Raw genomic sequence first — 115343 nt, forward strand, 5'->3', positions numbered from 1 at the left:
TGTTTTTATTTGAACTGTAACGTTTTTAATATTTTTTTCCATAGCAAAAATTGTAACTGGAATCGTCACTTTTTCTGATGGAGAAATTTTTCTTGGCAATGAAGCCAATACCATTAACGGACTACGAACTGGAGTCGCTTTTTCAACACTTCCGTAAGCACTTGTATTTGCATCACCTGCAACCACCATTGTTCTTACTGAACCAATATATTTTGGCAATTTAATTTGATGTGTCTTCGTTTCTCCTTTTTTCAATTTAAATGGCCCAAGATAAATAACCACTGGTTTAAAGCGGTTTGCCTTTTTAGCTTTACCTCCACCTAAATCCTGATCACCACCAATACTAAATATCTGATTTACTTTACCTCCATAGGCACCAATTACATCATCATACACATCCCAAGTTTTTACACCCAAAGCTTCTCTAACATAAAAACTATCCCAAGCATTTGGTGTTTTAAAACGAGTTAGATCCAACAGACCTTCATCGACTACAGCAATTGTGTATGTCATTTCCTTTCCTGTTTTTTCACTTACTTTTACTGGGAAGGTTTGTTCTGGCTTCAACACATCTGGCATTGATATCGCAGGCGCAAGAATTGTTGTCTTATCAATTACTTCAATTGGAACAATTCCATACATACGAATTGGCGAATCATTTTTAGTCGAAGCATGCGGCTGTAAAAGGGTTATATTAAAATACACATTCGGTGCCATAGCTCCTGTAATTGGAACATCAACTTTAGTCTCTCCTTTTTGAGTATTTACCCATAACGTCTGTACTACTTTCGAGCCATTTTCTATAGAAACCAATGCACGACCTCCCTCACTTGAAGGGAAAGATATTTGAGCTTTTTCACCTACTGCATAATTCTTTTTATCTGTAGAAAAAACAAGCATATTTGCTGTAGAAGCATCTGTGTTTCTTGTTTTACCTGACCAAATTGGCCAATCGATATTTACAGTTATTGCCGATGCATGTCCGCTAACTTCATCCGAAACACGAATTAAGTAACGTCCCCATTCTTCGTCTGTTAATGCAAATTGGAAACTTCCTTTTCCACTTGCATCAGTGTTTACTCTAAATGTTTTGTACGATATTGTAGCATTCGACGAATTATAATTGGATAAATTATCACTCGAAGCATCCCACCACCAGCGCCATTCTGTTTTATAAACTTTTACCTCTAAATTCCTCACCGCTTTTGGTCTTCCATTTTCATCAACGGTTACAACATCAAATCGATTCATTTTACGGGTTTCAAGCATACCGTATTTTGTAGGCTCAGGCGATTTTACTCCCACATAAGTAGTATAAGGCGAATAGGTTGTCGAGATAACATCTGTACTAAAATCACCACCTTCTTCATACACTTTGGTAATAAAAGCAGCTCTTAGCATTCCTGGTGCTTGTCCTTGTAATTTAGGTTCTATGTTTACAGATGCTCTTCCGTTTGCATCTAGTTTACCTGAGAAAATATTAATTTCTTCAGTACTAAACTGACGTACTAAATCATCAAAAACATATTTCTCATAGCCTTTAAAAGTCGTACTCTGCTGTGAAAATTTTGCTTGCATTTCTACATTCAAATTTTTAGCAATAGCTCCATGAAGCCATGTAACTTCAAGATTACTTGTATTTGGATATGAAGAAGATAATATAGCTCTCTTGAAACTATTTTTAATTTTTAAACGGTTTGGCTTAATTGTTTCAATTTTTATGCTCTTGTAGTATTTTGCTCCCCCTACACTTACCATTGCTTCCCAATTTCCAGTAGGCGCTTCTGCGTCTGTAGGCACTGTAAAGGCATAATGATTCAGTTCATTTGATTTTTGAACTGTTTGATAGGTTACTTTTCCATTAGGATCCGTTAATCTAAATTTTATCGGATGTGATTTTGGTAACTTATTTGCTGCATCATTAAGTATAAATGATAAATACAAATTATCCCCCGGACGCCAAACTCCACGCTCACCGTAGATATATCCTTTTAATCCTTTTTGCAAAGTCTCTCCAGCAACATCAAAATTACTTACCGACAATGAATTCCCATCATCAAGTTTTACATAAGTGGATTGAGTTCCTAAGGTAACAATAGCAAAATAAGCAAACTTATCTAATTGAAAAGAAGCAATTCCTTCGCTACTTGTTGTTCCTGTTGCTAATTTTTGTTGCTGAAAGCTATATAAATCTACTCTCGCATTCGAAACCGGCTCTGTAGTTATTATATTATTTACTACAAACAAATACGATTTATTCTCTCCTCTTTTGGCAATTACACCCAAATCTGAAGCTAGAATATTAGTTCCAATTTTTGCATTATAATAATAAGAACCTGTACAAGGATCTTGACTTTCTCTCCATTCGTAATCATCATAATAATAGTCATCGTATGAATTACCACTATAATTTACATCATTCTCATCAACATCTTCTTCTTCCGTTTCATCTGAATCAGGTTCGTTAGTTTCACATTTATACAATGAATATGCTTTTTTATAGGAGAACTCTACTCTATAAATTGCCCCTGGTTCTGGCGTAATTATTTTGGACAAATCCAAAGCATACGTATTCCATTTAGTTGGATTAACTAAGGGGTTATCTTTAAGATTAAGTGTTGTTTTTGCAACAGGCTGAGCCACTCTTTTTAAATTTTGAGCGCCATTTAGTTCGTTATTCTGAAGAAATTGTAAGATATTGTTTTTATAAATCTTATAAACTTTTACATCTACAGCACCCAGATTTACTGCCTCAAAATTCAATTTTAAATTATTGGAACTTGGCAAAATTGTTCCGTTTTTTATAAATCTAATATTTGGTTTTATTTGATCGAAAGAAATCTTCTCTGTATAATTCTCAGCCATTTTTCGACCATACTGACTCTCTATTCCTTGAAAAACTTCTAATAACAATTCACCTGTTACTATCTGGTCAGATACAGGTTCTTCTACAACTTCTTGCACTACTGGCTCAGCTACTGCAACACTGTCAACAGCACTGCTATCTACAGCAACTGCAGTTGTATCTACAACCGCAACTTCATGTACTACTTCTTGAACCTGAGCTTGTTTTTCGTTACTGAAATAAACTTTTAAGATATTTCCTTGAGTTGAAAATTTTAAATTGTTTGTATTTTGTATCGCTACCAATCCCTTAAAATCCTGTCCTTTCTCTAATGGCTCAGAAAAATTAATTAATACTGATTGATTATTTTCATCCGGAATTTCAACTTTTATAATTTTGAAGTCATTTATTGCAGTAATCGGAAAATCCATTTTTCCTTTTTGATCGATATCAAAATCGTTTCCGTCGTAAGAAATTTCAAGGTTACTTGCTGCCGAAAAACGCTGAATACTATCAATAATAAACTTAAACTCTTTTCCTGAAGTAGCTGTTTTATCAAATTTAATATTGAGATTCTTTCCGTTTTGACTAGCCAAAACTAATTTCTTTGCTGTCTCTACATCTATATTATCGGCTGTTTTTAATACACAATTTAGATATTGGTATTCCTTACTATAGGATTGCACATCCAAAGTATTTACTATAAAATCTTGTTTGATTGTTTTAACAGTAAAATTAAATTTAGAAAGGTCTTTATCATCATCTCCTTTTTTTGGAAGTGTAATAAGCTTATCCAAGTTTAATGTAACTTGATATTCTGTTCCTGCTTTCAGCTTTTTTTCTGGAATAAAAGCCACTGTATTACTCGAAAGTGCAATTACTTTTCCATCAACACTTGGTGAAATATCAAATAAGTCACTATCCAATTCCTGATTAATTTTCCAATCTTTTTTCTCAAAAGCCAAAACAACACGTATATCCGATTGAGACGAAACAATCCCTCCCGTAAAACTTGTTATATACTCTTTGAATAATGAAAAATCAGAATTGAAATCGGAAGCAGATTTTCTTCCACAAGCCTGAAAAATAAAAAACACAAAAAACACGTAAACTAATCCTCTTGTTTTCAAGTTAGTATCGAATTAAAAGTTACAAAATAAGATTACACATAAAGATCTTAACATTTTAAAATCAAAATATGATTTATTAAATGCCCTTTATATGTAATAAAAGTACTGTAAATTTTAATTACTTCTAAAAGAAAACCCAGTTGTTTAAATTATTTCCTCCTTTTTGCAAAAAAACGCTTCATTAAATCCAAAATTTGATTTACAACAACCCAGCGAATAAATACATAATCTCGAGAAGTTTCTAGTTTAAAAAACATCTTTATTCTAAAACTCTGTTCCTAGTTTAGACAAAACTTTATCCATTTCTATAAAATGCTCTTTTGTGTTTGCAGAATAAAACAATTGATAATTACTCATAATCACAATTACATCATCATCATAATTACCATAAAAGCTTATTCCTTCAAGCCATTGCTTTAATGAAATACCTTTGTTTTTGAAATTTTTACTAATAAAATTCAACTCATGTTGTTCTAATTCAGAAAATGAATCGCATGTAAATTCCAGCGCATAACTAGCCTGAAGAAAAGCCATTGCAGTAAAGAAATCCATTAAAGTTTCCGTTTCTAAGTTCCATTCTTTTTCATCAGTACTCATAAAAACCGGAGGATTCGGTTTTGACAAATCATCTTTATGAATTCCCCAAACACAAGCCTTCTGATTTTCAGAATAAAATATCAAATAATTATTATGCTTATAATATTGAAAACGCTCAGGAATAATTAATAAATCTTGTGTTTGATTTAAACTTTGAATTTTCCCCAATTCGGTATAATAATCAATAAATACCTGTGGAAGTTCCCCAAAGATATCTTTGACAATTTGAATCTCATCATTAGTAAAACCATTAGGTTCTACAATGTGAAATAGTTTTTTTATTATTGAAAAATCATTCATAGTAATTATTTACAAGAGCAAAATAGGAACAAAACTACTTCCTTCTTTTTGCAAAAAAACGCTTCATAAGATCTGCTGCTTCATTTGCCATTACTCCACGAACAACAACTGTTTTAGGATGCAGTTGGGTTCCCATTTTTTCGTAACCTCGGTGTTCATCACTAGCTCCAAAAACAATTTTAGAAATCTGACTCCAATATAAAGCACCTGCACACATCTGGCAAGGTTCCAGCGTTACATAAAGCGTACAATCTTTTAGATATTTTCCGCCTAAAAAATTAGCTGCTGCAGTTATAGCTTGCATTTCGGCATGAGCTGTAACATCATTTAACAATTCGGTTAAATTATGACTTCTTGCAATTACTTTATTATCAATTACAATAATAGCTCCAACAGGAATTTCATCTTTATCAAATGCCATTTCGGCTTCTTGTAAAGCCTTTTTCATAAAATACTCGTCAGTAAAAATATCTATCATGAAACAAAAATACAGTTTTAGTAACTATTTATTATTACATTTATTTTTTGATATAAAAATTATGGAGACAAAACATAAAATAACGATTCCAGAACCCTGCCATGAAAACTGGGACGAAATGACTCCAAAAGACAATGGAAGATTCTGTTCGAGCTGTACAAAAACTGTAGTCGACTTCACAAAAATGCTGCCTAATGAAATTCAACATTTTTTTGCTGCAAATCAGAACAAAAGTGTTTGTGGGAGATTTAAAAATTCTCAATTAGACACGACAACCATTCAAATTCCAAGTCTCGTACTTTATTCACAAACACATTATCACAAAATGTTTTTATTAGCTTTGTTTATCGCTATGGGAACTACATTGTTTAGCTGCCAAGATAAAAATGGAGATAAGAAAAAAATAAATAAAGTAGAAATTGTCGGTAATTCCTCAACTCAGGAAAAAATTATGGTTGGAAAAATTAAAGTTAGTGGAAATGAATCAACTCAGATTCCGCCTCCACCACCTCCAAAAAACAATCAGGTTAAATTTGTAAAACCATCTCCTATAAATCGTGTCGAAACCACTAAAGATAAAAAACAATCTTCAAATAAAATTAAAGAAGATGATTCCGTATTTACTACAGGTGCAGTATTGCAGACAAATGCAGAATTCCCTGGAGGTATTGATCCATTTTACACCTTTTTTGGAAATGAATTTAAAGCACCGGAAAATACAAATGCCAAAAATCTAAAAATTAGAATCTCCTTTGCAGTAGAAAAAAACGGAACTTTGTCATATATTGAATCAGTACCTGCTATTGATAAAACAATAGAAAATGAAATCATTAGAGTTTTAAACTTATCACCAAAATGGCAGCCGGGAGAATCTAATGGAAAAAAAATAAGAATGCAATATTCCTTACCAGTTGTATTGGAATGAGATCTCAGATAAAATTTAAATTTAAAACCGTAAATTTGTTTTTTACTCAAAAATGAAAAACAATTTACTTTCAACTATAAATAATCCAGCCGATCTACGTCTGTTACAAGAAACACAACTTCCTCAAGTTGCTCAGGAATTACGTGATTTCATCATTGATATTGTTTCTGTAAAAGAAGGTCACTTAGGCGCTAGTCTTGGTGTTACTGAACTTACTATTGCATTGCATTACGTATTTAACACTCCTGATGATTTATTGGTTTGGGATGTTGGACATCAAGCTTACGGGCATAAAATATTGACTGAAAGAAGAGAAAACTTTCATACTAACCGTCAACTTCATGGTATTTCAGGCTTCCCTAAAAGAGCCGAAAGTATATATGATACCTTTGGCGTAGGTCATTCCTCTACCTCTATATCGGCAGCATTGGGAATGGCAATTGCATCTAACTTAAAAGGAGATTTCGACAAACATCATATTGCTGTAATTGGCGATGCATCGATTGCATCGGGAATGGCTTTTGAAGGTTTAAATCATGCTGGGGTAACCGATGCTAATTTATTGGTTATTCTTAATGACAATGCTATCGGAATAGACCCAAGTGTCGGTGCTCTTAAAAAATATCTTACTGCTGTAAAAGAAGGAAAAAACCCGAAGAAAAATAATATGATTAAATCATTGAATTTTGATTATTCGGGACCTATTGATGGCCATGATCTTTTTGCTTTGATAAAAGAATTAAAACGATTAAAAAACACAAAAGGACCAAAATTCCTTCACATCGTAACAACCAAAGGAAAAGGATTACTGCAAGCCGAAGAAAATCAGGTTCAATATCATGCTCCTGGGAAATTTGATGCTTCGACTGGTGAAATCATTCCTAAAATCGAGGACAATCTTCCTCCGAAATATCAAGATGTTTTTGGATTAACCATTTTAGATTTAGCGCAGAAGAATGAGAAAATTGTTGGTATTACACCTGCAATGCCCTCAGGAAGTTCTCTCAAATTTATGATGGATGCTTTTCCTAAACGCGCCTTTGATGTGGGTATTGCTGAACAGCATGCAGTAACACTTGCAGCTGGAATGGCTACTCAAGGAATGATTGTGTATTGCAATATCTACTCTACTTTTTTACAACGTGCGTATGACCAAGTTATACATGATGTAGCTTTACAAGATTTACCAGTTATATTTTGCCTTGACAGAGCTGGTCTGGTTGGAGAAGATGGTGCAACTCACCATGGTGTTTTTGATATCGCTTATTTGCGTTGTATCCCTAACATGATAATTTATGCTCCACTAAACGAAATAGCATTACAAAACATTTTGTATACTGCACAATTAGGATTAAACCATTCAATTGCGATTCGATATCCTAGAGGACGTGGCGTAATTACTGATTGGCAAAAGAATTATTTTAAGAATTATGCTACAATCGAAATTGGAGCTGCAACTTGTCTTAAAGACGGTAGTCTAACTGCAGTTTTATCTTCTGGAACAATTGGAAATAATGTGATAACTGCATTGCAAAATAGCAATAATCCAAGTACTATTGCTCACTATGATTTCCCATTCATCAAACCATTAGATGACAAATTATTACATTCTATTTTTGAAAAATTTAAAAACATAATTACTATTGAAGATGGGGTAATAAATGGTGGCTTTGGAACTGCAATTTTAGAGTTTTCTGCCCTTCATAATTACAATGCTAAAATAAAAACATTGGGGGTTCCTGACGCTTTTATTGAACATGGAACTGTTACCGAATTACAACAATTATGTAATATTGACGTTAAAAGTTTAGAAAATCTTTTTTCTCTTGGTTAAAAATAATTATTTTGCGGACCCAAAACAAAAAGTGCCATAATGAAATTATACCATTTACCTATTTTAATATTTTTTTTATTTTGTTCATCTAAAAATTTCGCCCAGAAATCTTTAATTCAAACTCAATTAACGCCAGTAATTCAAACTCAATTACCAGACACACAATCTAATTGGGCTAAAAAAAATAAATTAGGTTTTGACATTACTCAAATTGCTTTTGTTAACTGGAGTGCCGGAGGTACCAGCTCTATTTCAGGGCTGTTTAAAGGGGAATTTTCAAGAGTATACACAAAAGACAATCATAAATGGGCAAATGAACTTCTTTTGAAATATGGTTTAAATAAACAAGATGGAATTGAATTACGTAAAACTGATGATGCTTTTCAATTTAACTCCACTTATGGTTTCAGAAGAGATACACTTTCAAATTGGTATTATTCAGCAAAATTTAATTTAAATTCACAATTCACTAATGGATATTCTTATCCAAATACTGATATTCCTATTTCCAAACTCTTTGCTCCAGCTTATGTGTTCTTAGGAGCAGGAGCTGAGAATGCTAATAAACAAAGAAATCGTACTTTTTATTTCTCACCAATTACTTTAAAAACCACATTGGTATTAGACCAAACTTTGGCAAACCAAGGAGCTTTTGGTGTTAGAAAAGCCACTTATATTGAAGACCCTCTAGATCCTAACAATAAGATTCTAATTGAAAATGGTCAGAAAATAAAAGCTGAATTTGGTATTTTATTAACTGCATACACGAAAAATGAAATTTTCAAAAATATATTTTTCGAAAACCGTCTAAGCTTATATACCGATTACCTCAATAGATTCGGAAATGTCGACATCGACTATGACACTCGTTTAGACTTAGTTGTAAATCAATATGTGAAAGCTAACGTTGGTGTACATTTTGTTTATGACGACGACATTAAATCTAAAAAAGAAGTCGATGGTGCACAAGTTACCCAAGGACCTAAAGCACAATTAAAACAAGTTCTAGGAGTTGGTGTTGTATATGCCTTCTAACTAAGTTGTTTTTCTTCCGTTTATAGTTTCATACAATTCCAATGCATTTCCATCGGTTAACAATGAAACATAATGGCATATATGCAACAATCTTTCATACAATCCTTCTTTTTCTAAATGATGCTTTTCTGGTAGCATTTTTAGAATTAAAGTATCGTAGTTTGATGTCTCACCGTTGTATTTATTATTAAAGGCAGTTATAAATTTATCCAAAAGTGTCTGAATGATTTGATAACCAACTATTTCTTTTTCAATCACTTCACGGCTTTGATATATATTTTGAACACTCAAGTTTATAATATCATTCATTTGGGCTTTATACTGACTTTTATCCATCAATGCATACGGGAATTTCCCTGCAAGAATAGCTTCTTCATTGTCAATAAAAACTTTAACTGCATCATTTATTAAACTTCCAATTGCTAAAGCACGTAAATAACTAATTCGATCTTCTTTAGTGGTCAGTGTTTTATATTTGGCAACACCAATATTATCTTTTACAAGTTTAATCAAGTATTCCAAAGCATAATCCTCTGAAACTAATCCAAGATTTATTCCATCTTCAAAATCAATAATAGTATAACAAATATCATCTGCTGCTTCTACTAAATATGCTAGAGGATGTCTTTCGAAACCAATATCATCTCCTGATTTATTAGATAGCATTCCCATATCAACAGCCACTTTATTAAAGAAGTCTTTATCTGTCTGGAAGAAACCGTATTTTTTATCCGCTATATTTTTGGTTGGTTTTTTAGGCAAACTTTCTTTTGGGTATTTCATGAATGCTCCTAATGTAGCGTATGAAATCCTTAAACCTCCCTCTATTCCTGGACGACTTGCTGTTAAAACAGAAAATCCGTTAGCATTACCTTCAAAATCTATTAAATCTTGCCATTCTTTTTCAGATAAATGCTTTTTGTATTTTTGTCCATTTCCTATTGAGAAATATTCTCCAATTGCTTTTTCTCCTGAATGTCCAAAAGGTGGATTCCCAATATCATGTGCCAGAGAAGCTGCTGCAACTATGGCTCCAAAATCGTTCATATGATACCCATGAATTTCTTTTAGATATGGATATTTTTCGATTATTTTTTTCCCTACTAAGCGTCCTATTGAACGTCCTACTACTGAAACCTCTAAACTATGTGTTAAACGAGTATGTACAAAATCTGTTTTTGAAAGTGGAATTACTTGAGTTTTATCTTGTAGACTTCTAAACGCTGCTGAAAATATTATTCGGTCGTAATCTACTTCAAATCCCAATCGCGTATCATCTTGTTCTACACGTAATCTTTTGCTAGTATCGCCTTGGCGTTTGAGTGATAAAAGTTGTTCCCAGTTCATTGTAATTTTTTTCCAAATTTGTTTTCAAAGATACAGAAATAGATATGTTTTAAAGAAAAACTCGTTTTGTAATTCATCGTCTTTGCAAAATATCCAACAGAACCTAAAATGTCAATGCTGTACTGTGTTTTATTTCTCCCATTACAAAAATACTATTTGTATTACCTATGTTCTCAATGGTAGACAATTTATTCATTACAAAATCCTGATAACTAGTCATGTCCTGAACTAAAATCTTTAGCATAAAGTCATAATCTCCGGCAATATTATAGCATTCGATAATTTCTGGAAGTGCAACAATGTCTTTTACAAAATTACTTCCCACGTTTTTTGCATGTTCTTTTAATCGAACATTACAAAAGACAATCATCCCCCTATTCATCTTTTTCTTATCAAGTAATGCTACATATTTTGTAATATACCCATCTCTTTCCAATCGTTTTATGCGTTCATAAACTGGTGTAACAGTAAGAAATAATTTGCTTGCCAAGTCTTTTGTATTGATATTTGAGTTCTCCTGAAGGTGTTTCAAGATCTCTAAATCTGTTTTATCTAGATTTTCCATAGTAATTTTTACGGCTAAGGTTCGTTTTAAAAGGATTCGTCAGTATTATAATCTTCAAAAATCAACTTAATTAAGTTTATTTACTTAAATATAAGCCAAATATAAGTTTTAAAAACCAATACAATAAATTTGTTCAGTAAAAAATACTGAAACAAAATGAAAACAAATAATTTAGGTTATCCTCGAATCGGCAGTAACAGAGAATTAAAAAAAGCTAGTGAATTATACTGGGCTGGAAAAATTTCGGTTGAAGAACTTTTGGCAGTTGGAAAAAACATTCGTCAAGAAAACTGGCAATTACAAGCTGAATCTGGCATCGATTTAATCCCATCGAATGATTTCTCATTTTATGACCAAGTTTTAGATCTAACATTAACTTTGGGGGCAATTCCTGAACGTTATACTGATTTTACAAGAACAAACTCTTCTATTGATTTATATTTTGCAATGGCAAGAGGTTCTCAAAAAAACGAACAAGATGTTGTTGCCATGGAAATGACAAAATGGTTTGATACAAACTACCATTATATCGTTCCTGAATTTACCAAAAACCAAAAGTTTACTTTATTTTCAGAAAAAATAATCAATGAATTTAAGGAAGCCAATGATTTAGGTATTACCACAAAACCAGTACTTATAGGGCCTATCTCATACTTACTTTTAGGAAAAGAAAAAGAAGAAGGCTTTCATAGAATCGATCTTATTGATTCATTACTTCCTGTATATTTTGAAATTTTCAAAAAATTAGAAGCCGAAAATGCAACTTACATCCAACTAGACGAACCTTTCTTGGCTTTGAATTTGACTGATAAAGAACGAGCTACTTACACGAAAGTATACACTGAAATCAACAAACGTTTTCCCAACATTAAAATCATTCTCGCTAATTATTTTGACTGTTTTGGAGAAAACCTAGCTACAGTATTGGCACTACCAGTTGATACACTACATTTAGATTTAGTTCGCTGTCCATTACAATTAGATGATATTTTAGAATCTAATCAATTATTACCAAATGTAAATCTTTCTCTTGGTTTAGTAGACGGAAGAAACATCTGGAAAAACGACTTTAAAAATTCATTGCCAATTATCGAGAAGGCTGTAACTGCTCTTGGCAAAAACAGAATATTAATTGCTCCTTCTTGTTCATTAATTCACAGTCCATGCGATTTAGAATTGGAAACAAACAACGAGACTCTTACTCCCGAAATCAAACAATGGTTGGCTTTTGCTAAACAGAAAATACAAGAAGTTGTTTTATTAAAACAGTTTGCTGCTAAAGAAATAGACACTACAAACTCTATTCGTTTTGCAGAAAACACTTTGGCAAATGAAAACAGAAAAACATCCAAGCTTATTCATAACGAATCGGTTAAAAATCGTGTAGCAAACATTGCTACTAATGATGACAAACGTAAAAACACTTTTGCTATTCGTCGTAAAAAGCAAATAGATGCATTAAACCTTCCTTTGTTCCCAACAACAACAATCGGTTCGTTTCCGCAAACTCCTGAGGTTCGTAGTTGGAGAGCAAAATTTAAAAAAGGGGATTTATCCCAACAACAATACGACGATTTAATAAAGAAAGAAACCGAAGAAACGATTCGTTTTCAAGAAGAAACTGGAATTGACGTTCTTGTTCATGGTGAATTTGAGCGCAACGACATGGTCGAATATTTTGGTGAGCAATTAGACGGATTTACATTCACCAAAAATGGCTGGGTACAAAGTTATGGTAGCCGTTGTGTAAAACCTCCTGTAATTTATGGAGATGTTTCTAGACCAAAACCAATGACTGTAAAATGGTCTGAGTATGCACAATCGCTAACTCCAAAATGGTTAAAAGGAATGTTAACTGGTCCTGTAACAATCTTGCAATGGTCGTTTGTACGTAACGATCAACCACGTTCTCAAACTTGTACTCAAATTGCTTTGGCTATAAGAGATGAAGTAGTCGATTTAGAAAATGCTGGAATTAAAATAATCCAAATTGATGAACCTGCTATTCGTGAAGGATTACCATTGCGTAAGGAAGAATGGGCAACTTACTTAGATTGGGCTGTAAAAGCATTCCGTATTTCGGCTAGTGGTGTTAAAGACGATACACAAATCCACACCCATATGTGTTACAGTGAATTTAATGATATCATCCAAAATATCGCCGATATGGATGCTGATGTAATCACTATCGAATGTTCGCGTTCACAAATGGAATTACTAGATGCTTTTGCCGATTTTAAATATCCTAATGAAATTGGTCCTGGAGTTTACGACATTCACTCTCCTCGCGTTCCTTCTAGCAAAGAGATGGTAAAGCTACTTGAGAAAGCTTCGGCTGTTATTCCGGTAAATCAACTTTGGGTTAATCCTGATTGTGGCTTAAAAACGCGTCATTGGGATGAAACTAAAAAAGCACTAATCGAAATGGTTGCTGCAGCTCAAGAAATGAGAGCAACTGTTGAAACCGAAGTAAGCCTATAATTTTTGTTTTTTATTGCCAACAAGTGAAATCGAAAATCTTGTAGTTATGATTTATTCCGGCTTCACTTTAGTTGGCATTAAAACTGTATTATTTGCTAAAAAATAAAAAAGCACCCCAATGGGGTGCTTTTAAATTGAAAACTAATCTAAGATTAGAAATTCTTAGAAATTCCAATGCTAGCAGTTCTACCGAAATTGAAATAAAATTCATTAATATCTCTTCCGTTATTATCATAACTTAATGTTTCGTATCCTAAACCTCCAATACTAAAGTTTAAACCAAAACCATTTTTCATGTTAATGAAAAGAGCTGGTGTAACACCAACATACATACCATCAGCTTTTGCTTTTGTAGAAAGATTTCCAGTATATGACTTATCTGTTTGATTTTTGAAACCTGCACCCATATCAGCAAAAACAGAAAAAGTTGAGCTTAATGGCACTGAATAACGTACAAAAGCTCCTAATTTGAAAGCATTAGTTTTGTATTCAGTCATTCCTTGATCATCTTTAGAAGAAGATACACTAAATTCACCTCCAACAGTCCAATTATCATTAAATTGGTAACCTACTTTAGGAGAAAAACCAAATTCGCTTTGTTTTCTTTCAACACCTTGGAAATCTGTAGTTTTAGAAGTGTAATCAATGTTTCCACCAACTAAGATTGATCCTTTTTGAGCATTTGCAAAGCTACAGATAGCTAATGTAGCAATAAGTAAAAATTTTTTCATTTTGTTTGTTTGTTTTTAAAAATTCAGATTCGATTTAACAATAACAATGCCGTCATTACTGATAATTTATATTTATTTTAAGAATTCTTTGAAAGACAATTTTTAGTAATCAATCGGATTTCTGTTTACTTTTGCAACAAATAAAAAAGCCATGTCAATAGAAGTAAACAGCATATCAAAAAGTTACGGTACTCAAAAAGCTTTAGACGAAATTTCGTTTTCGATTAAAAAGGGAGAAATTGTTGGATTTCTTGGTCCAAATGGAGCAGGAAAATCTACTCTAATGAAAATTTTGACTACTTATTTACTTGCCGATAGTGGTTCAGCACTTGTAAATAGTCATGATGTCATGACAAACGCTAAAGCAGTACAACTATCTATTGGCTATTTACCAGAACACAATCCACTGTATTTAGATTTGTATGTTCGTGAGTATTTGGCTTTTAATGCCGATGTTTATCATGTGACAAAATCAAGAATTGAAGAAGTCATTCAACTGACAGGCCTGTCAGCTGAAAGTCATAAAAAAATAGGACAGTTGTCTAAAGGATATCGTCAGCGTGTAGGATTGGCAAATGCATTATTGCATAATCCTGATGTTTTAATTCTTGATGAACCAACAACTGGTCTAGATCCCAACCAGTTAATAGAAATTAGAAATGTTATTAAGAATGTAGGTAAAGACAAAACTGTTTTTTTATCTACTCACATTATGCAAGAAGTTGAAGCTATTTGTGACAGAGTTATTATTATTAACAACGGAAAAATCGTTACTGACAAGAAACTTGATAAATTAATTTCTGAAGATAAGGAACAAGTTATCGAAGTTGAGTTTGATTATCAGGTAGAAGAACAGTTACTTGCCAAACTAGAAAACATTAGTTCATATAAAAATACTCATGACATGATTTGGGAACTGACATTTGTTACTGAAAAAGATATGCGACCTGCTATTTTTGATTTTGCAACTGCCAATGGATTAAAAACATTACAGCTCAATCAAAAAAATAAAAACTTAGAAGCTGTATTTAGAGAAATCACTAAATAAGTCAACTGTCTCCGTATTTAGTTTACAATCTCAGTTTACATTTTACATTTCAACAGTTACTTATAAAAACTCCAATTCATTTTATAGAATGAATTGGAGTTTTTCATTTAACGATACCTCCTCAAACCATATTTTTACAGATATTATCTCTTGATTCCTTCTTAAAATTAGCCTAAAAAACAAACCCAACAATACCATTTAAGCCTTATTTAAAACTCCGTAGCTTCTAATTACTAGAGGGTTATCATCTACAATGAAATTTTGAATTATTTTTATTTAGACTTGTTACAAATAGTATTATATTTGAAGTTTAAAATTTATAAATAATACACAATCATGTTTTTATTTTACCCATCAAAAATCATCTCCCCTGCGCTTTTAAACAGCACATTTTATCTTCAAAAAAATTACTCTGATGTAATCATTAAAATGATTTTCGTTCCAATTAAAGATTCCATTTTCTTATTCCGAATTCTATCTCTTTAAAACAAGATACATTATAGAGCAACTATACATTTTAGGCTTAATTCAAAAGCCATTTTATTATTCCCATAAATTAAAACAAATAATATGAAAAATATTATAACATCCATTATGCTTGCATTTTCTGTTTATGCCTCGGCACAAACTGAGAAAGAAAAAGATAGTATTATCGAAACATCAATAAATGCATTAGATGAAATCATAATTGTAAAAAAGAAAGTTCTTTATACCCAAAAATCAGATCGCATGGTTTTTAACGTAGAGAACAGCATTGTAGCTGAAGGAGGAACTGCACTAGATGTATTAATGCGTGCTCCTGGCGTTGTGGTGTCTCAGGACGGAGAATTATCTATTAGAGGGCAACAAGGTGTTGGCGTAATGATAAATGGCAAATTAACACAGCTTTCGCAGAAAGAACTCGCAAACTATTTGAAATCGACAACCTCATCCAATATAAAACAAATAGAAGTTATTACTAATCCATCTTCTAAATATGATGCCACTGGTAAAGCTGGAATGATTAATATTATATTAAAAAAGCCAAGTACGTCTGGAATAAAAGGAACCGTATTCTCTAGTTATGGAAGAGGTAGAAAAAACAGAACCAACTCTGGAATGAATTTAAGCTACAACAAAGACAAATTTGGTGTTTATGGTAATTACAGCTATACCTTTAGAGGAGAAGAGGAACGTAAAAAATTTGAACAAATTCAATTCAAAGATAGTAATAGACAAGAAGTCGCTACAACGAACCACCAATACTCGACAACAAACGAACCTCTTACATCCAATAATTTTAAAATTGGAACGTCTTATGAAGTTTCTTCTAAAACAAATTTAGAAGTTTCGCTTGACGCAAAAATTGGTCGCTATCAAAATATTGCCAACGGTGGAAATTCTTTATTTAATAACTTAAATCAATTAGAATTTAATGCTTTAACATACAATGACAGTAAAGAAAAGTGGTTTGATTACACCTATGCTCTTTCAGGAGTTCACAAATTTAATACTGAAGGTAAAAATATGACCTTTGATTTTGAATATGAAACCTCAAAATTTAGATCTAATCAATTTCAAAGCGCCTACAATTTAATTCCTAGTACTCCAATAAATGACCGAAGAGGTTATATACCTTCTCATCTAAAAGTTTTCACTGGAAAAGTAGATTTTACAAATCCAATAAAAGAGAAACAAACTCTAGAATGGGGGTTTAAAGCAAGTGTAAAAAATAATGACAACCCTTCTGTTTATGAATATTATAATAACGAATGGATTGTTGATCTTAATTCAACAAATCATTTTGTATATGACGAACAGATTTATGCTGCCTACGCTAACTACAAATACAAACTAGAAAATCTTAGCATTCAAGGTGGAATAAGAACCGAATACACTGCAATTGATATTAACCAAAAAACATTAGATGAGAATCACAAAGATGATTATTTAAAATGGTTCCCTAGCCTAGCATTAAAATATGAAATGAACACGAATCATTCTGTACACGCATCTTACAGCAAGAGAATCAACAGACCAAGTCAGTTTGATTTAAATCCTTTCCGTTTTTACGATGACTCATTTAATTATTCGCAAGGAAATCCTGATCTGATTCCAGAAATTACTCATTCAACAGAGATAGGGTATTCTTGGAAAAGTGCATTTATGGCTTCTGTATATTTTAACCAAACTAAAAATGTTTTCACAGAAATATATGTTTATAATCCAGTAGATAACACAACAGTAACGTCACAAATCAATGCTAAAAAATCTTTTAATTATGGTGTAAACATAACCAATACTACCGAAGTCTATAAATGGTGGTCTGTAAATACATTGTTGAATGTTTTTGAAAATAAATTTGAAGGAAACATGATTAATACAAATAAAATTGATCCTATAGTAACCTTAAATTTAAATGTTCAAAATTCATTTACTATTACTGATAGCTGGAAGGCTGAAGCTAATGCTCAGTATCAATCAAAATCAAATGTTGGGATTTATGAAAGAGATAGCTTCTTTGATTTCAGCATCGGATTGTCAAAACAAGTTCTTGCTAATAAAGGCAGTATAAAGTTTAATGTTACTGATATTTTTAATACTAATAAATACAATATCAATTCGGTTATCGGACAAACTAGCATAGACAAAAGATACAACCTTGATAGTCGTGTAGCAACAATCTCTTTTACTTACAGAATCTAAAAAGACATAATTACAATATAAAAGCCCATGAGAAATCATGGGCTTTCTTTGTTTTATATAGCTATCTCAGTAAACGCAATCACTATTTTGATTAACAAATCATGTCTTTTTAAACTGTGTTTCAAACTAGATGATAAAGGATCAAAAGGGTGCTTTTAGCTAAGTATTATCCTTAAATAGAAGCTAAGCTAGAGTCAATAAAATCACACTAATTGAATTCTGTTTATAACATAAAAAAGTCTTTTGAAAAGTACGAATACTTTCAAAAGACTTTAACTAACTAAAAATATGTAAAAAAAGTAATCTTAAATTTTAACTCCAGGTTTTGTTTTTTTCTTTCTACCCCACCAAATATAAAAACCTGTAACTGGTAAACTGGCACATATTAAACTAGCCGTAAAATATAGAATCTTAGTTGGTATTCCTCCAATAGCCCCAATGTGAAGACTATAATTGGATCGCATAAGCCATTTTGAGAAACGCTCATTGTCTATATATTTTTGTGAATTTGGCTGTAATTCCAATGTTTTTGAATCAAAGTACAAATCCCTCCAAATCCCTTTATTCATGTCTGTACAAGCATAAAAATCATCTTCTGGTTCATCTGGTAGGTGAATGATAATTGCTTCTTTATTTTCTTTAGCAATTTCCTTTCTTACTTTGTTCCAAATAATATCGGCTGCAGCAAGCATATCTATTTCTTTTATAGATAAAGTATCTTTTACAGCAGTAATAACTTGTTCTTTTTTATCTTTTCCATCAGCCCAACCACCACTTATCCAGTACGTGCTTGCTCTGATCCATTGAAAACTCATCACCAATCCTGTAAAAGAAATAAGCACTGCTAGTATGATAGCGTAAAATCCCATTACATTGTGCAGATCATAATTCAAGCGCTTGAATTTAGCATCCCATTTTATCTTAAAACTAGCATTTCTAGTAGTTTTATTCCATTTTTTAGGAAACCAAAGTATAAGACCACTTATAAGTAAGAAAAAGAAAATTAAGGTTCCCCATGCTGTTACTTGCGAACCAATATCACGACCTAACCATACATAGCGATGTCCTTCATCCATAATGTGAAAAAAATCTTCATGATCTACCATTCCAGTAATAGCTCCATTATACGGATTTACATAAATCAAAGAATCTGATTCTACATCAACTTTTATTGTTTTATCTAAACCATTATACCAGAAACCATGAATCTCTTTATTAGGCAATGCTTTACTAACTGCTTTATATATTTTAGAGGGTGGTAATACTTTATCTGATTCTTGGGCTTCTACATTTAACCAAGGTGATGTTGCATGTTTGATTTCTTGTTCAAAAACCAAAATACAACCTGTAATCCCCATTATCAATACAACAAGTCCCGAAGCAAGTCCCAACCATAAATGCAACCAAGCATTGATTTTACTAAAACGTGATTTTCCTTTATTTGGTGGCTTATTTGTACGGCTTTTGATAGTAGTCATGGGAGTATAATTTTATAGGTAATAGTTTTTTTGGGCAAAAAAGGCATATAAAATGGCTTGAGGCATTATAATCCTCAAGCCACATAAATCATAATTAATTTATCGGGTAAGTTTTCCGATTGCAGGCAAGTAAAGTCCTTCTTTAATAACGGCTCCAGCTTTGGCAGTACCTGTTGCAATATCTATTTGATAAACACGAGCCACATCACCAACTACAAAACTTTTATATGCTTTTCCATTTTCTACAAACATGCTGCCTAACCCAAAAAACTCATCTCCACCATGATCAGGTAATCCTGTAACTGGCAAAATTGTTTTAGCTGCTAAATCAAGAATTGCAGATTTGAATATAGCTTTTGTTCCCAAAAAATTATAATATGTATCCTTTGAATCTACATTATTAGGAATATAAGATATAAAAACCTTTTCTCCTCCTAATGGATATGCTGCTAGCACTTTTCCATCAAGAGAACTTTCCTGAATATTAAAGAAATAATTTGCATCAAATTTGTCTTCTCCTTTTTTAATACGCAATATACCTGAAGAAACAGCAGTAGGAGGATAACCACCAGCATGTGCATTAGATGAAAATGTATAGATATCTCCAGATCCAGTTTGTACAATTCCAGTATTCTCATAATAAATACCAATAGCAGCTGTTCTAGTATCTTTAATAGTATTTATATATTCCAAAGAAGGATATTTATAAACTTTAATAACTGCATCAGATGATAGTACTACATTCTTTTTGTCTTTAACATTTTTCATGTAAACTGGCACAAATAGTCTATCTCCCGAAACAGCTGCTCCAGTTGGCCAATACAATATATCTTTATCTCCAGGAGTAACACTAAAATCGTTAGTCTTACGGTTTTCAATAGAAACTTTTGCTGGATTGTAAATCATTAATTCACAATCAGAAGAACTACCATCCCAAGTAGCTGCTATATTAATTAGTTTTTTATCATCTGTGTAACCAACAGCATAAGATGATTCTAAAGCAAGCTTAGATCCTGCTGTTAACTTTCCTGCATCATTAAGAAAAAATGACACAGATCCTTCATCACTAGTACTTAAAGCAAAAAATGTATTCTCGACAGGAAAGCAACTCCCTCCTTGTTCTTTACCAACACCTTTTGCACTTATTTCTCCTGTCATTAATTGGTCAATAGAATTAAAATCTAATATATACTGTGTATAGTCTGCTAACCAATATGAAGCAACGTACTTAGAACCTGTAAAAGCTGTTTCGTCTTTTGGGGCAGCATCATCACTACTACAAGAAAAAATAGATAACGATAGGAATGCTAAAGCAAAACCTTTTTGAAATTTGTTTATCATGATTTATAATTATTAAGGGGTTATTATTAAAATTGAATATTACTTATTGAAGAAAATATCTAAACTTAACTGAAAAAGCACGTCCTGGCTTCTGAACTTTAAAATAGTCATACACCTTTACATCAGTAATATTTCTACATTCAAAAGCAAAATTGTATTTGCCGTTTAAAAAAGAATAGGAAACCATTGCATTTTGAGTAAACTGCTCTGGGATTGCTTTTTTAGTTTCTAGTTCACCTAATATTGGCCAAGTCAAATAAAAAGCATCAATATAATTAGCACTAACATTTACCGAAAATTGGTCGTGCTTGTACTTGATATTTTTAAAATTAAAAGTTAAATCCGCATTACCATAAAAAATGGGAACGTTAGGTAATTGCGCATCATATAATTCATCTGGAATAGTAGTTCCTAATTTAAATTTATTTTTGTTAAGACTTTTTTGATAGGTACTGTTTATTTCGAATGTAAGTAAATCACCGTATCCATATCGAAAAACACCATCAATACCAGTTACTTGCACACTTTGAATATTCTCATTAACACTTGCATTACCAACTCGTCTTTCTTGTATGAAATCCTTAGCTTGTCTATAAATTAAACTGGTTTCGGCACTAAACTGATGTTTGTTTTTTTGAGTAAGAAAAGCAAGTCCAAAATTGGCATTATCACTGCTTTCTGGTCGCAAACCTATATTGCTATTTATCGTTAATCCATCACCTAACATTTCTACACCCAAAGGCAAACGATACGCATGTTCATAAGAAGCTTTTATTTGTAATTTATCAAATAAATAATATGCAGCTGTGGCACCATAACCATAATCAGTTGAAGACGACGATAGTGTTTCGTCTTTAGTAATCATCTTTGTATCTAAAGTAAAGATTTTACCAAATGCAGAAATTGCCAGCCTATTGTCTAATCCACTAAAATTATAAGCTATCCCAGTAATATTTTTATTAATCGAAGGTTTTCCGAGCGAGAGATTCTCTTTATACTCATCAGTTTCTTTTCGGCTATATCCTATATATGAATAATTTAAACTTACCGAATGCTGTTCATGAATTTGATATCTTAAATTTGCAGCAGCTTGTAAATTTTCTTCATCGTAAACAAATATTGTTTTATCTGCCAACTCTCCTCTGTCGTTATTTCCTGCAAATTGTCTGTAGGTATAATTTCCCGACCAATCATAAACTCTTGAAGAAGTATCTACAGAACGATTATTTACCAAAGCGTAAGTAGTATTAAAATTAAATGATAATCCTTTAGTAAAAAGATTGTCTTTTTTATATTTTAAAGAAGATATAAAACTTTCACTATCGGTAAAAGCTTGTCCAACTACTTTATCCATCGTTTTACCTTGTTGAATTTCTTTTTTGTTCCCAGACATCCCAAAACCAACAAGTAAATAATCGGCATATTTTTTATTCTTAAATCCAGCTTCTGCCATTATTGTCCCCGACTTATAACCATCATGAAAGTGTTTGTACTTTTGTTCTGGTAAATATTTTGAAGTATTTTTATCAACAATACTCACATCAACTTTATAATCATTATCTGAGTAATTAGTAAAAGCGTTTATATTGGCAATAAATCCATCTTTACCAGAAAACCTTGTGTTTATTGCAGCTCTATGTGTATTAAATGAACCATAACTATAAGAGGCATCAATGTATCTATTCACACTTTTATTAGTTATAATATTAACTGCACCTCCTAAAGCATCTGCACCCAGTTCAATAGGAACAACCCCTTTGTATACATCAATTCTTTCAGCCATATTTACAGGAATATTATTCAGTGTAAGCGAAGAACCATAACTATCCATAGGAATTCCGTCTAAAAAGAACTTAACCTGATTACCAGAGAACCCGTTTAATGAAAAATTAAAAGCCGATCCCATCCCTCCATATTCACGAATACGTACCCCTGTCGTTTTATTAAGAACTTGGTTTAAGTCAGCATTAGTATTGTATGTTTTTTTAAGATCGACAGCCGTAATATTATAAGCTTGTTCTCTTACTCGCTGTACTTTAGATTTTCCTTTTACAGCTACTTCATTCAAGGCAGCCATATCTTCCTGCATAGTGATATCCGAAACTATTTTACCTCCTTGCTTTAAAGTAATTGCAGTATGTGTCGTTTTGTAACCAACGTAAGTAACGACAAGAATATAATTACCTGGTTCGGCACTCATCTTATATTCTCCCTTGCTATTTGTGAGTGTAGCATACGCCGTTCCCTTTAAAGCTACCGAAACTGCTTCCCCTGGCATCTGATTGCTTATCAAAACAATTCCCGATATAGTTGATTTATTTTTTTGTGAAAAAACCTGCATGGTGGTCATTAAAACCAATAATAGAATTCCTATTTTATGTAGTCGCATTAACTTTTAATTAAAAATGAACAATAGATATGTAAATTAATTTATGACAAAATTAACTGTTAGACATAAAAGAATCAAGCTTGTTTTTAATTATTCTAAATAAGTATAGTATTTAACTTTTATAATAGTTTTTATTTAATAAAATGAACATTTCTTAAACTTTTTGTAAATTTTAAACTTAAAAAATTCCAAAGTGAATCTAATATTTCATTAAAATAGTAGAGTAATCACATTAATAAGAACTTGCCAATACATAAAAAAGTAGCCCGTTTAAAATTAAACGGGCTACTTTTAAAAGAGTCTGCAATGATATTGATCTAAATTTTTAATTCCGAAATTGTCTTTTTCATTTCCTCAATTACTATTTCAACATCTTCTTTATTGGTTCTCCAATTTACAAATGAAGCACGAATTCCTTTGCGATTTTGATAAACTGTAGGCGTCATAAAAACTTTTCCAGTATCGTTAAGATGCACTAAAAATAAATTTACTTTGTCCTGATTATGATCTCCTGATAATGTAAAACACACATTATTTAATCTCGTTGGAGCTAATAATTCAAAATTCTCATTATTAGTAATAAAAGCATCAAATTGCAATGCAAGATCAACACTATTCTCAACTATATGCTGATATCCCTCTTTTCCGTATGCCAATAAAGAAAACCAAACTGGTAATGCTTTTAATCTTCGTGAATTTTCGGGTAAGAAATTCAGAAAACTAAAATTTTCTAATGGATCTCCTAAATAAGGTGCATTAGAATTTTGAAATGTTTCTATCTGTAATATCTTATGTTCCTCTTTTATCAAATAAAAAGCACTTTCGTAAGGCACATTTAGCCATTTGTGGCAATCTATAGTAATACTATCCGCATTCTCCCATCCGTTCAACAAATGTTTGTATTTAGGTGAACAAGCTGCAAATCCTCCAAAAGCAGCGTCTATATGCCACCAGAATTTATACTTCTCCTTTAATTTATTTATTGCAATAAAATCATCAAAATCTGCAGTATTTACTGTTGCTGCACTTGTTATTACAATAAAAGGCTTCCCGTCTAAACTTTCGATATTTTTTTCTAAATCGGCTATATCAATTGCTTCACGATTACCTTCAAGAGTTTTTATCTTTATGAAATTCTGGCTTCCTATTCCTAGCATCGCTAGACACTTTATAGAAGATGAATGTGGAGTTGCAGAGAAAATTGTGATGGGCTCAGATATTCCATTCTTAGCAAAGTCCTTTCCTAGCTGCTTTCCGAACCATTGTCTCGCAACTCCCAAAGAGGTAAAATTAGACATTGTTGCGCCTGTCACAAATCCGCCAAGGAATGATTTTGGCAAATCTAATAATTGTAGTAATAAATTAATCGTTTCAATTTCTATTAAAGCCGAAACTCCGCCTTGTGCTTTTACTGCTTGTGTGTTTTGGTCATAAATAGTCGTTAACCAATCACCAACAATTGAAGCTGGTGTACTTCCACCAGTTACAAATCCCCAATATCTTGGCCCCGGTGATGCAATCATTAAAGGAGCCAATCGCTGATTAAATTCTTCCAATGCTGATAATGCACCTAAACCTGATTCATTTAGACTTCTGTTGGTTGTTATTGTATTTGAATTTGAAGTTGGAATAGTATCTAGGGAATTCAAGAATTCTACCCCTTGTTGTTTTATTTTGTCAAGTATATTTTCAATATCATTTAAATCTTGTTGAAGCGTTGTATTCATTTTTAGTACTCTTTTATGTAGTTAATAGAAACGTTCTCTCCACAAAAACAGTAAATAGATTATACTATTAATGCGAATTATAAAATAATTTTAAATTGAAATTAGAAACGATGGTTCTCTCCCCTACCATTTCGTTTTCTCCGAAAATCGGGAGACCATCATTGACGAAATTACATCGCCATTAGCATTTAGTAAAGTAGCAATTGGATCGACAAGTGTGCCCAAAATCATAGCTACTGGTAAGGCTTCTGCCATTGGAAAACCATAGACTGTTATAGCCAAAACTTCTCCAATATATCCTCCATTTGGAATCCCCCCTTCTACAATCGATACTATTACAGTAATTCCCAATGCTAAAAGTATGGTACTTGGTTCTGTAAAATCTTTTCCAAACATGGTAAACAAAACTGTAATTTTTAAGATAGATGACATACTCGAACCATCTTTGTGCAATGGTGCTCCTAGTGGAATAACCACATTGCGGACATGAGCAGGAATTCCCATTTTTTCGGTTGCCTTAAGGTTAGCAGGGATAGTTGCAATACTACTACAGGTACCTATAGCTGTAAGAGCTGGTGTGATATTATTACTCCAAAATACCATAAAAGCTCTTTTCCCTCCAGCTACTAAAGCATACAAACTAAAGAAAACAAAGAAATAAAAGATGCAGGCTCCATAATAAATCCCTAATGGTTTGGCATAAACTCCAAATAACTGTGGTCCATAAAAACTAACCTGATATGCAAAGTAAGCTCCTAATCCTATTGGAGCCATTTTCATAATAATATTCAACAGCTGCTTCATTACTTCGTTTCCAGAATCTAAAAAACTCTTAAAACTATTTCCTTTTTCTCCCGATTGCAAAGTTGCAAATCCAATTAGAAATGAAAAAATAATAAGTGCCAACATACTTTTTCGCGACAATAATTCGAAGAAATCATTTGTTGTAAGCAATTGTGCAATTTGATCTCCAACATTTCCTGTCGCAATGTTCTCTAGTGGAATTTTTGAAACTATAATATTCTGATGAATAGGAAAAAGAGAAACTGCTATAATCATGACTATAGCTGAAATAAGAAGTGTTCCTAAAAAAACGGCTATCATCACTACAAATAACCTCCCCAGCCTTTCTGTCTTTTCTAAATTGGCAATAGAAGAGGTAATTGTAAAAAAGATTAATGGAATGATTGCTGTAAAAAGCAAGTTCAAGAAAATATCTCCTATGGGTTTTATTATCTCTATGTCCTTACCAAAGACTAATCCCAGAATACTTCCTGCAACAATACCACCTAGAAGCAAAAGAATACTACTATAATTTTTTACAAAATTAATTTTTTTAGTCTCCATAATTAAAAAGCATTAGTCTTTTAAAAGACAATTAAATTACGCTAAAATGTGTTCAAAATTAACAACATTGCTTTTTTATTTTTCTAAAACAATAGTGGTGAATTCTCTATCGACAAGCTCTCCTGTTTTACTTTTTACTTTTTCACTTTGATTTTCAGCCTTGATAATTTTAAAAGGAGTTTGACGGATTAGTTTTTCAACTTTTTCAGTGTCATAAAGTTCGAATTCAAATTCGGTAAATGGAAGTTTTTTCATAAAACTTTCCTGTGCAAATGTCAAACTAAAGATTCCTTTATTGCCTAGCACTCTATATATTTCCAAAAGAAATTTTAGAGGTTCTTGCCAAAAATATAAAGTATTCACCGTGAATACTTTATTAAAATGTGCATCTGGAAATGGAATTGTATTTCCGTCATATAGCAAAAAGAAAGCTTGTTTTTGAGAAACATAATTTCTGTTGATCTGGCGCGCTTCTTTAAACATGAGTTCTGACATTTCGAGCCCATAATACTTTACATTAGAACTCTGTTGCATCAAATACTCTAAATGAGCTGCATTTCCATGACCGATTTCTAGTATGATATCGTCTTGGGAGATATCTAGATTTCGGATTGAGCTTAGCGTCATATTGATGTTTGTTTCATGCATCATATTAGCCATTTCAATTCCTTTTTCTCCTTCAGGCTTTTTTAATTGAGAGGCGATTGATTGTAATTCTTCTTTTTTCATAATTGCTGAAACTAGTATAAATTGAAATTAAAAACACCTAATGCCTCTAGCCCAGATGGGAGCGGCATCCTTTTTATCTGCTTTTTTGCGGATAAAAAGATATAGCAGACAGCTGGAAAAACTCCTTCTGTCGACTATGCTCAAGATAGAATCATTAAGAAATTAAGTTACATCAAGTGCTCCTTAATTTCTTAATAGTAATTTTGAAAAGTAAATTTAGAAAACTTTACTCGCTATTTGGCGAATATTTTCAGATTTTCCCATTGAGTAGTAATGCAAAACAGGAACTCCTGCAGCTTTAAGCTCTAATGATTGCTGAATTGCCCATTCGATTCCAACCTGACGAATTTCAGCATTATTCTTGCATTTATCCACTTCATGAATTAAATCTTCTGGTAAATCGATACGGAAAATTTGAGGTAATACCTGTAAATGTTTCTGAACTGCGATGGGTTTAATTCCTGGAATAATAGGAACAGTAATTCCCATTTCACGTGCTTTATTCACAAATTCAAAATATTTTGAATTATCAAAGAACATTTGTGTTACTACATAATCAGCACCAGCATCTACTTTTTCTTTTAATCTTTTTAAATCAGAAGTCAATGAAGGAGACTCTAAGTGTTTCTCTGGATATCCTGCTACTCCAATACAAAAATTCGGCTTGTTGTCAATATCCATTACTTCATGCAGGTATTTCCCTTGATTAAGCTCATAAATTTGCCCTACTAAATCAACAGCATAACAATTCCCACCATCTTTAGGTAAAAAATATTGCTCGTCTTTCATCGCATCTCCACGCAAAGCCATCACGTTATCAATTCCTAAATAGTTACAATCTACTAGTAAATATTCCGTTTCTTCTTTGGTAAATCCACCACATAGTACGTGAGGAACAGTATCTACATTATATTTATGCTTTATAGAAGCACAAATCCCTAATGTTCCCGGACGCATTCTGGTTAATTTTTTATCCAATAATCCGTTGCCTTTATCAATATAAATATACTCTTCTCGAGATGTCGTTACATCAATAAAAGGTGGTTTAAACTCCATCAATGGATCGATATTATCGTATAATTCCTGAATGTTTTTCCCTTTTTGAGGTGGTATAATTTCAAATGAGAATAATGTATTCCCTTTGGCGTTTTCTATATGTTTGGTTACTTTCATTTTTAAAGTTTTGAATTATGAATTATGAGTTTTGAATTGTCAATGGTGTAAAAAATCTGAAATCAAAAAACGTAAATCAATTATCTTCTTTGGTTTGTTTTATTTTATTTCAGGTTTCAAATTGTTTGGTAAAACTTGAAACCTAAAACTTTAAACATTTTTTTAATCTGCTATGTTTGGATTTAGCCATTTCATGGCTTTATCAGTTGAAATACTTCGTCGTTTAGCGTAATCAACAACTTGGTCTTCTTTTATTTTTCCTAATCCAAAATATTTACTCTTTGGGTTTCCAAAATAATATCCTGATACCGATGACGCTGGCCACATCGCCATACTTTCAGTTAGGGTTACCCCTATCTCATCTTCTACATTTAATAATTTCCAGATAGTTGGTTTTTCTAAATGATCTGGACAAGCAGGATACCCTGGTGCTGGACGAATTCCTTTATAATTTTCTTCGATTAAATCTTCAGTTGATAATGACTCTTCAGCATCATAACCCCAAAAATCTTTACGAACTTCTTCGTGTAAATATTCAGCAAATGCCTCTGCAAAACGATCTGCCAATGCTTTTACCATAATCGAATTATAATCGTCTAAATCTTTCTCAAATTCAGCCGCCCATTCATCTACACCAAAACCTGTTGTTACACAAAATGCACCTATATAATCCGTCACTCCTGAGTCTTTTGGCAAAATAAAATCAGACAATGCTATATTTGGCGCCCCTTTCGTTTTCTGCGATTGCTGGCGGAGTGTTAAGAATTTTTCTAATATTACCCCGTTTTCATCACGCAATTCGATATCATCATCATCTACTTGGTTAGCAGGGAAAATTCCGTAAATTCCTTTTGCTGTTAGTTTTTTCTCTTTCAAGATTACTTCTAGCATTTCTTGCGCATCTTTAAAAACTGAAGTTGCCTCATTTCCTACCACCTCATCGGTCAAAATTGCTGGGTATTTACCAAACAATTCCCATGTTCTAAAAAATGGTGTCCAGTCGATATAAGGAACTAAAACGTCTAATTCTACTTCGACAACTTTTGCTCCTATAAATTTTGGTTTAGTCGGAGTATATTCGCTCCAATCCAATTGCAATTTATTTTTACGTGCTTGTTCAATTGTTAAGAAGTTTTTATCTCGCGAACGATTTAAAAATGTTTCTCTAAAAGCATCGTAATCTGCACGAATATCACTTGCATATATTTTGCGATTATGATCTAACAGATTCCCTGCAACAGTAACGGCTCTTGAAGCATCGTTTACGTGAATTACAGTCTCTCTATATTGCGGAGCGATTTTCACAGCTGTATGCGCACGCGAAGTTGTTGCTCCTCCAATCATAATTGGAATTTTAATTCCTTGTTTGTCTAATTCTTTGGCCAAATAAACCATTTCGTCAAGCGAAGGAGTAATCAACCCGCTTAATCCAATAATGTCTACTTCGTGTTCAATTGCTGCCGCAATAATCTTTTCTGGAGGCACCATTACACCTAAATCAACTATTTCGTAATTGTTACATGCCAGTACTACCGAAACAATGTTTTTACCAATATCATGTACATCTCCTTTTACAGTTGCCATAAGGATTTTTCCGTTTCCTTGTTTGTCTCCTGCTTGCTTACTTGCTTCAATAAATGGTAATAAATATGCCACTGCTTTTTTCATTACACGTGCCGATTTTACTACCTGTGGTAAGAACATTTTTCCGCTTCCGAATAAATCTCCCACGACATTCATTCCTGTCATTAAGTTAATTTCGATAACTTCAATAGGTTTCACTGCTGCCAAACGGGCTTCTTCCACATCTTCTTCGATAAAAGCATCGATACCTTTAACTAGTGAATGTGTAATACGCTCCTGAACCGTTCCTAAACGCCACTCTTGAATTGCTTTTTCATCTGTCTTTACTTCTCCTTTTACATTCTCTGCAAAATCCAAAAGTCTTTCGGTAGCATCATCACGACGGTTAAGAATTACATCTTCTACATGTTCTAATAAATCTTTAGGAATGTCATCGTATATCGAAAGCATTTCTGGATTTACAATTCCCATTGTCATTCCATTCTGGATTGCATGGTACAAAAACACAGAGTGCATTGCCTCACGAACAGTATCGTTTCCTCTAAATGAGAACGAAACGTTACTTACTCCACCACTAATATGTGCATGTGGCAAATTATCACGAACCCACTTTGTTCCTCTAAAAAAGTCCAACGCATTTAAGCGGTGTTCTTCCATTCCAGTTGCAACTGGAAAAATATTTAAATCGAAAATAATATCCTGTGGTGGAAAACCAACTTTATCAACTAATATATCATACGAGCGTTGGCAAATTTCGACTCTTCGTTCAAAATTATCAGCTTGCCCAACCTCATCAAAAGCCATGATAATTGCTGCAGCTCCATAACGTTTAATAAGTTTAGCATGATGAATAAAAGCTTCTTCCCCTTCTTTTAAAGAGATTGAGTTTACAACACTTTTTCCTTGTACGACTTTAAGACCTGCTTCGATGATTTCCCATTTCGAGCTGTCAATCATAATTGGCACTCTCGAAATATCCGGTTCGGATGCAATTAAATTCAGGAATTTAGTCATTGCCTGAACTCCATCAAGCATTCCTTCATCCATATTAATATCGATGATTTGTGCTCCTCCTTCTACTTGTTGTCTTGCAATATCAAGTGCTTCGTCATATTTCTCTTCCTTGATTAAACGCAAGAATTTTCTTGATCCAGTTACGTTCGTACGTTCTCCAATGTTTACAAAAACACTAGTTGGCGTAATAATTAACGGTTCTAATCCTGCTAATACAAGGTCTCTTCTATTTTCTGCCATTTCTTTTTTAAGTTACTAAGCCTCTATCCCGATAGCTATCGGGACTTAGATTCTGAGTTTTTTTTATTTTAGGTTCTAAGTTGCTAAAATTCTTAGCCGCTTAGGTTTTTCCTTCCTTTTACAATCTATGCCTACTACAAGGTTCAAAAAACCTTATGAGAAACGTTATTCAAAAACTGGCGCTACTCTCGGCTTATAATCTTTTGCTACTTCGGCAATTAATCGAATATGATCTGGAGTTGTTCCGCAACAACCACCGATGATATTAATTAAATTATCATCTAAATATTCTTTGATGAATGCCTGAGTTTGCTCAGGTGTTTCGTCATATTGCCCGAACGCATTCGGTAAACCTGCATTAGGATGCGCCGAAACATTAAAACTTGTATGTTGTGCCAATGTTTTTAAATACGGTTTCAATAAATCAGCTCCTAAAGCGCAATTAAATCCTACGCTTAATAACGGAATATGTGATACTGAAATAAGGAAAGCTTCTACCGTTTGCCCTGAAAGTGTTCTTCCTGAAGCATCAGTAATTGTTCCTGAAACCATGATTGGAATTTCAATGTTACGCTCTTCCTTTACTTCTTCGATTGCAAAAAGTGCTGCTTTAGCATTTAAAGTATCAAAAATAGTTTCTACCAACAGTAAATCGCAGCCACCATCCATTAGGGCTTCTACTTGTTGTTTGTAAGCAATGCGTAAATCATCAAAAGTTACCGCTCTGTAACCCGGGTCGTTTACATCGGGCGACATACTTGCTGTACGGTTTGTTGGACCGATTGAGCCAGCTACAAAACGGGGTTTGTTTGGGTTTTTAGCTGTAAATTCATCAGCTACTTCTCTAGCCAATTTTGCCGATTCGTAATTTAATTCATAAACAAAATCTTCAAGGAAATAATCGGCCATACCGATTGTTGTACCCGAAAAGGTATTTGTTTCTACGATGTCGGCACCCGCTTCATAGTAAGCGGAGTGGACATCGCGAATTGCTTGTGGTTGTGTTATGGATAGTAAATCGTTGTTTCCTTTTAATGGATGCAGAAAGTCTTTGAAACGCTCTCCTCTAAAATCTTCTTCTGAGAAATTATAGCGTTGCAACATCGTTCCCATTGCTCCATCAAGGATTAGGATATTTTTTTTTATTGCTTCTTGAATTGTTGACATTTTCTTCTTTTTCTAGCTATGCCCCTAAGGAGCAAGGCTTTTATTAAATATTACCAAAGTTTCAATATCATAGCTCTTTAGCCCCTATTGCTTCACCTAATTTCTATTTTCATAGAAGTTTAGTGAACTACGTTTGTAGTACAATCTTTTTTCTGGAATCCAGAAAAAATGACATATAGCAGAAAGCGGGAATGTTATGGGCAAAATGCGCCAATAATTCGCTGCTGATACTGAAATTAGCTCAGTTACATATCGATAAGTTTGTCAAGAAAAGTTTTGAGAAATACATTGCTGTATTATGTGTTATCTATCTTTAATACTATGAATGTATAAAGTAGAATGTAGCACCTTCTTTATGATAAAGGGTTGCTAAGGTTTCAATGGGTCTATCCCTCCGCCTTTCGTGATAACTTTCAATAAATATATGAACGCTGCAAAGTAAAGACATAACCTGAACAATTGCAAGTGTTTTTATAAGTTTCTGAGTTCCTAAGTGTCTTAGGCTCTAAGATCCTACCGTTTTAAGCCTAAATCTGTGATATAGTTGGATTATTTTTTCTTACTTGATTTTGCAATTGGATTAAAGTCTAAACATTTCTGTAGCCAAAAAGCTAAGTCTTGCCTACTATGCCAACCATTCTCTATGATAAAAACATAGTTTTTCATTGCTCTTTCAGAATTTGGCATTGGAAGAACATCGTCTCTTTCTAATGCGCTTAAGTAAGCAGCATCATCAATCCGGCACAATAAAAGACTTTCTCCACTTTGCTTGTCAAGCCGTGTTCCGCAACACATTTTATCATCAACCATAAAAACAATACCTCCAAACATTTGTTTTTCGAAGAATGCTGCTTCTTTGTGCTGAAGAAACGTTCTGATTCTTTGGGCATTATCTTCGTCGAAAGCCATTTTTTTGAGGTTCTAAGGTTCTGAGTTGCTAAGGTACTAAGTCAATGTCATTAAGTTAAGATATTTTTTTACATTCTATAAAAACTCCGGAGGAATACTATCTTACCCCACTGGGGTTCTTGCCAGTAATCATTATTAATACTATAAATATAATATTCCAATGGGATTAAAACTAAAAAGCTCAAACTGTGTTACAAGTTTGAGCTTTCTATATAAAAAATCTTAGAACCTTAGTCGCTTAGCAACTTAGAACCTCAAATTAAACTATCGCCTTAACAACTGCTTTCGGAGCTTCTTTACGAGTTCCATCAAATCCGTCTACACCTGATACAGTAGTATATTTAAGCACATACTTTTTACCAGGGTTGATAATTTGATATGCTGCCTGACACATAAGTGTTGCTTCGTGGAATCCACAAAGAATCAATTTTAATTTTCCTGGATATGTATTTACATCCCCAATAGCAAAGATTCCCGGAATATTAGTTTGGTAGTCTAATGAATTATTTACTTTAATTGCATTTTTCTCGATTTCTAATCCCCAATCTCCAATTGGACCTAACTTTGGTGTTAATCCGAAAAGTGGAATAAAATAATCTGTTTCGATTGTACGGTGCGCACCATTTTCTTCAATAACTAATGATTCAATATGCTCAGCTCCGTTTAATCCGATTACTTCCGCTGGTGTAATTAACTTAATTTTTCCAGCAGTTTTTAATTCTTGTACTTTTTCTACAGAATCTAAAGCTCCTCTAAATTCATTTCTACGGTGAATTAAAGTTACTTCTGAAGCTATATTTGCAAGGAATATACTCCAGTCTAAAGCTGAATCTCCTCCACCTGCTATTACAACTCTTTTATCTCTGAATTTTTCTGGATTCTTGATGAAGTATTTTACTCCTTTATTTTCATAAAACTCAATATCTTCAATAAGAGGCTTACGTGGTTCAAAACTTCCTAAACCTCCTGCAATAGCAATAACCGGTGCATGAAATTTAGTTCCTTTATTTGAGGTTACGATAAAACTTCCGTCTTCTTGTTTCTCAATTGTTTCTGCACGCTCTCCTAATGTATAACCTGGTTCAAATTGTTTAATTTGCTCTTGTAAGTTATCAATTAAATCTCCTGCTAATACTTCTGGAAAACCAGGAATATCGTAAATAGGCTTCTTTGGATATAATTCTGACAGTTGCCCTCCTGCTTGTGGTAGCGCATCTAAAATATGACATTTTAATTTTAACAATCCTGCCTCAAAAACGGCAAATAAACCAGTTGGCCCAGCTCCTATTATAAGTATGTCTGTTTTAATCATTTTATTGTTGTTTATAATCATTCTTAATAAATACAAAGAAACAAATAATTTACACTATTTTCAATGATTTTTATCATTCATTTCTTCCTTTGCTCAAAAAAAACTTATTGTTTATTTTTTAGTGAAGCGGTAATCTCATTCATTTTTTTAACCTTGTCCTCAAAGTTTCCTTTTAGTGTTTTCCTATATTCATTTAGGTTTTCAACCATTTTATTAATGTCTTCTGGAATAACTTCTTCAAAAAACTCTCGAAGCCTTTTGGCTGTTGTTGGTGATTTACCATTTGTAGAAATAGCAATTTTAACATTCCCTTTGGTTACGATTCCACCTAAATAGTAGTCACATAATTCGGGAGTATCAGCAATATTGCAAATCAGATATCTTTCTCTTGATAAATCATATATCTTTTTGTTTACCAACAAATCGTCGGTACAAGCAATAACCATATGCCGTTTCTTAAGCATTTTCTTTTTAAACTTTGCTTTTGTCAACGTTAGATTATTGTAGTTTACTCCCAAGATTTCAATTTCTGGCAAAAAGGTAGTAGCAACAACCTCAACATTAGCATTAGGACTAGATTTTAATAAAAAAGAAAGCTTTTCTAATCCCACATTTCCACCACCTACAATAAGCACATTAAGCTTATGCAGTTTTAAAAATATTGGATATAATTCGTTTCTTTCCATTGCAATCGTATTTTTCTCGCCCTAGCCCTTTCCATAGAAAAGAGAACCAAGTCTTATTTATGTTTATTATATTATGCTATTTTACTTGAAATAAATTCTTCGTAAAAGCCTTTTAGCTTCGTACTTTCTCTAACTACTTCTCCAATGATAATAATTGCTGGTGAACCTAATTTATTCTCTGCAGCAATTTCCTGAATTGTATTTATAGTTCCAATTCCCACTTTCTCATCTGGAGTTGTTCCATTTTGAATAATGGCAATCGGTGTTTCTCCTTTTAATTCTTTCTGAAACAAAGCAACTATCTGTGCTAGCTTACTCATCCCCATCAAAATAACTACTGTAGCCGAAGATTGTGCTGCAAGTGCAACATCTGAAGATAATTTTCTATCTGAAGTCGTTCCTGTAATTGCCCAAAAGCTCTCTGAAACTCCTCTTTTGGTTATCGAAATTCCTAAATAAGCTGGAACTGCAATTACCGATGATATTCCTGGCACTACAAATGTAGGGATTCCAAAACTCTCCACATATTCTATTTCTTCACTTCCACGACCAAACACAAACGGATCTCCTCCTTTTAGACGTACTACATTTCCATAAGTTAATGCATTATCGACTATCAATTGATTAATCTGATCTTGAGTGTAGGCATGATTTCCTATTCGCTTTCCAACAAAAATTCGGATTGCATTCTTAGGAGCATACTCCAGAATTTCTTCATTTGCCAAAGCATCATACAAAACCACATTTGCTTCAGCAAGTGCTTTTACACCTTTTAAAGTCATCAAATCAGGATCACCAGGACCTGCTCCGACTAAAGTTACTTTGGGTTTCATTGTATTAAGCATTAGCTAATTCTTGAGCTCTATATTTTTCGATTGTATCAAAAAATGAAATTCCTTCTTGGATATATTGTTTTGCAAATGCTTCTGAAGGTTCCACTTGATTGATTTGATAAACTAATTCTCTGAATGTTGTTGGTAATTCAATTTTAGAAGTTGCTATAAAAACAATATCAAACAAATCAACAATACCTGCGTGATTATTTGTTTTTTCATTCTCAGAAAGCAACAATGCTTTAGCACCATTTACAAATCCTGCATAAGCATGGTAAATAGCATCTGACCATTTATTTTCATCAAATGATTCTTGAGCAAATGTCAATTTATCTTTTGCTTCTAATAACAAAGTAGCTACTAAATCAATAACAACACCAGCACATTCTCCAACTCCTACTGCTTTTACATAGTTATCGGCATTACCCCAATCTACAAAATCAGCTTCGGTTAAATTGGTTACATCTGCGAAAGGCTTTAATATTTCATAAAAATATTTCTCTCCTTTTGCATCATAATAATTAAGGAATTTTTCTCCATTTGCATTAGCATCAAAATCATTTAAGATTGTACGCAATGCATCAGGCCCTCTACGGCTTGGAATTTTTATTACTTTATCAGCAAAACGTCCTGCACCATTACCTAATCTTCCTCCTCCCAACAAAACTTGTAACGCTGGCGCTACCAATTTTCCTGAGTTAATTGACATTCCTTGGAATCCAATTGCTGACATATTGTGTTGTCCACAAGCATTCATACAACCACTAATTTTTATTTCAATTTCATGATTGTTGCTGTATTGAGGATACTCAGCATTTAGAACTTTCTCTAATTCTTCTGCAATTCCGGTACTACTTGCTATCCCTAGATTACAAGTATCTGTTCCTGGACAAGCAGTAATATCTGCAGTTGAATTATATCCTAAATTCACGAATCCTAATTTTGCTAATTCCTGATAAAAGAAAGGCAGATTTGCTTCTTTTACGTGACGAATTACAATATTTTGACGCAATGAAAAACGCAGTTCATTTGCTGCATAATTTTTAATCAAATCAGCTAATATTCTAGCTTTATCTGTATAGAAATCCCCTAGTAAAACTTTAATTCCAATAGCAAAATATCCTTCTTGCTTTTGAGCAATTACATTCGATTTTTTCCATGCTTCATAAGCTGCTGTATCTTCAATAGTAACTACTGGAACTGCTAGCAATGGCTCCGCAATAGGAGCATCAAATGCTGTTGTATCTATTTCGTATGTTTCAAAAGCAATTGCTTTTTTCTCTTTTTCAACCAAATCCAAAAAGGCATCTTTTCCTATTTCTTTGATTAAAAATTTCATACGTGCTTTCATTCTTTTTGCACGTTCACCGTATCTATCAAAAATACGGATCACTCCTTCAGCTGTTGGGATAATTTGATTAGCAGGCACAAATTCCGAAAGTAATTCGGCATGTGCTGGTTGCGAACCTAATCCTCCACCTAACATTATTTTGAATCCACGAACACCATCCACAATTTTTGGAATAAATCCTAAATCGTGTAAATAGCTCAAAGCAGTATCTTCATCTGATGATGAGAACGAAATTTTAAATTTACGTCCCATTTCCTGACAAATCGGATTTCTTAGTAAATACTGAAATAAACCATGTGCATAAGGCGAAACATCAAATGGCTCGTTTACATCTACACCGGCTAATTCGCTAGCTGTAATATTACGAACGGTGTTACCACAAGCTTCACGCAATGTAACATCGTCTTTGGCTAAATTTGCCCAAAGCTCTGGAGTTCTATCTAAACTTACATAGTGAATCTGAATGTCCTGACGTGTTGTAATATGCAAACGCCCTGTAGAATATTCATCAGAAACTTTAGTAATACGTATTAATTGCTCACTAGTAACTTTACCAAAAGGCAATTTAATACGAATCATTTGAACGCCTTCTTGACGTTGTCCATAAATTCCACGTGCTAAACGAAGACTACGAAAACGTTCATCATCAATTTTTCCGCCACGGAATAAGTGAATCTTTTTTTCTAGATCAATAATTTCTTTTTGAACTATCGGATTTTCTATTTCTGTTCTAAAACTTTCCATTTTTCTTTTTTGCTTTAGGCTTTTTTTTGGCTTTAAGCATTAGGTAATAGACCTTAAGCTTAAAATATAATATCTTGTTATACAGTTTTGCTTACAGCTTACAGCCTAAAGCATATTGCTTCTTATCGAATAAATCCTACTCCTGCTGTTGTATTTGTAGCAGTATCAATTAGGATAAAAGCTCCATTTGATTTATTATCATTGTAAGCATCAAAATATAAAGGCTTACTTAATTTAATATTTACTTCTCCTATTTCATTTATCGCTAATTGAGTTGCTGGAGTTGTTCCTGAATAATCTGTTGCGATTGTATTTTTAATACTCTCTACTTTAGCCAAAATTCTATTTGTATTATGCTGAACGATATATTTTGTTCCTGGAACTAATTTTTTAGAGTCCATCCAACAAACTGTCGTTGTGATATCTTTCTCTATTTTTGGAAGCTCTGTTGATTTCACAATCATATCTCCTCTGGTAACATTGATATCATTTTCTAATTCAATTGTTATCGAAGAACCAGCAATTGCTTCGTCAAATTGTTTATCAAAAAAGTGAATGTTTTTTACTTTAGATTCTGTTAATGAAGGCAAAACAGTTACAGCATCTCCTACTTTAATTGAATTTCCGTATAATTTACCAGCATATCCTCTAAAATCATGATACTCTTCTGTCTTCGGACGAATTACGGTTTGAACTGGAAAACGCGCTTGTCCTTTTTCAAATACATCTGTTGGCTCTAAAGCTTCTAAATGTTCCAAAACAGTTTGCCCATCGTACCATTTCATGTTTTCAGATTTATCAACAACGTTCCCACCGTTGATAGCACTTAACGGAATGTAACTTACATTTTGTTCCTTAAAAGTACTTTTAGCATTTAATGCCTGAAAATCAGCTTTGATTTTATTAAAAACTTCTTCTGAATAATCAACTAAGTCCATTTTGTTAATCGCAACAATTACCTCTTTTACTCTCAATAAATTATTGATAAAAAAGTGACGGTATGTTTGTTCGATTACTCCTTTTCTAGCATCAATCAAAATGATCGAAACTTGCGAAGTCGAAGCTCCCGTAACCATGTTACGTGTATATTCTACGTGTCCCGGAGTATCTGCAATAATGTAACTTTTCTTAGCAGTCGAAAAATAAATATGTGCTACATCTATAGTAATTCCTTGTTCTCTTTCTGCTACTAATCCATCAGTTGCAAGAGAAAAATCCAAGTAATCATATCCTCTTAGTTTACTGCTTTTTTCGATTGCTTCGATTTTATCTGTAGTCAATGACTTTGTATCATACAATAATCTTCCGATTAAAGTACTCTTTCCGTCATCTACGCTTCCTGCTGTTGCTATTTTTAAAACTTCCATTCTGTATATTTTGTTTCAAGTTTAGTTTCAAGTTGATTGACATTGAACTAAAGTTTAAAATTTATTTTTTGCTTTTTACTTTTTACAATTAACCGTTTCGATTAAAAGTAACCTTGTTGTTTTCTTTTTTCCATTGCTGCTTCAGAACGTTTATCGTCAATTCTAGCCCCTCTTTCAGAAATTGTAGAGGTTCTGATTTCTCCAACTACTTCCTGAATTGTTGCTGCATACGAATCAACTGCTGCTGTACAAGTCATATCACCAACAGTTCTAAAACGAACAATTCTTTCTTCGATTTGCTCATCTTCCTCCTGATATACAAATTCTGAATGTGACCATATTAAACCGTCTCTCAAGAAAACTTTACGTTTGTGTGAAAAGTAAATAGATGGAATTTCAATTTTTTCTTGCTCTATATAACTCCAAACATCTAATTCAGTCCAGTTTGAAATTGGGAAAACACGTACGTTTTGTCCATTTTCAATTTTCCCATTTAGAATATCAAATAACTCTGGGCGTTGATTTTTTTCATCCCATTGTCCAAAATCATCACGAACAGAAAAAATACGTTCTTTAGCTCTTGCTTTTTCTTCATCTCTACGCGCACCACCAATACAAGCATCAAATTTGAATTCTTCAATAGCGTCCAAAAGTGTGGTAGTCTGCAAGCTGTTTCTACTAGAATATTTACCTGTTTCTTCTACAACTTTCCCTTCGTCAATAGCATCTTGAACATTTCTTACGATCAATTCCAATCCCAACTCTTCTACTAATTTATCTCTAAATTCAATTGTTTCAGGAAAGTTATGCCCTGTATCAACATGCAATAATGGGAACGGAATTTTAGCTGGGAAAAATGCTTTTTGTGCTAAACGTACTAAAGTAATCGAATCTTTTCCTCCAGAAAAAAGTAAGACTGGTTTATCAAATTGTGATATTACTTCTCTGAAAATGTATATTGCTTCACTCTCTAAAGCATTTGTTTTTAATACTGAACTCATTATTTTTTATTTAAAGTTTAAAAAATCGAGGTTATTGTGAGCTACCTTAAAATCTTTCAAACTATTATTTATTCTCTTGTTTTTTGTCTTTTATTCTGTAATCTCTATTCTTTCTTTGCGCTATGCAAACCACATTCTTTATGACTGGATTCCCAGTACCATCTTCCTGCTCTAATATCTTCTTCTGGCAAAATTGCTCTTGTGCATGGTGCACAACCTATACTTACAAACCCCTTTTTGTGTAATGCATTTTGGGGTACACTATGTTCTTGTAAATAATCTTCTACTTCCTGTAAAGACCATTTTAATAATGGATTGAATTTGATTATTTCGAAATTTCCATCATATTCAAACAGTTGTAAATCATTTCTATTCTCAGATTGTTCTGCTCGTAAACCTGTAATCCAAACTGCATTTCCTGCTAAAGCTTTTTTAAGAGGAACCACTTTACGAATAAAACAACATTCTTTTCTGTTCTCAACCGATTCATAAAAGCTATTTGGTCCTTTGGTTTTTAGCAAATTTTCTACAGCCGTTGCTTCTGGAAAATAAACTTCAATATGTTTTTTATACTTCTTTAATGTTCTGTGAAAAACATCGTATGTTTCCTGAAATAATCTACCTGTATCTAATGTGAAAATGGTAATATCAATATTGTTTTTAGCAATAAAGTCGGTAATAACCTGATCTTCCTGACCAAATGAAGTCGAAAAAACGACTTTGTCCTTATATTCATTAGCCAAAAAAGACAATGTTTCTTCTAAAGAAAAGTCCTTTGTTTTAACTAATAAAGATGTAATATCTGTTGCACTCATATTCTTAATGTTTTCTAAATAATCCTTACAATAATTTAGATAATGTTTTTAAACTCAAAAGGATAATTAATATTCCTACTGCCACCATCATTGGTTTTCTTTTAATCTTATTTACTAAGAAAGCAGCAAGAGGAGCAGCGATTACGCCACCCAAAATCAAACCTATAATAACTTGCCATCCATGGATTCCTCCAAAAAGCATAAATGTTACCCCACTTGCAAATGAAACTGCAAACTCAGCAGCGTTAACTGATCCAATTGTATAGCGAGGATTTCTACCTCTTCCTAACAATGTAGAAGTTACAATTGGCCCCCAACCTCCACCTCCAACAGAATCCATAAATCCTCCGAAGGTTGCTAGAATCCCAAGACGCTTGGTTTTCTTTTTAATTATATTTTTATTTAATGCTTTTCTGATAATTATAATTGCCAATACAATCATATAAACCGCAATAAATGGCTTTATAACATCGCCGTCAATTACATCTGATAATAGATAAGCTCCTGTAATTGACCCCAAAACTCCTGGTATCAATAAGTTCTTAACCAATTTTTTGTTGATATTTCCAAACTTATGATGTGATATCGCTGACGCTCCAGTGGTAAACATCTCGGCTACGTGAACCCCACCGCTACTAACTACTGGAGAAACTCCATAAGCCAATAAAAAAGATGTTGATGTTGCTCCATAACCCATACCTAATGTTCCATCTACTAACTGAGCAAAAGCACCAATTAAGAAAAACACTAAAAACTCTTGATTAAATCCATCTAGGAAAGCTTGCCAAGAAAACTCTGCATGATGATTATAAATTAATACTGAAATCAAACCCAACAATAAAACAGCAGGAATAATTACCCATAATTGTTTCGAAAACGATCCGCCTGATTTTATCGCTACGGTATTTAATTCCAACTCTTTTTCCATATTCCTAGTATGCGTTTTTATTTTAAAATCTATTACCCTATCGGGTTACTAGATTACAATGCAAAATTAATACTTATTTCTAAATATCAAAACAATATTTGATTTTTTTACACCTCTTATTATCTTATAGTTACACATAAGCCTCTTTAAGTAATTAACCAAATTGATTTTAAAAACAAAAAACGCAATTATCTATAAATCAACAATATAAAGATACGACTCTTTTTTATTTTTAAAATACATTTTCTAATGTCTACCATATCTATAGGATAATTATGAAATAGTTATTATTTTTACGGAAATTTTATTTATGGATTTTCAAATAGGACTTGTAATTGCAGGTTTACTTGTGGGCTTTGTGGTTGGATTAACAGGTGTTGGAGGCGGTTCTTTAATGACTCCAATTTTATTATGGTTTGGTATCCCCCCGACAACTGCAGTAGGTACTGATTTGTTATATGCAGCATTTACCAAAATGGGTGGCGTATTTGTACACCACAAAAAAGGCAACATAAATTGGTCTATTACAGGCTGGCTTACTCTAGGCAGTGTTCCAGCAGCCTTACTCACGCTATGGATATTAAATAGTATTAAAACTGACATTACAACTATAAACGCTGTAATAAAATATAGCTTAGGCTGGGCGTTACTTTTTACATCAATAGCCATTTTATTCAAAAAGAAACTATTAGTGTTTTCACAAAAACATGCGGGAGACAAATTTCATAGCGAAAGCAGAACTCAAAACCTATTAACGGTTGCAATTGGCATATTATTAGGAGCAACGGTAACACTTACTTCGATAGGTGCAGGCGCTTTAGGTACAGTTACATTATTCTTTCTTTACCCTCTTTTACCAACACCTCGCTTAGTAGGAACTGAGATTGCACATGCTGTTCCACTTACCCTTGTTGCAGGAATAGGTCATGCCTCAATGGGTAATTTAGATTTAACTTTATTAGCTCAATTATTAATGGGGTCACTTCCTGGAATTTTCATAGGAAGTATGTTAAGCGGAAAAGTACCTGATTTATTTCTAAGAAATGCCATCGCTGTAATGCTTTTTTTAGCTGGATACAAATTGATTTTTTAGACTAAAAATTTAAACATAAAAAAAGACCATTTCAATGAAATGGTCTTTTTTTATTTATCTATATCTTATTTAAAAAGCAATATCTGCTAGAGAATTATTCTCCAAAACTTTTAAAGTATTATCTCTAATTTCTGTCATTAAACGTCTTGCAGCACATCTCGCTTCATCTTCACAATCATCACATTTTTCATAAAAATTATGACTTGCGCATGGAAGCAATGCAATTGGCCCTTCGAGAATACGATATACCTTTGCCATGCTAATGTCTTTAGGATCTTTTATTAAGTAGTAACCACCACCTTTTCCTTTTTTGGCTCCAAGAAACCCAGAATTACGAAGCAACAACAAGATACTCTCTAGAAATTTTATAGAAATATTTTCACTTCTAGCAATTTCAGCAATTTGCACAGGAGTTTGATCTTCCTGTCGAGCCAAAAAAGTAAGTGCTTTAATTCCGTATTTTGTTTTCTTTGAAAGCATTTTAAAATTATTTTAAGATTGCTAATTAAAAACGATCGCTTTTTGATGAATTAAAATCTTATTGTCGCTACGTCTTTTTGCAACAACAAAAATATACTTTTTGAGTGAAGAATAACAAAAGAATAAAAATCAATCTAAAACTTGTAGAATTTCACTACAAATTAAAGAGGCCTTTTCTTCTTCTAAATACAATTGATGATTAGCGTTTTCAAAAATATAATTTGAAACTTTTAAATCTAAAAACCATTTTGTATTTGGTATGTTTAAATCTTTCTCCCCAAAATACATTTTAATTTTACAATTTGGAATTTCAGTTTCAAAACGCAATCTTGTTGATGAGACTGTAAACAACCAATCTACTTTTAATCCCTTTAAACAAGATTTCCACGCAATTGTTCCTCCAATACTAAATCCCAAAACAACTACTTTCTCTCTTTCAAGATTCAATAAATTTTCAACTGCTTTGTCAATTCCTCCGTTTAAAAATTGATTATGAATGCTCGTTTCATCAAAATCACTTACATCAATATCAGCCAACTTAAGAACATCATAATATTGAATATCAAATTTAGATTCTACTATTTCGATATAATAATTAATCCATTTTGGACTTACACCACCAAATAAATCCGACAAAATAATCAATCTTGGTTTTATCATAATTTAAACTCTAGAAGCTAAAACTCATTTTTTATCAAAGCAAAATTCCAGATACTAAAAAGGGCTATCCAAAACAAATAGCCCTTTTTATCTTTCCTAAGATTATATTTAAGATAGTGCTTGCTCTAAATCAGCAATTACATCTTTTACCGTTTCCAAACCAACAGAAACACGCACTAAACCTTGTGTGATACCTACTGCTAATTGATCTTCTTCAGACAATTTACTATGCGTAGTTGAAGCTGGATGCGTAACAATTGTTCTTGTATCGCCAATATTAGCTGACAATGAACATAATTTTATTTTATTCAAAAATTTTCTACCAGCTTCTATTCCTCCATTAATCTCAAAAGCAATAATATTTCCACCTAAAAGCATTTGTTTTTTGGCGATTTCATATTGTGGGTGCGATTTCAAGAATGGGTATTTTATACTTTTCACACTTGGATGTCCTTCAAGGAACTCAGCAACTTTTAATGCATTTTCACAATGTTTCTCAACACGCACAACCAAAGTTTCTAAACTTTTAGATAAAATCCAAGCATTAAAAGGAGACAATGCCGGACCTGTATTTCTTGAAAACAAATAAATCTGTCTTATTAAATCTTCATTTCCAACTGTTACTCCTCCTAAAACACGACCTTGACCATCAATTAATTTAGTAGCAGAATGCACTACCAAATGCGCTCCGTGTTTTATAGGCTGCTGAATGTATGGTGTTGCAAAACAGTTATCAATGATTAAAATCAAATTGTGTTTCTTAGCAATTGTTCCTAACAACTCCAAATCGATTACATCAACTCCAGGGTTTGTAGGCGACTCAGCATACAATATTTTTGTATTGGGTTTAATAAAACTCTCAATAGTTTCAGGTTTATTAATATCAAAATACGAAGTCTCAATATTCCACTTTGGGAAATAGGTAACAAACAACGCATGAGTTGAACCAAAAACACTACTTGCAGACACAATATGGTCACCTGCATTTAATAAAGCTGCAAAAGTAGAATACACCGCTGCCATTCCAGTTGCAAAAGCATAACCCGCTTCTGCCCCTTCCATTTTGCAAATTTTATCTACAAACTCAGTTGTGTTTGGATTGCTAAAACGGCTGTAAATATTTCTTTCTTTTTCTTCTGTAAAAGAAGCTCGCATATCTTCGGCATCTTCAAATACAAAACTTGATGATAAGTACAATGGCACCGAATGCTCTAAATACTGTGATCTTTCTAATTGTGTTCTTATGGCTTGAGTTTCAAAGCCAAATTCTTGTTCGTTCATTGTGTGTTTTTTTGTTTTTCTAGTTTAAAGTTTCAGGTTCTGGTAATAACCAAAATCAGACTTTATATAATTAAACTATAGTGATACGTTGTTTAAAACAACTTTGTATTTAATTGTAGCTGTAGGCTCAACTGTTTTTGCAACCGAACAGTATTTCTCAAAAGAAAGTTGTGCAGCACGTTGTGCTTTTTCTGGATTAATATCTCCCTCTAAGTAAAAAACCACAAAGATTTCTTTAAAAGGTTTTGCCTCTCCAACTTGTACACGTTCACCCTCTACCTCAGCTTTAAATGAAGTTATTTCCTGACGTTGCTTCTTTAAAATTGAAATCATATCAATTGCGCTACAACCTGCAACTCCCATCAATACAAGTTCCATTGGACTTGCTCCTAAATCACTTCCACCAAATTCGGCTCTACTATCTACATCAACTACATGTCCACGTTCATTTTTGAGCTTAAAATGAAACGCATCGTTTACTCTGTCTAAGGTTACTTTCATGTTTTTTGTTTTTTTTATTCTATATCTGAATCAAAATTTCTCACTTCTTCTATAACATTGATTTTATTCTCTATATCGATATGTAAACATTTACTAAGTAAAATTATAATACCTATGGCCCATATAATAACAATAATCCAAGTTGCTTCTTTTGATGTATATCTTGGCTTATTATTTTCATCAACACCTTTTATAAAATTTTTAATCTTTTTTTAAATTTAATGATGATACTTCTTTAACAAAGCAAAAACAATTTATTTATCTTTTTTATCTAATTTATTCCAATACTCCAGAATTTTGGCCTTATAGATTTCACTCAAAGAATCAAAATTAGAGGAGAATTTATCAGTCTCAAAATTATCCGAGACACTCGATTCTATAGTGTAAAGCTGCTCTTTTTGCGAAAAAATCAAATGAACTGACTGCTGTTTGAAATTAGCATCATAAAGTCCATAAATAAAAAGGGCATCAATACTTTTATCTTTATCAAAATCCCAAAATGCTTTTCTACTTCCCCAAGCCGAAATGATTCCGCTATGATTTACTTCGAGAATAGATTTCACAACCCATTTATCATTAACTTTTGTAAACCGCTGAAAATACATTTTATCAGGATTTGCATTTTTTTCTATCTTCGAAAAAACAAATACATTATCCTCATTTCCTGGAGAGTTCACCTCATCTATTTGAATTGCTCTAACTCCTTTGTATGGAAAAACTTCTTGCGTATAACTGTCTTTGTTTCTAACAATACTCGAAACTTGGGCTGTAATTACATTAGTAACTAATAAAAGTAAAAAAAGTTTTTTCATCTTTTTAATATGTGAATTTAATGATTCTCGCAAACTATTCTTTATCAGATAATCTCAGGATATCTCCAAAGACACCTCTCGCAGTTACTGCCGAACCAGCACCAGCTCCTTGTATTACTATTGGCCTATCTCCGTAAGATTCAGTATAAATCTCAAAGAAAGAATCTGATCCTTTTAATCCTCCCAAAGCTGTATCCGAAGGTACAGAAACTAATTTTACCTCCAAGATCCCTTTGTCATTTTGCAAATCCCCAGACAACTCACCTATGTATCGCAATACGTGATTTGGCTTTTGATCCTTTTTTATCTTGTCATAAATGGGGTCAAATTCTTTTAATTTAGTCAAGAAATCAGAAACATTTCCTTCACGCAAATGTTCTGGAATTAAATTCTGAATCGAAATTTCTTCAAACTCATTCTGTAAATCTAATTCTCTAGCTAAAATTAATAATTTTCTACCAACATCATTACCACATAAATCCTCACGTGGATCTGGTTCTGTATATCCATTATCAATTGCTTCTTGCAAAATCTGGCTAAATGGCAACTCTTTGGCTGAGAAATTATTAAATAAATAACTCAATGTCCCTGAGAAAACACCTTTTATTTTTGTGATATTTTCACCAGAAAGGTGCAATAATTTGATTGTGTCAATTAGTGGCAACCCAGCTCCAACATTAGTTTCATACAAATAATTCTTTTGATTATTTGCCAATGCTTTTCTTAGCTCCTTATAGAAGCCATAACTAAGTGTGTTTGCAACTTTATTTGACGAAATCAAATCAAAACTACTCTCTATCAAAGAAATATAATTCTCTACAAAAGTGGCACTAGCAGTATTGTCAATAGCAATTAAATTCTCCAAATGATGCTCATTAGCGTAAGCAATAACATCATTGATTGTGTATGCAACACCATTGTCTTCAACATCTTTTTTCCAATTTGTAGTAACTCCATTTTTATTTAGAAGCACCTTTTTTGAATTAGCAATAGCAAAAACATTCAATTTAATATCTTTACGTTTTTCGATACTTGCTGCTGATTCTAAAATTTGATTTATTAAAGTTCCACCAACCAATCCGTGTCCAAAAACAGCAATATTGATTTTCTTTGAAACTCCAAAAATCTCTCCGTGGATTACATTTAAAGCTTTATTTAATTCTGATTTTTTAACTACCAAACTCACGTTTTTACCTGTAACTGTATTGTTAAATAAAATCGGAACAATCTTATTTTTAATTAAAGCTGTATAAGGTTTGTGAAAAGTACTTAAATCTTGTCCGATTATAGAAATAACCGAAACATTATCTGTTACTGTAATCTGATTAACATCTTTAGAATAAAAGTCATTTTCAAACTCTTTTTCTAATTCAATCATTGCAGTAGTCGCTTTATCTGTAGCAACCACAAGACCAATTCCTCTTTCTGATGAACCCTGTGAAATGATACTAACGCTAATATCATTATCTCCCATTACTTTAAAAATACGAGCATCCACTCCTGCTTTACCAAGTAACCCACGACCTTCTAGATTAACCAATGACAAGTTCTCTAGCACCGAAAGTGTTTTAATTCCTTCTTTGGCAGAATCTGATGTGATTAATGTTCCTCGGTTTTCATGATTAAACGTATTTAAAATACGAAGTGGTATACTCTTTTCGATTAACGGAATTATGGTTTTAGCATGCAAAATAGTAGCTCCAAAATTTGCTAGCTCATTTGCTTCATTGAATGATAAATATTCAATTTTTTTAGCATCACTTACTAAATCTGGATTTGCTGTATAAATACCATCAACATGTGTGAAATTCTGAAGTTCTTCAGCATCTAAATAATTTGCCAATAGAGAAGCAGTGTAATTACTACCATTTCTTCCTAAAGTAGTTGTATCGTTATTGTTGTTTGAACCAATAAAGCCCGTTACAACATTAACAGTAGAGCCGTTGTATTGTTTGAAATAGTTGATTACATTTTTCTTTGATAATTGCTCCAATAGTTGTGCATCACCAAATTTAGAATCTGTTTTAAGCAACTCTCTAGAATCAGCAAAATTTGCAGGAACTCCTTTTTCAATCAAAATTGCAGTTAGTAATTTAGCCGAAAGCAATTCTCCTTTTGAAAGAATCTGATCTTTTATCTTCTTACTATAATCTCCAATTAAACTAACCCCTTCAAAAAGCTTGTCCAAAACCTCAAATTCTTCTGAGAAATCAACATTCTTATATTCAGAAATCTGATATGTTTTAAAACTCTCTAATAAGGGTTTATAATTTCCATTTTTAGAAGCTATTGTCAATATATCTTCTAATTCATCTGTTGCGTTTCCACGAGCAGAAACGACTACGGCAATTTTCTCACCTTGATTTATTTTATCAATAATTATCGAAACTACTTTATTAAGTCCTTCTCCGTTTGATAATGATTTACCTCCAAATTTTAATATTTTCATTGTGTCTGTGTTGTATTTTATGTTGCTCTAAAAAATAGATGCAAGCAAATTATCTAATTGTTTGTACTCGATTAAAAAAGCATCATGTCCGTGAACTGAATCTATCTCGCTATAAGAAACATTCTCCTTGAACTTTTTTAATTCTTGATAAGTCTCCTGATTTTCCTTTGCTGTAAAAAACAGATCCGAATTAATTCCTATGATGTGAATATCAGCAGTTGTCTTTGATAGTAAGGTTTTAAAATCAGCTGTATTCCTTGTTATATCAATTGTTTTTAGCAACTGATTCATTAATTTATATGATGAGATTTGATACCTTTTTTGCAACTTTTTCCCATGATGTCCCAACCAGCTTTCTACATTAAAAACAGCTAATTCTTCATTTTTAGTTCTTTGGAACTTCTCTTTTAAAGAATCTGGTGAACGGTAACATAACATCGCGTGAATTCTTGCATCTTCTATTGGCTTAGAAGAGTTTTTTAGGATTTGCTCTTGCAAATAGCAGTTTGCAATTAACCAATCGGTAGCTTTCCAATCAGTTGCAATCGGTATTAAATGTTTAGTAATTTGAGGTTCTAATGCTAGTATTTCCCATGCAATTCCTCCACCTACTGAACCGCCTATAATTGCATATAACTGGTCGATTTTTAGGAACTCAATTCCTTTTATAAAAATTCGAGCAATATCTCTAGCGGTAAAGTCTGCATGATTCTCAATTGAGGTGCCATTATATCCATTTCCAGGAACATTAAAGGCTAGAATTGTATATTTAGTAGTATCGATGGTTTTTGCATCACCAATCAAGTCATTCCACCAACCATCTTCGCCCGTAACTTGAGCATTTCCTGTTAATGCATGATTTACCAAAACTATAGGTGCAGTGTGTAGCGGCAAACCAAAAAGTTCATAACTTAGGTTTATCGTTGCATACGAAGCGCCACTTTCGGTGACAAAATTGCTTAATGTAATCGGGTTGGTTTTATTTTCCAATTTCAAATCTTTTGTAATTTTTGATTTGTACATGGAAATATTAAAAAGAAAAAACTAGAGCTAGGCTAGAGAAATTCTTTGTGTTATCTTTCCACGTTGGGCGTGGTAGAATGCAGCACCTTCTTCGATTTATCGAAGGGTTGCTAAGGATTCATAGGGTCTAATCCCTCGTCCTTTCTTTATAACATTTCAATACGTTTTTGAACTTAACGGCACAAATAAACTACTATTTTCTTAAACGACCAAATTTTTTATTCATTTGATTTTGGTTCGTTTACAAAATAGTTCAAGCAAAACAATCACGTACAAGCAACCACTGGACACGTATATCCAGAAAAAATTTGTTGTTGGCTTGTATTTTATTTAAAGTTTTAATTTAAATAAATAAGGTTTCATTCTCTGTAGAATACATCAAGAAAAGCAAAGAATTAGGTGCTTTTTTTCCTGCAGTCTCATCTGTAGTTTCCATGCCAAATCTTGAATCTGCCAATTCATTTGTTGTTTGGATGATTGTACTTTTTTTAGTTCTAAAGAATTTAAAGAATCCGAACCTTTTTGCTAAGTAATTTTGAGTGCTCATAACGTGCGTTTTAATAATTTTTTATTTGTGTTTATTTGTTTTTTACTTTATTAAATGAATCTCGATATCATAAAAAAACCCTTTTGGAAATTATACCAAAAGGGTTTAAGTCGTTTGAACTTATTATACTTTTGGAAATCAATGGGTGCGTGCGCAAATAAGCGCGACATTCTGCATCATCTTAAACTTCGAGTTATAATTCATTTTGATATTATTTTTTATTTTAAAAAATTTCAATATTTATATTATCCAAAAAAAAAAGCCCCCAAGATTATTGGAAGGCTTTGCTATATATACTGTATAGATATAATTCTAAGCAACAGACTTCCCAACGGATTTCTCCGACATGACCTTAATCGTTTTACAAATATTAAAATTCATCTTAATTGGTATCTTTTTGGTTTAACAAATATGCAACATATTTTCGGATTAACCAAGCCGGAACCCTTATTTTAATGGTAAAATCACGTTAAATTTGCATTAAAAAACAAAAAAACGACGAAATGTTATTTTTTAACGACTAAATGCATCTCAATAGGCTATAAATTTAGCCTTCAGCGATTTAAAAACCCCTCTACTAAACATGAATTTCAAAGAACATCAAACTTTAAATCAAAAAAAAATTGAATATAAAATTCAATTTTAAAAATTTCTAAGCCCAAATAGCTTCTTTATTTTTTATCTTTTCGGCAACTTTTAGAATGTCTGTTATAACTCCTCTGGCTATAGCTTCTCTTCCTGCGGCTGCACTTTGAATAACTATCGGAATGTTTCCGTAAGATTGTGTATAAATTTCAAAAACTGTATCTGATCCTTTTAATTGTCCAATTGCCGTTTTGGTAGATTCTGAAACTAATTTTACCTCTAGTTTATTATCTAAAACATTATACTCCCCAACATATCTTAAGACATGATTATCGGCCTGTGTGATTTTTGCAATTTTAAAAGACTTATCCAATACCTCTTTATTGAGTACTCGTTTTGTTTTTGCATTTATATCATATTGATTGTGATCTAAAATCGGTGTAGTTTTTATATCTGAGAATTCAAAATCCTTCCCAATCTCTCTAATTAGAATAAGTAGTTTCTCTGCCACATCATTACCTGATAAATCTCTCTCATAATCAGAGGTTATTAGTTGTAATTTTTCGGCATCTTTTAACACCTCTGAAAAACAAGTTTCTTCCGACGAAAATCGATTAAAAACATAACTTAATGAATCTGAAAAAACACCTCTTATTTTGGTTATTTTCTCTCCCGAATTGTACAAATCTCTAATTGTTTGCAATACTGGGAAACCAGTATCTACAGAGGTCTCATACAAAAACTCTTTATCGTATTTTTTAAGGTTCTCTCTTAATTCTTTATAAAAATTAATTGGCAATGTATTGGCTTTTTTATTTACTGCCACGATATTAAATCCGTTTTGGATTAATGGAATATAATGATCTACCAATTCATCGCTTGCAGTTGCATCTACAGCAATTAAGTTTTCGAATGCATTTTCTTTTGCAAAAGCAATAATATCCTCTACTTTAAATGGAATAGCAAGATGTACAAAATTAGCTTCCCATGCATTCTCTGCCCCTTCCTTTTCAAAAAACGCCAATGTTGAATTGGTTATGATAGGAAATCTCAAATCAATGCTTTTATTTTCGCTAAAAAATGCTTGGCTTTCGATTATCTGATTTATTAATGTACTTCCAATATTTCCTATTCCAAAAAGGATGATATTTATTTTAAGCTTTGACATAATTTCTTTTTTTATGGTATTCTGGAGCTGGTTGTGTGTATTCCTTTTTTTGAAAATCACCTTTAACCCTGCTCACGTGGTTAAAGGCAATTTTTCTAACAAAAAACAAAAAAACCTAACTTTCTAACTTATGCTAATTGAGCACTTTTTATATTTTTGAAAACCGCTTGTAAATCGGCTATTAAATCATCGATATCTTCAATTCCTACTGAAAGTCGAATCAAATCTTTTGAAACTCCTGTTGAAGCTTGTTCTTCTTCTGATAATTGTTGGTGCGTTGTACTAGCTGGGTGGATAATTAATGACTTGGTATCTCCAATATTTGCCAGAAGCGAGAATAGCTTAGTTTCATCAGCTACTTTTTTGGCAGCTTCAAAACCTCCTTTTAATCCAAAAGTGATAATTCCACTTTGTCCTTTTGGTAAATATTTCTGTCCTAAGTCATAATATTTATTTGATTTTAAACCTGGATAATTTACCCAAACTACATCATCTTGTAATTCTAGCCAAGATGCCAATGCCAATGCGTTTTCGCTATGCTTCTTAATACGAATTGGCAACGTCTCTAATCCTTGAATAATCTGGAAAGCATTAAACGGGCTCAATGCCGAACCAAAATCACGCAATCCTTCTATACGTGCTTTGGCTATAAATGCAGCATTTCCTAATACTTCATTATATATTAATCCGTGGTAACCTGCAGATGGTTCTGTAAATTCAGGAAATTTACCGTTTGCCCAATCAAAAGTACCTGCATCGATTATTGCTCCTCCTAAAGACGTTCCATTTCCTGAAATATATTTAGTCAATGAATGAATTACAATATTTGCTCCATATTCAATCGGATTAAGTAAATAGGGAGTTGGCACTGTATTATCGACTATAAATGGCACTTTAAATGCTTTGGCTTCTGTCGAAATTGCTTTTAAATCCAGTACATCTAATTTTGGATTCCCTAATGACTCTACAAAAAACACTCTGGTATTTTCCTTTGCCGCTTTGGTAAAATTTTCTGCTTTTGATGGATCTACAAATGTGGTTGTAATTCCTAATCTTGGCAAAGTAACTTTTAATAAATTATAAGTTCCTCCATATAGACTATTCGAAGCTACGATATGATCTCCTGCTTTTAGTAAGGTTAACAAAGTCGTTGCAATTGCCGATGCTCCTGATGCTGTAACAACAGCTCCAATACCTCCTTCTAATGCTGCCAAACGTTGTTCTAAAACATCATTTGTTGGGTTGTTTAGTCTTGTGTATATAAAACCTGCTTCGGCAAGACTAAATAAATTGGACGCATGATCTGAGTTATTAAAAACATAAGAAGATGTTTGATAAATTGGAACAGCTCGTGTACTTCCATTTTTAGTAACGTCATGTCCTGCGTGTAGTGCGTTTGTTGCAAATTTTTGTGTGCTCATGATTTTTAATTTTTTTAGTTAATTAATAGGTTGTGTATTTATATTTCGTGATTATGTTTTGTTCATATAAAAAGATCTTCGTCTTCGTGAGCATACATTTGAAACAATAATGAATTTGATTCGCTTGAATATAATTCTCCTTTTATTTCGACTGTACCAACTCCTTTATTTTGTATTATGCTGAAATCTCTTTTGAAATATGTCTTTAATAATGACTGAATTGTTTTTGAAATTATATGTAGTGTTTTCATGATTATAATTTTAGTTATAGAATAAAAAAAAGCCCTTTCGGATGGCTACCAAAAGGGCTTATAGTTCTAACTATAACAAAGATTTAATCTTTCACTTTTGGCAATAGCAAATTGGGATGCACATACGCATCATACAACACATCATCATTTTATTTGCTATTGTATTCATTTTATAAATTGTTTTGTTTGTTTTTTTAATTCTACTAATTCTATAGAGTAAATGTAATTACTATATTTCTAACTACCAAATCTAAAGTTACTTTTTTACAATTATTTTTTTCTAACAGAAGAATCTCTTGTAAATACTGCCTAAACTGGGCTGCTAACTACTGATTTTTTTTTTTAAACCACCAAGTAATGTAAGTTCGTTAAAGTAAAATCTTAAATACTCTTACATTACTTAGATGGTTACTATCTTTTTTAATAAGATCGCTGAGTGTATTTATATCTCTATTTTTAAATTTCAACACTAAACACTCAACAAATTATATTTTAAAACTCAAACGAGCGAAACCAAATCTTCCGTTTAATCCAAATTGCGATACGGCTCTAGAATAAGCAAATTGATTTGCATTACTTAAATCTGTACTAGGTGCTGGTGACAATGTTGGTGTTGTATTTGTAAAAGCTGGTGTTGCTGGATTATTTCTATCTGGATAAACATCTCCAATATTATTAACCCCAAGCGTCAGTCTTAAATGTTCGTTTACCTGATATCCGAAAGATAAATCAGTAACTAATTTGCCACTATATTCTGGGTGCTCATAAACAGAAGAGAAACCATCCAAGTTTACATCTGTTGCTCCTGGATCAGTAACTTTTCCAAAATAACTGTTTCTTAAATAAATATCCAGTTTTTTAATACTGAAAGTTGTCATTAAGTTGGCTTTTAATTTAGGAATTGCTTCTTCTAAATAAATTCTGCTTGACTCTGGGAAAAACGAATATTTATATGGATCTCCACCTGCATTTATAATTGATTGTGGCACATTTAATTCTCCAACTCTTTTTGTCGTATTATAACTTAAAGCAAAATCATTTCTGATTGTGAAATCTTGGATAACATTATATTTCTGAGATATTACTAAATCAATTCCTTTCGTTTCAGAGTTAATTCCGTTTGTCCAGAAAGAAGCTCTCTCTACACCTTTTAAATCAAATGCTTGTTGAAACAATGTCAATGCATCTTTTTGTTCTGGAGAAGTTGCTCCGTTTATTTGTGCATCTGTAGGTCTTGCGTATTGCCCTGTTAGAACAACTCTATCATCAATTCTTGTAAAGTAAGCATCTGTAGCAATTGTAATATTTGCATCTGGAATCTTAAATGTAAATCCTGTACTTATACTTTTTGAAGTTTCTGGTTTCAAGTTTTCTACACCAATACTTTTTGCAGCTTCTGAGTCATTTGTAAAATAACCTACTTGGTATGGAGAACCATTAATAAATTGTGTTGAACTGCTTTCAAAATATTTTTGTTGCAATGATGGCGCTCTAAATCCTGTTTGTCCAGAAATTCTCCAATTTATATTATCTGTAAGTTTTAAAAGAGAAGCTAGTTTAAAAGTAACAGTACTACCAAAATCTGAATAGTTCTCATAACGAGCTGCTCCATTTAAAAGCCAATCTTTAGTTACATTTAACTCTAAATCTATATAAGCGGCACCACTTTTTCTATCTTTCTCTTTAGCATCCGAAGGTTGAAATCCTGAGAATCCTTGTGCTCCTGCCCCACGCTTGTTACCAAAAAAGTCAGTCACGATTAAAGGTGAGTTACTTGGTAAAATTCCCGAAACAACATTTCCGTTTACATCATATAAAGCATAAGACTCTACATCCCCCTGTTTTATTTTATAGTTTTCATATCTAAACTCTCCACCAAAAGCAACATTCAATCCCTCTAGTACGTCATATTTTTTACTTAAGTCTAAATTGGTTGTACTTTGCAAGAAAGAAACTTTACCTGCATAAAAGCTATCTGCTGAGTTTGTCCCTAAAGTAGCATTGATAGTATTGTTCACATCATATTTAAAAGAGTTTGTTCCTAAGTTTGTACTAATATCTGTATCAAATCCAAATAACTGAGTAGTAACGCCCACTGCCGAAGAAAGGTCTAAAATATCAGATTGTATTTCTGGTAAAAATCCATTTGCATATACTTGTGTAAATGTTCCTGAACCATTCGGTAATCTATTAAAAGCGTACGATTTTCCGTTTCTATACGAAGCCCCTCCAAAAGAATACAATGATGTAGTTTCAGTTAGAGGGTATTTAGCATTATAATACAATTGCCCTGAAGCCAATTCTGATTGTCCTACACTCATATTATAATCACTTCTTTCTTGTCCTCTATAGTTGATCTCATTATTAGTTACATCAAAGTTTAATGCTGTTTGCATTTGACTAATACTGTTTGCAGAAGAAATTGCTGCTTGTTGTGCTGGTGTAAAATAACCTACTTGTGGAGCGTATTGTTGCAACGAGCTAATTATCTGAGCTGAATTTGGAGTTGTATTAATGTTACTGAATAATGAATTAACATTCACCCCATTTTGAGCTGCTCTATATTCGACAGCATTGTATGCATTAAAGATTCCGTTACTTCTAATACCAGCTCTACTTGTAGCCTGTCTGGTAACAGCACTACCTGTAACATTCAAGAAACTTCCTTCTTTACCCAAAGATGTTCCGTAGTTCAAATCTACTTGCAAAGATTGACCATCAGTTCCTCCTTTAAAGTTATTTGACCCTGAAGAAATATTTGCACCATACTGCACCTCTCCTGAAAGGAAATTAGCATTCTTTTTCAATACAATATTAATTACTCCTGCTATTGCATCTGAACCATATTGAGCAGCTGCTCCATCTCTAAGAACTTCAATTCTTTCTATTGCAAATGATGGTATTGCATTTAAGTCTGTCCCTACTGAACCTCTTCCTGGTGCACCATTGATATTAACCAATGCACTTGTATGTCTTCTTTTACCATTTACAAGTATTAAAACCTGATCTGGTCCTAGTCCTCTTAATTGTGCTGGATCTATATGGTCAGTTCCATCTGCAGTTGAAGTGGGATTACTTGTAAACGATGGCGCTACATAATTTAAAATTTGAGTTACGCTAGTTTGTGGAGCTCCTTTTGTTATTTCTGAAATATTAAAAATATCGATCGGCACTGGCACATCAGTTTTTACTCTGTTTTTACTTCTAGAACCAATTATCGTTACTTCTGATAATTCATTATTCTGTAAAGTATCTTTCTCCTTTTTATTTTCTTGAGCATAAATACCCGAAAATGTTAAAAGCCCTAAAACTAATACTACATTCTTTTTCATTACTTTTTACTGATTTATTATTATTTGGTTTTTAAATGATTTTACATTTTTTTTTCTAGCTTAAACAAAAAAGCCCCTGCAATTTGCAGAGGCTCTATGTATATATTTTTGAAAAAAAACTACAATAGTATCTCTGCGGAATACTCCGGCATCATACAAGACATCATATTGTTTACTGTAAATTTCATTTTCTTTTGTTTTGTTGGGGCAAATTTGCGAACTATTTTTTAGTCTACCAAACAAAAGTCGATTTATTTTCTAAACTCTATAGGAGAAGTAGAATATGTTAAATTTCTCTTTATTAAATTAAAAAAACAAAAGATTAATTTGCAATTCAAAATCGTTTTATACCTTTGCACCCGAATACAGAGGAAAAATTTGAACTGATTGCAACCTCTTCATAATGAAAAGATTCATTATGGATGCTGAAAGATTTTCATTTCAGTATTAAAAAATGCTAAAGCAGGAATCCTCCTTTAGCATTTCTAGCAATTATTTTTTCTCGCTTAATTTTAATTTAATAAATATTATGGCTTATTTATTTACGTCAGAGTCTGTTAGCGAAGGACACCCAGACAAGGTTGCGGATCAAATCTCGGATGCATTAATTGATAACTTTTTGGCATTTGATGCTGATTCTAAAGTAGCTTGTGAAACTTTAGTAACAACTGGACAAGTAATTTTGGCCGGTGAAGTAAAATCAAATACATATTTAGATGTACAGCAAATCGCTCGTGATGTAATCAGAAAAATTGGTTACACGAAAAGTGAATATATGTTTGAGGCAAACTCTTGCGGTATCCTATCTGCGATTCACGAACAATCTGCTGATATCAACCAAGGTGTTGACAGAGCAAACCCTGAAGAACAAGGAGCTGGTGACCAAGGAATGATGTTTGGTTATGCAACTAATGAAACTGAAAATTATATGCCTTTGGCACTTGATTTATCTCATAAATTATTACAAGAATTAGCTATTTTAAGACGTGAGAATAAAGAGATCACTTATTTACGTCCTGATGCTAAATCGCAAGTAACATTAGAGTACAGTGATGACAATAAGCCAACTCGTATTGATGCTATTGTAATCTCAACTCAACATGATGATTTTGATGAGGAAGCTGCAATGCTTGCTAAAATCAAAAAGGATATTATCGAAATTCTTATTCCAAGAATTATCGCTAAGAATCCAACTCATGCTCATTTATTCAACGATAAAATTCAATATCACATTAACCCAACTGGAAAATTCGTAATTGGAGGACCTCATGGAGATACTGGATTAACTGGAAGAAAAATCATTGTAGATACTTACGGTGGTAAAGGTGCTCACGGTGGTGGTGCTTTCTCTGGAAAAGACCCAAGTAAAGTAGATAGAAGTGCTGCTTATGCTACACGTCATATTGCTAAAAACTTAGTAGCTGCTGGTATTGCTGATGAAATCTTAGTACAAGTTTCTTATGCAATTGGAGTTGCAAAACCAATGGGTATTTTTATTGATACTTACGGAACTTCTAAAGTAAACTTAACCAATGGTGAGATTGCTAAAAAAGTAGAAGCTATTTTTGATATGCGTCCTTACTTTATTGAGCAACGTTTAAAATTAAGAAATCCTATTTATAGTGAAACTGCTGCTTACGGACATATGGGTCGTAAACCAGAAACTGTAACTAAAACTTTTTCTGCTCCAGGAGGAAACGAAAAAACGGTTACTGTTGAGTTATTCACATGGGAGAAACTTGATTTTGTTGATCAGGTAAAAACTGCATTTGGATTGTAATTCAAACAATATATATACCAAAAGAGGCTGTCTAAAATTTTAGACAGCCTCTTTTATTTTATAGAAACCCAGTTTCTTATCTTTCTAATTGTACATTAGGTAATGTTTTTGGGCGATTTGCATCATTTGATAAAATCCAACCTGTACGATACATCCACTCTGTCATTTTACGCAATTTTACGTAATCAATCTTTTCAGATTCATCCATTGGAGTATGATATTCACTGTGCAAAACACTGGTAAAAAACACAGCTGGAATTCCTTTACGAGCATATGGCAAATGATCTGAACGAAAGTAAAAATACTCTGGATGCTCTGGTCTATCCCATAATTTATCTAATTCAAATTTTGGTCCTTCGTCATTGGCTCTTTTAGCAATACTAACCAAATCTGAGGAGTTTTCATGAGGTGAACTAGAACCTAAAAGTGCCGCTTGATTTACATTATTTCTACCAATCATATCTCCGTTTAATACGGCAACAATATTTTTCTCTGGAACTGTTGGGTTTGACGCATACCATCTTGAACCCAATAACCCTCTCTCTTCTGAACCATGAAACACAAATAAAGCAGTTCTTTTTCCTGGTTGCTTTTTATATGCTCTTGCAATAGCTAACATTGCTACACAAGTACTCGCATTATCATCAGCTCCATTGTAAATAGAATCCTGACCGTATTTTTGTCTTACTCCATCATGATCCTGATGTCCGCTAAAAAGTACATACTCATTTTTTAATTTAGGATCTGTTCCTTCTACTTTTCCGATAACATTCACTGACGGATATTTATAAGTCTCGGAAATTACTTCTGTAGACAATTTATCTTTTGTACTTTTTAGATATCCTAATTGATCATAGTGCACCCAAAACACCGGCATAGTTCCTCCTATCTTATCACGAAACCCTTCAATTCCATAAACCCCTCTTGTCATTTGTGGTTCTACCTGCGACCAGCTCTCTTCTGCTAAATCATCTGCAACTATGATAAGAGCTACTGCTCCTTTTTTTACTACAAGATCATAATATTTATTTCTTACTAAACCAGGATAACGTCTGTCAAAAAGAGAAATATCATCGGCAATTCCTTGTTTTGAAGCAAGTAATACAACTGCTTTCCCTTTTATATTTGCTTTCTCGATTTCTTCTTTTGTTGCAGCTCCTAAATACAATAACGATGCATCTACTTTGCTATTTGTGGTTTCCGCTACAAGAACTTCTTTCCACAATTTATATTCTTTTTTCCCTATTTTGAATTTTGAATTTGGGCTAACCTGATGTCTATACAAATCAAAAAACTGGAAATACGTTCCGTCATCTCCTAATGGTTCCATTCCTGCTTCTTTAGCTTTATTTGCTAGCCACATCGATACCTTTAATTCATCTAGAGTACCTGCTTCACGCCCATTAAAATGATCTCCAGCCATCTGATACATATCTGTTCTAAGATCTTTATCTGTAATTGCTGAAACTAAAGGTTTTTTAATTGCTTGTGAAAAAGCCACTCCTCCATAAGCAATCAAAACAAGAGTAATTATTTTTTTCATACGTTTTAATTTTATAATTCAAACTTAGTCATTTAATAAGAAAAAAGACTCATTAATATTTGAAACGTTTATAAAAATACAAAATCAACAAAACATTAGAGTCCTTTTTTAATCGCAATTATTTTATTTGGTAATCTCTTACAGCTTGCTTTCCTTTGTGCATAATAACTGATAAAAGATGAGTAAGTTTCCTTCGTTACAAAATATAGCACAAACAATACTAAAAACCATAACTAGATTCCCTCTAGAAACCATAACGTCTATTTTTGGGACTGTCATTGCCATCATACATTCTGAAGAAGATTATAATTCGAGAGTTTTCTACGAAAAAATCCTAATGTGCTCTTCTTTGTGCTTAGTATTATTTTTATCTATTAGTTTGTATTTTCTAGCATCTCAAAAAAAGAATTGGATTCGGTATCTAACGAGCCTATTATTAGGAGGGTTAGTAACAGGTTTTGTATTTAATTTTTCTCAATCACTAACTGATGTTGAAATCTTACAATTTTTAGTACTCAATATCGCTTTGCACTTATTAGTTTCTTTTGCTGGTTTTATTCCAAAGACATACGATCAAGGTGAATTTTGGGAATTCAATAAACAGCTTTTCTTGCGTATTCTTACAGCCGGTCTTTACAGCATAGTGCTTTATACTGGTTTATCATTGGCAATCTTAGCAGTAGATAATTTATTTAATGTAGAATTTAATCGAAACATCTATTTATACTTATTTTTTGTTATTGCTGGTATTTTTAATACTCTTTTCTTCTTGGCTGGCGTTCCTGAAACAAACAGTAAAGAAGTTCCTCTCACACTAAATTATCCAAAAGGGCTTAAGACTTTTACCCAATTTATTTTATTGCCTTTAATAAGTTTGTATCTGGTTATTTTGATTTGCTATGAAGCTAAAATTCTGGTGACTCTTTCACTTCCTGTGGGCTGGGTTTCTTATCTCGTTTTGGTATTTGCTCTTTTTGGCATTCTCTCTTTTTTATTGGTATTACCTATTGCAAAAGAAACAGAAAATCTTTGGATCCGAACTTTTAATCGTTGGTTTTACTATTTGTTAATTCCCTTATTAGGATTATTATTTTGGGCCATTTTATACCGAATCAATCTTTATGGTTTTACACACGATCGTTACTACGTACTATTATTGGCTATCTTGTTAAGTGTTATTGTAGGCTATTTTTTAATTCAAAAAAATCCCAAGATAAAATTCATTCCTATTAGTATGTGTTTGGCTGCATTATTCTCTTTAGTGGGACCACAAAGTGCTAGTACCATTTCTAAAAACAGCCAACTATCAAGATTTGAATTATATGTAGAAAAATCCAAAAAACAAAAACTAACTTTCGAAGAAGAAAAAGACCTCAGCAGCATTGTCGATTTTATAAAAGATAATTACAGTGTCAAAGCGTTTTTGCCTTTTATGGGTAACAAACTTAATATTAATATTAAAACGCAGAAAAACATAAGTTCACTCTTCATTATGGAAGCTTTAGGTTTACAATATCGTTACAAATATGATACTAAGCCTGACACTAAAGATGATTTTTACTATAATCACAACACAAAAAACATACAGAATATTAACGGATATGACATCACTTTTGACTTCTACAAGGGACTTGATTTGGATTGTAATGAGTGTATCAAAATAAACAATAACAGTTATTCTATCTCCTCTATTCAAAAAAATTACGGTATTGATTTGAAAATAAATCAGGATATTATTCCGCTAAGATTATCGGATTTCATAGACACCAATTATCTTCGTTTCAAAAACAGAGACAGCAATGACATCAGCCAGAAAATTGAGTCACCAAAATATTCAATACTTATAAATTACCTTAGTGCAAACGGTAGTAAAGAAGAGAAAAAACTAACTTTAGATAATTATCAAATTAGGATAACTATAAAAATTAAAAACTAAAAAAAAGCCTTTGAAGATTATCTTCAAAGGCTTTCTTAATTTAATAGGTTCCGTTTTGCATTTTAACTAACGTTTCCTTCATATCTTGCTTAGTATCTTGCTCAACATTCTCAAAGAGCGATATAGCTAGCTGTTGCGTCTTAATTGCTTTTTCTTTTTGTCCGTCTTTATAATACAGTTGTGCTAATGTATCAAGATAATACGGATCATTCTTTTTAACGACTAAACTATATTCTGACCACTTAATTGCTTTCTTTATAAATTCAGCATCGTTTGAATGCAATACTGTGTACCAAGCTACATCATTACAAAGATTGCTATGGTATTCTTTAAATTCTCTCCAATCATAATAAGATGCTGAAATATCAATAGTATTAAACACTTCATCCAATCTTTCAATCGCATTTTCTCCTGCTTTTAAATAAGTATTGAAATAAGTATCAAATTCTTTTAAATAGGTATTATCTGGATCTCCATTTGCTGCATTTGCTGCCAAATAATAAAAATAACTTCTATATGATTCAAAATTACCTTTTCCAATAGAAGCTATTTTTTTAAATGTTTCCAATACTTTTTTCTCATCTGATTTTTCTACAATATTGCCATCAACATACAAAATTGTACTATTCTGCAAAGCATTTGAAATTTCACTACTTATATCCCCTATAGCAACACGAGTACTATCTTGCGCATTATATTGTACTCGTTGTGCATCGATTGTATCATAATGTTTCATCAAATAATCTATTGATTTAAAATCAATAGCATTTAAAACTTTATCCTTCTCAAAAACCAGTTTACTAAATCCTGGGTTTTTTATTCCTGTCAAAATCGATTCGACTAGCATCATGTTTGGTTTTGCATCTTTTTCATGTGTCTTAACAATCTTTTCCCAAACTAACTGAACTTGTTTTTCATTTAAAACGGGCTTAGCAATTACAAAAGCATTTTCACTAGTATCTTCATAATAATATTCATATCCTGAGGCACTAGCTAATACTGAGACATCATGAAATGCTTTTATCAACTCAGCATCACTAGCTTTTTTATTAGTGACCACTCGCTCAAATTTTTTCAAAGCACTAGCTTTTTTAAGCCTATTATTGAGATCATCATAATAAGAAAACTGATATTGTTTATCGTTTAAATTTGATTTTGCAGTAGCCAAAACTGTACCGTCTTCATCCAATATAATTATACTTGGCGAATTAGAAATTTTATTTTTTTTCAACCAATCTTTATCTTTTTCGGTTGCTAAATAATAATTGTACACATCAAATTTAGAATCATACCCTTCATAAAAATTATACGCTATGATCTCTTCTTGGCTTTTTATAAATGCATCAAAATCACTCTTTGCCTCTTTATTATTGCTATCATAATATACAATCAAAAACTTATTGCCTTTAGCCTTCGTCGCTTTTATAGCTTCTGCTAAAGAACTTTCTACTTTGAGTTTAAAATCTATTTTAGGAGTAATGTCAGAGGGAGCAACAGCACTATCTGCTGCTTCAACCCAATTCTCAGTGATACTTGCTTCTTTTCCTGGATATGTCCAATTAGCAATTTTTTTGTTCTCTAAAGGAAGTACTTTTTCTTTTACTGACTGGTTACTAATTATTTTTTCGTTTTGAAATGTCAACGGATTTTTACCCGATAATTCAAAAACGACCAATTCCTTTTTATTTTTATCAAAAAAACCTTTTAGTTCTGGATTTTCTGAATAAGGTTGGTACTTAATTATTACTTCTGTTGCTTTGGCTGGTATTTCGTATTTTACCACTTTACTTGGCTCACTGCTATCATATCCTTCATAAACAAGATATAAAAATTGTGTGTGGTCAATCTCAAAATCCAAAGCCAAATCTCCATCATCTACAAACTCTACATCTGACAATTTTTGATAGTGAATCGAGCCTGTACCGTTTTGTGTACCAATATAAAAACTATAATATAATGTTTCTTCAAACTTTACTTTAAGTTTTCCAGTATTCACAGGTCCATCGTATGTATAATTAACATCAAAAACAGTCCTGTTTTTTTCTTTCCCTTTTAACAATAAAGAATCTTGTTTTACTTCATAATCTCCTTCCCAAAATACGAGTTCATATTTATTGTTTTCCAATAAATTTAATTTTATTCTTAATCCTTGATTATCATCTTTAGACAAATAAGAACCTTTCTCGATAGTTTGGTTTTGTGCAAATGAAATCGCAGTCATGAAAAAAAGCACCAAAGTACTTGTCAAAAAATTTCGCATAATAAAATATAGTTAGTTAAGCTATACAAATATACCTTCTTATTTTTAGGACGAGAAAGATTAATACACAAAAAACTACAAATTGTATTTCATTGAAAATAGTATGTATCGAGGCTGAACCGTATACTGTGAAACTCTAGTAGAAAACTGTGAGAAGCTATTATCATTTAAATGTTTTGTATTTAACAAATTGGTTGCAGCTACTTTATATTCCCATTTTCTATCCTTTTTTTGATAAACCAAACTGACATTTAAGAAATCATATTCATTATCTATGGATTTGTTTTTATTGTAATAATGATAGAACTCATAATCGGCTAAAAAGAAAAACTTTCTAAGAAATAGTAATGAGCCAACTTTTTTCAGCACGTTATATTAATAGGTTCCGTTTTGCATTTTGGCTAATGTTTCTAATGCTTTCTTTATAACACTACCAAACTCATTACTCTTAAAGAGCTCTACAACTCGCTGTTGCATCTTAATCGCTCTTTCTTTTTGTCCGTCTTTATAATATAACTCCGCCAATGTATTAAGATAATCTGGATCATTCTTTTTAACAACTAAACTAAATTCCGACCACTTAATGGCTTTCTTTATAAATGTAGCATCGTTTGAATGTAGTACAGTAAACCAAGCCACATCGTTGCATAGATTGCTATAGTATTCCTTAAACTCTCCCCATTTAAAATGGGGTGTAAAAATACAAACTGTATTATACATTGCATCTAAACTTTCAATTGCATTTTCATGAATTGCCAAATTAGTATTAAAGTAAGCATCAAATTCTTTTAAATACAGATTATCAGGATTTCCATTTACTGCTTTTTTTTTCAAAAAATAAAAATAATTTTTATACGATCCAAAATCACCTTTTCTACTAGAAATTAAATTTTTATATGCCTCAATTATTTTTTTTAGACTAGATTTTTTCTGGCCCGCAAAATAAACATACCAACCTGTACTCTTTTTCAAAGCATCTGAAATTTCGCCCCTTAAGTCACCTATAACAACACGATTACCACTATTAGCATTATATACCGCACGTTGTGCTTCGATTTCATCATAATGTTTTATCAAATAATCAATAGATTTAAAATCGGTATCATTCAAAACCTTGTCTATTAAAAAAACTTGTTTATTAAATCCTCTCTCTTGTATTTCTTCCAAAATCAATTCTACCAGTATCATGTTCGGTTTTACATCTTTTTCATGTGTCTTAATAATGTTTTCCCAAACTAACTGAACTTGCTTTTCATCTAACCCCCCTTTAGCAACTGTAATGTAATTTTCACTATCATCTATATAATAATTAAAATATTTAATTTCTGAAAGATCAGATAATAATACTAAAACATCTTTAAATGCTTTTATTAACTCCGCATCATTTGCATTTTTATTAGTGAGCACTCGCTCAAATTTTTTCAAAGCACTTGCTTTTTTAAATCTAATATTGAGATCATAAAAAAAAAACTGATATTGTTTATCGTTTAAATTTGATTTTGCAGTAGCCAAAACTGTACCGTCTTCATCCAATATAATTATACTTGGCGAATTAGAAATTTTATTTTTTTTCAACCAATTTTTATCTTTTCCGGTTGCTAAATAATAATTGTACATATCAAATTTAGAATCATACCCTTCATAAAAATTATACGCTATGATCCCTTCTTGCCTTTTTATAAATGCATCAAAATCACTCTTTGCCTCTTTATTATTGCTATCATAATATACAAACAAAAACTTATTGCCTTTAGCCTTCGTCACTTTTATAGCTTTTGCTAAAGAACTTTCTACTTTGAGTTTAAAATCTATTTTAGTAGTAATGTCAGAGGGAGCAACAGCACTATCTGCTGCTTCAACCCAATTCTCAGTGATACTTGCTTCTTTTCCTGGATATGTCCAATTAGTAATTTTTTTGTTCTCTAAAGGAAGTACTTTTTCTTTTACTGACTGGTTACTAATTACTTTTTCATTTTTAAATGTAGCTATATGTTTTTCATCCAATAATCCAGAAATCAAAATCTCCTTATTCTTTTTATCAAAAAAACCTTTTAGTTCTAGATTTTCTGAATAAGGTTGGTGCTTAATTATTACTCCTGTTGCTTGGGCTGGTATTTCGTATTTTACCACTTTACTTGACTCACTGCTATCATATCCTTCATAAACAAGATATAAAAATTGTGTGTGGTCGATCTTAAAATTATAAACAGAATTCTTATCATATATATACTCTATATCTGTCAATCTTTGATACTCAATCGAGCCTGTGCCGTTTTGTGTACCAATATACACCCCTTTATAAAGTGAAGGTGTAAAAGTTACTTTAAGTTCTCCGCTATTATCAGGTTCATCGTACGTATAATCAACATCAAAAATGAATTCATCACCTTTTAACAATAAAGAATCTTGTTTTACTTCATAATCTCCTTTCCAATATACAAGTTCATATTTATTGTTTTCCAATAAATTTAATTTTATTGCTGACTCCAAAACATCATCACCTATAAACAAATAAGAACCTCTTTCGATAGTATCATTTTGTGCAAATGAAATCGCAGTAATAAAAAAAAGCACTAAAGTAGTTGGTAAAAAATTTCGCATAATAAATTACAGTTAATCATTTAAAATGCACAAATATACTTACTTTTTAAAACTTAAAAAAATAAATTAACACATTTAAGACTACAAATTATACTTCATTGAAAATAGTATATATCGAGGCTGAACTGTGTACTGTGAAACTCTAGTAGAAAACTGTGAGAAGCTATCATCATTTAAATATTTTGTGTTTAACAAATTGGTTGCTGCTACTTTATATTCCCATTTACTATCCTTTTTTTGATAAACCAAACTGACATTTAAGAAATCATATTCATTATCTATGGATTTGTTTTTATTGTAATAATGATAGAACTCATAATCGGCTACAAAAGAAAAACTTTCTAAGAAATAGTAATCCAACTTAACAAAAGGCTTATCGGTATAGTATGTAGAACCACTATATTTATTCAGTAAGAAGGTATATCCAAATTCAAGATTAGGTAGGCTCTTATAATTTGTAGCAGCTTTTACTGTATAGTTTTGACTAAAGCTTTCGGTTGTTGAAGGCAAATCATTCTGAATATTATTAAACTTAAACCAGTTTACACTAGCACTTAACGAAGCTTTATAGTTCTTTAAAAACGACCGCCCATAACTTCCCATTCCTGAAAAGGTTTCATCGGCAAGATTAGAATTGTATGGCATCGAAGATTGATTTACACCCGTAAAATCAGAATTTGTTTTTACTGCATCAACTTTTTTAGTGTATGTTGCATTCGCAAAAATATTTTCAAAATTAAACATATTGTACTTAAAATAGCGCAAAGAATGTACTTGAGAAGTTGCATTCTCTAAAAACCTATTCCCTTGAAACAAATTACTATAATTGGATAAAACATAACCTGAAGCCAACTGATTGATATCAGTAAAATTATTAGTCAGTGAAAAATTATAGGTCAATGTTTCTGATTTTTTTATCTGATACAAAGCATATAAATCAGGCAAAACTCTAAAGAAGTTCTGTAAATAATCTGAACTCAACTGATTATTTTTCATTGCATAAGAATGTACGCTCACTCCTGGAGTAAAGGTAAATTTACCTGTCAAGATTTTATAATGCAACCCTAGGAATACATCATTAAAATTATATTTTACTTGATTGTTGTTTTCAACAGCATCTAAATTATTGGTTGTCCCATCATCCAGAATCTGAAAGATATGAGAATTAAAATTCTGAAATGAATAGGTATTTCCAATCGTTACATTAATATTACTCTTTGGTGTTACCATATAATAGTAATCAAATTTAGCATCTAACTTATTTGTTTTCACAAAACGATTCTGATTTAAATCATTCCTATCCTGACCTGAAATATACCCCGACAAGTCAAATGGCTGACTTTGTAAATTAGCATTGTAAAAAGGATTTTCATCCTGATATAAATACTGTGCCTCAAAAGCAAAAATATTTTTATCATTTTTTGTATAATACAAACTCAAGTTCTGATTAATCGAGATTGGGTCTTGTTTTTTGTTTGTAAATATATCCTCAGTAGTAGTTGTATTACCAACAATAGCCTCTCGCAACAAACTACTGTTCTCTTCTTGTTTAGACAATTTTGTTAAAATATCATAATCAAACTGAAATTTTGCATTTGGCTTGTAACTAGAACTTAATTTAAAAAGTCCTAAATTATTTTTTTGATGCGTTGACTCATCATTTTTTTGCTGATCTCCAGATTCAAGTATTGTCGTTTGCGATTTGGTTTCTAGGTCGGTCGTAGCCGAAGAAATAATTCCAAATCCACTTAAATTCCATGATTTGGTAACTGAATAGGTAAAATTTGTTGCTCCGAAATTTGTTTCTATTTCTTTTGCACGATTGTTACGTAAAAGCGAAATCCCAAGATCATTAGATGAAACATCAAAACTACTCCCTCCCTTTTGCATCATACTTCTAAACCCTCCAGTAAATTTAAAATAATCCTGAATTGTAAGAGGTAATTCGCCTACATTATTAAAATTCGTAATTACATTAATACTGTATTTAGGGCTGTAATAAAATATTTTCGGATTAATCACATATCGAGTGTCTAGCTCTCCAACTCCTATTCCAGCAGTCATATCTCCAAACCAAAAATTCTTCTTTCCTTTTTTTAATTTAATATTCATTGCAACATTATCCTGATCATTCCCCAATCCTTTTAGTGCTCCAACTTCATTATAATTTCTTAATACCTGTACCTTATCAATAGCATCAGCAGGAATATTCTTGACTCCTAATTTTGTATCTCCATCAAAAAAATCTTTTCCTTCTACCATTAACTTAGATACCTTTTTGCCTTCTACTTCTATTTCTCCATCGGCATTAACCTCAACTCCTGGCAGTTTCTTCAAGACATCTTCTAATTTTTTTTCAGTTCCAGATTTAAATGAATCTGCATTATAAACAATTGTATCTCCTTTAATAGATACTGGCATTTCACGTACAATCTCAACCCCTTCTAATTCTATTCCAAGATCCTCCATTATAATATTCTCAGAAATATTTTCTGTCTGAGTTGTAATTGATACCTCTTTTGATTTCATTCCGAGATAACTAATTTTTATACTATAAGATGAATTTTGTTTTAAGCTTAACTGAAATTTACCCTTATCATTGGTAATTCCATAGGAGTCCATTGCTTTAGTTGAATTGTTTATAGCCATAATATTAGCCATTTCTAGTGGCTGCTTTTTCCCATCCTGTATAAAACCATCGTATTTTATACTTTGAGAAAATGCCAAAGTTGTAACCAAAAGGGTTAAAAGAAAGAATGTATTTTTCATTATTATAATAACTGATTAAAAAACAATACCATTGACTAGCGAACTATTATGGTGGCTCCTCTGCTACCATTAGTGTTATTTCGATTCTGATTCATTTCCCCAAGCTCTTTCATTTTCTTAACAACAATTTCATCGTATGCTTTCTGAGAAATTATTTTTCCATTTGTCGGTGCTTTTATTGCAACTTTATCTTTAGCATTCATAACAATTTTGGAACACAAAATAACCGTTCTACCATCATTGATTTCTAATATTAAACCTGGTAGTCCCCAATAATTCTCAGGGCCTTGATTTATAGGAATCTCTGGCGTGTACCAAGCTGTTACTACTATCTCTTTAGGAGTTTCAAAACCATCCATAAAATTTGTCATTTTTTCATCCTTGCCTTTAGCCTCCTCTTTTTTAGCATTATCTTTCTTAGTATCTGAGTCTTTTGATCCAAAATTTCTATTGATCTTTTTAATTGCAGTAGCTTTATAACAAGTATAACCACCTATTAATTTGGTTTCCCCATCAAGCTTCCATTCGATTTTTGGCAACGAATCCGCTATTAAGAATTCTTTACCCATAAATTCTTTATCTACTGTGTATGATTTGTCTTTTACATTTTTATAAAAGGTTCCTCCTCCATCTCCACTTCCACCAATCATCGAAACTGAAATATCTCCTACTTTTCTTGGAGTATCCAGTTTTTTTTCTTCTTCATAAATTGATGCAACCTGATTAAAATTAAGTATGAAGGTTTTTTCAAGCATTTTTTTCATTTGCTCTTCAAAATTCTTTTGCATTTCGGGTGAAATATTTTTCCCATTTGACATTCCCTCAAATTTTTGAACTTGTGTTTTTGACTCATAAATTGCCATTCCCTGAAAATCTTTTTGTGCCTGTGCTTGATAAAATCCAAACATCATAATAAGCGTAGAAAATATTTTATTCATAATGATCTTATTTTAAATTGATTATATCTTATTTTTAAATTATTTAATTCAAATGTATCATCAATTTAAAAGTCAAAAAAAACTAATATATCAATTGCCTTAATTGATAGACCAATGCACTTTTAAATAAGATAATTACAAAAAATGCGTTCTATAAATTAGTTCAACCTACAAAGTAAATAGCAATTGAGATTTTTTGTAATTTGGTCTATTCAAAATTTGAGCTATTAAAACCAAAACAACAATGTATAAAAACTTGATACTTCTAATTCTTATTAGCTCATTTTCAGTAGCTTTTTCTCAGGATAAGAAAATCCAGATTTCTACAATAAACAACATCACCTTTGATGCTGATCAATTTTTAGGAATTGATTCTTTTGGTTTTGCCTATATAATAAAAGACAATCTTTTTGTAAAGACTAACGGCAAAGATGCATACGAGTATAAAAACATCTCTTTAGGAAAGATTACTAAAGTCGATTTAGAAAACCCACTTAAGGTTGTTTTATTTTATGAAGATTTCAATACTGTAATTTTGCTTGACAATCAATTTAATGAAACAAACAGGATTAATTTTTCTAAAAATATATCTCCAATTTTAGCTTCTGGAATTGGAATTGCTTCTCAAAACCAACTCTGGGTTTACAACACATTAAATCAACAAATTGGTCTCTATAATTATTTAAAAGATGAATACAAAACTGTTTCGACACCCCTTTCAGATAACATAAAATACTACCAAACAAATTTCAATGTCTTTTATTGGATTGACGAAAAAAACAATTTGTTTTCTTGTGATATCTTTGGGAAAATAGTTGCTTTAGGAAAAATCCCTAATTTTGATGACGTAACTATTCTTAACAATCATCAGTATCTTTTTAAGAAAGATAATTTGTTGTTTTTTAAAGATATCAACATGCCCGAAATGGACAATCTGATGCAAATCGAAATTTCAGAAAAAACGTTTGGGAATTTCTACTACAAAGACCAAATTTTATCTATTTTTACATTTAGAGGAATTACAAATTATAAAATCATAATACCGTAATGCACATAGCAATAGCAGGAAACATAGGCGCAGGAAAAACAACTCTAACCAAATTACTCGCTAAACATTTCAAGTGGGAACCCCATTTTGAAGATGTTGTTGACAATCCATATCTTGATGATTTTTACCATCAAATGGAACGTTGGTCATTTAATTTACAGATTTATTTCTTAAACAGCAGGTTCCGTCAAGTGCAACAAATTCGTGAAAGTGGTAAAAAAATTATTCAGGATAGAACCATTTACGAAGATGCTTATATTTTTGCTCCCAATTTGTACTCCATGGGATTAATGACAAGTCGTGATTTCCAAAATTATACATCGTTGTTTGAACTAATGGAATCATTAGTAAAACCACCTGATTTATTAATTTATCTAAGGAGTTCTATTCCTAATTTGGTAGGGCAAATACACAAACGTGGCCGTGAATACGAAAACTCGATTTCTATTGATTATTTAAGCCGCTTAAACGAACGTTATGAAGCTTGGGTACAGACTTACACTAAAGGGAAACTTTTAATAATTGATGTTGACAATATAAACTTTGTAGATAATCCAGAAGATTTAGGAGACATTATCAACAGAATTGATGCCGAATTAAACGGATTATTTTAGAATACACCTTATACCTATTATAAAAACTTAAACAGTAGTAAAACATTTTTGCTACTGTTTTTTTTTATTCATATAATACGATATCTCTGCAAAAATCTAATAAATAGGTATCTTTCAGAAATCATCCGATATACATTACCACATGACCCTTAGATAAATACACTTTCAAAAAAAGACATTTTTTGTTGGAGTGATAAAAAACTTGTTAACTTTATATTTATAAAATATAACCTATTTTGAAAATGGAAAAAATCGAGCATATTAATTACATCAAAGCTCCCATTGCAGATGTTTACAAAGTACTAACAACACAAGCAGGACTCGGTGCCGTTTGGACTGAGGAACTAACTGTTAAGCCTGAATTGGGTTTTGTCAATGAGTTTGGTTTTGGAGATAATGATATCACAAAAATGAAAGTGATGGAATTATCACCTAACAAAAGAATACTCTGGGAATGTATAGAATCAGATCCTGAATGGGTAAAAACAGGGATTTCATTCGACTTAAGCGAGAAAAACGGAGTAACATCTGTTGTTCTCAAACATTTTGATTGGCGTGAATTAACTGAATTTTACCAATGGTGCAATTACAATTGGGCTATGTTCTTATTAAGTCTGAAGAGTTACTGCGAAGATGGTCAAGGAACTCCTTATCAAAAACGAAAATTCTAGTACTTACATTCAAATGGATTGTATACTTAACTCTTATCATAAAAAAATGCCTCTAGATTAAGAGGCATTTTTTGTTTTTAAATGTTTTTCAAAGTCTAGACCTTTGGGAATATTGTTTTATTTCAAAGCGTCAATTTGAGCATTTACTTCTGCTTCTGTACCTTTAAATACCTTTCTATCAACTTTTCCACTTACAGTAGTTATAACTGTCCCGACAACCTGACCATTTATGTTTACAATTTCAACACGAACTCCATCTGTTTTGGTATATTTTGTTGTATCAAAACAATCGGTTCTTTTATGAAGGTATTTCCCGTTTGCATCATAATTAGCTAAACATTTTGCTGTCTCTTCTGGGCTACATCCTTTTTCCTTACACATTTGTGCACATTCTTCTCTTGTCATAGTCGCCATTTTTGAACTATCACATTTTGAGTGTCCTCCATGCATTTCTGTTTTTGCACAGCAAGAACCTCCTTCATTCATTCCTGAAGCAGCATGCCCATCTCCTAATATTGGGGCAATTACCAATCCTATCAAACAAGTTAGTTTTATCAAAATATTCATTGATGGTCCCGATGTATCTTTAAACGGATCTCCAACTGTATCTCCCGTTACCGCCGCTTTGTGTGCATCCGAGCCTTTATAGGTCATTTCTCCATTAATAAGCACTCCTGCCTCAAAAGATTTTTTGGCATTATCCCAAGCTCCTCCAGCATTATTTTGGAAAACTGCCCAAAGAACTCCCGAAACGGTAACTCCTGCCATATAACCTCCCAGCATTTCGGCGATTAGTTGATTGTTACTTCCGTAAACCAATTTCCCTAAAAGTACAATTGCAATAGGAAAGCCTATTGTTAAGATTCCAGGTAACATCATTTCACGTAAAGCTGCTTTAGTAGAAATATCTACACATTTTGCATATTCTGGTTTTCCTGTTCCTTCCATTATTCCAGGAATTTCTCTAAACTGGCGACGTACTTCATAAACCATATCCATTGCTGCTTTTCCTACTGAATTCATAGCTAAAGCTGAGAAAACTACAGGAATCATTCCTCCCACAAAAAGCATTGCCAAAACTGGTGCTTTAAAAATATTAATTCCATCAATTCCAGTAAAAGTTACATAGGCTGCAAACAACGCTAATGAGGTTAATGCTGCCGAAGCAATTGCAAATCCTTTTCCTGTAGCAGCAGTAGTATTTCCTACTGAATCTAATATATCTGTTCTAGTACGTACTTCTTTTGGTAATTCGCTCATTTCAGCGATTCCTCCTGCATTATCCGATATTGGTCCAAAAGCATCAATTGCCAATTGCATTGCTGTTGTTGCCATCATTGCCGATGCTGCTAATGCTACTCCATAAAATCCTGCCAACGCATAAGATGCCCAAATTGCAGCAGCAAATAAAAGCACAGTAGGAAATGTAGAAATCATTCCTGTTGCCAATCCTGCAATTACATTTGTTCCAGCACCTGTACTTGATTTTTGTACAATTGCTAATACTGGTTTTGTTCCCAATCCTGTATAATATTCTGTAACCGAAGAAATTGCTCCTCCTACAATTAACCCAACAATCGTAGCATAAAATACTCTTATTGAAGAGATATCTCTAGAACCTTCTCCAAAGAAACTCATCGTCATAGTCTCTGGAAGCATATATTTTACTAAGAAGTAACAAGCTATTGCTGTTAAAACAATCGAAACCCAGTTTCCTATATTCAATGCTTTTTGCACTTGTGCTTCCTTTGCATTATCATCAGATATCTTCACCAATGTTGTTCCTATAATAGAGAATAAAATCCCGAAACCTGCAATTGCCATTGGCAACAAAATTGGACCTATACCTCCAAAAGCATCCTGAATGTTTCCACCCATATCTTTTATCACATAATTACCAAGAACCATTGCGGCCAAAACTGTTGCCACATACGATCCGAATAAATCGGCTCCCATTCCTGCAACGTCTCCAACATTGTCTCCAACATTATCTGCAATTGTAGCTGGATTACGCGGGTCATCTTCTGGAATTCCAGCTTCTACTTTACCAACTAAATCGGCACCTACATCGGCAGCTTTGGTATAAATACCTCCTCCAACTCTTGCAAACAGTGCTATTGATTCAGCTCCTAAAGAAAACCCTGCTAATGTTTCAAGAACCTTAGTCATATCTTCAGATGAAGTCCAAACTCCATTCATGAATACTTGAAAAAATACTATAAAAAAACCGGTTAACCCTAAAACAGCTAATCCGGCAACTCCTAATCCCATAACGGTTCCACCGCCGAAAGATACTTTTAATGCTTGTGGCAAACTAGTTCTTGCGGCTTGTGTAGTTCTAACATTTGTTTTGGTTGCTATTTTCATCCCCATATTTCCAGCTAATGCTGAAAAAAATGCTCCAAAAATAAAAGCTACAACAATTAATATATGTGTGGTGGGTACTATAAATGAAATTCCCGCTAAAGCAATACTTGCTCCTATTACAAAAAATGTGAGCAATCGATATTCAGCTTTCAAGAAAGCCAATGCTCCTTCATAAATGTGGTCTGAAATGGCCTTCATCTTGCCATCACCAGCGTCTTGTTTTAACACCCAAGTCCTTTTTATTGCCATGAAAAGTAATCCTATAATTGCCATAACAATTGGCAAGTAAATCATAAATGCATTCATAATTTTTAATGGTATTTTGGTTAATATTAATACTGTAACAAAACGAATTTAAACAAAAAAGCAATACTCTTAACAGAGTATTGCTTTTTTTATAAAATATATAGGGTTAAATTATTTAATACTAAATAATCCCTCTGGTTTGTTTTCGATATCGTCAAAACGTTTTGTGCATTCTGCAATAATAGCAAACGCTTCTGTTACGTCTCCCCATCCACCAACATCTACTTTCTTGTTTTCCAAATCTTTATAAACTTGGAAGAAATGCTCAATTTCTTTAAGTAAGTGGGCATTAATATCAGAAAGGTCTTCTAATGAATTCCAAATTGGATCAGAAACTGGTACACAAATAATTTTCTCATCTGGTCCTTTGTCATCTGCCATATGGAAAACACCAATTGGTTTTACTTCCATAACACATCCAGGAAAAGTTGGCTCATTTACCAAAACCAATACATCTAATGGATCACCATCAAGAGCTAAAGTTTCAGGAATAAATCCGTAATCGGCTGGGTACATCATTGAAGAGAATAACATTCTATCGAAACGCATTCTTTTAATATCAAAATCGTACTCGTATTTATTTCTGCTTCCTCTTGGTATTTCGATTAAAACATCGAAAGTTGTTAGTTTGTCTGCGGTCATTTTTATTGTTTATTATTTTTCTTAATTTCGATTGCAAAAGTAGTTAAAGTATCCCTTTTTACAATAAAAAAATACTGTTATATCATCATTAAGTTTTAATAAACAAGCAATTAATAGGTAATTGTTCTTTTTCGTTTCTTTAAATAATAATGCCAAAGCAAATATGTAGCATAAGAACGATATGGACTCCATTGTGAGGTATGAATTTCCATCTCTTCTTTGTCATGAATATCAAGTAATTCTTTGATTGTATTTACTACTGCAATATCCCCAAGTGGAATTAAATCGGGCTCTTGAAGACAAAACATTAGATAAATATCGATAGTCCAATTTCCGATTCCTTTTAGTTTTATGAGTTCCTCCCGAACTTCTTTGGCTGATTTTGTTGCCAAGCTCTCAATATTAATTTCATTATTTAATATTGCTGAAGCCAATACTTTAATGTAAGCTGTTTTTTGTCGGCTTACGCCCAATGCACGAAACTCTTCATCTGACAAATTTGCCAATGTAGCGGGTACACAAATTGTATGTGCTTTGATTTTTAAAAATGTAGCTTTGGCTGAATCTATAGATACTTGCTGTTCCAGAATAAGCAACACCAATGTTTCAAAACCTTGTGGTCGTTTTGGGATTGGAGGCAATCCATATTCTTGGATGATTGCCTGAAAAATTGGACTCTTCTTTGAAAGATAATCGATTGCTTCTTGCATAATCTGAATTTAGCCCTGATAGAAGTGGCATCCTTTATGTTTCTTTTTAACATAAAGATATAACGGATAGCAGGATTGGCTCCTAAAAATAAACAAATTTATTGATTTATCGAAATAACAAATACTGTGTTTTTATTTCAGGCAAAAGACGCCAAGTTGCTAAATTAAGCGACTTGGCGTCTTTGTATATTCTATTATCTTTAATTTATTTACTAGAAGTAGAATCCGAAAGATCCTTTTACTGCAAATTTGCTAGCATCGGGTGCGTTTAAATAACTACCTCTCCAAGAGAAATCAATACGGAATACTTTAAAGATATTTCCAATTCCTGCACTGTACTCCCAATATATGTTTTCGGGTGCAACATATTCTAATCCCGAAGCATTAATGGCTCTATTGGCATCAGATATGGTTCCGTAAACTGCCTTAGCTCCAATAATTTCTCTCCAATTGAGTTTTCGCATAAATGGGATTCGGGCAAAAAGTCGTCCTCCAAAATTATGATCCCATTGTAGAGTTGTATATTGATCGGTTACAAACTCATAGAAATTTAAATTACTAAATGTATTTTCGATTGTAAAATAAGTTTGATTTCCAGGAATCACACTCATTAACCCTAACGGTATTGTTCCGAATGTTTTTCCTGTTTCTAAAATAAGATTCGTGCGTCCAAGAGGCCCAATAATTATAGGTTGCTTATAATACAACTGAACTTTTTCGTATTTGAAATCACTGCCCAATACTCCTTTAAATCCATGACTATAATTAATAAAGAATCTACTAAACGGACTATCTACATTATTTCTTTCGACACCAAAACCGATTGTTTTACGATTTGGAGTGTATTCTATCTGGATATTTGCTTCTGATTGTTTTACTCCATTTGCTATAACTCCCCCAGGATTTGTTACTGAAGGCATAGTTGTATAATAATCTAAACTAAACGTATTCGAAGCAGATTCTAACGTACGGTATGATAATCCTACTTGAAATGTTAGGTTCTTGATTGGTTCTATTTCGGCAGCGACATTGGTTAAATTAATATTCGTTAATTTCCCATTACTTCCTGTTGTAAATAAAGCCGATGAAGCAAAGCTTCGCCCTAAGACATCATTGGTTGTTGTTAAACTAGCTCCTATTTGTTCCACATCTCTCCTATTTCCTCCCGAGATAATAAGACGATTCTTTTTATCGACCATCCATTTCCCTGAAAGTCCGTATTTAAATTTATTATCATCAAAACCATAAGCGGTGTAGGCTTGTAAACGCCATGGATCATTTGGACCAAAATACGTTCTTCCTCCAACTCGCACACGAAGGCCTTCGACTTCATTATATCCAAATGTTGAGAATATAGGTCCGTAGTCAAATTTCGGAAACTCTATATAACCACTACCCAGTATTGAAACCAAACTATAGAGTTGTTTAAATCTCTTGACTGTTTGCAAGGTATCAAGCATTTTATAAACTCCTTGTTCGTCTTTGGTCAGTTTTTCGAAACGATTCTCTTCCCAGTATTCATCCGGTCTATTATATACTTCGTTATCTATATAGTTAACTTCTTCTTTATAAAAAGCAGTTGGTTTTGGTATATTAAACTTATGATCTCTGTAAGATGAAGTTCTCTTTCCATACACTCCTTTAGAGTTTTCTTTTTTGTTTAAAGCAAAATCCGACATCATATAATCCCTCGTAAGAAGGAAAATAGAATCACTTACAACGTCAAATTCTTGCTCAATATAAATATCTTTTACCCAGTTAATATTAGCACTTTTTGTAACTGCCATATTAATTTTCTTGATCGCAAATGTGGTATCATTTACCCAAAAATCTCCTTTAAAAGTCAATTCGTTTTTACGTCTCGGATAAAAGACAATATTATAACACCATTTATTATCTATAAATGTACTGTCTTTTAGAACATAGTTATACACATCAATCCCCGTTGTAGACAATGGACTTGTAAAACTTTTATCGAAAAAGGTAAGGTGATTATCATAAATATTATAATCGGAATACAGATCTTTTACAAAAGCTAATATTTGCTGATTATTATTAAATCCAGAGGTTTTACTTCCTTTTATAATCTCTTTTACTTTCTTTATATTATTATCTCCATATACATCATACAAAGATTCATTTATAAAAATAGGCAAATATGTTTTTCCTGTAACCCTAGAAGTATCTACTTGCTTAAAGATGAACTCCATTCCTTTAAAAATTTTGTTCTTCATAAAAGCACTATCAATGGTATTCATATCGAATTCCACTTTTTCGTACTTCTCCATCTGGTATTGTTTAAACTGGTACAATCCATTTTTACGTTTTCTTTCCCAGATTTTTCTAAGAATATCCAACGCTGGATTATTTTTTTTCGAAGTCTTACCAGTATAAATTACTACCTCGTTTAAACTTTCGGCTTCGTTCAAAACAACTTTAAAATTGTAGTTAACTGCTTTTTCTAGTGTAATTTCTTTTTCCGAAAAGCCTGCCGAAGCAACAACGATAGTAGTATAAGTATTTGGCGATTCTAAATAAAAACGCCCGTCCTCATTGGAAACGATTCCAATATTGGTTCCTTTAAAAACTACGTTTGCAAACGGAATTGGCTGATTGGATTTATCTAAGACGATTCCACTCACTTTTGTTTGTGCAAAAATGCCATTCACAAATGCGAATATAAAAAACAGGCTGAGTATAATTATTCTTTTCATAATCCAAAAAAAAACTTCATCAATTAAGAAAATGATGAAGTTTTATTAGTATTGTTAATTTTCTTACTTTTTATACATTACTTTCTTTACTGCTTTTATGACATCACCAGCATTTGGCAACCAGTCTTTAAGCAATACCGGAGAGTAAGGTGCAGGTGTATCTGCAGTTGTGATACGCTGTATTGGCGCATCAAGGAAATCGAACGCTTGTTCTTGTACGATATATGTAATCTCTGAAGATATACTTGCAAATGGCCAAGCCTCTTCAAGAACTACTAAACGATTTGTTTTCTTAACTGAAGCTAAGATAGCATCTTTGTCCATTGGACGAACTGTTCTTAAATCGATAATCTCACAAGAGATACCTTCTTTAGCCAATTCATCAGCTGCTATAAATGCTTCTTTTATAATTTTTCCAAAAGACACAATTGTTACATCAGTTCCTTCACGTTTAACATCAGCAACTCCTAGAGGAATTGTATATTCTCCGTCTGGCACTTCACCTTTATCACCATACATTTGCTCTGACTCCATAAAGATTACAGGGTCATTATCACGAATAGCTGATTTCAAAAGTCCTTTTGCGTCATAAGGTGTAGATGGTACTACAACTTTAAGACCTGGTGTGTTTGCAAACCAGTTTTCTAAAGCTTGAGAGTGTGTTGCTCCTAATTGACCTGCTGAAGCAGTTGGTCCACGAAAAACGATAGGCACATTAAATTGTCCTCCTGTCATCTGACGCATTTTGGCAGCATTATTTATAATTTGATCAATACCAACTAAACAGAAGTTGAAAGTCATATATTCTACAATTGGACGACAACCATTCATTGCAGATCCAACTGCAATTCCTGTAAAACCAAGTTCTGCAATTGGTGTATCAATTACTCTTTTTTCACCAAACTCAGCAAGCATACCTTTTGATGCTTTGTATGCACCATTATATTCTGCAACTTCTTCGCCCATTAAATATATGGATTCATCGTGACGCATTTCTTCGCTCATCGCTTCACAAATGGCCTCTCTAAATTGTATTGTTCTCATATTTTTTATTGTTGTTGTAATTTTCTGAAAAGCAAAAATAATTATTTTAAATTACTTAAGAGCATAAATTTAGTTTAAAAAACAAGAAGTCTCGTATCTACCTGTGTTTTGCTAGCATATTAACTTTTATCCTTTAAAACATACAACTTACGAAATCGATGTAAATAAAAAATCAACTCACAAAAAAGATAATTTTTTCCTCCCCCTTGATTTAAAAAAATGCATTTTAATTCTAAAAACTAACAACCATGGCTATTTAGATTTCAAAAATAAATTATTTTCTTATAATTCTCACTACTAAATGTAAAATATTTCTTGCTTTTATTATTTCAGTTATTTACCTTGGCAGACATTAAACAAAAAACTTAAACCATAATGGAAAAAAGATTTTTAACCTCAGCAGTAATCCTAACTTTCTCAGGATTAGCAATGGCAAACAATCAAAATTCAAAGCTAATTGTTTTAAACAAAAAAGAATTAATATCTACTGATAAAACAACATCAAGTAAAGAAGACGAAATTTGGTTTTGTTATTTAGCATCTACCGAAACAAGTGATCCTGATATGGCAGGAAATACAACCACCACTGAAATTCATCATTGCACTTGGTATTAATAACATCCAAACATTTCTTTTAATCTCTGCAACTCTAAAAAATGTTGCATAGATTTACCATCTTTCAAATAAATTCAAGCAAACTATTTTAACAAAAAACTTAACCTAAATTAGAACCTTTATTTTTATGAAAGCAAGCATCATTTTACTCATTTTTTTATTTTCTAGTCAAATACACTCACAAAGTCTGAAAGGCATATACACTAGACAACAACTAAATGGTCGAGGAGACAATACCACTTTACCTGATAAAGCAAAAAAAATAGAAACTTTTAGCTACGTTTATTCTCAAAAAAAATCAATTCAAAAACTTATCAGCAATCAAAAAACATCAACTGACACCACTTACATAGAGAAAAATGGCGATAAAATACCAACAGTATCAACTGTTCGTTTTTCTTCTGCTGTAGTTAACTACAAAGATTTTGATTTAAAAACATATAAAGTCCTAATAACAAGTAATGGAGTAGATTCTAACGTAAAAATAAATCTTCCAGTCCACAACTGGAAATTATCTAATGAAACTAAAGTTATAAATGGTTTCACTTGCAAAAAGGCAACAACAAAAAACACAGAATTCAATGCTAACCAAAACATTACAGCTTGGTATACTGAAGAAATCCCTGTAAATGACGGACCAATGTTTTACAACGGTCTCCCTGGATTTATTATTCAATTAGAATTAGACGATAAATCTATTTTGATTTTTCAAAAACTAGCCTTTAGCGAAGAAAACACAACAATTGAGCTACCAAATAACACAGCCAAAGAAATGAGTTTTGAAGAATACCTCGCACAAAGAAGATAAGTATATGATACATAAATGTTATCAAAATGAATTTTATTTAAAAAAAGCAATTTATCTACTTTTTTTTCTACTTACAATAAAACTACATTCACAAAATACCATTACTGGAAAAATTATTAATTCTAAAAATATTCCTGTTGACCAAGCGACAGTACAAATAAAAAATATTACAACAGACCACACTATCGCTTTTATTCAAACTGATAAATATGGTTTTTACAAATTAGAAATAAAAGAAAAAGCAAGTTATAACATTAAAATAACAGCATTTGGTTACGCTACGCTTATCAAAAGAATTGAAATAGATAAAAAAAATTTAAATCTAGAAGATATCTTCCTTGAAGAAAATCGAATTGAATTAAAAAATGTCATTATAAAAAATGAGAATAAGGGCATTACGGAGATTGGAGATACTTTGCGGTATAAAGTAGAAAAATTCATGAATGGAACTGAAGAAACATTGAAAGATGTAATCAAAAAACTTCCTGGACTTGATATTGACCAACAAGGAAAAATCAAAGCAAATGGCAAAAGCATCGATAAGCTATTAATTGATGGAGAAGAATTTTTTATAAATCAACAAAAAATTGCTACTGAAAATATTAGTTCAGAAATGATAAAAAACATCGAACTAATAAAAAACTATACTGAATTCAAGAACCTTAAGACAAATGAAAAATCAGACATTACTGCAATAAATATAAATATAAAAGAAAAATTCAAAAACAAGATAACAGGAAATATTGAAACAGGCCTTGGAAATGACTCTAAATACAAACTACATTCTACTTTATTTAGCTTTAGGAAAAAACTATTAGCGAGTTTAATAAGTGATTCAAATAATACTGGGCAATTATCTATTTCTATTGATGACTATCTAAATTTTGTGAATCAAAAAGAAGAAAACACAAATGGAGAAACTACTTTCACAAGAAATGATGAACTCCCTCGTTTTTTAACTATCGGAAATAATGTTCAAAAAAGATCTTCATACTTCACTGGATTAAACCTAAAATATTCTCCCATAAAAAAAATTCAAATAAATTTTTACTCTATTATTAATAATACTGATCAAATAGAACAACAATCAATCACACAACAATACTTTACTGAACCTAACCCTATTGTAAATAGAGAAATTAAGAGTATAAGTGAAAAATCTAAGATAAATATTTCACATTTAGATATTGCAGCAAAACTTAATGACAAATCATTATTAAATTACAAAGCTTCTTTTTCTGGATTAGATAATAATAATAAATCAGAAATTGAGAACAATTCAAATCTTATATCTAATCAAATAGAATTCTCAAATTTTGACTTAACCCACCAATTCAACTTTAATACTATTTTCAAAAAAGACAATGGACTAAGTTTAAATTTAAAACAGAATATTCTGGAATCAAAAAATGACTTAAACATAAACTCAAACAACGAATTTTTAAACCTAATTTTTAAGGATTCGAACTATGAAATAATCCAAAAGACTAAAACACATAAAAATGAAATCGCATTAAAAGCAAACTATTTTTTTAAATTAAAATTTGTGAATTTTAATTTATTCTTTGAGTCAGATACAAAAAAAGAGTTCTTTCAAAATAATGAAATTCAATTTTCACAATTTGACAACAGAATAGATTTAAACAAAAAGAGCAACAATGCAGGTTTTGACACAAAATTTAAACTATTCAAGAAAACTACTTTTACATCATCATTATCCTACTCTAAAATCAACTACATATTTAATGATGAAACAAGTTCTAAAACATTTTTTGCACCAAAATTCACTCTAAAAAAAGAATTCGACTCTAATCACTATCTTAAACTAAGTTACAGTAAAAACAATAATCTAGTCAAAGTAGACAACCTAATACAGAATGAAATAATCGGTAACTATCGGACTATATTCACAAACCAAGACATAAAGTTTGATATGTTATTTCCTAATCAATACATCGCAGCAGATTATTATTATTCAAAAAATAGATTTTCTTTAATTGCAAATACTTCATATTTAAAATCAAAAAACATCATTTCAAGCAATTCAATCTCTACTTCAACTCTTACTACTTTTTCATATAAATTAGCACCACTTGAGAACAGATTTAATTCTTTATTGTTTTTAGAGAAAACATTTTCTAAAATCCCTTTTTCAGTTAGAGGTAGCGCATCCTATTCTGAAAGTAACAAAGATTTCTTTTATAATAATCAAAATCAAAGCTTGAATTCTAAATCCATCTCTGGTTATTTTTCTATACTTTCAAGATTTAAAGAAACAAGTTTTCAAATAGAGGCAGGCTATTTGTACGTAAAAGATAACTACAGAGATGAATTGTCTTCAAATTATTTATCTGTACTAAATCCCTACACAGAACTTAGCTATAAATTTTCTGAAGAATTCTCCTTTGTAACCAAGTTTTCATACAAAAAATTCATGTCTAGGATTTCTTCTAATGACATATATGAATTAAACCCAAAATTTAGATATGTTTTCCCTAAATCAAAAGTCGAAATCAGTATAATTGGTTATGATATTTTAAATATTAAAAATAATCAACAAATTTCACTATCTCGATTCGATAATTATACAGAAGAGAACATTTACAAGACTTTATCTGGCTATTTCATGTTAAATCTTAAATTAAAATTGTAAATCTGCGAAATCGTAATAGTTTTCAAAATTATTATGCATGCATAGTAAATTATTCGGATTATATTTCTAAATTTGTGGAAACGTATTTAGAAATATTAAAATATATACTTATGAAAATATTAGTTTGCATCAGTCATGTACCTGATACTACTTCAAAAATTAACTTTACCAATGGTGATTCAGAATTTGATACTAATGGCGTACAATATGTAATTAATCCTAACGACGAATTTGGCTTAACACGTGCAATTTGGTTTCAGGAACAACAAGGTGCTACAGTTACTGTAGTAAATGTTGGAGGACCTGATACTGAACCAACTTTACGTAAAGCTTTAGCAATCGGTGCAAACGAAGCAATTCGTGTAAATGCTAATCCAACTGATGGTTTTTTCGTAGCAAAACAACTTGCTGAAGTTATCAAAAACGGTGGCTATGATTTAGTTATTGCAGGAAAAGAATCATTAGATTATAATGGTGGAATGGTTCCTGGTATGATTTCAGGAATTTTAGGATACAACTTTTTAAACTCATGCACAAACATAACTGTAGACGGTACTAACGTAAAAGCTGTTCGTGAAATTGACGGTGGTAAAGAAACTGTAAGTACTAGTTTGCCATTAATTATTGGTGGTCAAAAAGGATTGGTTGAAGAAAAAGATTTACGTATTCCAAACATGAGAGGAATCATGACTGCAAGAACAAAAGCTTTGGCAATTGTAGAACCAGTTGATGCTCCTGTTAACACTAAAGCGGTAAAATTTGAAAAACCAGCTCCAAAATCTGCAGTGAAATTAGTTTCAGCTGACAATTTAGATGAGTTAGTCAATTTATTACACAACGAAGCAAAAGTAATCTAGTAATCAGTATTTAGCCTCAGGTTTAAATCATAAACCTGAACTTTAAACTTTTAAACAAAAAATAGTATGTCAATATTAATATATGCAGAATCTGCAGAAGGAAAATTTAAAAAGGTAGCTTTTGAGTTGGCTTCATACGCTAAAAAAATTGCCGAAACACTAGGAACAACTGTTACCGCATTAACAATAAATACAAACGACGTAAGCGAATTATCTAAATACGGAGTTGATAAAGTTCTTAAAGTAACTAATGATAAATTAGCTGGCTTTACAGCTAAAGCTTACGCAGATGTTATCAAACAAGCAGCAGAAAAAGAAGGAACTAAAGTAGTTTTACTATCTTCTAGTACCGACAGTATTTACCTTTCATCATTAGTTGCAGTAGCCTTAGAAGCTGGATTTGCATCAAATGTTGTAGGATTGCCTGTAAGCACATCACCATTTCAAGTAAAAAGAAATGCTTTTTCAAACAAAGCTTTCAATATCACAGAAATCAATACTGATGTAAAAGTACTAGCTCTAGCTAAAAACTCATACGGTATTTATGAAAGTGCTGGTTCTGCAACTGAAGAAGATTTTAACCCAACAATTGGAGACAATGATTTTGGAGTAAAATTAGAATCTGTAGAAAAAGTTACTGGAAAAGTATCTATCGCTGATGCTGATATAGTAGTATCTGGTGGTCGTGGATTAAAAGGGCCTGAAAACTGGGGATTAGTAGAAGATTTAGCTGCTGTACTAGGAGCTGCAACTGCATGTTCTAAACCAGTATCAGATTTAGGATGGAGACCTCACAGTGAACACGTAGGACAAACAGGAAAGCCAGTTGCAACAAATTTATACATTGCAATAGGTATTTCGGGTGCTATACAACACATTGCAGGTATTAACTCGTCAAAAGTAAAATTAGTTATCAATAACGACCCTGAAGCTCCTTTCTTTAAAGTAGCAGATTATGGTGTTGTTGGGGATGCTTTTGAGATTGTACCTAAATTAATTGAAAAATTAAAAGCTTTTAAAGCACAACATTCATAGATTTAAAAAATTCTATACAAAAATAATGCTACCTAAAAATAAGATAATCGTATCTTTGCTTTAGGTAGCTTTTTTGTTCCATATTTTTTGATTAAAATTGCACTTTTATTTTTTACATAAAATTCTAATTAAAAGAGGTAGTAATACCCTATACGTCTGCAACTTATGAGCTTAGTTAAATTATCGATAAAAGGAATTTCATACAGTCAAACTCAAAATGGCGCTTATGCTTTGATTTTGAATGAAGTTGATGGCGAACGAAAGTTACCAATTGTAATTGGAGCTTTTGAAGCACAATCAATTGCTATTGCTTTGGAAAAAGAGATAAAACCGCCTCGCCCATTAACACATGATTTATTCAAAAACTTTGCAGAACGATTTGACATTGTAGTAAAGCAAGTTATTATCCACAAATTAGTCGATGGAGTATTCTACTCAAGCTTAATTTGCGAAAGAGATAAAATTGAAGAAATAATCGACGCAAGAACCTCTGATGCCATAGCATTAGCATTGCGTTTTAATGCTCCGATATTTACTTATAAAAATATTTTGGATAAGGCAGGAATTTATTTAAAATCAAATTCTATGGAAAGCGATAAGGACTCACAAGAAATTGATGACGTTCTTTCTAATCCAGAAACATTTGGTCGCGAAGAAGAAAGTAATCAATCTGGCGAAACCTATTCAAAACACACAACTCAGGAGCTTAACGAATTATTAGAACAAGCTGTGCTTCAAGAAGACTATGAAAAAGCAGCTAAAATTCGTGATGAAATTTCGAAAAGAGAAGCATAAAGAATAACCAAAATGAAACAATACTTAGACTTAGTACAACATGTTCTTGAGAATGGTTGTCAAAAGGGAGATAGAACCGGAACTGGAACAAAAAGTGTTTTTGGATACCAAATGCGTTTTGATTTAAGTGAAGGTTTCCCAATGGTTACTACAAAAAAATTACATTTAAAATCAATCATATACGAATTACTTTGGTTTCTAAAAGGAGATACAAATATTAAGTATCTTCAAGAAAATGGAGTTAAAATTTGGGATGCTTGGGCAGACAGTAACGGTGATTTGGGTCCCATTTATGGTCACCAATGGCGTAATTGGAACAGTGAAGAAATCGATCAGATTTCGGAATTAATTACGGAACTAAAAACAAATCCCAACAGCCGCCGAATGCTAGTTTCTGCATGGAATCCATCGGTATTACCAGATACAAAAAAATCATTTGAAGAAAATGTAGCCAACAACAAAGCGGCATTACCTCCTTGTCATGCTTTTTTTCAATTTTACGTATCTAGTCCTGACCTTGAAAAAGGAGAAACAAAAGGAAAATTATCTTGTCAGTTATACCAACGAAGTGCCGATATCTTTTTGGGAGTTCCATTTAACATCGCATCATACGCATTATTAACAATGATGATTGCACAAGTTTGCGATCTAGAAGCGGGAGAATTCATCCACACTTTTGGAGATGCGCATATCTATAACAATCATTTCGAACAACTAGAACTACAATTAAAACGAGAACCAAAACCATTACCTAAAATGGTTTTAAATCCCGATATAAAAAACATATTCGATTTTGATTACAATGACTTCACCCTTTTAGATTACGAACCTCATGCAGGAATCAAAGGAAATGTTGCTGTATAAAACATCTCAAAACACAAAAATCCGCCTATAAAAAGCGGATTTTTTTTGTTTTAAAAACAATCATAAACCTCAGATTTAAAGAGAGAAACCCTCCTCAAAATAAATATTCAACATCCAAAATAGTCGTATTTCAAAAATAATTTTATCTTTATAATCTAATATTTATCTCATGGAAAAGGAATTACACGAGCAGTATGAATACGCAAGAAGAAGAATAAGACAAAAAAAAACTCTTTATTTCCATTTCGTTTTATTTCTCTTAGGAAGTTTATTTTTATTTATTGCCGATAGATTTTTAAACATTTCATATGGACAAAACTGGTATATATGGATAATTACTGTGTGGTTTTTTATTTTTATTTTACATTTTATAAAAGTATACATCACGGATCGCTTTATGAATAAAAATTGGGAAAGAGAACAAATAGACCGACTTGTTGCATTACAACAAAAAAGAATAGCTCAGTTGGAGTCTACTGTAAATGACAATACCGAAAACAAACTTTAGTTCGAAACAAAATGATAATAATGATTGCGGCTGTCGCCGAGAACAATGCGCTTGGAAAAAACAATGAAATGATTTGGCACCTATCAAATGATTTCAAAAGATTTAAAGCCCTTACAACTGGACATCATATTATAATGGGGCGAAAAACTTTTGAAAGTTTTCCTAAACCATTACCAAACAGAACTCACGTTGTAATAACGCGTCAAAAAAACTACCAACCAGAAGGATGCATAGTAGTAAAAAGTATAGAGGAAGCAATTGCAAAATGCCCTAAAGATGATGATTCATTTATTATTGGGGGTGGAGAAATTTACAACTTAGGAATGTCTTATGCTGATATTCTAGAAATCACAAGAGTGCATCACAGCTTTGAAGCTGATGCATTTTTTCCAGAGATTAACAAAAAAGAATGGCAACTAGTAGAAGCGGAACCTAACAAAAGAGACGAAAAACATCTTTACGATTACACTTACGAAACATACGTTAGATCATAACAAAAAAAAGACCCTCAATAATGAGGGTCTTTTTTTTGGCAAACCAATGATTAGAGAAATGACCTACTCTAGAAAGAGTATTTGATAACATAAAATAAAAATTACAAATATTAAAAATACACCAGAAAAGAATATTATAATATTTGATATTTTTTGAGAGTACATCTCAAAAAAGCCTTTAATACCAAATACCACGAAGGTACTAAAGACAAAGAAAATTAAAATTTCCAAAAACAAATTTAATCCTAAGAACGTATTTTGCGCTTTAAAAACAATACTGCTCTCAAAAACAGTACTTTCAAAACAACTTACTAGAACAAACGAGATGATAAGCGCAAGTAGCACCCATTTGATTTGGGTCATTAATTCTCTATTAATCATTGAAAAAATATAATCATTTTTACAAAGTAAATTTCTACAATTAATAACTCCCCCACAATACCCACTTTTAGTGATTTTTGCAAATCATTAAAACTGGGTATACAAGGTGGTAAAACCAAAAATAATTTCATCTCGTAATTAAAGAAACAGAATAACAGTTAATACAGATTGTATTATATTTGTACAAATAAAAAAAATGTCAGAGAAAATAACACCTTATAAAAATTCAGCCTTAGGGAAGAAAGAGCAAGTTGAACAAATGTTCGATACAATATCTGGAAACTACGATAATTTAAATCGTGTAATTTCATTTGGTATTGATATCAAATGGCGTAAAAAAGTTTTAAAAATAGTTTCAGATAAGAAACCAAAGATAATCCTTGATATTGCAACAGGAACTGGTGACTTAGCCATCCTAATGACGCAAACAAATGCCGAAAAAATTATTGGTTTAGATATATCTTCAGGAATGCTTGAAGTGGGGAAAAAGAAAATTGCGGCAAAGAATCTTAGTCAGACCATTGAAATGGTTTTAGGAGATTCAGAGAACATGCCTTTTGAAGACAATCACTTTGATGCAATCACTGTCGCTTTTGGTGTTAGAAATTTCGAGAATCTAGAAAAAGGTTTGTCTGAAATTTTAAGAGTTTTAAAACCAAATGGAGTTTTTGTTATTCTTGAAACGTCAGTTCCAGACAAAACACCTTACAAACAAGGGTATGGTTTTTACACTAAAAATATACTTCCACTAATAGGTAAAATATTTTCTAAAGATGATGCAGCTTATGGATATCTATCAGAATCTGCGGCTAATTTCCCTTATGGAGAAAACCTAAACAATATTTTACGAAAAATCGGGTTTATAGATGTGAAAGCCATGCCACAAACATTTGGAGTAGCAACTATTTATTCAGCTTCTAAAAAATAGTATGAAAAAAACTGTAATCTTAATTTTATTTATCTTTACCACAAAGGGATATACTCAATTTACTAAAAGTATGTTTAGTAAAGACCCTATTATCAATCTTGAAACTTGGCAAAAACAACGCCTTTATTTTGGGTATTATTTAGGTTTCAATAGTTATAACTTTAAGATAGACTACAAAACCGTTGGACCAGATATTCAGATAAAAAAAACAACAGGATTTAACGTTGGAGTTGTAGCTGATTTAAGATTACAAGAATACATTAACCTTCGATTTGAGCCAGGATTGTATTATACCAAAAGGGATTTATACTATCCAAATCCTGAACTGACTTCGAAGACTGATTATTTGAGGGAAGTAAATAGTACTTATATCAATTTTCCTTTACTCTTAAAGTTCTCTGCGTTAAGAACAGGAAACGTGCGTCCTTATCTAGTTGGAGGAATGTCTACTACATTAAATTTATCTAGTAATGCAAAATCTATAGATGACAATTTAGAACAACGTTTTAGAGTAAAGGCTTGGACAATGAATTATGAATTAGGTTTTGGAATCGATTTTTTCTCAGAATATTTCATTTTCTCTCCTTCTATCAGAGGATCATTTGGGCTAAGCGACGAATTAATTCGTGACAAAGACCCAAATAGCCCTTGGACAGGAAATATAGAATCTATGAAATCTAGAGCAATTTTAATTAACTTTACTTTTCATTAATACATAACTAACTATTACGTTTAAACTCACTAAGTATAATTGCGGTTGCAGTAGCCACATTTAAACTTTCAGTTTTTTGAAGATCCCCAAATCTAGGAATAGTAAGTCTGTTTTGAACCGTTTTTTCGATTTCATCAGAAATACCATTGGCTTCATTGCCCATTATAATAATCCCTTCTTGTGGTAAAACTGTTTGGTAAATATTAGAACCATCCATAAAAGTACCAAAAACTGGAAGTGATGTTTGAGCAAGAAAAGCCTTTAGATCAATATAATTTACATTAACCCTAGCAATTGAACCCATAGTAGCCTGAACCACTTTTGGATTATAAATATCGACAGATTCTTTAGAACAAAGCAATTGCTTAATTCCAAACCAATCACAAAGTCGTAAAATAGTCCCTAAATTTCCAGGGTCACGAATATCATCAAGAGCAAGGATTAATCCAGATTCTATTATTTTTTTATCGGCAGGAATTTTAAAAACTGCCAAACAAGTATTCGGAGTTGATAACGCACTTATTTTTTTTAATTCTTGCGCATTAATTATCGTTTTCTTGGAGACTAAAACGGTCTCAAAATCGTTTTGAGTAGTATATAGGTGCTCTAATTCAAAATTGGATTCTAACAATTCTTGAATTACTTTTACTCCTTCAGCAAAAAACAACCCATTAGCAAAACGTTGTTTTTTTTGAAGTAAACCTGATATAAGCTTTATTTGGTTTTTACTAACCATAAAAAATGTACTTTTGAATTAAATATTTTAGAACACTTGAGAAAGATTTCCACAAAAATAGTAGCATTTATTCTAATAGCAATATTTATTTCAGCTTGTAATTCTGTAAAAAGAGTTCCTAACGGCAAAAAACTCCTTACTAAGAACGAAATTATAGTAAATGACAAGCATATTAAGGATGAAAATATATTTAACCAATTATATCAAAAACCCAATAGCACACTTATTGGCGGGTACAAACTACGCTTAAGCTTATACAACTTAGCCAATCCAAATCCAGATTCTACTTTTCAGGCTAAATATGTAAACAATACCAAAAGATATGAAAGATTATCTAAATTGCTATCTGCAAAACAAGTGGATCGTCTTGGACAATCTTTTTTATATAAAGGAATAAATGATTTTTTTAAAACTACTGGTGAGCCACCTGTAATCATTGATACCAGTAAGACAAAAAAATCCTCAATGCGCTTAAAATACCATTACTTCCATAATGGGTACTTTAACACAAAAACTGCATTTACAATTGATAGTGTAGGTGTTAAAAAAGCAAAAATACGCTACACTGTAACAACTGGACAACCTTTTCTTTTGGATACCATTACAACCAGTATATCATCACCAGATGTAGACTCGTTATATAATAAAAGTATTGAAAATACAGTGTTGAAATCTGGAAATCAATACAAAACAAGTGACTTGGAAGACGAAAAAAACCGTATAACAACTTACTTTAGAAATCACGGTGTATATTATTTCCAATCTAACAATGTAACTTATAACATTGATACTATAAACAAAAAAAATAAGGCTAATATAGATTTAATCATTAAGGATTACAGTTATCAGGATAAGGACTCTAGTAGAACTATGCCTTTTAAAATCTATAAAATTAGTGATGTCAACATATACACTGATTATTCTGCAGCAAATGCTAAATCAGAAATCAGCGACAGTACCACCTATAAAAACTTTAATTTATACAGTTATAAAAAATTAAAATACAGACCATACGCTATAACCGATGCAATTTTCATCACCAAAGGAAGTGTATTCGCTGATTACAAAACAACTCTAACAACCCGATATCTAAACAATTTAAAGATCTTCAACTATCCTTCAATTCATTACGAAGTTGACAAAAGAGATTCTACAGCACAATCTTTAATAGCTAAAATATACCTAACTCCTAGAAAAAAATATAGCTTCGGAACTACATTAGATGTTACCCATTCAAATATTCAGGATTTCGGAATTGGTTTTAGTCTTTCACAAACAATCCGTAATGTATTTAACAGGGCGGAAACCCTAGAGATCGCAGGACGTGTTAACATTGGTTCTTCTCAAGATTTAGCAAACCCAAACGGAACTTTCTTTAATGCATCCGAATATGGTATTGATATAAAACTAAACGTCCCTAGAATTTTAATGCCTTTTGGAACCGAGAAAATCATCCCTAAGAGTATGATTCCGTCAACAATAATGACAGCCGGTTTTGCAAAACAAAGAAATATCGGTTTGGATAAAGAAAATTTCACAGGCGCATTTACCTATAATTGGACTCCAAAAAGAAACAATACTGCCCGTATTGACCTTTTGAACGTACAATACGTGCGAAATTTGAATCCACAAAATTATTTCAAAGTATATAGATCCTCTTATAATGCCTTGAATGACCTTGCCAAAACATACAATACAGATGATAAATATATTGATCCAGAAACAGGCAACTTAATAATAGAAGAAGGTACGAATGGATTCACCAATGATGTACTGAATAAGGTGATCCCAGTACCTCAAAATGATTACCAATCAATAGAAAGTATTGAAGAAAGAAGAGTAAGACTTACAGAGAATGATTTCATTTTGGCATCAAACTACACGTTTACCAAAACAACTAAAAAAGATTTACTAGACAATACTTTTTATCTCTTTAAAGCAAAGATAGAAACAGCCGGATCATTACTGTCATTAATTTCCAAAGCTGCCAATTTGCAGAAAAACACAAATGGGAATTATCAAATTTTTAATTTAGAATACTCTGAATACTTAAAAACTGAATTTGAATATATCAAACACTGGGATTTATCAAAAGAAAAAGTAGTAGCAGTACGAACATTTTTTGGTATTGCTGTTCCATTTGGTAACTCAGATTACATCCCTTTTTCTAGAAGTTACTATTCTGGAGGATCAAATGACAATAGAGCTTGGCAACCCTATTCATTAGGACCAGGAAGTACTGGAGCGGTAAACGATTTTAATGAAGCTAATATGAAAATTGCAATTAGCGGTGAGTTTAGATATAAGATTTTAGGTAAATTAAAAGGAGCTATCTTTGCTGATGCAGGAAACATCTGGAATGTACTAGATAACGTAACTGATGAAAAAGCAACTTTCAAGAATTTTAGTGACCTTAAGGACATTGCACTAGGGACAGGATTTGGGTTTCGCTATGATTTAAGTTTTTTCGTAATACGTTTTGACTTAGGATTTAAAACCTACAATCCTGCATATGATGCAAGCAATCGTTGGTTCAGAGATTACAACTTCGGACACTCCGTTTTAAATTTTGGAATAAATTATCCTTTCTAATGCTAATTAATTCTTATTTTTGCAAACTAAAAACTAAAAAACAACTAAAAAAAATTACAATGGCACACAATATTAAACCAGGAGTAGCTACAGGAGACCAAGTTCAAGAGATTTTTAATTATGCAAAAGAAAAAGGATTTGCACTTCCTGCAGTAAACGTTACTGGATCAAGTACAATCAATGGAGTTCTTGAAACTGCAGCAAAACTGAATGCGCCAGTTATTATTCAATTTTCTAACGGAGGAGCACAATTTAACGCTGGAAAAGGATTATCTAATGCTAACGAAAAATCAGCAATTGCTGGTGGAATCGCTGGAGCAAAACACATACATACTTTAGCTGAAGCTTACGGTGCAACAGTGATTTTACATACTGACCACTGTGCAAAAAAATTATTACCATGGATTGATGGTTTATTAGACGCTTCTGAAAAACATTTTGCAGAAACAGGAAAACCATTATACAGTTCACATATGATCGATTTATCTGAAGAGCCAATCGAAGAAAACATCGAAATCTGTAAAGGTTATTTAGCTAGAATGAGCAAAATGGGAATGACTCTTGAAATCGAACTTGGAATTACAGGTGGTGAAGAAGATGGTGTTGACAACTCTGATGTAGATAGCTCAAAATTATATACTCAACCAGAAGAAGTAGCTTATGCTTACGAAGAATTATCTAAAATAAGCCCTAAATTTACAATTGCTGCTGCATTTGGTAACGTTCATGGTGTTTACAAACCAGGAAACGTAAAATTAACTCCAAAAATCTTAAAAAATTCTCAAGATTTCGTTCAAAACAAATTTAAAACTGGACACAACCCAGTAGATTTCGTTTTCCACGGAGGTTCAGGTTCTACACTTGAAGAAATTAGAGAAGCAATTGGATACGGAGTTATCAAAATGAATATCGATACTGATTTACAATTTGCATACACTGAAGGAATTCGTGATTATATGGTTAAAAACATTGACTATTTAAAAACTCAAATCGGTAACCCAGAAGGTGCTGATGTTCCTAATAAAAAATACTACGACCCAAGAAAATGGGTACGTGAAAGTGAAGTAACATTCAACGCAAGACTTGAACAAGCTTTTGCTGACTTGAATAACGTAAATACTCTATAAAAAATATTCAGTCTTTAGTTTCAAGTATTCAGTTAAAAAACTTACTGAACATTTGAAACTAAATTATTAAAAAGCTGAATACTGAAATTTGATTACTGAACACTGAATACTAAACAAATGGCTTGGTTTAAAAGACACGAAAAAGGGATTACAACTGCTACCGAAGACAAAATGGATGTCCCAAAAGGACTTTGGTACAAATCTCCAACAGGAAAAATTATTGATGCTGATGAGTTGGCTCGTAACTTATTTGTAAGCCCTGAAGATGATTTCCATGTTAGAATTGGAAGCGCAATCTATTTTGAAATTTTATTTGACAACAATGAATTTGTTGAATTAGATAAAAACCTTACTTCTAAAGATCCACTGCATTTTGTTGATACAAAAAGATATGCAGACAGATTAAAAGATGTTATGGAAAAAACCCAACTTAAAGACGCTGTGCGTACTGGAGTTGGAAAATCAAAAGGAAAAGATGTAGTTATCTGCTGTATGGACTTTGCCTTCATTGGTGGTTCTATGGGAGCTGTTGTGGGTGAAAAAATCGCAAGAGGAATCAACCACGCAATCAAAAACAAAATGCCTTTTGTTATGATTTCAAAATCAGGTGGAGCACGTATGATGGAAGCAGCTTACTCTTTAATGCAGCTAGCTAAAACATCTGTAAAATTAGCTCAACTTGCTGAAGCTGGATTACCTTACATCTCTTTATGTACTGATCCAACAACTGGAGGAACAACTGCATCTTATGCTATGTTAGGAGATATTAATATTTCTGAACCAGGCGCTTTAATTGGATTTGCAGGACCAAGAGTTGTTAGAGATACTACAGGAAAAGATTTACCTGAAGGTTTCCAAACTGCAGAATTCCTTTTAGAACATGGCTTTTTAGACTTTATTACGCCAAGAAAAGAATTAAAAGACAAGATCAACTTGTATATTGATTTGATTCAAAACAATACAATTAGATAGGTTTATTCAACCGCTAATTACAAAAAATCCCAAGAAATATTTCTTGGGATTTTTTTATACAATAGATTCTTGTAAAGTATGAAATTAAAAACATTTCAAAGAAATTTCACAAAAAGTAAAACCTCATTTTAAAACTTTAGAATAAGACAAAGAATTTAACGAAAAACCCAGAGCCTTAGAACCTCTAAAAAAAACTACATTCCAGTTCTAATAGCTTCAACAGGATCTAACTTAGAAGCTGAAATCGCAGGAAGAATCCCCGCTATCAAACCAATTAGTGCAGCAAGCCCAGTACCAAGAAGAATATTTCCCATACCAAGAACAAACTCAAAGTCGAGTGCCTTGGTAAGAATCACAGAAATTATCCAAACCAAAATCAATCCGATTACTCCCCCAATTACTGAAAGAATTATTGCTTCAAATAAAAACTGAAACAAGATAAATTTATTTTTAGCTCCCAGAGACTTTTGAATTCCAATAAGATTTGTTCGTTCTTTTACCGAAACAAACATAATATTCGCAATTCCAAAACCTCCTACAAGGAGAGAAAATCCGCTTATCACCCACCCCATCAAATTCATTTGTCCTATGATACCGTCTATAAAATCAGTAAAGCCCGAAAATACATTAACAAAAAAATTATCAATCTGCCCTGCTTTCAATCCGCGGAAGGCTCTTAATTTTTGAGACACTTCTGCTCTATACGCATCCATATCGATTCCTTTTTCTGGTTTCAAAACAATTACAGGAGTCATTCCGTCATTGTTATCTCCATACATTCTGCGTAAAAAATTGGCTGGAAAAAACACCGATGTATCATCACTATCTCCAAACATACCTGCCCCTTGTTTTTTTACTACACCGATAACAGTGAAACGTTGCCCATACAAACGAATATTCTTTCCGATAGGCTCTGAATCACCAAATAATCCTTCAGCAACATCATGCCCTAAAACTATAACGGGTGTCCCAGAATTTGATTCAGATTCGTTATAGAAACGACCTTTTTCAAAATCCAAACCTTCAATTTCCATAAACTCATGAGAAACTGGAACTATATTTACATCACTTACCGTTTTTGAATCGTATTTCAAACTCTCTCTTTTAACAAAAAGTTGATACCCAACTTGATTTGTATTGGTAAGTGAATTTTTAAGATACGTGTATTCGTCATATTTAACATTGGGAAACTGCTCTCTTTTCCATTGAGGAATATCCGACGGTCCAAAAGGAAATTTCATTAAATAAATGGTGTTTTTATCTAAACTACTTAAATCCTTAGTGATTTTTCTATTCAATGAATCTACAGCTGCAAGCACGGCAATAATAGAAAAAATACCAATTGTAACTCCTAATAACGACAACAACGTTCTTAGCTTATTACTTCGCAAAGCATTCATCGCAAAACCAAAACTTTCTTTTAATAATCGAAAATAAAGCAGCATAGATTTTAAATTTACATTAAAGTAAAATTCAATAAATTTTAGTCAAAAACCTAATAAAAATTCACTTACTCATAGGTAGTTATTTTTAAGATAATGTTACATAAAATGATGATTTTTATAATCAAAAAAAAACTATTTTTGCACTTTGATAATTATAACTACACAATGAGCACAACAAAAACTATTCAATCTGCATTAATTTCAGTCTTTTCGAAGGAAGGTCTTGAACCAATTGTAAGAAAACTACACGAACAAAAAGTAACTCTTTACTCTACTGGAGGGACTGAAGATTTCATTAAAAACTTAGGAATTCCTGTAGTTCCTGTTGAAGACATCACTTCATTTCCTGAAATTCTTGGTGGAAGAGTAAAAACGTTACACCCGAAAATTTTTGGTGGAATTTTAAACCGTCAAGACAATGAAAGTGATGTACAACAAATGAAGGAATTTGACATTCCTCAAATTGATTTAGTGATTGTTGACTTATACCCATTTGAAAAAACTGTTGCATCTGGAGCTAGCGAAACTGATATTATCGAAAAAATCGATATTGGTGGAATTTCTTTGATCCGTGCTGCTGCAAAAAACTTTAAAGACACAGTTATTGTGGCTTCAGTAAATGAGTACAGCCTATTATTAGATTTAATTACAGAGCAAAACGGAGCAACAACTCTTGAAAACAGAAGACTGCTTGCTACAAAAGCTTTTCATGTTTCATCTCATTACGATACTGCAATTTTTAATTATTTCAATACTGATGATACTATCTACAAAGAAAGCATTGCTGATGGTCAAGTATTGCGATATGGAGAAAACCCACATCAAAAAGGTTTCTTCTTTGGAGATTTTGATGCTATGTTCCAAAAATTACACGGTAAAGAATTATCTTACAACAACTTACTTGATGTAGATGCTGCTGTGAACTTAATTGCAGAATTTAAAACTGACGGACCTACATTTGCAATATTAAAACACAATAATGCATGTGGTTTAGCAACAAGAAAAACAATCAGTGAGGCTTATTTAGCAGCTTTAGCTTGCGATCCTACATCAGCATTTGGTGGTGTTTTAATTTCAAATGCAAAAATTGATTTAGCTACAGCTCAAGAAATAAATAAATTATTTTGTGAGGTAGTAATCGCTCCAAGCTATGATAATGAAGCAATTACTGTTCTACAAGAAAAGAAGAACAGAATTATTCTAGTTCAAAACGATGTTAAATTACCTACAAGACAAGTTAGGACTTGTTTGAACGGGCTTTTAGTTCAAGATAAAAATAATATCACTGACAATAAAGAGCATTTAAAAACCGTTACAATTACAGCACCTACAGAACAAGAAGTAGAAGATTTACTATTCGCTTCAAAAATTTGTAAGAACACAAAATCGAATACAATCGTATTTGCAAAAAACGGAACTTTAATTTCATCTGGAACGGGACAAACCTCTCGAGTAGACGCTTTAGTTCAAGCAATTGACAAAGCTAAAGCATTTGGATTTGATTTAAATGGAGCTTCGATGGCAAGTGATGCATTTTTCCCTTTTCCGGATTGTGTAGAATTAGCTAAAAAAGCAGGAATTACAGCTGTAATTCAGCCAGGTGGATCAATAAAAGACGAATTAAGCATTAATTATTGCAATGAAAATAAAGTTGCAATGGTATTTACAGGAACGCGTCATTTTAAACATTAATTTGTTTAACTTTGTACGTTACTAATTTATAACTTTTAAACCCCTAAAAAACTTATGGGATTTTTTGATTTCATGACCGAGGATATTGCGATAGACCTTGGTACCGCAAACACTTTAATCATACATAATGATAAAGTAGTTATTGACAGTCCTTCAATCGTGGCACGTGATAGAATATCAGGCAAAATAATTGCTGTTGGTAAGGAAGCCAATATGATGCAAGGAAAAACCCATGAAAACATTAAGACCATAAGGCCACTTAAAGACGGTGTTATTGCTGACTTTGATGCTTCGGAAAAAATGATCAATATGTTCATCAAAAGTATTCCTGCATTAAAGAAGAGAATGTTTACTCCTGCATTGCGTATGGTAGTATGTATTCCTTCTGGAATTACCGAAGTTGAGATGCGTGCTGTAAAAGAATCGTGTGAGAGAGTAAACGGTAAAGAAGTTTATTTGATTCACGAACCAATGGCTGCGGCAATTGGTATTGGTATTGACATTATGCAGCCAAAAGGAAACATGATTGTTGATATCGGTGGTGGAACAACTGAAATTGCAGTAATTGCATTGGGTGGAATTGTATGTGACAAATCAGTAAAAATTGCTGGTGACGTATTTACAAATGATATTGTTTATTATATGCGTACTCAACACAACTTATTTGTTGGAGAAAGTACTGCAGAAAAAATAAAAATTCAAATTGGAGCTGCTATCGAAGATTTAGATGGACCTCCAGAAGACATGTCAGTTCAGGGTAGAGATTTACTTACTGGGAAACCAAAACAAGTAGATGTATCTTACCGTGAGATTGCCAAAGCATTAGACAAATCGATACAACGAATTGAAGATGCTGTAATGGAAACATTATCTCAAACACCTCCTGAATTAGCAGCTGATATATACAATACAGGTATCTATCTTGCAGGTGGAGGATCTATGTTAAGAGGTCTTGATAAAAGAATTTCGCTAAAAACAGATTTACCTGTTTACATTGCTGAAGATCCATTAAGAGCAGTAGTTCGTGGTACTGGAATGGCACTAAAAAACATTACAAAATTCAAAAGTATCTTAATCAAATAAGATAATTTAATTATATACATTTCTTCAGAACTAAAATTTTCATAACTTAGTTCTGAAGGGATTTTGAAACTTAAAGCATATCCTGAAACAAAATAACCAAGCAAGAAATGCAGCAAATATTTAATTTTATTATAAAAAACAGTAATCGGTTGCTGTTTTTGCTGCTTTTAGGTATTTCGTTGGGTCTCTCCATTCAATCTCACTCTTTTCACAAAAGCAGAGTAATTAGTTCAGCCAATTTCTTGAGCGGTGGTGTTTATGAAAAAATAAGCAACATAAATGAATATTTGAATCTAAGAAAAGAAAACGACGAATTGGTACTTGAAAACGCAAGACTAAAAAGTCTTTTATTCAATGCTGAAGACACCACAAAATTACCTCTTCCAGACAGTATCAAAGGTGTTAAACCTGCCGACATTATTGTTTCGAAAGTGATACATAACTCTTACAATGTACATGAAAACTACATTACAATAAACTCTGGTTCTAATGATGGGGTTAAACCTGATATGGGAGTAATTAACAGCTTAGGAATTATTGGTATTGTAGACAAAACATCACCAAGATACGCAACTGTGGTTAGTATTCTTAACATCAAATCTCAGATTAATGCCAAAATAAAGAAATCAAATCATTTTGGTTCCTTAATTTGGAATGGAAAAAGTACTGGTTTTGTTCAATTAATAGATGTCCCTAGATTGGCTTCTGTTCGTAAAGGAGACACAATTGTAACTGGTGGTCAGTCAGTAATTTTCCCTGAGAATATTGGAATTGGTACAGTTGATAAAATTTTCACTTCTAAAGAAACAAATTATTACACCATCAATGTCAAATTATTTAATGACATGACGAATTTAGGACATGTATATGTTATCAAGAGTAGAGACCGAGAAGAGCTTATTAAACTAGAAAAAAGAGAAAAAGATGAATAGCGCTTTGTTAATCAATATTTCTCGATTTATCTTGCTACTGGCAACTCAGATTATTATTTTTAATAATATGAATTTCCTTGGCTATATAAGTCCGTTTCCTTATATCCTGTTTATAATCTTATACCCAGTAAACGGAAACAAATCTGGGCTTTTAGCATCCAGTTTTTTACTTGGTCTTATTATGGACATGTTTTGTAATTCAGGAGGAATACACGCCACGGCCTGTTTGGTTCTTGCCTATTACAGACCATATATATTTAAATTCTCATTTGGTTTGAGTTATGAATATCAAACTATCAAACTAAATGATTCTTTAACTCCTGAACGATTTTCATTTATATTAGTATCTGTATTAATTCATCACATAATACTATTTACTCTTGAAGCTTTCCAGTTTAACTTCATTTTAGATGTTTTACTACGAACCTTGTTCAGTACAATATTTACCATTATAACTTGTATCATAATAATATATCTTATTAAGCCCAACAGAAGATGAGAAAAGTTCTGCTGCCCTCTTTAATTATCATTGCAGCATCTTTGCTAGTAATTCGCATATTCTATTTACAAATTATAGACGATTCTTTTAAACTAAAATCTGAGAACAACGCTATAAAGATAAAATACGACTATCCCGAAAGAGGCTATATATATGACAGATACGGTAAATTATTGGTTGCCAATCAGGCTTCTTATGATATCATGGTTATTCCAAGAGAGATAAAGAACATCGATACTTTAGAGTTTTGTCAACTCTTAAATGTTACCAAAGAAGATTTTATTAAAAAAATTGAGAAAGCTAAAGTATATAGCCCTCGGTTACCATCTGTATTTTTAGCTCAGTTAAACAAAAGTGAATTTGCTGCTTTTCAAGAAAAGATCAGAAAATTTGAAGGTTTCTATTTCCAAAAAAGATCGCTACGTGACTACGAAGTAGATTACGGTGCCAATATTTTTGGTTTTATCACTCAGGTAAACGAAAAATTAGTTGCTAAAAACCCATATTACAATAGCGGTGATTTAATTGGTAAACAAGGTGTTGAAGAAAGCTATGAAGATATTTTACGCGGAATTAAAGGTGTAAAATACATTCAAAAAGACAAATACAATAGAGAAATAGGTTCATACAAAGACGGAAAGTATGATACAATTGCCGTACAAGGAGAAGACATAAACCTAACAATTGATGCTGAACTTCAGAAATATGGTGAAGAATTAATGATCAACAAAAGAGGTGGAATTGTTGCATTGGAACCAAAAACTGGTGAAATTTTAGCATTGGTAACTGCTCCATCTTATGACCCAGGAATATTAGTTGGAAGACAACGTTCTAAAAACTACACTTTATTGTATCATGATTCAATCGCAAAACCCTTGTATGACCGTGGATTGCTTGCTGAATACCCTCCAGGTTCCCCTTTCAAAATTTTGACAGGATTAATTGGTTTGCAGGAACAAGTAATAAACGAAAACACTACATTTTTTTGTCATCATGGATTTAGTTATGGTAGAGGTCGTTTTATGAAATGTCACAATCACCCACCAGCACAACAATTACATAACGGGATTTACAATTCGTGTAATACTTATTTCGCCCAAACTTATATGCTTACTATAAACAAATACAACAATCCTGCTTATGCAGTTGATGTATGGAGTAACCACGTAAAAAGCTTTGGTCTTGGTCAGTTTATGGGATATGATCTACCAACTGGTAAAAGAGGAAATATACCAACTTCTAAAACATATAAGAGAATCTATCCTAACGGAGGTTGGAGAAGTACAACAATTGTATCCAACTCAATAGGACAAGGTGAAGTTTTGATGACACCAATTCAGTTAGCAAATATGATGGCTACAATAGCCAATCAAGGATATTATTTCACTCCTCATATCATTAAAAAAATTGAGGGAGAAAAAATCGATCCTAAATTCAAGGTTAAACATGAAACAACCATAGACAAAAAGTATTTCCCCCCTATAATCAGCGGATTATTTGATGTTTATAACAAAGGAACAGCTAGCAGACTACGTGTTGAAGGTATTGATATTTGTGGAAAAACAGGTACGGCAGAGAATTTTGCTAAAATTAATGGTAAGAGAACACAACTTAAAGACCACTCTATATTTGTAGCATTTGCGCCTAAGGATAATCCGAAGATTGCTATAGCGGTAATGATAGAAAATGGTGGTTTTGGAGCAACAATTGCGGGTCCTATCGCCAGTTTAATGATTGAAAAATATCTTCGTAAAAAAATCACACGAAACGATTTAGAAATTCGTATTCTAAACACAAGCTTAAGAGATCAATACGCAAAATTAGGCGGAATGACTGAAGCTAGTTTAATCGAAACTACTCCTAAAGATTCTATCATGAGAGCGAAGATGATAAAACCTAAAGAGGTTAAAATAATAAAAGTAGACACAACTCAAAAAAATTAATAAAGAGATTCATTTCAAATGAAAAACCAAAGTGTAAAAAGCAATATTGACTGGATAAGTGTAATCATCTATATCACATTAGTGCTAATGGGATGGTTAAACATATACTCTTCTTCACTATCCTCTACAGATGGTACTTATGAGAAACAGTTAATTTTTATTTTACTAACGATACCTTTAATTTTCATAGTACTATTTGTTGATGGTAAATTCTATGAAAAATACGCAAGTATCATTTTCGGTGTTGCCCTATTGTCATTAGTAGGGTTGTTTTTCTTTGGAAAAACTATTGCAGGACAACGCTGTTGGTATGCAATAGGAAGTTTCACATTACAACCATCTGAGTTCACTAAAGCTGCTACTGCCCTTGCATTGGCAAAATACTTAAGTGACACACAAGTAAACCTAAAAGATGTTAATAGACAAGTACAAGCACTTGCAATTGTATTTTTACCCGTAATATTAATTCTGCCACAACCTGACCCTGGAAGTGCCTTAATATACAGTATCTTTTTACTCGTTTTATATCGTGAAGGACTTCCTTCTTGGTACATCTGGACTGGTTTTATAGCAATAGTTTTATTTGTCTTGACCTTAGTTTTAGAACCCGAATACGTAATACTTATAGCATTATTAGTACTTATAATAATGCATTTTAAAGGTAGGGCCGTAGATCGGAATATAATTCTTAGTGCTATCCTATTAGCACTAATATCTGGATTTGTACTATCTGTAGATTACGTTTTTGACAATGTATTTAAACAACATCACCGAGATCGTTTTAATATCTTACTTGGGAAAACAGTCGATATGAAAGGGATCGGATACAACACCAATCAATCTGAAATTGCTATTGGATCTGGTGGATGGATAGGAAAAGGCTTTTTAGAAGGTACTCAAACCAAAGGTGGTTTTGTACCTGAACAACATACCGATTATATCTTTACTACTGTAGGTGAAGAATGGGGATTTGCGGGCTCAATTGTAGTTATCGCATTATTTGTTGGGCTATTCTTAAGAGTCATATATTTAGCCGAAAGACAAAAAACAAAATTCAGCAGGGTATATGGATATTGCGTCGCCGGTATTTTGTTTATCCACTTTTTTGTAAATATTGCAATGGTAATTGGTATTTTCCCTACTATTGGAGTTCCTCTTCCTTTCTTCTCATATGGAGGTTCCGGACTATGGGGATTCACTATTTTGCTTTTTATTTTCCTAAAAATGGATGCTAACAAAGTTAATGAATGGTAATTCCCATTCGTTAATCTAAAAAATCCAAGACTTATAATCTGTATTTTTCTCTAAAGCATCCTCAATTTTATCATCCAAATGAGGAAAGAAATCTATGCCTGTTAATTTTTCGATACTATCTACCGAAACAACAAAGTCATACAAAGGTCTTTCACTTTTTTCATTTGGAACTAAAAAAGCTATCATTTTATATTTCCCATTAGATTCATCTAATAGTATTTTATAGAAGTATTTAGGCACTAGTACTTTTTCTTTTCCAATTGTTGTATTGGAATCATTAAGGACTCCTCCTGTAACCACATAAATATCATCATATTTTACTGCCCAATAACGCACCTTTTGTTCTAGTCTATTCCACACACCATCGTTAAATGCATGCACTTGTGGGGATATATTTGAAGTTAAAAAAGTATCTTCATATGCCTTTTTATTAAACTCCATATCTCCAGCTGGACAAAGATGCCCCTTATCATAACCCGATTGTTTGTAATTACGCCAATCAGCAGAACCAGTAGTTACCTTATCATCTTCAATAAAATAAGGTCTTTTAAAATCATTATTCTTAATATAACTTTTCTTTAGTTCGTAAGCAACCCATTCTGCCTGTTCGAATTTCTCGTTATACGATAACGTATAATAATCATGTTTTACGATTTGATTTGTTGTTGAAGTGGGTAAGTAATCAAAGTCAAGGTTATCTTCGTTATATAGCACTGTTTTAGCCGTTAAACTATCTTTTAACTCTAAACTTGAACCAACAGTACTATTTTCTATATCTTTTTTACAAGAAAAAAGAAACACAACAATTAAAACAACCAACAATTCTTTCTTTACAATCATCATATAACATTATTTAAAATCTTAAATATATTTTTTGTATTCAAATTTTAATTAAAACACAAATTCAAAGTTAACTAAATGCTTTCAATAAAAAATGCTCCAATCATCGTGATGATTGGAGCATTTAATTATTATTTAAAAAGCTTTATGCTTTCATTTAATCTCTTACAATTTAGAAGCTAACTTGTCTTTCTTTGATCTAGCAGGAACCGAATTTTGTCTAGAAATTCCTTGTGACTGTAAATCATCTAAAACATTTATAGCCTCTTCAACATAAACATCTTTTGCTAATGCTTGATGCCAACTTTCTCTTTTTTCCTTAAGAGTAGGATCTTTTGCCATCTCTGCAATTTCATACGGCAAAGAAGTAAACTGCAAACTGTTTTTATAATCAGTAATTGGTTTATACTTTTTAGCCTCTGTTTCTACCTCTGTTTGAGCCTTTTTAAAATCTGCAATATTCAAACTATAACTATTCTCTTTACTCTTAGTATCAATCCATTTTGCATTTTCCTCTATTAATTTAAACTGAGGATTTAAAGCAATACGCGCTTTACTATTTGCAATAGCTTGATTAAAATTTGAATTGTTATTCCAAGTAGTATATTCTGCTGGATCTATTTTATCCCATGGCATTGCGTTATCAATATCACGCTCTCCCATTTTTAAATATGCATAACGATCTGGCGCAACAATATCACTACGCACACCTTCTAATTGTGTAGACCCCCCATTAATTCTATAAAACTTTTGAGTTGTAATTTTCAAAGCTCCTAAGTCTCCAAAATCACTACTACGAACAAACTGATTCAAATCAATAACATTTTGAACTGTCCCTTTTCCATAAGTTTGTTTACTTCCTATGATGACACCTCTCTTATAATCCTGAATTGCAGCAGCAAGTATTTCTGAAGCCGAAGCTGAGAAACCATTTACCATGATTACTAAAGGACCATCCCACTCGATTTTTTTATCACGGTCATAAAGAACTTCTTTTTTTCTACCGGCAGATTTAATCTGCACAATTGGACCTTGCTCAATAAACAATCCAGCAATATCAACAACTGTAGATAAAGAACCTCCTCCATCATCACGAACATCTAAGATAATACCGTTTACATTTTCTTTTTTAAGTCTTTCTACTTCAAGAGCAATATCTTTTCCTGCATCTCTACCGTCTTTATTTTCAAAATCGATATAGAATTTAGGCAAATATATCACACCATACTTTAGTCCGTTTTTGTCAACAATACTAGACTTAGCGTAAGTCTCTTCTATCTCAACAATATCTCTAATAATAGAAATTACTTTAATCGTACCATCTACTTTTTTAACTGTAAGACGAACTTCAGTTCCTTTATGTCCTTTAATTTTCTTAACAACATCGTCAAGACGCATACCAACAACATCTACAGGCTCATCACTTCCTTGTCCTACTTTTATAATTAAATCCCCTGCTTCTAATTCTTTACCTCTCCAAGCTGGTCCACCTGAAATAAGTTCTGAAATTTCAGTAAAGTCATTTTTCTTTTGCAAACGAGCACCAATTCCTTCAAGTTTACCGCTGATGTTTACATCAAAACGTTCTTTTTCTTCTGGTGCAAAATAACTTGTATGTGGATCAAAACGAGCCATGATTGAGTTTACATAAACTGAAAACCAATCACTTCTTTCCAAATCTTTAATAAAACCAAAATATTCATCTAATGATTTCAATGAATTCTCTCTAGTCTCTTTCTCTAAAACTTCAAAAGATTTTTCTTTATAAGCTGCATCTTTTACTTTCTTTTCAGCTTCAATATTCTCTTTAGTCACTAAAGAAGATAATGTAGATAACTTAATTTGTTTTCTCCATTTTTCAACCATTTCAGCTGGAGTTTTCGCATAAGGCGAATTCTCATAATCTGTACTGAAAGTTTCATCTACTTTATAATTAAATGGATGCGCTAAAATGAGTTTATATCTCTTTTTACCTTCTTCCATTCTTTTCATCAAACGAGCATAAGTAAGATTAAAAAAAGTTAAATCTTTATTTACAAATTGATCATCTAATTGCAATTCATATTTTGAAAACTCATCGATATCTGATTGCAAGAAAAATCTCTTGGATGGATCCAAAGCTTCTATATAATCTTTATAAACTCCTTTAGAGAACTCATCATTCATTGCCGGAGGGTTATAATGTCCTTTCTCGATTACAAAAGCAAGTAATTCCAAAAGCATCTTATCTTTATTCGGGTCTGGGTCAATTCCTCTATCGCTATTAATTTTAAATGCAAACAGTGTAGCAGATAAGCAAATAACGGCTAGGATAATTTTATAATTTCGTTTCATAAATTTAATAATAGCATTCATCAATTTTTTAATCTAATTTACGGTAAAAACTATGCCAACAAAATATGGGCCGCATAATTTTTTGTTAAAGATATAAATATAGTTTTTCTTTCAATTGATTAAAAGTCCTAAGTTCGCAAATTTAAGACTTTTTGTTACTTATTTAAGAAATTCAGTTACTACATTTGCTAATAAAAACCCTACATACCTATTTTTCCATTATATTTTTAAAAAATGAATTCAAAAAAACCTTTGATCTTAGTAACCAATGACGACGGCGTTTCGGCACCTGGAATTAGAGCTTTAATTAGTGTAATGTCTGAAATTGGTGAAGTAGTTGTTGTCGCACCAGACAAACCTCAAAGTGCAATGGGGCACGCTATAACTATAAACAGTACTTTATACCTTAATAAATTATCTAAAGCTGGTGATTCGATAACTGAGTATAGTTGTTCTGGAACTCCTGTTGATTGTGTAAAACTTGCTGTAAATGAGATCCTAAAACGTAAACCTGACTTATGTGTTTCGGGAGTAAACCATGGATCTAACTCGTCTATAAACGTAATCTACTCTGGAACTATGAGTGCTGCAGTTGAAGCTGGTATTGAAGGAATCCCTGCAATAGGTTTCTCTTTATTAGACTACGATTGGAATGCAGATTTTGAAAGTATTAAATCTTTCATCAAGAAGATAACACTTGAAACACTAGAAAACAAACTACCTGAAGGAGTTGTTTTAAACGTGAACTTTCCAAAACTAAAAGAAAACGAGATAAAAGGGATAAAAATTTGTCGTCAAGCGAAAGCACAATGGGTAGAGAAATTTGACAAAAGAAAAACACCTTCTGGAAAAGATTACTACTGGCTTTCGGGCGAGTTTGTAAACCAAGACAAAGGAGAAGATACAGATGAATGGGCGCTTGAGAACGGATATGTATCAGTAGTACCTGTACAATTTGATCTAACTGCACACCACACTATGCAACAACTTAATAACTGGAAGTGGAATGAATAATACAAGAAACAGAAAAGATTTACTCATAGGTTTTATCATAGGATTAATGGCTTCGATATTAGGAAGCTTTCTCTTCCTAACTTTACTGACCGATTTTGATGTATCAAACGGAATGGAGAGTATTAAAATCATAAAAAACTATGGCTATCTAGGTAAAATAATTACCCTTGGATCCATTTTAGACCTGATTGCTTTTGGTGTGTTTTTAAAACAAAACAAAGAATTTAGAGCAAGAGGTGTTGTCTTGGCAGTAATAACTTTAGCACTACTCACTTTATTTATTTAATTTATCTTTGCAATTGTAAAGAAGTTGTCATTCCTATTTTAGTAACAACTTAAATAACTCCCATTCTCAAAAACAAAAACATGAAATACTACATTATTGCTGGAGAAGCCTCAGGCGATTTACATGGTTCAAATTTGATGAAAGCCTTATACAAAGAAGATCCTAATGCCGAAATTCGCTTTTGGGGAGGAGATTTAATGCAAAAAACAGGTGGAACATTAGTAAAACACTACCGTGAGCTGGCTTTCATGGGATTTATAGAAGTTATCTTTAATTTAAAGACTATTCTGAGCAATATCTCTTTCTGCAAAAAAGATATCTCTCAGTTTAAACCTGATGTTCTAATCTTTATTGATTATCCAGGTTTTAATATGCGTATTGCAAAATGGGCAAAAACATTAAATTATAAAACTCACTACTATATCTCACCACAAATTTGGGCTTGGAAAGAAAACCGCATTACTGATATTAAACATGATATCGATAAAATGTTTGTGATTTTGCCTTTTGAAAAAAGTTTCTATGAAGACAAACATCATTTTCCTGTAGAATTTGTTGGGCATCCGTTAATCGATGCTATTCACAACCAGCCCCCATTTGATGAAATAACATTCAGAAAAGAAAACAATTTAAGCGAAAAACCTATTATTGCCATTTTACCGGGAAGTCGTAAACAGGAAATAACAAAAATGCTTTCGGTAATGCTGAGTGTTGTAAATGATTTTAAAGAGTATCAATTTGTTATTGCTGGTGCACCTAGCCAAGATTATTCTTTTTATCAACATTTCGTGACCAATGAGAATATAAAGTTTGTATCAAACAAAACGTATGCTTTACTACAATCTTCAACAGCTGCATTGGTAACTTCTGGAACTGCAACACTAGAAACTGCTCTTTTCAAAGTTCCTGAGGTAGTTTGCTACAAAGGAAGTTGGGCTTCATACCAAATAGCAAAACGTATTATTACGCTTAAATACATTTCGTTGGTAAATTTAATCATGGACAAAGAAGTGGTTACGGAACTTATCCAAGACGATTGCTCACCAAAACGAATTAAAGAGGAATTAACTAAATTATTAGAACCTAATTATCGCAAAGCTCTTTTACATAACTATGATTTATTAGAAGAAAAACTTGGTGGAATTGGTGCTAGTGAAAAAACAGCAAAATTAATCGTAGCCGATTTACAATAAATTCTTTATCGCTTTAAAAAAATATTGCTTTGAAAAACTTACTATCCATATTTGCTTTATTACTATTATTTGCTTCTTGTAAATCGACATCTTCGGTTACAAGCAATAAGAAAGAAGACAATACCAAAACAATCGTAAAAGATTTGATTTATACTGCATCTGAAAATATTGGTGTACGCTATAAAGCTGGTGGAACGACAAATAAAGGTTATGATTGTTCTGGGTTGGTGTTTACCACATTCAGTTCTGAAAACATTAAATTACCTAGAACTTCATTAGAGCAATCAAAAATTGGAGAGGTTATCAATCGGAATAAAGCAAAAAAGGGCGATTTGATATTTTTTAAAACCAACAGAAGTTCTCAAATAAACCATGTTGGATTAATTGTAGAGATAATCAGTGAAGAAATTAAATTCATACATTCCTCTACTTCAAAAGGAGTAATAATCTCTTCTACTAAAGAACCTTATTATCGAGACTCCTATGCACAGATTAACCGCATAATCGAATAGTACAATTCATCCTTATTAAAAAAATATAGAGCCGACAAGTTTAAAACCTGTCGGCTCTACTCATTAAAAACAAGGTTATTTCTTACAAAATTATCGTATTTTAGCTACATGAAAGTACTAGAATTTCCCTTGACAAGAATAACACTTGGTTTTGCAACAGGCATTTTACTTGCCAATTACCTTAGCCTTTCTATTTCTTTTACATTTATATCACTTACTGTTTCAATACTTCTATTTTGTGGTAGCCTTTATTACACTACAAACAATCCTAAAAAAGTAACTTTGTTTGGAATTGCAACTTATTTATTAGCATGTTCTGTCGGTATCACAACCCAGTCTCTTCATACGGAATCATTTCAAAAAAGCAACTATACAAATTACCAAGACATCTACAATAAACCTCATTTAATAGATTTTATAATTAGCGAAAAATTAAAAGGCAATAATTACAGTGATAGATATATAGCAACCATAAATCAGATTGACCAGAAACCTAGTTCTGGCAAAATAGTCCTTAACATAAAAAAAGACAGTACAAAATTAAATCTAGAAATAGGAAATTGCCTTCGTGTTAGAAGTCAATTATCAAAAAACGCTGCTCCAAAGAATCCCAATCAGTTTGATTACAGCAAGTATTTAAACAACAAACATATCTACGCCCAATTACACATTCAAAAACATGAAATAACAATTAGCCCTAAGTTTGAGAAAAGCATTTGGCACTATGCTGCCCGAATTCGAACAAAAATTATTCGCAATTTAGAAATGAACGGTTTTAATAAAACGGAAATGAATGTCGCGCTTGCATTAATTCTAGGTCAACAACAAGACATATCACCCGAAATAATCAAAGATTACCAATATGCAGGTGTAACCCATATTTTATCTGTTTCAGGCCTCCATGTGGGCTATATTTTGATTTTTATAACTTACACCCTAAAACCTATCCCTAATACAAAAAAGGGGGCTTTAATAAAACTCATCCTGATAATAGTATCATTATTTACTTTTGCAGTAATTTCAGGATTTTCTCCTTCAGTATTACGATCAGTCGTAATGTTTTCGTTTGTAGCGATAGGAATTCATTTAAGAAGAAGTGTAAATATTTACCATACATTGTTGGTCTCTATATTCTTTTTACTCCTTTTTAAGCCTGCTTTCATATTTGATGTAGGATTTCAATTAAGCTACTTAGCCTTATTTTTTATCATTTGGTTTCAACCAATATTAAAAAAATTATGGTCTCCAAAACGCAAGTTTGCTACTGCAATATGGAATGTGCTGACAGTATCTTTTGCTGCACAAATAGGTACTCTACCGATATGTTTATATTACTTTCATCAATTTCCTAGTTTATTTTTTATTGCCAATATTATAATCATACCTTTCTTAAGTGTCATTATGATTTTAGGAATAGTAGTAATGATTTTAGCAGCTTTTAGCAGCGCACCATTACTTCTTGTACAGCTACTAGAAAAAAGTATTTTCTATTTGAACAAAATAATAAATACCATTGCTTCATTCGAAAGTTTCATCATACAAGACATTTCTTTTAACACCTATTTATTAATCTGCTCTTATCTATTAATTATATCCGGAATTATTTGGTTTAAGAAGCCCACTTTTACCAAGCTAGCATTCACCCTTAGCTCAATAATTCTATTACAAATTACATTTATCCTAAATCGGAAAGATACTGAAACTAAAAAAGAATGGATTGTTTACAATGCAACGAAGAACTCACAGATTACCGAAAGAACGGGTAAGTCTGTTACATTATTTACAAGAGATACTACTTCAAATAATAGTAGCGAAAATTACTCATTGACTTCCTATTTAGTAGGCAACTTTGGAAAACTAAAGAATAAGGAAAAACTACAAAATCTCGCCTATTTTAATGGCAATAAAATCTTAATTATAGATAGTACTGGAATATATTCTAAAAAGACAAAGCCTGATATTTTAATGCTCACTCAGTCGCCTAAAATAAATTTTGAAAGATTACTAAAAACGATACAACCCAAAATGGTCATTGCCGACGGTACAAATTACAAGTCGATACTGCAGCAGTGGCAAAAAACATGTATAAAAGAAAAAATCCCTTTTCATTCTACCAATGAAAAGGGATTCTATAAATTGAATTAATTAAGTAACGTAGTTATAATTGAAAATGGCATTACTGACTTTATATAAAACTAAGAAAGTTTTTGTAGCAAAATCACTCAGATCCAAATTACAAAACTTAAAAGTCGCTTGGATGCAAAAGCGAGTTAGACTCAATAATCCAAGCCTTTACCCCTCCTGATTTATAAGCCATTTTACCTAATGCCTGAAATGTTGTTTTACTTTTTCTTACTACAGCATTTGCATAACACACTTCTGGTAAATCTTGAACTCCAAAGGCATTCTTAAGCTTGATATTTTGCTCTTTATCACTATCTGAAGCTTGACTATCGGATAAATCTAATTTTACCAAAACAACATTATCTCTTGACCAAAGTGCAAATTCTAAAGTTTTCATTATTTCGTTTTGCAAATTATCAGATAAGTTATTTGC

General features: G+C 32.2%; 88 protein-coding genes and 2 riboswitches (2 of these 90 only partly in view). Of the genes, 37 read left to right on the forward strand and 51 right to left on the reverse strand.

The features are described from left to right. The 3 genes from LNQ49_RS09900 to LNQ49_RS09910 form a co-directional block, all read right to left on the reverse strand. Positions 1–3975, reverse strand: partial view of an alpha-2-macroglobulin family protein gene (locus tag LNQ49_RS09900; RefSeq protein WP_229988608.1) — the 5' portion only. Its footprint begins 1692 nt before the window's first position; only the first 3975 of its 5667 coding nucleotides appear in the window; its start codon is at positions 3973–3975; its stop codon lies beyond the left edge, outside the window. A gap of 264 nt (positions 3976–4239) precedes the next feature. Then, complete coding sequence (locus LNQ49_RS09905; RefSeq protein ID WP_229988609.1) at positions 4240–4872, reverse strand: hypothetical protein; 633 nt, start codon at positions 4870–4872, stop codon at positions 4240–4242. 34 nt (positions 4873–4906) lie between these two features. Further along, positions 4907–5350, reverse strand: coding sequence for a nucleoside deaminase (locus LNQ49_RS09910; RefSeq protein ID WP_229988610.1), 444 nt, complete (start codon positions 5348–5350; stop codon positions 4907–4909). Here LNQ49_RS09910 and LNQ49_RS09915 point away from each other — a divergent pair. The 3 genes from LNQ49_RS09915 to LNQ49_RS09925 are packed head-to-tail and all read left to right on the forward strand — an operon-like array spanning position 5349 to position 9144. Further along, on the forward strand, positions 5349–6275 hold the full coding sequence (locus LNQ49_RS09915) for a hypothetical protein (protein WP_229988611.1): 927 nt from the start codon (positions 5349–5351) through the stop codon (positions 6273–6275). The genes LNQ49_RS09910 and LNQ49_RS09915 overlap by 2 nt on opposite strands. 52 nt (positions 6276–6327) lie before the next feature. After that, positions 6328–8109 (forward strand): 1-deoxy-D-xylulose-5-phosphate synthase, encoded by a 1782-nt coding sequence (locus tag LNQ49_RS09920; protein WP_229988612.1) that lies wholly within the window; start codon positions 6328–6330, stop codon positions 8107–8109. Between the two features lie 39 nt (positions 8110–8148). Continuing rightward, positions 8149–9144, forward strand: coding sequence for a DUF3078 domain-containing protein (locus LNQ49_RS09925; RefSeq protein WP_229988613.1), 996 nt, complete (start codon positions 8149–8151; stop codon positions 9142–9144). On the opposite strand, the gene LNQ49_RS09930 is transcribed toward LNQ49_RS09925, so the two are convergent. Both LNQ49_RS09930 and LNQ49_RS09935 read right to left on the reverse strand, forming a co-directional pair. Beyond that, the gene (locus LNQ49_RS09930; protein WP_229988614.1) at positions 9145–10491 is read right to left on the reverse strand and encodes a deoxyguanosinetriphosphate triphosphohydrolase; all 1347 of its coding nucleotides are present in this window, start codon (positions 10489–10491) and stop codon (positions 9145–9147) included. Between the two features lie 103 nt (positions 10492–10594). Then, a complete protein-coding gene (locus tag LNQ49_RS09935) occupies positions 10595–11056 on the reverse strand; it encodes an Lrp/AsnC family transcriptional regulator (RefSeq protein WP_229988616.1) in 462 nt (153 codons plus the stop codon). 156 nt (positions 11057–11212) lie between these two features. Between LNQ49_RS09935 and metE the strand changes: the two genes are divergently transcribed. Further along, entirely contained in the window at positions 11213–13537 is a 2325-nt protein-coding gene (gene metE, locus LNQ49_RS09940; RefSeq protein ID WP_229988618.1) for a 5-methyltetrahydropteroyltriglutamate--homocysteine S-methyltransferase, read from the forward strand. 152 nt (positions 13538–13689) lie between these two features. On the opposite strand, the gene LNQ49_RS09945 is transcribed toward metE, so the two are convergent. Next, positions 13690–14268, reverse strand: a complete 579-nt coding sequence (locus LNQ49_RS09945) for an outer membrane beta-barrel protein (RefSeq protein ID WP_229988619.1) — start codon at positions 14266–14268, stop codon at positions 13690–13692. Positions 14269–14419: 151 nt separating this feature from the next. On the opposite strand from LNQ49_RS09945, the gene gldA reads away from it, so the two are divergent. Further along, positions 14420–15316 carry a gliding motility-associated ABC transporter ATP-binding subunit GldA gene (gene gldA / locus LNQ49_RS09950; protein ID WP_229988620.1) on the forward strand — a complete coding sequence of 299 codons (897 nt, stop codon included), beginning with the start codon at positions 14420–14422 and terminating at the stop codon, positions 15314–15316. A 570-nt stretch (positions 15317–15886) separates the two neighbouring features. Further along, the gene (locus tag LNQ49_RS09955) at positions 15887–18001 is read left to right on the forward strand and encodes a TonB-dependent receptor domain-containing protein (protein ID WP_229988621.1); all 2115 of its coding nucleotides are present in this window, start codon (positions 15887–15889) and stop codon (positions 17999–18001) included. A 305-nt stretch (positions 18002–18306) separates the two neighbouring features. On the opposite strand, the gene LNQ49_RS09960 is transcribed toward LNQ49_RS09955, so the two are convergent. The 18 genes from LNQ49_RS09960 to LNQ49_RS10045 all read right to left on the reverse strand — a co-directional run bounded on the left by LNQ49_RS09960 (position 18307) and on the right by LNQ49_RS10045 (position 42136). Then, a complete protein-coding gene (locus tag LNQ49_RS09960; RefSeq protein WP_229988622.1) occupies positions 18307–19479 on the reverse strand; it encodes a PepSY-associated TM helix domain-containing protein in 1173 nt (390 codons plus the stop codon). A 99-nt stretch (positions 19480–19578) separates the two neighbouring features. Beyond that, complete coding sequence (locus LNQ49_RS09965; RefSeq protein WP_229988623.1) at positions 19579–20820, reverse strand: DUF4374 domain-containing protein; 1242 nt, start codon at positions 20818–20820, stop codon at positions 19579–19581. A 43-nt stretch (positions 20821–20863) separates the two neighbouring features. Continuing rightward, entirely contained in the window at positions 20864–23209 is a 2346-nt protein-coding gene (locus LNQ49_RS09970; RefSeq protein WP_229988624.1) for a TonB-dependent receptor, read from the reverse strand. A gap of 317 nt (positions 23210–23526) precedes the next feature. Beyond that, positions 23527–24936, reverse strand: a complete 1410-nt coding sequence (locus tag LNQ49_RS09975; protein ID WP_229988625.1) for a pyridoxal phosphate-dependent decarboxylase family protein — start codon at positions 24934–24936, stop codon at positions 23527–23529. Between the two features lie 123 nt (positions 24937–25059). Continuing rightward, entirely contained in the window at positions 25060–26283 is a 1224-nt protein-coding gene (locus tag LNQ49_RS09980; protein WP_229988627.1) for a dicarboxylate/amino acid:cation symporter, read from the reverse strand. Between the two features lie 75 nt (positions 26284–26358). Continuing rightward, positions 26359–27012 carry a class I SAM-dependent methyltransferase gene (locus LNQ49_RS09985; RefSeq protein ID WP_229988628.1) on the reverse strand — a complete coding sequence of 218 codons (654 nt, stop codon included), beginning with the start codon at positions 27010–27012 and terminating at the stop codon, positions 26359–26361. A 216-nt stretch (positions 27013–27228) separates the two neighbouring features. Beyond that, entirely contained in the window at positions 27229–28185 is a 957-nt protein-coding gene (gene metF / locus LNQ49_RS09990) for a methylenetetrahydrofolate reductase [NAD(P)H] (RefSeq protein ID WP_229988629.1), read from the reverse strand. Positions 28186–28347: 162 nt separating this feature from the next. Continuing rightward, positions 28348–31023, reverse strand: a complete 2676-nt coding sequence (metH, locus tag LNQ49_RS09995; RefSeq protein ID WP_229988630.1) for a methionine synthase — start codon at positions 31021–31023, stop codon at positions 28348–28350. Positions 31024–31188: 165 nt separating this feature from the next. After that, positions 31189–32190, reverse strand: coding sequence for a homocysteine S-methyltransferase family protein (locus LNQ49_RS10000; RefSeq protein WP_229988631.1), 1002 nt, complete (start codon positions 32188–32190; stop codon positions 31189–31191). A gap of 300 nt (positions 32191–32490) precedes the next feature. After that, a riboswitch (SAM riboswitch) is annotated at positions 32491–32603 on the reverse strand. Between the two features lie 136 nt (positions 32604–32739). Beyond that, positions 32740–33099 carry a TfoX/Sxy family protein gene (locus LNQ49_RS10005; RefSeq protein WP_229988632.1) on the reverse strand — a complete coding sequence of 120 codons (360 nt, stop codon included), beginning with the start codon at positions 33097–33099 and terminating at the stop codon, positions 32740–32742. A gap of 259 nt (positions 33100–33358) precedes the next feature. Next, positions 33359–34411, reverse strand: coding sequence for an NAD(P)/FAD-dependent oxidoreductase (locus LNQ49_RS10010; protein WP_229988633.1), 1053 nt, complete (start codon positions 34409–34411; stop codon positions 33359–33361). Positions 34412–34515: 104 nt separating this feature from the next. After that, a complete protein-coding gene (locus LNQ49_RS10015) occupies positions 34516–35097 on the reverse strand; it encodes a precorrin-2 dehydrogenase/sirohydrochlorin ferrochelatase family protein (RefSeq protein WP_229988634.1) in 582 nt (193 codons plus the stop codon). Between the two features lie 71 nt (positions 35098–35168). Further along, positions 35169–35942 (reverse strand): uroporphyrinogen-III C-methyltransferase, encoded by a 774-nt coding sequence (gene cobA / locus LNQ49_RS10020; protein ID WP_229988635.1) that lies wholly within the window; start codon positions 35940–35942, stop codon positions 35169–35171. Beyond that, positions 35935–38025, reverse strand: coding sequence for a HEPN domain-containing protein (locus LNQ49_RS10025; RefSeq protein WP_229988638.1), 2091 nt, complete (start codon positions 38023–38025; stop codon positions 35935–35937). The genes cobA and LNQ49_RS10025 overlap by 8 nt, the downstream gene beginning before the upstream one ends. A 122-nt stretch (positions 38026–38147) precedes the next feature. Further along, the gene (locus LNQ49_RS10030) at positions 38148–39392 is read right to left on the reverse strand and encodes a sulfate adenylyltransferase subunit 1 (protein WP_229988640.1); all 1245 of its coding nucleotides are present in this window, start codon (positions 39390–39392) and stop codon (positions 38148–38150) included. A 101-nt stretch (positions 39393–39493) separates the two neighbouring features. Further along, entirely contained in the window at positions 39494–40393 is a 900-nt protein-coding gene (gene cysD, locus LNQ49_RS10035) for a sulfate adenylyltransferase subunit CysD (protein ID WP_229988641.1), read from the reverse strand. A 104-nt stretch (positions 40394–40497) separates the two neighbouring features. Then, the gene (locus tag LNQ49_RS10040; protein WP_229988642.1) at positions 40498–41208 is read right to left on the reverse strand and encodes a phosphoadenylyl-sulfate reductase; all 711 of its coding nucleotides are present in this window, start codon (positions 41206–41208) and stop codon (positions 40498–40500) included. 25 nt (positions 41209–41233) lie between these two features. Continuing rightward, positions 41234–42136: a sulfite exporter TauE/SafE family protein gene (locus tag LNQ49_RS10045; protein WP_229988643.1), complete on the reverse strand. Its 903-nt coding sequence runs from the start codon at positions 42134–42136 to the stop codon at positions 41234–41236. Between the two features lie 310 nt (positions 42137–42446). On the opposite strand from LNQ49_RS10045, the gene LNQ49_RS10050 reads away from it, so the two are divergent. Continuing rightward, complete coding sequence (locus tag LNQ49_RS10050; RefSeq protein ID WP_229988644.1) at positions 42447–43229, forward strand: sulfite exporter TauE/SafE family protein; 783 nt, start codon at positions 42447–42449, stop codon at positions 43227–43229. A 69-nt stretch (positions 43230–43298) separates the two neighbouring features. Here the strand turns inward: LNQ49_RS10050 and LNQ49_RS10055 are convergent, their stop codons facing one another. From LNQ49_RS10055 to LNQ49_RS10110, 12 genes are all read right to left on the reverse strand, one after another. Then, positions 43299–43709 carry an RrF2 family transcriptional regulator gene (locus tag LNQ49_RS10055; protein ID WP_229988645.1) on the reverse strand — a complete coding sequence of 137 codons (411 nt, stop codon included), beginning with the start codon at positions 43707–43709 and terminating at the stop codon, positions 43299–43301. A 129-nt stretch (positions 43710–43838) separates the two neighbouring features. Then, positions 43839–44369: an alpha/beta hydrolase gene (locus tag LNQ49_RS10060; protein ID WP_229988646.1), complete on the reverse strand. Its 531-nt coding sequence runs from the start codon at positions 44367–44369 to the stop codon at positions 43839–43841. A gap of 108 nt (positions 44370–44477) precedes the next feature. Beyond that, on the reverse strand, positions 44478–45650 hold the full coding sequence (locus LNQ49_RS10065) for a trans-sulfuration enzyme family protein (protein ID WP_229988647.1): 1173 nt from the start codon (positions 45648–45650) through the stop codon (positions 44478–44480). Between the two features lie 75 nt (positions 45651–45725). Further along, a complete protein-coding gene (locus LNQ49_RS10070) occupies positions 45726–46151 on the reverse strand; it encodes an OsmC family protein (protein WP_229988649.1) in 426 nt (141 codons plus the stop codon). A gap of 254 nt (positions 46152–46405) precedes the next feature. Further along, a complete protein-coding gene (locus LNQ49_RS10075; protein ID WP_229988650.1) occupies positions 46406–46963 on the reverse strand; it encodes a hypothetical protein in 558 nt (185 codons plus the stop codon). 34 nt (positions 46964–46997) lie between these two features. Continuing rightward, positions 46998–49412, reverse strand: coding sequence for a bifunctional aspartate kinase/homoserine dehydrogenase I (thrA, locus tag LNQ49_RS10080; RefSeq protein WP_229988651.1), 2415 nt, complete (start codon positions 49410–49412; stop codon positions 46998–47000). Between the two features lie 27 nt (positions 49413–49439). Further along, positions 49440–50435 (reverse strand): alpha/beta fold hydrolase, encoded by a 996-nt coding sequence (locus tag LNQ49_RS10085; RefSeq protein WP_229988652.1) that lies wholly within the window; start codon positions 50433–50435, stop codon positions 49440–49442. Positions 50436–50482: 47 nt separating this feature from the next. Then, a riboswitch (SAM riboswitch) is annotated at positions 50483–50590 on the reverse strand. 188 nt (positions 50591–50778) lie between these two features. Further along, the gene (locus tag LNQ49_RS10090) at positions 50779–50982 is read right to left on the reverse strand and encodes a hypothetical protein (RefSeq protein ID WP_229988653.1); all 204 of its coding nucleotides are present in this window, start codon (positions 50980–50982) and stop codon (positions 50779–50781) included. A 652-nt stretch (positions 50983–51634) separates the two neighbouring features. Further along, complete coding sequence (locus LNQ49_RS10095; RefSeq protein ID WP_229988654.1) at positions 51635–52735, reverse strand: homoserine dehydrogenase family protein; 1101 nt, start codon at positions 52733–52735, stop codon at positions 51635–51637. 128 nt (positions 52736–52863) lie between these two features. Beyond that, positions 52864–54156 carry an O-acetylhomoserine aminocarboxypropyltransferase/cysteine synthase family protein gene (locus tag LNQ49_RS10100; RefSeq protein ID WP_229988655.1) on the reverse strand — a complete coding sequence of 431 codons (1293 nt, stop codon included), beginning with the start codon at positions 54154–54156 and terminating at the stop codon, positions 52864–52866. Between the two features lie 62 nt (positions 54157–54218). Beyond that, positions 54219–54407, reverse strand: a complete 189-nt coding sequence (locus tag LNQ49_RS10105) for a hypothetical protein (RefSeq protein WP_229988657.1) — start codon at positions 54405–54407, stop codon at positions 54219–54221. Between the two features lie 485 nt (positions 54408–54892). Continuing rightward, entirely contained in the window at positions 54893–57739 is a 2847-nt protein-coding gene (locus LNQ49_RS10110) for a TonB-dependent receptor plug domain-containing protein (RefSeq protein ID WP_229988659.1), read from the reverse strand. 529 nt (positions 57740–58268) lie between these two features. Between LNQ49_RS10110 and metK the strand changes: the two genes are divergently transcribed. After that, positions 58269–59519, forward strand: a complete 1251-nt coding sequence (gene metK, locus LNQ49_RS10115) for a methionine adenosyltransferase (protein ID WP_229988661.1) — start codon at positions 58269–58271, stop codon at positions 59517–59519. 76 nt (positions 59520–59595) lie between these two features. Here the strand turns inward: metK and LNQ49_RS10120 are convergent, their stop codons facing one another. Further along, positions 59596–61062 (reverse strand): M28 family metallopeptidase, encoded by a 1467-nt coding sequence (locus tag LNQ49_RS10120; protein WP_229988662.1) that lies wholly within the window; start codon positions 61060–61062, stop codon positions 59596–59598. 178 nt (positions 61063–61240) lie between these two features. Between LNQ49_RS10120 and LNQ49_RS10125 the strand changes: the two genes are divergently transcribed. Then, a complete protein-coding gene (locus LNQ49_RS10125) occupies positions 61241–62998 on the forward strand; it encodes a DUF4153 domain-containing protein (RefSeq protein WP_229988663.1) in 1758 nt (585 codons plus the stop codon). Positions 62999–63038: 40 nt separating this feature from the next. On the opposite strand, the gene LNQ49_RS10130 is transcribed toward LNQ49_RS10125, so the two are convergent. From LNQ49_RS10130 to LNQ49_RS10145, 4 genes are all read right to left on the reverse strand, one after another. Next, positions 63039–65258, reverse strand: coding sequence for a hypothetical protein (locus tag LNQ49_RS10130; protein WP_229988664.1), 2220 nt, complete (start codon positions 65256–65258; stop codon positions 63039–63041). Positions 65259–65633: 375 nt separating this feature from the next. After that, positions 65634–67859 (reverse strand): hypothetical protein, encoded by a 2226-nt coding sequence (locus tag LNQ49_RS10135; protein ID WP_229988665.1) that lies wholly within the window; start codon positions 67857–67859, stop codon positions 65634–65636. Positions 67860–67940: 81 nt separating this feature from the next. Continuing rightward, positions 67941–70628 carry a carboxypeptidase-like regulatory domain-containing protein gene (locus LNQ49_RS10140; protein ID WP_229988666.1) on the reverse strand — a complete coding sequence of 896 codons (2688 nt, stop codon included), beginning with the start codon at positions 70626–70628 and terminating at the stop codon, positions 67941–67943. A 35-nt stretch (positions 70629–70663) separates the two neighbouring features. Then, positions 70664–71566 (reverse strand): GLPGLI family protein, encoded by a 903-nt coding sequence (locus tag LNQ49_RS10145; RefSeq protein WP_229988667.1) that lies wholly within the window; start codon positions 71564–71566, stop codon positions 70664–70666. Positions 71567–71810: 244 nt separating this feature from the next. Between LNQ49_RS10145 and LNQ49_RS10150 the strand changes: the two genes are divergently transcribed. The 3 genes from LNQ49_RS10150 to LNQ49_RS10160 all read left to right on the forward strand — a co-directional run bounded on the left by LNQ49_RS10150 (position 71811) and on the right by LNQ49_RS10160 (position 73899). After that, positions 71811–72614: a hypothetical protein gene (locus LNQ49_RS10150; RefSeq protein WP_229988668.1), complete on the forward strand. Its 804-nt coding sequence runs from the start codon at positions 71811–71813 to the stop codon at positions 72612–72614. Continuing rightward, complete coding sequence (locus LNQ49_RS10155) at positions 72614–73228, forward strand: deoxynucleoside kinase (RefSeq protein WP_229988671.1); 615 nt, start codon at positions 72614–72616, stop codon at positions 73226–73228. Before LNQ49_RS10150 ends, LNQ49_RS10155 begins: the two co-directional genes overlap by 1 nt. Positions 73229–73470: 242 nt before the next feature. Continuing rightward, positions 73471–73899: an SRPBCC family protein gene (locus tag LNQ49_RS10160; RefSeq protein WP_229988672.1), complete on the forward strand. Its 429-nt coding sequence runs from the start codon at positions 73471–73473 to the stop codon at positions 73897–73899. Between the two features lie 117 nt (positions 73900–74016). Here LNQ49_RS10160 and LNQ49_RS10165 read toward each other — a convergent pair whose 3' ends face one another. The 5 genes from LNQ49_RS10165 to LNQ49_RS10185 all read right to left on the reverse strand — a co-directional run bounded on the left by LNQ49_RS10165 (position 74017) and on the right by LNQ49_RS10185 (position 81682). Further along, the gene (locus LNQ49_RS10165; RefSeq protein WP_229988673.1) at positions 74017–76572 is read right to left on the reverse strand and encodes a sodium-translocating pyrophosphatase; all 2556 of its coding nucleotides are present in this window, start codon (positions 76570–76572) and stop codon (positions 74017–74019) included. 111 nt (positions 76573–76683) lie between these two features. Beyond that, positions 76684–77214 carry an inorganic diphosphatase gene (locus tag LNQ49_RS10170; RefSeq protein ID WP_229988674.1) on the reverse strand — a complete coding sequence of 177 codons (531 nt, stop codon included), beginning with the start codon at positions 77212–77214 and terminating at the stop codon, positions 76684–76686. Positions 77215–77324: 110 nt separating this feature from the next. After that, positions 77325–77924, reverse strand: coding sequence for a DNA-3-methyladenine glycosylase family protein (locus LNQ49_RS10175; protein WP_229988675.1), 600 nt, complete (start codon positions 77922–77924; stop codon positions 77325–77327). 212 nt (positions 77925–78136) lie between these two features. Then, positions 78137–80638, reverse strand: coding sequence for a DUF5686 and carboxypeptidase-like regulatory domain-containing protein (locus LNQ49_RS10180; RefSeq protein ID WP_229988676.1), 2502 nt, complete (start codon positions 80636–80638; stop codon positions 78137–78139). A 63-nt stretch (positions 80639–80701) separates the two neighbouring features. Then, positions 80702–81682: a pyruvate dehydrogenase complex E1 component subunit beta gene (locus LNQ49_RS10185; protein ID WP_229988677.1), complete on the reverse strand. Its 981-nt coding sequence runs from the start codon at positions 81680–81682 to the stop codon at positions 80702–80704. A 375-nt stretch (positions 81683–82057) separates the two neighbouring features. Between LNQ49_RS10185 and LNQ49_RS10190 the strand changes: the two genes are divergently transcribed. The 11 genes from LNQ49_RS10190 to porT all read left to right on the forward strand — a co-directional run bounded on the left by LNQ49_RS10190 (position 82058) and on the right by porT (position 92332). Next, positions 82058–82297, forward strand: a complete 240-nt coding sequence (locus LNQ49_RS10190) for a hypothetical protein (protein WP_229988679.1) — start codon at positions 82058–82060, stop codon at positions 82295–82297. A gap of 127 nt (positions 82298–82424) precedes the next feature. Beyond that, positions 82425–83105 (forward strand): GLPGLI family protein, encoded by a 681-nt coding sequence (locus LNQ49_RS10195; protein ID WP_229988680.1) that lies wholly within the window; start codon positions 82425–82427, stop codon positions 83103–83105. Positions 83106–83109: 4 nt separating this feature from the next. Next, positions 83110–85758, forward strand: a complete 2649-nt coding sequence (locus LNQ49_RS10200) for a carboxypeptidase-like regulatory domain-containing protein (protein ID WP_229988681.1) — start codon at positions 83110–83112, stop codon at positions 85756–85758. Between the two features lie 110 nt (positions 85759–85868). Further along, positions 85869–86615, forward strand: coding sequence for an electron transfer flavoprotein subunit beta/FixA family protein (locus tag LNQ49_RS10205; RefSeq protein ID WP_229988682.1), 747 nt, complete (start codon positions 85869–85871; stop codon positions 86613–86615). 66 nt (positions 86616–86681) lie between these two features. Beyond that, the gene (locus LNQ49_RS10210) at positions 86682–87650 is read left to right on the forward strand and encodes an electron transfer flavoprotein subunit alpha/FixB family protein (protein WP_229988683.1); all 969 of its coding nucleotides are present in this window, start codon (positions 86682–86684) and stop codon (positions 87648–87650) included. Positions 87651–87815: 165 nt separating this feature from the next. Further along, entirely contained in the window at positions 87816–88445 is a 630-nt protein-coding gene (locus tag LNQ49_RS10215) for a bifunctional nuclease family protein (protein ID WP_129539920.1), read from the forward strand. A gap of 12 nt (positions 88446–88457) precedes the next feature. After that, on the forward strand, positions 88458–89309 hold the full coding sequence (locus tag LNQ49_RS10220) for a thymidylate synthase (RefSeq protein ID WP_229988684.1): 852 nt from the start codon (positions 88458–88460) through the stop codon (positions 89307–89309). 169 nt (positions 89310–89478) lie between these two features. After that, positions 89479–89817 carry a 2TM domain-containing protein gene (locus tag LNQ49_RS10225; protein WP_229988685.1) on the forward strand — a complete coding sequence of 113 codons (339 nt, stop codon included), beginning with the start codon at positions 89479–89481 and terminating at the stop codon, positions 89815–89817. Between the two features lie 11 nt (positions 89818–89828). Beyond that, the gene (locus tag LNQ49_RS10230; protein WP_229988686.1) at positions 89829–90311 is read left to right on the forward strand and encodes a dihydrofolate reductase; all 483 of its coding nucleotides are present in this window, start codon (positions 89829–89831) and stop codon (positions 90309–90311) included. 577 nt (positions 90312–90888) lie between these two features. Further along, positions 90889–91620: a bifunctional demethylmenaquinone methyltransferase/2-methoxy-6-polyprenyl-1,4-benzoquinol methylase UbiE gene (ubiE, locus tag LNQ49_RS10235; RefSeq protein ID WP_229988688.1), complete on the forward strand. Its 732-nt coding sequence runs from the start codon at positions 90889–90891 to the stop codon at positions 91618–91620. Position 91621: 1 nt separating this feature from the next. Further along, positions 91622–92332 carry a type IX secretion/gliding motility protein PorT/SprT gene (gene porT, locus LNQ49_RS10240; RefSeq protein ID WP_229988689.1) on the forward strand — a complete coding sequence of 237 codons (711 nt, stop codon included), beginning with the start codon at positions 91622–91624 and terminating at the stop codon, positions 92330–92332. A 7-nt stretch (positions 92333–92339) separates the two neighbouring features. Here porT and LNQ49_RS10245 read toward each other — a convergent pair whose 3' ends face one another. Further along, positions 92340–93068, reverse strand: a complete 729-nt coding sequence (locus tag LNQ49_RS10245) for an RNA methyltransferase (protein ID WP_229988690.1) — start codon at positions 93066–93068, stop codon at positions 92340–92342. Positions 93069–93104: 36 nt separating this feature from the next. On the opposite strand from LNQ49_RS10245, the gene tamL reads away from it, so the two are divergent. The 3 genes from tamL to accD all read left to right on the forward strand — a co-directional run bounded on the left by tamL (position 93105) and on the right by accD (position 97759). After that, positions 93105–95660, forward strand: a complete 2556-nt coding sequence (gene tamL, locus LNQ49_RS10250) for a translocation and assembly module lipoprotein TamL (RefSeq protein ID WP_229988691.1) — start codon at positions 93105–93107, stop codon at positions 95658–95660. Between the two features lie 59 nt (positions 95661–95719). Continuing rightward, positions 95720–96787, forward strand: coding sequence for a class II fructose-bisphosphate aldolase (fbaA, locus tag LNQ49_RS10255; RefSeq protein WP_229988692.1), 1068 nt, complete (start codon positions 95720–95722; stop codon positions 96785–96787). Between the two features lie 117 nt (positions 96788–96904). Continuing rightward, complete coding sequence (accD, locus tag LNQ49_RS10260) at positions 96905–97759, forward strand: acetyl-CoA carboxylase, carboxyltransferase subunit beta (protein ID WP_229988693.1); 855 nt, start codon at positions 96905–96907, stop codon at positions 97757–97759. Positions 97760–97953: 194 nt separating this feature from the next. On the opposite strand, the gene LNQ49_RS10265 is transcribed toward accD, so the two are convergent. Beyond that, positions 97954–99204, reverse strand: a complete 1251-nt coding sequence (locus LNQ49_RS10265; RefSeq protein ID WP_229988694.1) for an ABC transporter permease — start codon at positions 99202–99204, stop codon at positions 97954–97956. 165 nt (positions 99205–99369) lie between these two features. On the opposite strand from LNQ49_RS10265, the gene purH reads away from it, so the two are divergent. The 6 genes from purH to rodA all read left to right on the forward strand — a co-directional run bounded on the left by purH (position 99370) and on the right by rodA (position 106607). Then, positions 99370–100896, forward strand: coding sequence for a bifunctional phosphoribosylaminoimidazolecarboxamide formyltransferase/IMP cyclohydrolase (gene purH / locus LNQ49_RS10270; protein ID WP_229988695.1), 1527 nt, complete (start codon positions 99370–99372; stop codon positions 100894–100896). Between the two features lie 54 nt (positions 100897–100950). Further along, positions 100951–101979: a rod shape-determining protein gene (locus LNQ49_RS10275; protein WP_229988696.1), complete on the forward strand. Its 1029-nt coding sequence runs from the start codon at positions 100951–100953 to the stop codon at positions 101977–101979. A 107-nt stretch (positions 101980–102086) separates the two neighbouring features. Further along, positions 102087–102911, forward strand: coding sequence for a rod shape-determining protein MreC (gene mreC / locus LNQ49_RS10280; RefSeq protein ID WP_229988697.1), 825 nt, complete (start codon positions 102087–102089; stop codon positions 102909–102911). Beyond that, positions 102904–103410, forward strand: coding sequence for a rod shape-determining protein MreD (locus LNQ49_RS10285; RefSeq protein ID WP_229988698.1), 507 nt, complete (start codon positions 102904–102906; stop codon positions 103408–103410). The genes mreC and LNQ49_RS10285 overlap by 8 nt, the downstream gene beginning before the upstream one ends. Beyond that, positions 103407–105353, forward strand: coding sequence for a penicillin-binding protein 2 (gene mrdA / locus LNQ49_RS10290; protein ID WP_229988699.1), 1947 nt, complete (start codon positions 103407–103409; stop codon positions 105351–105353). Before LNQ49_RS10285 ends, mrdA begins: the two co-directional genes overlap by 4 nt. 18 nt (positions 105354–105371) lie before the next feature. Beyond that, on the forward strand, positions 105372–106607 hold the full coding sequence (gene rodA, locus LNQ49_RS10295; protein WP_229988700.1) for a rod shape-determining protein RodA: 1236 nt from the start codon (positions 105372–105374) through the stop codon (positions 106605–106607). A gap of 15 nt (positions 106608–106622) precedes the next feature. Here rodA and LNQ49_RS10300 read toward each other — a convergent pair whose 3' ends face one another. Beyond that, entirely contained in the window at positions 106623–107447 is an 825-nt protein-coding gene (locus LNQ49_RS10300) for a DNA/RNA non-specific endonuclease (RefSeq protein WP_229991332.1), read from the reverse strand. A 165-nt stretch (positions 107448–107612) separates the two neighbouring features. Then, positions 107613–109802, reverse strand: a complete 2190-nt coding sequence (locus tag LNQ49_RS10305) for a carboxy terminal-processing peptidase (protein ID WP_229988701.1) — start codon at positions 109800–109802, stop codon at positions 107613–107615. Positions 109803–110015: 213 nt separating this feature from the next. Between LNQ49_RS10305 and surE the strand changes: the two genes are divergently transcribed. The 5 genes from surE (at position 110016) to LNQ49_RS10330 (ending at position 114931) form a co-directional block, all read left to right on the forward strand. Then, positions 110016–110795: a 5'/3'-nucleotidase SurE gene (gene surE / locus LNQ49_RS10310; protein WP_229988703.1), complete on the forward strand. Its 780-nt coding sequence runs from the start codon at positions 110016–110018 to the stop codon at positions 110793–110795. Beyond that, positions 110788–111081, forward strand: a complete 294-nt coding sequence (locus LNQ49_RS10315; RefSeq protein ID WP_229988704.1) for a hypothetical protein — start codon at positions 110788–110790, stop codon at positions 111079–111081. Before surE ends, LNQ49_RS10315 begins: the two co-directional genes overlap by 8 nt. Positions 111082–111161: 80 nt before the next feature. Then, complete coding sequence (gene lpxB, locus LNQ49_RS10320; protein ID WP_229988705.1) at positions 111162–112274, forward strand: lipid-A-disaccharide synthase; 1113 nt, start codon at positions 111162–111164, stop codon at positions 112272–112274. A gap of 29 nt (positions 112275–112303) precedes the next feature. Beyond that, on the forward strand, positions 112304–112786 hold the full coding sequence (locus tag LNQ49_RS10325) for a C40 family peptidase (RefSeq protein ID WP_229988706.1): 483 nt from the start codon (positions 112304–112306) through the stop codon (positions 112784–112786). Positions 112787–112894: 108 nt separating this feature from the next. Next, positions 112895–114931 (forward strand): ComEC/Rec2 family competence protein, encoded by a 2037-nt coding sequence (locus LNQ49_RS10330; protein WP_229988707.1) that lies wholly within the window; start codon positions 112895–112897, stop codon positions 114929–114931. 97 nt (positions 114932–115028) lie between these two features. Here LNQ49_RS10330 and LNQ49_RS10335 read toward each other — a convergent pair whose 3' ends face one another. Continuing rightward, positions 115029–115343 carry the 3' portion of a thioredoxin family protein gene (locus LNQ49_RS10335; protein WP_229988708.1) on the reverse strand. It continues 141 nt past the right edge of the window, so the window shows 315 of its 456 coding nt (coding positions 142–456); its start codon lies off the right edge, out of view — the gene reads right to left on this strand; it ends in the stop codon at positions 115029–115031.

Origin of the sequence: Flavobacterium pisciphilum, assembly GCF_020905345.1 — a bacterium.
In the GTDB taxonomy this organism is placed as follows: domain Bacteria; phylum Bacteroidota; class Bacteroidia; order Flavobacteriales; family Flavobacteriaceae; genus Flavobacterium; species Flavobacterium pisciphilum.

Bases quoted from the DNA above. Each gene is read 5' to 3' on its own strand.
- LNQ49_RS09905 (WP_229988609.1), bottom strand. From the start codon at position 4,872: ATGAATGATTTTTCAATAATAAAAAAACTATTTCACATTGTAGAACCT.
- LNQ49_RS09915 (WP_229988611.1), top strand. From the start codon at position 5,349: ATGAAACAAAAATACAGTTTTAGTAACTATTTATTATTACATTTATTT.
- LNQ49_RS09910 (WP_229988610.1), bottom strand. From the start codon at position 5,350: ATGATAGATATTTTTACTGACGAGTATTTTATGAAAAAGGCTTTACAA.
- LNQ49_RS09920 (WP_229988612.1), top strand. From the start codon at position 6,328: ATGAAAAACAATTTACTTTCAACTATAAATAATCCAGCCGATCTACGT.
- LNQ49_RS09925 (WP_229988613.1), top strand. From the start codon at position 8,149: ATGAAATTATACCATTTACCTATTTTAATATTTTTTTTATTTTGTTCA.
- LNQ49_RS09930 (WP_229988614.1), bottom strand. From the start codon at position 10,491: ATGAACTGGGAACAACTTTTATCACTCAAACGCCAAGGCGATACTAGC.
- LNQ49_RS09935 (WP_229988616.1), bottom strand. From the start codon at position 11,056: ATGGAAAATCTAGATAAAACAGATTTAGAGATCTTGAAACACCTTCAG.
- metE (WP_229988618.1), top strand. From the start codon at position 11,213: ATGAAAACAAATAATTTAGGTTATCCTCGAATCGGCAGTAACAGAGAA.
- LNQ49_RS09945 (WP_229988619.1), bottom strand. From the start codon at position 14,268: ATGAAAAAATTTTTACTTATTGCTACATTAGCTATCTGTAGCTTTGCA.
- gldA (WP_229988620.1), top strand. From the start codon at position 14,420: ATGTCAATAGAAGTAAACAGCATATCAAAAAGTTACGGTACTCAAAAA.
- LNQ49_RS09955 (WP_229988621.1), top strand. From the start codon at position 15,887: ATGAAAAATATTATAACATCCATTATGCTTGCATTTTCTGTTTATGCC.
- LNQ49_RS09960 (WP_229988622.1), bottom strand. From the start codon at position 19,479: ATGACTACTATCAAAAGCCGTACAAATAAGCCACCAAATAAAGGAAAA.
- LNQ49_RS09965 (WP_229988623.1), bottom strand. From the start codon at position 20,820: ATGATAAACAAATTTCAAAAAGGTTTTGCTTTAGCATTCCTATCGTTA.
- LNQ49_RS09970 (WP_229988624.1), bottom strand. From the start codon at position 23,209: ATGCGACTACATAAAATAGGAATTCTATTATTGGTTTTAATGACCACC.
- LNQ49_RS09975 (WP_229988625.1), bottom strand. From the start codon at position 24,936: ATGAATACAACGCTTCAACAAGATTTAAATGATATTGAAAATATACTT.
- LNQ49_RS09980 (WP_229988627.1), bottom strand. From the start codon at position 26,283: ATGGAGACTAAAAAAATTAATTTTGTAAAAAATTATAGTAGTATTCTT.
- LNQ49_RS09985 (WP_229988628.1), bottom strand. From the start codon at position 27,012: ATGAAAAAAGAAGAATTACAATCAATCGCCTCTCAATTAAAAAAGCCT.
- metF (WP_229988629.1), bottom strand. From the start codon at position 28,185: ATGAAAGTAACCAAACATATAGAAAACGCCAAAGGGAATACATTATTC.
- metH (WP_229988630.1), bottom strand. From the start codon at position 31,023: ATGGCAGAAAATAGAAGAGACCTTGTATTAGCAGGATTAGAACCGTTA.
- LNQ49_RS10000 (WP_229988631.1), bottom strand. From the start codon at position 32,190: ATGTCAACAATTCAAGAAGCAATAAAAAAAAATATCCTAATCCTTGAT.
- LNQ49_RS10005 (WP_229988632.1), bottom strand. From the start codon at position 33,099: ATGGCTTTCGACGAAGATAATGCCCAAAGAATCAGAACGTTTCTTCAG.
- LNQ49_RS10010 (WP_229988633.1), bottom strand. From the start codon at position 34,411: ATGATTAAAACAGACATACTTATAATAGGAGCTGGGCCAACTGGTTTA.
- LNQ49_RS10015 (WP_229988634.1), bottom strand. From the start codon at position 35,097: ATGGAAAGAAACGAATTATATCCAATATTTTTAAAACTGCATAAGCTT.
- cobA (WP_229988635.1), bottom strand. From the start codon at position 35,942: ATGCTTAATACAATGAAACCCAAAGTAACTTTAGTCGGAGCAGGTCCT.
- LNQ49_RS10025 (WP_229988638.1), bottom strand. From the start codon at position 38,025: ATGGAAAGTTTTAGAACAGAAATAGAAAATCCGATAGTTCAAAAAGAA.
- LNQ49_RS10030 (WP_229988640.1), bottom strand. From the start codon at position 39,392: ATGGAAGTTTTAAAAATAGCAACAGCAGGAAGCGTAGATGACGGAAAG.
- cysD (WP_229988641.1), bottom strand. From the start codon at position 40,393: ATGAGTTCAGTATTAAAAACAAATGCTTTAGAGAGTGAAGCAATATAC.
- LNQ49_RS10040 (WP_229988642.1), bottom strand. From the start codon at position 41,208: ATGAGTGCAACAGATATTACATCTTTATTAGTTAAAACAAAGGACTTT.
- LNQ49_RS10045 (WP_229988643.1), bottom strand. From the start codon at position 42,136: ATGGAAAAAGAGTTGGAATTAAATACCGTAGCGATAAAATCAGGCGGA.
- LNQ49_RS10050 (WP_229988644.1), top strand. From the start codon at position 42,447: ATGGATTTTCAAATAGGACTTGTAATTGCAGGTTTACTTGTGGGCTTT.
- LNQ49_RS10055 (WP_229988645.1), bottom strand. From the start codon at position 43,709: ATGCTTTCAAAGAAAACAAAATACGGAATTAAAGCACTTACTTTTTTG.
- LNQ49_RS10060 (WP_229988646.1), bottom strand. From the start codon at position 44,369: ATGATAAAACCAAGATTGATTATTTTGTCGGATTTATTTGGTGGTGTA.
- LNQ49_RS10065 (WP_229988647.1), bottom strand. From the start codon at position 45,650: ATGAACGAACAAGAATTTGGCTTTGAAACTCAAGCCATAAGAACACAA.
- LNQ49_RS10070 (WP_229988649.1), bottom strand. From the start codon at position 46,151: ATGAAAGTAACCTTAGACAGAGTAAACGATGCGTTTCATTTTAAGCTC.
- LNQ49_RS10075 (WP_229988650.1), bottom strand. From the start codon at position 46,963: ATGAAAAAACTTTTTTTACTTTTATTAGTTACTAATGTAATTACAGCC.
- thrA (WP_229988651.1), bottom strand. From the start codon at position 49,412: ATGAAAATATTAAAATTTGGAGGTAAATCATTATCAAACGGAGAAGGA.
- LNQ49_RS10085 (WP_229988652.1), bottom strand. From the start codon at position 50,435: ATGTACAAATCAAAAATTACAAAAGATTTGAAATTGGAAAATAAAACC.
- LNQ49_RS10090 (WP_229988653.1), bottom strand. From the start codon at position 50,982: ATGAGCACTCAAAATTACTTAGCAAAAAGGTTCGGATTCTTTAAATTC.
- LNQ49_RS10095 (WP_229988654.1), bottom strand. From the start codon at position 52,735: ATGTCAAAGCTTAAAATAAATATCATCCTTTTTGGAATAGGAAATATT.
- LNQ49_RS10100 (WP_229988655.1), bottom strand. From the start codon at position 54,156: ATGAGCACACAAAAATTTGCAACAAACGCACTACACGCAGGACATGAC.
- LNQ49_RS10105 (WP_229988657.1), bottom strand. From the start codon at position 54,407: ATGAAAACACTACATATAATTTCAAAAACAATTCAGTCATTATTAAAG.
- LNQ49_RS10110 (WP_229988659.1), bottom strand. From the start codon at position 57,739: ATGAAAAAGAATGTAGTATTAGTTTTAGGGCTTTTAACATTTTCGGGT.
- metK (WP_229988661.1), top strand. From the start codon at position 58,269: ATGGCTTATTTATTTACGTCAGAGTCTGTTAGCGAAGGACACCCAGAC.
- LNQ49_RS10120 (WP_229988662.1), bottom strand. From the start codon at position 61,062: ATGAAAAAAATAATTACTCTTGTTTTGATTGCTTATGGAGGAGTGGCT.
- LNQ49_RS10125 (WP_229988663.1), top strand. From the start codon at position 61,241: ATGAGTAAGTTTCCTTCGTTACAAAATATAGCACAAACAATACTAAAA.
- LNQ49_RS10130 (WP_229988664.1), bottom strand. From the start codon at position 65,258: ATGCGAAATTTTTTGACAAGTACTTTGGTGCTTTTTTTCATGACTGCG.
- LNQ49_RS10135 (WP_229988665.1), bottom strand. From the start codon at position 67,859: ATGCGAAATTTTTTACCAACTACTTTAGTGCTTTTTTTTATTACTGCG.
- LNQ49_RS10140 (WP_229988666.1), bottom strand. From the start codon at position 70,628: ATGAAAAATACATTCTTTCTTTTAACCCTTTTGGTTACAACTTTGGCA.
- LNQ49_RS10145 (WP_229988667.1), bottom strand. From the start codon at position 71,566: ATGAATAAAATATTTTCTACGCTTATTATGATGTTTGGATTTTATCAA.
- LNQ49_RS10150 (WP_229988668.1), top strand. From the start codon at position 71,811: ATGTATAAAAACTTGATACTTCTAATTCTTATTAGCTCATTTTCAGTA.
- LNQ49_RS10155 (WP_229988671.1), top strand. From the start codon at position 72,614: ATGCACATAGCAATAGCAGGAAACATAGGCGCAGGAAAAACAACTCTA.
- LNQ49_RS10160 (WP_229988672.1), top strand. From the start codon at position 73,471: ATGGAAAAAATCGAGCATATTAATTACATCAAAGCTCCCATTGCAGAT.
- LNQ49_RS10165 (WP_229988673.1), bottom strand. From the start codon at position 76,572: ATGAATGCATTTATGATTTACTTGCCAATTGTTATGGCAATTATAGGA.
- LNQ49_RS10170 (WP_229988674.1), bottom strand. From the start codon at position 77,214: ATGACCGCAGACAAACTAACAACTTTCGATGTTTTAATCGAAATACCA.
- LNQ49_RS10175 (WP_229988675.1), bottom strand. From the start codon at position 77,924: ATGCAAGAAGCAATCGATTATCTTTCAAAGAAGAGTCCAATTTTTCAG.
- LNQ49_RS10180 (WP_229988676.1), bottom strand. From the start codon at position 80,638: ATGAAAAGAATAATTATACTCAGCCTGTTTTTTATATTCGCATTTGTG.
- LNQ49_RS10185 (WP_229988677.1), bottom strand. From the start codon at position 81,682: ATGAGAACAATACAATTTAGAGAGGCCATTTGTGAAGCGATGAGCGAA.
- LNQ49_RS10190 (WP_229988679.1), top strand. From the start codon at position 82,058: ATGGAAAAAAGATTTTTAACCTCAGCAGTAATCCTAACTTTCTCAGGA.
- LNQ49_RS10195 (WP_229988680.1), top strand. From the start codon at position 82,425: ATGAAAGCAAGCATCATTTTACTCATTTTTTTATTTTCTAGTCAAATA.
- LNQ49_RS10200 (WP_229988681.1), top strand. From the start codon at position 83,110: ATGATACATAAATGTTATCAAAATGAATTTTATTTAAAAAAAGCAATT.
- LNQ49_RS10205 (WP_229988682.1), top strand. From the start codon at position 85,869: ATGAAAATATTAGTTTGCATCAGTCATGTACCTGATACTACTTCAAAA.
- LNQ49_RS10210 (WP_229988683.1), top strand. From the start codon at position 86,682: ATGTCAATATTAATATATGCAGAATCTGCAGAAGGAAAATTTAAAAAG.
- LNQ49_RS10215 (WP_129539920.1), top strand. From the start codon at position 87,816: ATGAGCTTAGTTAAATTATCGATAAAAGGAATTTCATACAGTCAAACT.
- LNQ49_RS10220 (WP_229988684.1), top strand. From the start codon at position 88,458: ATGAAACAATACTTAGACTTAGTACAACATGTTCTTGAGAATGGTTGT.
- LNQ49_RS10225 (WP_229988685.1), top strand. From the start codon at position 89,479: ATGGAAAAGGAATTACACGAGCAGTATGAATACGCAAGAAGAAGAATA.
- LNQ49_RS10230 (WP_229988686.1), top strand. From the start codon at position 89,829: ATGATAATAATGATTGCGGCTGTCGCCGAGAACAATGCGCTTGGAAAA.
- ubiE (WP_229988688.1), top strand. From the start codon at position 90,889: ATGTCAGAGAAAATAACACCTTATAAAAATTCAGCCTTAGGGAAGAAA.
- porT (WP_229988689.1), top strand. From the start codon at position 91,622: ATGAAAAAAACTGTAATCTTAATTTTATTTATCTTTACCACAAAGGGA.
- LNQ49_RS10245 (WP_229988690.1), bottom strand. From the start codon at position 93,068: ATGGTTAGTAAAAACCAAATAAAGCTTATATCAGGTTTACTTCAAAAA.
- fbaA (WP_229988692.1), top strand. From the start codon at position 95,720: ATGGCACACAATATTAAACCAGGAGTAGCTACAGGAGACCAAGTTCAA.
- accD (WP_229988693.1), top strand. From the start codon at position 96,905: ATGGCTTGGTTTAAAAGACACGAAAAAGGGATTACAACTGCTACCGAA.
- LNQ49_RS10265 (WP_229988694.1), bottom strand. From the start codon at position 99,204: ATGCTGCTTTATTTTCGATTATTAAAAGAAAGTTTTGGTTTTGCGATG.
- purH (WP_229988695.1), top strand. From the start codon at position 99,370: ATGAGCACAACAAAAACTATTCAATCTGCATTAATTTCAGTCTTTTCG.
- LNQ49_RS10275 (WP_229988696.1), top strand. From the start codon at position 100,951: ATGGGATTTTTTGATTTCATGACCGAGGATATTGCGATAGACCTTGGT.
- mreC (WP_229988697.1), top strand. From the start codon at position 102,087: ATGCAGCAAATATTTAATTTTATTATAAAAAACAGTAATCGGTTGCTG.
- LNQ49_RS10285 (WP_229988698.1), top strand. From the start codon at position 102,904: ATGAATAGCGCTTTGTTAATCAATATTTCTCGATTTATCTTGCTACTG.
- mrdA (WP_229988699.1), top strand. From the start codon at position 103,407: ATGAGAAAAGTTCTGCTGCCCTCTTTAATTATCATTGCAGCATCTTTG.
- rodA (WP_229988700.1), top strand. From the start codon at position 105,372: ATGAAAAACCAAAGTGTAAAAAGCAATATTGACTGGATAAGTGTAATC.
- LNQ49_RS10300 (WP_229991332.1), bottom strand. From the start codon at position 107,447: ATGATTGTAAAGAAAGAATTGTTGGTTGTTTTAATTGTTGTGTTTCTT.
- LNQ49_RS10305 (WP_229988701.1), bottom strand. From the start codon at position 109,802: ATGAATGCTATTATTAAATTTATGAAACGAAATTATAAAATTATCCTA.
- surE (WP_229988703.1), top strand. From the start codon at position 110,016: ATGAATTCAAAAAAACCTTTGATCTTAGTAACCAATGACGACGGCGTT.
- LNQ49_RS10315 (WP_229988704.1), top strand. From the start codon at position 110,788: ATGAATAATACAAGAAACAGAAAAGATTTACTCATAGGTTTTATCATA.
- lpxB (WP_229988705.1), top strand. From the start codon at position 111,162: ATGAAATACTACATTATTGCTGGAGAAGCCTCAGGCGATTTACATGGT.
- LNQ49_RS10330 (WP_229988707.1), top strand. From the start codon at position 112,895: ATGAAAGTACTAGAATTTCCCTTGACAAGAATAACACTTGGTTTTGCA.